Annotated in this window: 106 protein-coding genes (2 of these 106 only partly in view); 55 read left to right on the forward strand and 51 right to left on the reverse strand. The window is 37.5% G+C overall.

Annotated elements, in window-relative coordinates:
• Positions 1-62: the 3' end of a PglD-related sugar-binding protein gene (locus AC1RJ8_RS00720; RefSeq protein ID WP_492952241.1), read on the forward strand. It extends 616 nt beyond the left edge of the window; the window shows 62 of its 678 coding nt (coding positions 617-678); its start codon lies off the left edge, out of view; its stop codon occupies positions 60-62.
• A gap of 69 nt (positions 63-131) precedes the next feature.
• Here the strand turns inward: AC1RJ8_RS00720 and AC1RJ8_RS00725 are convergent, their stop codons facing one another.
• Together AC1RJ8_RS00725 and AC1RJ8_RS00730 are read right to left on the reverse strand one after the other, a co-directional pair.
• Positions 132-521 (reverse strand): response regulator transcription factor, encoded by a 390-nt coding sequence (locus AC1RJ8_RS00725; RefSeq protein WP_492952240.1) that lies wholly within the window; start codon positions 519-521, stop codon positions 132-134.
• A 44-nt stretch (positions 522-565) separates the two neighbouring features.
• Entirely contained in the window at positions 566-1330 is a 765-nt protein-coding gene (locus AC1RJ8_RS00730) for a DeoR/GlpR family DNA-binding transcription regulator (protein WP_492952239.1), read from the reverse strand.
• A 158-nt stretch (positions 1331-1488) separates the two neighbouring features.
• On the opposite strand from AC1RJ8_RS00730, the gene AC1RJ8_RS00735 reads away from it, so the two are divergent.
• From AC1RJ8_RS00735 to AC1RJ8_RS00745, 3 genes are read left to right on the forward strand one after another with little or no spacing between them, the layout of a single operon-like run.
• Positions 1489-3081, forward strand: coding sequence for a glycerol-3-phosphate dehydrogenase/oxidase (locus AC1RJ8_RS00735; protein WP_492952238.1), 1593 nt, complete (start codon positions 1489-1491; stop codon positions 3079-3081).
• A gap of 14 nt (positions 3082-3095) precedes the next feature.
• Complete coding sequence (glpK, locus tag AC1RJ8_RS00740; RefSeq protein ID WP_492952237.1) at positions 3096-4586, forward strand: glycerol kinase GlpK; 1491 nt, start codon at positions 3096-3098, stop codon at positions 4584-4586.
• Between the two features lie 34 nt (positions 4587-4620).
• A complete protein-coding gene (locus AC1RJ8_RS00745) occupies positions 4621-5361 on the forward strand; it encodes an MIP/aquaporin family protein (protein WP_492952236.1) in 741 nt (246 codons plus the stop codon).
• Positions 5362-5474: 113 nt separating this feature from the next.
• On the opposite strand, the gene AC1RJ8_RS00750 is transcribed toward AC1RJ8_RS00745, so the two are convergent.
• Entirely contained in the window at positions 5475-6758 is a 1284-nt protein-coding gene (locus tag AC1RJ8_RS00750) for a M16 family metallopeptidase (RefSeq protein ID WP_492952235.1), read from the reverse strand.
• An 11-nt stretch (positions 6759-6769) separates the two neighbouring features.
• The gene (locus tag AC1RJ8_RS00755; RefSeq protein WP_492952234.1) at positions 6770-8059 is read right to left on the reverse strand and encodes a M16 family metallopeptidase; all 1290 of its coding nucleotides are present in this window, start codon (positions 8057-8059) and stop codon (positions 6770-6772) included.
• A gap of 245 nt (positions 8060-8304) precedes the next feature.
• Here AC1RJ8_RS00755 and AC1RJ8_RS00760 point away from each other — a divergent pair, with 245 nt between their 5' ends.
• The 4 genes from AC1RJ8_RS00760 (at position 8305) to AC1RJ8_RS00775 (ending at position 13013) form a co-directional block, all read left to right on the forward strand.
• The gene (locus AC1RJ8_RS00760; protein ID WP_492952233.1) at positions 8305-8982 is read left to right on the forward strand and encodes a 3'-5' exonuclease; all 678 of its coding nucleotides are present in this window, start codon (positions 8305-8307) and stop codon (positions 8980-8982) included.
• Entirely contained in the window at positions 8972-10423 is a 1452-nt protein-coding gene (locus AC1RJ8_RS00765) for a DUF294 nucleotidyltransferase-like domain-containing protein (RefSeq protein WP_492952232.1), read from the forward strand. Before AC1RJ8_RS00760 ends, AC1RJ8_RS00765 begins: the two co-directional genes overlap by 11 nt.
• A gap of 117 nt (positions 10424-10540) precedes the next feature.
• Complete coding sequence (locus tag AC1RJ8_RS00770) at positions 10541-10870, forward strand: YegP family protein (protein ID WP_492952231.1); 330 nt, start codon at positions 10541-10543, stop codon at positions 10868-10870.
• Positions 10871-11399: 529 nt separating this feature from the next.
• On the forward strand, positions 11400-13013 hold the full coding sequence (locus AC1RJ8_RS00775; RefSeq protein ID WP_492952230.1) for a discoidin domain-containing protein: 1614 nt from the start codon (positions 11400-11402) through the stop codon (positions 13011-13013).
• An 83-nt stretch (positions 13014-13096) separates the two neighbouring features.
• On the opposite strand, the gene rplT is transcribed toward AC1RJ8_RS00775, so the two are convergent.
• The 9 genes from rplT to AC1RJ8_RS00820 all read right to left on the reverse strand — a co-directional run bounded on the left by rplT (position 13097) and on the right by AC1RJ8_RS00820 (position 23282).
• Positions 13097-13441 (reverse strand): 50S ribosomal protein L20, encoded by a 345-nt coding sequence (rplT, locus tag AC1RJ8_RS00780; RefSeq protein ID WP_025144714.1) that lies wholly within the window; start codon positions 13439-13441, stop codon positions 13097-13099.
• 75 nt (positions 13442-13516) lie between these two features.
• The gene (rpmI, locus tag AC1RJ8_RS00785; protein WP_029279105.1) at positions 13517-13717 is read right to left on the reverse strand and encodes a 50S ribosomal protein L35; all 201 of its coding nucleotides are present in this window, start codon (positions 13715-13717) and stop codon (positions 13517-13519) included.
• Between the two features lie 29 nt (positions 13718-13746).
• On the reverse strand, positions 13747-14316 hold the full coding sequence (infC, locus tag AC1RJ8_RS00790) for a translation initiation factor IF-3 (RefSeq protein WP_051691975.1): 570 nt from the start codon (positions 14314-14316) through the stop codon (positions 13747-13749).
• Positions 14317-14332: 16 nt separating this feature from the next.
• On the reverse strand, positions 14333-16258 hold the full coding sequence (thrS, locus tag AC1RJ8_RS00795; RefSeq protein WP_492952229.1) for a threonine--tRNA ligase: 1926 nt from the start codon (positions 16256-16258) through the stop codon (positions 14333-14335).
• Positions 16259-16469: 211 nt separating this feature from the next.
• On the reverse strand, positions 16470-17564 hold the full coding sequence (locus AC1RJ8_RS00800; protein WP_492952228.1) for an acyltransferase family protein: 1095 nt from the start codon (positions 17562-17564) through the stop codon (positions 16470-16472).
• 145 nt (positions 17565-17709) lie between these two features.
• Positions 17710-18609 (reverse strand): hypothetical protein, encoded by a 900-nt coding sequence (locus AC1RJ8_RS00805; protein WP_492952227.1) that lies wholly within the window; start codon positions 18607-18609, stop codon positions 17710-17712.
• A gap of 595 nt (positions 18610-19204) precedes the next feature.
• Complete coding sequence (locus AC1RJ8_RS00810; protein ID WP_492952226.1) at positions 19205-19942, reverse strand: (Fe-S)-binding protein; 738 nt, start codon at positions 19940-19942, stop codon at positions 19205-19207.
• Between the two features lie 22 nt (positions 19943-19964).
• A complete protein-coding gene (locus AC1RJ8_RS00815) occupies positions 19965-21272 on the reverse strand; it encodes an MFS transporter (protein ID WP_492952225.1) in 1308 nt (435 codons plus the stop codon).
• A 117-nt stretch (positions 21273-21389) separates the two neighbouring features.
• Entirely contained in the window at positions 21390-23282 is a 1893-nt protein-coding gene (locus AC1RJ8_RS00820) for a RecQ family ATP-dependent DNA helicase (RefSeq protein WP_492952224.1), read from the reverse strand.
• Positions 23283-23354: 72 nt separating this feature from the next.
• On the opposite strand from AC1RJ8_RS00820, the gene AC1RJ8_RS00825 reads away from it, so the two are divergent.
• The 3 genes from AC1RJ8_RS00825 to AC1RJ8_RS00835 all read left to right on the forward strand — a co-directional run bounded on the left by AC1RJ8_RS00825 (position 23355) and on the right by AC1RJ8_RS00835 (position 27219).
• Positions 23355-26582 carry an amidohydrolase family protein gene (locus tag AC1RJ8_RS00825; protein WP_492952223.1) on the forward strand — a complete coding sequence of 1076 codons (3228 nt, stop codon included), beginning with the start codon at positions 23355-23357 and terminating at the stop codon, positions 26580-26582.
• A gap of 40 nt (positions 26583-26622) precedes the next feature.
• Positions 26623-26844, forward strand: a complete 222-nt coding sequence (locus AC1RJ8_RS00830) for a hypothetical protein (RefSeq protein WP_116250999.1) — start codon at positions 26623-26625, stop codon at positions 26842-26844.
• Positions 26845-26937: 93 nt separating this feature from the next.
• The gene (locus AC1RJ8_RS00835; RefSeq protein WP_493008026.1) at positions 26938-27219 is read left to right on the forward strand and encodes a PIN domain-containing protein; all 282 of its coding nucleotides are present in this window, start codon (positions 26938-26940) and stop codon (positions 27217-27219) included.
• Positions 27220-27708: 489 nt separating this feature from the next.
• Here the strand turns inward: AC1RJ8_RS00835 and AC1RJ8_RS00840 are convergent, their stop codons facing one another.
• On the reverse strand, positions 27709-29925 hold the full coding sequence (locus AC1RJ8_RS00840) for a B12-binding domain-containing radical SAM protein (protein ID WP_492952222.1): 2217 nt from the start codon (positions 29923-29925) through the stop codon (positions 27709-27711).
• A 193-nt stretch (positions 29926-30118) separates the two neighbouring features.
• On the opposite strand from AC1RJ8_RS00840, the gene AC1RJ8_RS00845 reads away from it, so the two are divergent.
• Together AC1RJ8_RS00845 and AC1RJ8_RS00850 are read left to right on the forward strand one after the other, a co-directional pair.
• Positions 30119-30835, forward strand: coding sequence for a hypothetical protein (locus AC1RJ8_RS00845; RefSeq protein WP_492952221.1), 717 nt, complete (start codon positions 30119-30121; stop codon positions 30833-30835).
• Between the two features lie 44 nt (positions 30836-30879).
• Positions 30880-33564, forward strand: a complete 2685-nt coding sequence (locus tag AC1RJ8_RS00850) for a gliding motility-associated C-terminal domain-containing protein (RefSeq protein ID WP_492952220.1) — start codon at positions 30880-30882, stop codon at positions 33562-33564.
• A 324-nt stretch (positions 33565-33888) separates the two neighbouring features.
• On the opposite strand, the gene AC1RJ8_RS00855 is transcribed toward AC1RJ8_RS00850, so the two are convergent.
• The gene (locus tag AC1RJ8_RS00855; RefSeq protein ID WP_492952219.1) at positions 33889-35079 is read right to left on the reverse strand and encodes a BaiN/RdsA family NAD(P)/FAD-dependent oxidoreductase; all 1191 of its coding nucleotides are present in this window, start codon (positions 35077-35079) and stop codon (positions 33889-33891) included.
• A 54-nt stretch (positions 35080-35133) separates the two neighbouring features.
• Between AC1RJ8_RS00855 and AC1RJ8_RS00860 the strand changes: the two genes are divergently transcribed.
• Together AC1RJ8_RS00860 and purE are read left to right on the forward strand one after the other, a co-directional pair.
• Positions 35134-36273, forward strand: a complete 1140-nt coding sequence (locus tag AC1RJ8_RS00860; protein ID WP_492952218.1) for a 5-(carboxyamino)imidazole ribonucleotide synthase — start codon at positions 35134-35136, stop codon at positions 36271-36273.
• An 83-nt stretch (positions 36274-36356) separates the two neighbouring features.
• On the forward strand, positions 36357-36863 hold the full coding sequence (gene purE, locus AC1RJ8_RS00865) for a 5-(carboxyamino)imidazole ribonucleotide mutase (RefSeq protein WP_492952217.1): 507 nt from the start codon (positions 36357-36359) through the stop codon (positions 36861-36863).
• A gap of 148 nt (positions 36864-37011) precedes the next feature.
• On the opposite strand, the gene AC1RJ8_RS00870 is transcribed toward purE, so the two are convergent.
• Positions 37012-37575 (reverse strand): YqgE/AlgH family protein, encoded by a 564-nt coding sequence (locus AC1RJ8_RS00870; RefSeq protein WP_492952216.1) that lies wholly within the window; start codon positions 37573-37575, stop codon positions 37012-37014.
• A gap of 46 nt (positions 37576-37621) precedes the next feature.
• On the opposite strand from AC1RJ8_RS00870, the gene pdxH reads away from it, so the two are divergent.
• The 4 genes from pdxH (at position 37622) to AC1RJ8_RS00890 (ending at position 42151) form a co-directional block, all read left to right on the forward strand.
• Entirely contained in the window at positions 37622-38272 is a 651-nt protein-coding gene (gene pdxH / locus AC1RJ8_RS00875) for a pyridoxamine 5'-phosphate oxidase (RefSeq protein WP_492952215.1), read from the forward strand.
• Positions 38273-38364: 92 nt separating this feature from the next.
• The gene (locus tag AC1RJ8_RS00880; protein WP_492952214.1) at positions 38365-39258 is read left to right on the forward strand and encodes a 3-hydroxyacyl-CoA dehydrogenase family protein; all 894 of its coding nucleotides are present in this window, start codon (positions 38365-38367) and stop codon (positions 39256-39258) included.
• A gap of 31 nt (positions 39259-39289) precedes the next feature.
• The gene (gene ruvB, locus AC1RJ8_RS00885; protein WP_029277907.1) at positions 39290-40312 is read left to right on the forward strand and encodes a Holliday junction branch migration DNA helicase RuvB; all 1023 of its coding nucleotides are present in this window, start codon (positions 39290-39292) and stop codon (positions 40310-40312) included.
• A 330-nt stretch (positions 40313-40642) separates the two neighbouring features.
• Positions 40643-42151 carry a GNAT family N-acetyltransferase gene (locus AC1RJ8_RS00890; protein WP_492952213.1) on the forward strand — a complete coding sequence of 503 codons (1509 nt, stop codon included), beginning with the start codon at positions 40643-40645 and terminating at the stop codon, positions 42149-42151.
• A 63-nt stretch (positions 42152-42214) separates the two neighbouring features.
• Here AC1RJ8_RS00890 and AC1RJ8_RS00895 read toward each other — a convergent pair whose 3' ends face one another.
• Positions 42215-42421, reverse strand: coding sequence for a hypothetical protein (locus AC1RJ8_RS00895; RefSeq protein WP_492952212.1), 207 nt, complete (start codon positions 42419-42421; stop codon positions 42215-42217).
• Positions 42422-42557: 136 nt separating this feature from the next.
• On the opposite strand from AC1RJ8_RS00895, the gene queG reads away from it, so the two are divergent.
• Positions 42558-43493 (forward strand): tRNA epoxyqueuosine(34) reductase QueG, encoded by a 936-nt coding sequence (queG, locus tag AC1RJ8_RS00900; protein ID WP_492952381.1) that lies wholly within the window; start codon positions 42558-42560, stop codon positions 43491-43493.
• On the forward strand, positions 43494-44339 hold the full coding sequence (locus AC1RJ8_RS00905; protein ID WP_492952211.1) for a hypothetical protein: 846 nt from the start codon (positions 43494-43496) through the stop codon (positions 44337-44339). It abuts the gene before it with no gap.
• Here AC1RJ8_RS00905 and AC1RJ8_RS00910 read toward each other — a convergent pair.
• The 3 genes from AC1RJ8_RS00910 to AC1RJ8_RS00920 all read right to left on the reverse strand — a co-directional run bounded on the left by AC1RJ8_RS00910 (position 44336) and on the right by AC1RJ8_RS00920 (position 47634).
• The gene (locus tag AC1RJ8_RS00910) at positions 44336-46195 is read right to left on the reverse strand and encodes a M1 family metallopeptidase (RefSeq protein ID WP_492952210.1); all 1860 of its coding nucleotides are present in this window, start codon (positions 46193-46195) and stop codon (positions 44336-44338) included. The two genes, AC1RJ8_RS00905 and AC1RJ8_RS00910, sit on opposite strands and share 4 nt — an antisense overlap.
• A 63-nt stretch (positions 46196-46258) precedes the next feature.
• Complete coding sequence (locus AC1RJ8_RS00915) at positions 46259-46630, reverse strand: GxxExxY protein (protein ID WP_492952209.1); 372 nt, start codon at positions 46628-46630, stop codon at positions 46259-46261.
• A gap of 50 nt (positions 46631-46680) precedes the next feature.
• Positions 46681-47634, reverse strand: coding sequence for an exonuclease domain-containing protein (locus AC1RJ8_RS00920; RefSeq protein ID WP_492952208.1), 954 nt, complete (start codon positions 47632-47634; stop codon positions 46681-46683).
• 183 nt (positions 47635-47817) lie between these two features.
• Between AC1RJ8_RS00920 and AC1RJ8_RS00925 the strand changes: the two genes are divergently transcribed.
• Both AC1RJ8_RS00925 and AC1RJ8_RS00930 read left to right on the forward strand, forming a co-directional pair.
• Complete coding sequence (locus AC1RJ8_RS00925) at positions 47818-49791, forward strand: transglutaminase family protein (RefSeq protein WP_492952207.1); 1974 nt, start codon at positions 47818-47820, stop codon at positions 49789-49791.
• Entirely contained in the window at positions 49792-51699 is a 1908-nt protein-coding gene (locus tag AC1RJ8_RS00930) for a DUF3857 domain-containing transglutaminase family protein (RefSeq protein WP_492952206.1), read from the forward strand. It abuts the gene before it with no gap.
• Here AC1RJ8_RS00930 and AC1RJ8_RS00935 read toward each other — a convergent pair.
• Positions 51683-51805, reverse strand: coding sequence for a hypothetical protein (locus tag AC1RJ8_RS00935; protein ID WP_255512125.1), 123 nt, complete (start codon positions 51803-51805; stop codon positions 51683-51685). The two genes, AC1RJ8_RS00930 and AC1RJ8_RS00935, sit on opposite strands and share 17 nt — an antisense overlap.
• A 37-nt stretch (positions 51806-51842) precedes the next feature.
• Entirely contained in the window at positions 51843-53291 is a 1449-nt protein-coding gene (locus tag AC1RJ8_RS00940; protein ID WP_492952205.1) for an SDR family oxidoreductase, read from the reverse strand.
• A 214-nt stretch (positions 53292-53505) separates the two neighbouring features.
• On the opposite strand from AC1RJ8_RS00940, the gene AC1RJ8_RS00945 reads away from it, so the two are divergent.
• A complete protein-coding gene (locus AC1RJ8_RS00945) occupies positions 53506-54291 on the forward strand; it encodes a murein L,D-transpeptidase catalytic domain family protein (RefSeq protein WP_492952204.1) in 786 nt (261 codons plus the stop codon).
• On the opposite strand, the gene AC1RJ8_RS00950 is transcribed toward AC1RJ8_RS00945, so the two are convergent.
• Positions 54288-54731 carry a hypothetical protein gene (locus AC1RJ8_RS00950; protein WP_492952203.1) on the reverse strand — a complete coding sequence of 148 codons (444 nt, stop codon included), beginning with the start codon at positions 54729-54731 and terminating at the stop codon, positions 54288-54290. The two genes, AC1RJ8_RS00945 and AC1RJ8_RS00950, sit on opposite strands and share 4 nt — an antisense overlap.
• 203 nt (positions 54732-54934) lie before the next feature.
• On the opposite strand from AC1RJ8_RS00950, the gene AC1RJ8_RS00955 reads away from it, so the two are divergent.
• Positions 54935-56788 carry a DNA topoisomerase 3 gene (locus AC1RJ8_RS00955; protein WP_492952202.1) on the forward strand — a complete coding sequence of 618 codons (1854 nt, stop codon included), beginning with the start codon at positions 54935-54937 and terminating at the stop codon, positions 56786-56788.
• Between the two features lie 54 nt (positions 56789-56842).
• Here the strand turns inward: AC1RJ8_RS00955 and AC1RJ8_RS00960 are convergent, their stop codons facing one another.
• The 4 genes from AC1RJ8_RS00960 to AC1RJ8_RS00975 form a co-directional block, all read right to left on the reverse strand.
• Complete coding sequence (locus AC1RJ8_RS00960) at positions 56843-58756, reverse strand: AAA domain-containing protein (RefSeq protein ID WP_492952201.1); 1914 nt, start codon at positions 58754-58756, stop codon at positions 56843-56845.
• Between the two features lie 59 nt (positions 58757-58815).
• Positions 58816-59199, reverse strand: a complete 384-nt coding sequence (locus tag AC1RJ8_RS00965; protein WP_492952200.1) for a DUF3037 domain-containing protein — start codon at positions 59197-59199, stop codon at positions 58816-58818.
• Positions 59177-59989 carry a HipA family kinase gene (locus AC1RJ8_RS00970; protein WP_492952199.1) on the reverse strand — a complete coding sequence of 271 codons (813 nt, stop codon included), beginning with the start codon at positions 59987-59989 and terminating at the stop codon, positions 59177-59179. The genes AC1RJ8_RS00965 and AC1RJ8_RS00970 overlap by 23 nt, the downstream gene beginning before the upstream one ends.
• A gap of 391 nt (positions 59990-60380) precedes the next feature.
• Positions 60381-60569 carry a hypothetical protein gene (locus AC1RJ8_RS00975; protein WP_057934571.1) on the reverse strand — a complete coding sequence of 63 codons (189 nt, stop codon included), beginning with the start codon at positions 60567-60569 and terminating at the stop codon, positions 60381-60383.
• Positions 60570-60680: 111 nt separating this feature from the next.
• Between AC1RJ8_RS00975 and AC1RJ8_RS00980 the strand changes: the two genes are divergently transcribed.
• From AC1RJ8_RS00980 to AC1RJ8_RS00990, 3 genes are read left to right on the forward strand one after another with little or no spacing between them, the layout of a single operon-like run.
• Positions 60681-61061, forward strand: a complete 381-nt coding sequence (locus AC1RJ8_RS00980) for a hypothetical protein (RefSeq protein WP_492952198.1) — start codon at positions 60681-60683, stop codon at positions 61059-61061.
• A 44-nt stretch (positions 61062-61105) separates the two neighbouring features.
• The gene (locus tag AC1RJ8_RS00985) at positions 61106-61309 is read left to right on the forward strand and encodes a KTSC domain-containing protein (RefSeq protein WP_492952197.1); all 204 of its coding nucleotides are present in this window, start codon (positions 61106-61108) and stop codon (positions 61307-61309) included.
• Between the two features lies 1 nt (position 61310).
• Positions 61311-62048 carry a DNA-formamidopyrimidine glycosylase family protein gene (locus tag AC1RJ8_RS00990; RefSeq protein ID WP_492952196.1) on the forward strand — a complete coding sequence of 246 codons (738 nt, stop codon included), beginning with the start codon at positions 61311-61313 and terminating at the stop codon, positions 62046-62048.
• Between the two features lie 198 nt (positions 62049-62246).
• Here AC1RJ8_RS00990 and idi read toward each other — a convergent pair whose 3' ends face one another.
• The 4 genes from idi to AC1RJ8_RS01010 all read right to left on the reverse strand — a co-directional run bounded on the left by idi (position 62247) and on the right by AC1RJ8_RS01010 (position 64963).
• Positions 62247-62789, reverse strand: a complete 543-nt coding sequence (gene idi, locus AC1RJ8_RS00995) for an isopentenyl-diphosphate Delta-isomerase (RefSeq protein ID WP_492952195.1) — start codon at positions 62787-62789, stop codon at positions 62247-62249.
• The gene (locus tag AC1RJ8_RS01000; protein ID WP_492952194.1) at positions 62790-63626 is read right to left on the reverse strand and encodes a phytoene/squalene synthase family protein; all 837 of its coding nucleotides are present in this window, start codon (positions 63624-63626) and stop codon (positions 62790-62792) included.
• Positions 63610-64512 (reverse strand): MerR family transcriptional regulator, encoded by a 903-nt coding sequence (locus AC1RJ8_RS01005; RefSeq protein ID WP_492952193.1) that lies wholly within the window; start codon positions 64510-64512, stop codon positions 63610-63612. The genes AC1RJ8_RS01000 and AC1RJ8_RS01005 overlap by 17 nt, the downstream gene beginning before the upstream one ends.
• Positions 64513-64687: 175 nt before the next feature.
• Positions 64688-64963, reverse strand: coding sequence for a hypothetical protein (locus AC1RJ8_RS01010; RefSeq protein WP_057934564.1), 276 nt, complete (start codon positions 64961-64963; stop codon positions 64688-64690).
• A gap of 289 nt (positions 64964-65252) precedes the next feature.
• On the opposite strand from AC1RJ8_RS01010, the gene AC1RJ8_RS01015 reads away from it, so the two are divergent.
• From AC1RJ8_RS01015 to AC1RJ8_RS01060, 10 genes are all read left to right on the forward strand, one after another.
• The gene (locus AC1RJ8_RS01015) at positions 65253-65993 is read left to right on the forward strand and encodes a LytR/AlgR family response regulator transcription factor (protein WP_492952192.1); all 741 of its coding nucleotides are present in this window, start codon (positions 65253-65255) and stop codon (positions 65991-65993) included.
• A gap of 91 nt (positions 65994-66084) precedes the next feature.
• Complete coding sequence (locus tag AC1RJ8_RS01020) at positions 66085-67164, forward strand: sensor histidine kinase (RefSeq protein WP_492952191.1); 1080 nt, start codon at positions 66085-66087, stop codon at positions 67162-67164.
• Between the two features lie 167 nt (positions 67165-67331).
• A complete protein-coding gene (locus tag AC1RJ8_RS01025; protein WP_492952190.1) occupies positions 67332-68090 on the forward strand; it encodes a LytR/AlgR family response regulator transcription factor in 759 nt (252 codons plus the stop codon).
• Positions 68091-68218: 128 nt separating this feature from the next.
• The gene (locus tag AC1RJ8_RS01030; protein WP_492952380.1) at positions 68219-68572 is read left to right on the forward strand and encodes a response regulator; all 354 of its coding nucleotides are present in this window, start codon (positions 68219-68221) and stop codon (positions 68570-68572) included.
• 10 nt (positions 68573-68582) lie between these two features.
• Positions 68583-69209 (forward strand): hypothetical protein, encoded by a 627-nt coding sequence (locus AC1RJ8_RS01035; RefSeq protein WP_492952189.1) that lies wholly within the window; start codon positions 68583-68585, stop codon positions 69207-69209.
• A gap of 127 nt (positions 69210-69336) precedes the next feature.
• Entirely contained in the window at positions 69337-70710 is a 1374-nt protein-coding gene (locus AC1RJ8_RS01040; protein WP_492952188.1) for an exonuclease domain-containing protein, read from the forward strand.
• Positions 70711-71172: 462 nt separating this feature from the next.
• Complete coding sequence (locus AC1RJ8_RS01045) at positions 71173-71511, forward strand: MmcQ/YjbR family DNA-binding protein (protein WP_492952186.1); 339 nt, start codon at positions 71173-71175, stop codon at positions 71509-71511.
• Between the two features lie 92 nt (positions 71512-71603).
• Positions 71604-72020 carry a VOC family protein gene (locus AC1RJ8_RS01050; protein ID WP_492952185.1) on the forward strand — a complete coding sequence of 139 codons (417 nt, stop codon included), beginning with the start codon at positions 71604-71606 and terminating at the stop codon, positions 72018-72020.
• Between the two features lie 88 nt (positions 72021-72108).
• Complete coding sequence (locus AC1RJ8_RS01055) at positions 72109-72426, forward strand: ArsR/SmtB family transcription factor (protein ID WP_492952184.1); 318 nt, start codon at positions 72109-72111, stop codon at positions 72424-72426.
• Between the two features lie 2 nt (positions 72427-72428).
• Positions 72429-72863: an SRPBCC family protein gene (locus AC1RJ8_RS01060; protein WP_492952183.1), complete on the forward strand. Its 435-nt coding sequence runs from the start codon at positions 72429-72431 to the stop codon at positions 72861-72863.
• Positions 72864-73264: 401 nt separating this feature from the next.
• Here AC1RJ8_RS01060 and bioA read toward each other — a convergent pair whose 3' ends face one another.
• Genes bioA through AC1RJ8_RS01075 form a run of 3 tightly spaced genes read right to left on the reverse strand, consistent with a single transcriptional unit; the run spans position 73265 to position 75997 of the window.
• Positions 73265-74569 (reverse strand): adenosylmethionine--8-amino-7-oxononanoate transaminase, encoded by a 1305-nt coding sequence (gene bioA, locus AC1RJ8_RS01065; protein WP_492952182.1) that lies wholly within the window; start codon positions 74567-74569, stop codon positions 73265-73267.
• 2 nt (positions 74570-74571) lie between these two features.
• Entirely contained in the window at positions 74572-75024 is a 453-nt protein-coding gene (locus tag AC1RJ8_RS01070) for an NUDIX domain-containing protein (RefSeq protein ID WP_492952181.1), read from the reverse strand.
• Positions 75011-75997: a cation diffusion facilitator family transporter gene (locus tag AC1RJ8_RS01075; RefSeq protein ID WP_492952379.1), complete on the reverse strand. Its 987-nt coding sequence runs from the start codon at positions 75995-75997 to the stop codon at positions 75011-75013. The genes AC1RJ8_RS01070 and AC1RJ8_RS01075 overlap by 14 nt, the downstream gene beginning before the upstream one ends.
• A 114-nt stretch (positions 75998-76111) precedes the next feature.
• Between AC1RJ8_RS01075 and AC1RJ8_RS01080 the strand changes: the two genes are divergently transcribed.
• Positions 76112-77308: a pyridoxal phosphate-dependent aminotransferase gene (locus AC1RJ8_RS01080; protein WP_492952180.1), complete on the forward strand. Its 1197-nt coding sequence runs from the start codon at positions 76112-76114 to the stop codon at positions 77306-77308.
• 377 nt (positions 77309-77685) lie between these two features.
• Here AC1RJ8_RS01080 and AC1RJ8_RS01085 read toward each other — a convergent pair whose 3' ends face one another.
• Positions 77686-78930 carry an ABC transporter permease gene (locus AC1RJ8_RS01085; RefSeq protein ID WP_492952179.1) on the reverse strand — a complete coding sequence of 415 codons (1245 nt, stop codon included), beginning with the start codon at positions 78928-78930 and terminating at the stop codon, positions 77686-77688.
• A 200-nt stretch (positions 78931-79130) separates the two neighbouring features.
• Between AC1RJ8_RS01085 and queA the strand changes: the two genes are divergently transcribed.
• Together queA and AC1RJ8_RS01095 are read left to right on the forward strand one after the other, a co-directional pair.
• Complete coding sequence (gene queA, locus AC1RJ8_RS01090) at positions 79131-80180, forward strand: tRNA preQ1(34) S-adenosylmethionine ribosyltransferase-isomerase QueA (protein WP_029278727.1); 1050 nt, start codon at positions 79131-79133, stop codon at positions 80178-80180.
• 74 nt (positions 80181-80254) lie between these two features.
• A complete protein-coding gene (locus AC1RJ8_RS01095) occupies positions 80255-80920 on the forward strand; it encodes a 2-C-methyl-D-erythritol 4-phosphate cytidylyltransferase (RefSeq protein WP_492952178.1) in 666 nt (221 codons plus the stop codon).
• Between the two features lie 99 nt (positions 80921-81019).
• On the opposite strand, the gene AC1RJ8_RS01100 is transcribed toward AC1RJ8_RS01095, so the two are convergent.
• The 6 genes from AC1RJ8_RS01100 to AC1RJ8_RS01125 all read right to left on the reverse strand — a co-directional run bounded on the left by AC1RJ8_RS01100 (position 81020) and on the right by AC1RJ8_RS01125 (position 84203).
• A complete protein-coding gene (locus AC1RJ8_RS01100; RefSeq protein WP_139180130.1) occupies positions 81020-81178 on the reverse strand; it encodes a lmo0937 family membrane protein in 159 nt (52 codons plus the stop codon).
• 175 nt (positions 81179-81353) lie between these two features.
• Entirely contained in the window at positions 81354-81575 is a 222-nt protein-coding gene (locus tag AC1RJ8_RS01105; protein WP_010603503.1) for a DUF2795 domain-containing protein, read from the reverse strand.
• 88 nt (positions 81576-81663) lie between these two features.
• Positions 81664-82212 (reverse strand): cob(I)yrinic acid a,c-diamide adenosyltransferase, encoded by a 549-nt coding sequence (locus AC1RJ8_RS01110; RefSeq protein ID WP_492952177.1) that lies wholly within the window; start codon positions 82210-82212, stop codon positions 81664-81666.
• A 67-nt stretch (positions 82213-82279) separates the two neighbouring features.
• Positions 82280-83038 carry an ABC transporter ATP-binding protein gene (locus tag AC1RJ8_RS01115; protein ID WP_057934548.1) on the reverse strand — a complete coding sequence of 253 codons (759 nt, stop codon included), beginning with the start codon at positions 83036-83038 and terminating at the stop codon, positions 82280-82282.
• A 146-nt stretch (positions 83039-83184) separates the two neighbouring features.
• Positions 83185-83475: an Asp-tRNA(Asn)/Glu-tRNA(Gln) amidotransferase subunit GatC gene (gene gatC / locus AC1RJ8_RS01120; RefSeq protein WP_029278731.1), complete on the reverse strand. Its 291-nt coding sequence runs from the start codon at positions 83473-83475 to the stop codon at positions 83185-83187.
• A 2-nt stretch (positions 83476-83477) separates the two neighbouring features.
• Complete coding sequence (locus AC1RJ8_RS01125) at positions 83478-84203, reverse strand: lysophospholipid acyltransferase family protein (protein WP_492952176.1); 726 nt, start codon at positions 84201-84203, stop codon at positions 83478-83480.
• Positions 84204-84440: 237 nt separating this feature from the next.
• Here AC1RJ8_RS01125 and trpS point away from each other — a divergent pair, with 237 nt between their 5' ends.
• The 4 genes from trpS to kdsB all read left to right on the forward strand — a co-directional run bounded on the left by trpS (position 84441) and on the right by kdsB (position 87209).
• Positions 84441-85439, forward strand: a complete 999-nt coding sequence (gene trpS, locus AC1RJ8_RS01130) for a tryptophan--tRNA ligase (RefSeq protein ID WP_492952175.1) — start codon at positions 84441-84443, stop codon at positions 85437-85439.
• Between the two features lie 102 nt (positions 85440-85541).
• Positions 85542-86156, forward strand: a complete 615-nt coding sequence (locus AC1RJ8_RS01135) for a deoxynucleoside kinase (RefSeq protein WP_025144984.1) — start codon at positions 85542-85544, stop codon at positions 86154-86156.
• Between the two features lie 64 nt (positions 86157-86220).
• Positions 86221-86424, forward strand: coding sequence for a DUF5808 domain-containing protein (locus AC1RJ8_RS01140; protein WP_492952174.1), 204 nt, complete (start codon positions 86221-86223; stop codon positions 86422-86424).
• Positions 86421-87209: a 3-deoxy-manno-octulosonate cytidylyltransferase gene (gene kdsB / locus AC1RJ8_RS01145; protein ID WP_492952173.1), complete on the forward strand. Its 789-nt coding sequence runs from the start codon at positions 86421-86423 to the stop codon at positions 87207-87209. The genes AC1RJ8_RS01140 and kdsB overlap by 4 nt, the downstream gene beginning before the upstream one ends.
• A 225-nt stretch (positions 87210-87434) precedes the next feature.
• Here kdsB and AC1RJ8_RS01150 read toward each other — a convergent pair whose 3' ends face one another.
• Positions 87435-88388, reverse strand: coding sequence for a bifunctional helix-turn-helix transcriptional regulator/GNAT family N-acetyltransferase (locus AC1RJ8_RS01150; protein WP_492952172.1), 954 nt, complete (start codon positions 88386-88388; stop codon positions 87435-87437).
• Positions 88389-88493: 105 nt separating this feature from the next.
• Between AC1RJ8_RS01150 and AC1RJ8_RS01155 the strand changes: the two genes are divergently transcribed.
• The 9 genes from AC1RJ8_RS01155 to AC1RJ8_RS01195 all read left to right on the forward strand — a co-directional run bounded on the left by AC1RJ8_RS01155 (position 88494) and on the right by AC1RJ8_RS01195 (position 102539).
• On the forward strand, positions 88494-89063 hold the full coding sequence (locus AC1RJ8_RS01155) for a hypothetical protein (protein WP_492952171.1): 570 nt from the start codon (positions 88494-88496) through the stop codon (positions 89061-89063).
• A gap of 60 nt (positions 89064-89123) precedes the next feature.
• Positions 89124-89666, forward strand: a complete 543-nt coding sequence (locus AC1RJ8_RS01160) for a hypothetical protein (protein WP_492952170.1) — start codon at positions 89124-89126, stop codon at positions 89664-89666.
• Between the two features lie 164 nt (positions 89667-89830).
• The gene (locus AC1RJ8_RS01165) at positions 89831-90307 is read left to right on the forward strand and encodes a DinB family protein (protein ID WP_492952169.1); all 477 of its coding nucleotides are present in this window, start codon (positions 89831-89833) and stop codon (positions 90305-90307) included.
• 193 nt (positions 90308-90500) lie between these two features.
• On the forward strand, positions 90501-93278 hold the full coding sequence (locus AC1RJ8_RS01170) for an outer membrane beta-barrel protein (protein ID WP_492952168.1): 2778 nt from the start codon (positions 90501-90503) through the stop codon (positions 93276-93278).
• A gap of 6 nt (positions 93279-93284) precedes the next feature.
• The gene (locus tag AC1RJ8_RS01175) at positions 93285-94046 is read left to right on the forward strand and encodes a GLPGLI family protein (RefSeq protein WP_492952167.1); all 762 of its coding nucleotides are present in this window, start codon (positions 93285-93287) and stop codon (positions 94044-94046) included.
• 161 nt (positions 94047-94207) lie between these two features.
• Positions 94208-95824 (forward strand): CTP synthase, encoded by a 1617-nt coding sequence (pyrG, locus tag AC1RJ8_RS01180; RefSeq protein WP_492952166.1) that lies wholly within the window; start codon positions 94208-94210, stop codon positions 95822-95824.
• 20 nt (positions 95825-95844) lie between these two features.
• Complete coding sequence (gene yidC, locus AC1RJ8_RS01185; protein ID WP_492952165.1) at positions 95845-97647, forward strand: membrane protein insertase YidC; 1803 nt, start codon at positions 95845-95847, stop codon at positions 97645-97647.
• A 495-nt stretch (positions 97648-98142) separates the two neighbouring features.
• Positions 98143-101001, forward strand: coding sequence for a S9 family peptidase (locus tag AC1RJ8_RS01190; RefSeq protein WP_492952164.1), 2859 nt, complete (start codon positions 98143-98145; stop codon positions 100999-101001).
• Positions 101002-101267: 266 nt separating this feature from the next.
• A complete protein-coding gene (locus AC1RJ8_RS01195) occupies positions 101268-102539 on the forward strand; it encodes a nucleoside recognition domain-containing protein (RefSeq protein WP_492952163.1) in 1272 nt (423 codons plus the stop codon).
• Between the two features lie 198 nt (positions 102540-102737).
• Here the strand turns inward: AC1RJ8_RS01195 and AC1RJ8_RS01200 are convergent, their stop codons facing one another.
• From AC1RJ8_RS01200 to AC1RJ8_RS01220, 5 genes are all read right to left on the reverse strand, one after another.
• A complete protein-coding gene (locus AC1RJ8_RS01200) occupies positions 102738-104159 on the reverse strand; it encodes a SusD/RagB family nutrient-binding outer membrane lipoprotein (RefSeq protein ID WP_492952162.1) in 1422 nt (473 codons plus the stop codon).
• A gap of 11 nt (positions 104160-104170) precedes the next feature.
• Positions 104171-107347, reverse strand: coding sequence for a SusC/RagA family TonB-linked outer membrane protein (locus AC1RJ8_RS01205; protein WP_492952161.1), 3177 nt, complete (start codon positions 107345-107347; stop codon positions 104171-104173).
• A gap of 186 nt (positions 107348-107533) precedes the next feature.
• A complete protein-coding gene (locus AC1RJ8_RS01210; RefSeq protein ID WP_492952160.1) occupies positions 107534-107776 on the reverse strand; it encodes a hypothetical protein in 243 nt (80 codons plus the stop codon).
• A 100-nt stretch (positions 107777-107876) separates the two neighbouring features.
• Complete coding sequence (locus AC1RJ8_RS01215; RefSeq protein ID WP_492952159.1) at positions 107877-108317, reverse strand: PaaI family thioesterase; 441 nt, start codon at positions 108315-108317, stop codon at positions 107877-107879.
• A gap of 309 nt (positions 108318-108626) precedes the next feature.
• Positions 108627-111083: a TonB-dependent receptor gene (locus tag AC1RJ8_RS01220; RefSeq protein ID WP_492952158.1), complete on the reverse strand. Its 2457-nt coding sequence runs from the start codon at positions 111081-111083 to the stop codon at positions 108627-108629.
• Between the two features lie 553 nt (positions 111084-111636).
• On the opposite strand from AC1RJ8_RS01220, the gene AC1RJ8_RS01225 reads away from it, so the two are divergent.
• Entirely contained in the window at positions 111637-112095 is a 459-nt protein-coding gene (locus tag AC1RJ8_RS01225) for a MaoC family dehydratase (protein WP_492952157.1), read from the forward strand.
• Positions 112096-112097: 2 nt separating this feature from the next.
• On the opposite strand, the gene AC1RJ8_RS01230 is transcribed toward AC1RJ8_RS01225, so the two are convergent.
• The 4 genes from AC1RJ8_RS01230 to AC1RJ8_RS01245 form a co-directional block, all read right to left on the reverse strand.
• Positions 112098-112742 (reverse strand): hypothetical protein, encoded by a 645-nt coding sequence (locus tag AC1RJ8_RS01230; protein WP_492952156.1) that lies wholly within the window; start codon positions 112740-112742, stop codon positions 112098-112100.
• 553 nt (positions 112743-113295) lie between these two features.
• Positions 113296-113625, reverse strand: a complete 330-nt coding sequence (locus AC1RJ8_RS01235) for a hypothetical protein (protein ID WP_492952155.1) — start codon at positions 113623-113625, stop codon at positions 113296-113298.
• A 94-nt stretch (positions 113626-113719) separates the two neighbouring features.
• The gene (locus tag AC1RJ8_RS01240) at positions 113720-114955 is read right to left on the reverse strand and encodes an MFS transporter (RefSeq protein ID WP_492952154.1); all 1236 of its coding nucleotides are present in this window, start codon (positions 114953-114955) and stop codon (positions 113720-113722) included.
• Positions 114945-115343 carry the end of a zinc-binding dehydrogenase gene (locus tag AC1RJ8_RS01245; protein WP_492952153.1) on the reverse strand. It continues 684 nt past the right edge of the window, so the window shows 399 of its 1083 coding nt (coding positions 685-1083); its start codon lies off the right edge, out of view; it ends in the stop codon at positions 114945-114947. The genes AC1RJ8_RS01240 and AC1RJ8_RS01245 overlap by 11 nt, the downstream gene beginning before the upstream one ends.

Here is a 115343-nt window from a genome sequence, read left to right on the forward strand (position 1 = left end):
GCATAGGAGACTCTAAACGTTTTGTGATGTTTAACAAAACACAGGATGTTAAGCAGACTTAGCAAATGTTTTATTCATAAAAAAGGGAAGTCAAAAAATTGACTTCCCTTTTTTATTTAGGATAGCCGTAATTAAACTTTAGTTCTATTTTCTGCACTTCTTTTCAGCTGTGCATTAATGCGGGCTAAAACATCATCAATATCAAAAGGTTTACTGATATAATCATCAGCAAATGCATCAATAGCTTTCTGTTCGCTATTATTCTGTGCTGACATTACAATAATTGGGATGTGTTTAGTAAAAATATCAGTTTTTAAATCTTCACAAATCTCTGCTCCGTTTCCATCGGGTAACATTACGTCAAGTAAAAAAAGATCAGGCATTGCATCCTGGATATTTTTCTTTAACTCAGCAAATGATGATGAAAGCTGCAATTCGAAACCCTCATCTTTTAATAGAATTTCAATAACGTTTCTGATCTCCTGATCATCCTCTAAAATGTGTATTCGTTTTCTTTCCATGTTCAAATTATAATGTTTGGGATATACCGTTCGCGTGGAATGCGCTATACGATAGTAACAGTAACACCTAAACTCTCTAAATGTTTAACAATTTGTTCAGAAATTCCTTTATCGGTAATAATATGATCAATTTCTTCTAATCCACATATTTTTCCAAAGCCTCTTTTCCCAAATTTAGTAGAATCGGCAAGTACAATCGTTTTTTGTGATGCACCGATCATTTTGCGGTTTAAATGTGCTTCCATGGCATTAGTAGTGGTTAATCCAAAATCAAGATCAATCCCATCAACACCTAGAAATAGTTTATTAAAATAAAAATCCTGCAAAACCTGTTCTGCATAAGCACCCATTACCGATGAAGAACTTTTCCTAAGCAATCCACCTAATTGTATTACTTCAATACTAGGCTCGCGCATTAATTCGAGCGCTACATTTAACGCAGAAGTTACAACGGTTAAATTTGTTGCTGGCGCAATATTCTTGGCAAAATAAAGCACTGTAGTACCCGATGCAATAACAATAGAATCATTATCATTTAGCAATGCAGCAGCAGCAATACCTATTTTGTTCTTTTCTGTAGATTGTAATTTCTCTTTCTCATTAACCGGACGGTCTACCGTGTATGGATTGTTTACAGTAGCACCTCCATGCGTCCTAAATAACAGGCTCTTATCTTCAAGTAGTTTTAAGTCCTTTCTTATTGTTACAGACGAAACTTTCAACTCCTTACATAAATCGACTACATTTATGTATTGATCACGTTGCAGGCGACTTAATATAAACTGGTGCCTCTCAGCCAAATTCATCATAGTATATTTAATTAGCGTGCTGCAAATTAGCAATAAAAACATTCTTTAAAATATTTTGCACAAATATTTAATAAATTTTTAACGCACATATTATATTATTTCGATTATGATTTCTTATAATTGCGTATTGTTTCGTTTTATTATTTTTACAAATTTAAATGGAAAGATTACACGCGCATCATCTAACAGAAAACATAAATTGGGACTTCATTATTATTGGCGGAGGTGCTACGGGTTTGGGTACTGCATTGGATGCTGCAAGCCGGGGCTTTAAAACTTTATTGGTAGAACAATCTGATTTTGCCAAAGGAACGTCGAGCCGGAGTACTAAACTGGTACACGGTGGCGTTCGCTACCTTGCGCAGGGCGATATCGGCTTAGTAAAACATGCCTTAAAAGAACGTGGCCTATTACAACAAAACGCAAAACATCTGGTAAATAAGGAAGAATTTCTGATTCCCTGTTACGATTGGTTCTCTGTTATAAAATATTTAACAGGACTTACGCTTTACGATTGGCTGGCAGGCAAATATAGCTTCGGCAAATCTAAGTTTTTCTCTAAAAGAGAAACCTTAACCATGATGCCTGGCATTAAAGAAAAGGGATTAAAAGGAAGCATCAGGTATTACGATGGAAAGTTTGATGACGCCCGTTTAGCGGTAAATATTGCACAAACCGCTATTGAAAACGGTGCCTCATTATTGAACTACACCAAGGTAACCAGCTTGTTAAAAAGTGGCGATAAGGTTACAGGTATTGAAACTGAAGATGCTTTAACTGGTGCAAGAGTTAAATATATTGGCAAAATAGTAATTAATGCAACAGGTGTGTTTGTGGATGACATCCTGCAAATGAACAACCCGAATTCAAAAAAAATGGTACGCCCCAGCCAAGGTGTACATGTGGTGTTAGACAAAAGCTTTTTAAACAGTGAATCGGCCCTGATGATACCAAAAACCTCTGATGGGCGTGTTTTATTTGCCGTTCCATGGCACGAACATTTACTGGTGGGTACAACAGACACCCCGTTAAACGAACATAGTTTAGAACCCAGGGCATTAAAAGAAGAGGTCGATTTTATTATGAGTACAGCGGCGAGTTATTTTAACCGCAAACCCATGGAAAAAGATATCTTAAGCGTATTCTCAGGTTTACGCCCCTTGGCCGCTCCTACCAATGGAGATGGAAATAGTACAAAAGAAATTAGCAGGGACCATAAACTTATTGTTTCTGCGAAGGGATTGATTACCATTACCGGTGGCAAATGGACCACCTATCGCCGAATGGCAGAAGAAACCGTTGATTTAGCCATTACCCATGCTGGTTTAGAACCGAAAGCATGCGTAACCCACAATTTAAGCATACATGGTAGTTTAACCACTGCCACGGATAGTCATTTGGCTATCTATGGATCGGATCGCAGTAAAATTGAAGCTTTAATTGCACAAGATTCAAGTCTTGGCAATAAATTACATCCTGCATTTCCTTATACAGAAGCCGAAGTGCTTTGGTCTGCACGAAACGAAATGGCCGAAACAGTAGAAGATATTTTGAGCAGAAGACTAAGGATACTGTTTATTAATGCACAGGCAGCCAAGGATATGGCACCTAGAGTAGCTTCGCTCCTGGCCAAAGAATTATCTGCTGATAAAAACTGGGAAATTAACCAAATCGAAACTTTTAATAAATTAGCTGACGGTTATATTTATCATTCAACACCTAAAATAACCGAATCGGCTTTAGCCAACTAACCAAATTCCTAATTATGAGTAAATACATCTTGTCTATCGATCAGGGAACCACAAGTTCGAGAGCAATTATTTTTAATCACAATGGCGAAATTGTTGCCATTGCACAACGAGAATTCACACAGATTTATCCTAAAGCAGGCTGGGTAGAGCATGATCCGATGGAAATATGGTCGACACAATTGGCTGTTGTAACAGAAGTAATTGTTAAAGCGGGCTTAACCGTAGGCGATATCGATTCTATTGGCATTACCAATCAGCGCGAAACCACTGTGGTTTGGGATAAAGAAACCGGACAACCGATTTACAATGCCATTGTTTGGCAAGACAGGCGAACTTCCGCCTATTGCGATGAAATTAAAGCACAAGGACTGGCCAATAAAATACAGGAAAAAACCGGGCTGATTATAGACTCCTATTTTTCGGCTACCAAGGCCAGGTGGATCTTAGAAAATGTTGCCGGGGCAAGGGAAAAAGCGGAAGCCGGAAAACTTGCTTTCGGAACCATCGATACCTGGTTAATCTGGAAATTAACAGCAGGCGAGAAACACGTAACCGATGTAAGTAATGCCTCGCGGACGATGCTTTACAACATCCATACTTTAAGCTGGGACGACGAATTGCTTGAGCTTTTTTCGATACCTAAAACCATGCTCCCTGAAGTAAAATCATCAAGCGAAGTTTATGGCGAAACCGCAGGACGCATACTGGCCGCAAAAATCCCTATTGCAGGTATAGCAGGCGATCAGCAGTCTGCTTTATTTGGACAAATGTGCACCGAAACCGGGATGGTAAAAAACACCTACGGTACAGGCTGTTTTATGCTAATGAATATCGGATCGAAGCCAAAAATATCAGCGAATAATCTATTAACTACTATTGCCTGGCAGATTAATGGTGAGGTAAATTACGCGTTAGAAGGGAGTATTTTTATTGGCGGTGCAGTTGTACAATGGCTTCGCGATGAAATGGGACTCATTTCTAAATCGGCAGATGTAGAAACCTTAGCTAAAAAAGTAAAAGATACCGATGGGGTTTATGTTGTTCCTGCTTTTGCAGGCTTAGGTGCCCCGCATTGGGACCAACATGCTCGTGGCACCATAACGGGATTAACACGCGGTACAAACAAATCGCATATTGCAAGGGCAGCCTTAGAAAGTATTGCCTATCAGACTATGGATGTTTTGAAAGCCATGGAAGCAGATGCAGGCGTAAATATTGCCGAATTAAGGGTAGATGGTGGTGCTACGGCCAACGATTTATTAATGCAGTTTCAGGCCGATCTGTTAAACTGTAAAGTAATCAGACCAGATGTAACCGAAGTTACTGCTATTGGGGCTGCATACCTTGCCGGACTAGCCACAGGTTTCTGGAAAAGCATCGATCAGATCCGTTCGCAATGGAAAATCAACAAAACTTTTGTTGCGGAGAAGGGAATTGATAATACGGAAAGAATAAAGGGCTGGAATAGAGCAATAAAGGCGGCCAGGGTAAATGCAGAAGACTAATTGGACAAATTTAATCGGATAAGAATTTAATTATATGAATGTATATCTCGCAGAATTTATTGGTACTGCACTAATGATTCTTTTAGGAAATGGTGTAGTGGCTAACGTAGTACTTAAAGGTACTAAAGGCAACAATAGTGGTTGGATTGTAATTACAACCGCTTGGGCACTTGCCGTATTTGTAGGGGTTGTGGTAGCAGGTCCATATAGCGGAGCGCACTTAAATCCAATTGTGACCCTCGGACTTGCCATCGGAAAAGGCTTCAGCTGGGCAGTGGTTCCGTTTTATATTATTGCACAACTGGCCGGTGCAATGACAGGCTCTTTTCTGGTTTGGCTTATTTACAAAGATCATTTCGATGCCACAGATGATCAAGGTTTAAAAGCTGCTCCTTTTGCAACCGCTCCAGCCATCAGAAATATATCGTCAAATTTGGTATCAGAAATTATTGGCACTTTTGTTTTAATATTTGTGATTTTTTATTTTACTGATGCAAGTATGGGCACTAAAGAAACGGTTACCACCCCTATTGGCTTAGGCTCAATGGGCGCCATCCCGGTAGCGTTTTTGGTGTGGGTAATTGGTTTGGCTTTAGGCGGAACAACAGGATATGCCATTAATCCGGCAAGAGATTTAGGGCCCCGGATTGTTCACTTTTTAATCCCAATGAAAGGAAAAGGAAGTAGCGACTGGGGTTATGCCTGGGTACCTATTATTGGACCAATAATAGGCTCGGCATTAGCTGCAGTTGCATTTTTGTTGATTGGTAAATAATGTAATAAAATAGAAAAAGTCGTCATCTCGACTGAAGCGCAGCGAAATGGAGAGATCTATCTAACAGATTTCTCGGCTGCGTTGCACTTCGCTCGAAATGACGACCAAAAGAGCTACTGAAAAGCTGCTCTGCCTACCTGTTCATCACCTAAGTATATCCAAATGGCACCTTTTAAATATTTTGCGAAAGAATCTTTCATGTTCTGCAAGCTTACCTTGTTAAAATTAGCGACCATATTCTCCGTAATACTATAATCGCCCAGCACCTCAGCTTCACCTAAATCTTTTACAATTGAACTTGCGCTTTCCTGATGCCTATAGTATCTATCGCGATGCTCTTTTTTTAATGCCTCAAGATAACGTTCACCATACTTTCCTTCTTTAATGTTGTTGTATACTGTAATCATCGCTTTAAAAGCTTTTTTAGGTTGAGTGGTACTTACAAACATAGAAGTATATGGAATCTGTTGTATTTTAACGGTTGCACCTGGCGCATATGATAAACCCAATTTAGTTCTCAGTTCATAATTCATAGTACCACTTAATGCATTAATTACTAGGATAAAAGCATAATAATCGGCGTTAGTCATGGTTGGGGCATTCATAATACAACTCATGTAATTCGTCGCAATATCTCTTTGTTCGATTACCAAATGCTCCCCTGTTAAAGTTTTACGATCATAAACCGGTGGTGTGTAAGCTTTTCCTTTAAGGGCGCTAAAAGAAGTTTGAATTTTCTTTTCAAGTTCTTCTTTTGTAATGTTTCCTGCCACTACCAAAAACATTTTATTCTTGTTCAACAATTCGTTATGGTAATAATTATTCACCATTTCGGCCGTAAAACCACCAACAGTTTTGCTTGTTCCTAAAGGATTAATGCTGTAAGGAGAGTCTTTAAACATGCTTTCCATGCTCAATTGCTCAACCCTTGTTTCAGGATCAGATTGACTATGGTAAATTCCCGTTATCATACGTTCTTTGGTGGTTTGAAACTCCGTTTTATCAAAAGCCGGATTAATTACAGCATCTGAGAAAAGTTTCCAGCCCTGATCAAGATACTTAGCAATGCAATCCATGCTAATGGTACCATAATCAGTGCTAGATGAACCAGAAATATTAATACCATATTCATCGGCCAACTCCTGATAATCAACAACGCTGTAATTTTTAGTACCACAGGTAGCGGCAGATGCCAAAGCCAGGTTTTCAATTCCTGCCCTTTCCGCATTATAATTCATTACCCCACCTCTAAAAAACATGCTCATACTAACCGTTTCCTTCTGGGTAGGTTTTAGAATCACCTTTAAACCATTTACATCAAATGAAATGGCCTTGGTTTGCGCGTTTGCAATTTGAAAAACTAAGATAAAGTTTATAAAAAATGTGAATCTTTTCATCGAGCGTTAGGTTATTTGGGTGATTTAAAAAATGTTTCTGGCTTCACTTCGTTCATACCTGCTTTATCCATCATCAGGCCAGCGCAATAAGGTTTATCTTTAATGTACTTGCGCACATAATCGAGTAAATCCTTTCTTGTTACTTTATTTACATTTTCTTCATAGTGCGTATAATAATCAATCGATGCAGAAGCCCACCAGAAGGAAAGTAGATGTGCATAATCAGAAGTAACCTCTCTCCTTTCTACCTGTTCTATAGATAATAACCTTTTGGCTCTTTCAATCTGTAGATCAGACAAATAATCTTCATTGGCCCAAAGCGAAATTTGCTTCAGCACCTCCTGGTAACATTCATTTATTTTTGCCGGATTAGGACTCACCATTAAACTAATTGGGCCGGTATATTTTTGCGTATAATAATTCACATCTGCCTGTTGGGCTAACCCTGAATTAATAAGTGCCTGTTTCATTTTAGAACCGTTTTGATTCACGATGAAAGAGAAAACATCGGCAGCATAAGTGGCTGGAACATCGTTCCTGGTATCTGGACCATGCCAGCTAAACAGCATAAACGGAACAGGACTTTTATTCGATTCTACAAAATAATAATCGTTTTTTTGAAGCGGTTTAAACTCAGGGACCGGCCATTTCACAAAAGGATCAAATGGCGATTTTTTCCAGCTTCCAAAAACAGAATTTACATAACTAAAAGCTTCATCAACTTTAACATCGCCAGCAATTACCAGAACTGAATTATTTGGCCAGTAATATTTATTTTTAATGGAATCCATTTTTGATGGAGTCGCCGATAAAATTACTTCATGGCTACCGATTACATTTTTACGGGAATAATTTGCGCCCCACATATGTCTAGAATTGGCCTCTATCAAAGCAAATACCGGACTCGATTCGTGCCTTGTAAATTCAGCGTTTACCACTTCATTTTCCAAAGCCATATCTTCCTTTATGAACTTTGGATAACGGATAGAGGAATTCATTAAGCTTAATCCGGGTTTTAAATTAGCAGCAGGAAGCGTAAAAAAATAATTCACCACTTCTTCTCGCGTAGTGGCATTCGAATTGATATCAAGATCGTTCATTCTCGAATTTAAACGTTCGAAATCGGGATAATCTTTATTAGCCTTAAAGAATAAATGTTCGTAAAGGTGACTTAAGCCGTTAAATTCGTCGGTTTCGGTAAAAGAACCATTTCTACAGGCCATTTCGATGGTCACCAGCGGCACTGTCCGGTCTACAACCACGAGCACTTCCAAACCGTTATCAAGTTTTTTGAAATGCATGTTTTCTCCGAGCTTTTCCTGGGCAAAAGCAGAACTAAGGCACAATATACTGGCTAAGCAGCTAAATAATAGAGAGCGCATATTTTAATTAAATTTTAAACACCAAATAAGTGTTAATCTTTCATTTTAACAAATAAAAAGCACATTATTTACGATCGCCTTTATTAAAGGATATATGAATAGTTACAGTTTATATTGTTAAATAATTACCTTTGAAATAGTTCAATCTTCTAACCACTTTAAAATTGCAAGAATACTTCCTAGTTGTTGATACCGAAACCTCAGGTCTGCCTAAAAATTGGACGGCTCCTTATTCTAAAGAAAAGAACTGGCCACATATTGTCCAAATTGCCTGGATTATTTATGATCAATCTTATCAGGAAATTAAGCGGGAGAATCACTACATTAAAAATACCGATTTCACTATTGATAAAGCCGCCTTAAAAATCCACAAAATTAGCCCTGAATATCTGCATACACATGGCGAAAACAAAGAAAAGGTGATGTTGCAGTTTTCTGAAGATATAGAAAAATATCAGCCTTTAGTGATCGGGCATTTTATTGAGCTCGATTATCATATGGTTAATGTTGAATTATATCGCATCGGAAAGGAAAACATTTTAAAAAACCTGACGTTTTTCTGTACAATGAAGGCAAGCGCACCTTACATCACCAATACAGTCATCAGTCATTTAAAGCTGGATAAATTTTACACCATTTTATTTAATGAAGTTCCTGAAAATACGCATAATGCTTTATCTGATACACTAAACACCGCAAAGATTTTCTTCCATCTTTTAAAAACAGGCAAAATTAGCTTAACTTCAGCCTACAACCAGGCGCATACTTTTAACCTGGAAAAGAAAACAACGAAAGAATTTTCATTTAAAAGAATTTTACAGGGATTTTTTAATGGAAGATAAACTAGCCGATCAAATTTATACTGCCCGTATTGGAGACATTACTTTCAAAAAGATAGTGAGTTGCAGCCCAGGCACACCTATTTTTGAAGCTGCAATTAAAATGTCAGAACAGAAAACCAGTTGCCTTTTTATTAAAAATGATCAGGATGTTTATCTGGGCTTCGTAACCGATATTACTTTAAGGGATAATGTAATTGCCAAACAACTAAATTCAAATTTGCCGATTGACGAAGTTATGGATACCAATATTGTTACCATAACTCCAGATGCTTATGTGTATGAAGCGATATTGATGATGTTCAGTAAGAAGTCGCGCTATTTATTGGTAAACGACAATGGTAATTACGTGGGCTTTTTAAGCAGGAACCGCCTTTTAAGCGAGCAGGCAGAATCTCCATTGGTTTTTATCCAATCAGTAAAATCGGCTGTAAATACCAACGATTTAAAATTAAAATGGCAGAAAGTACCGGGCATTGTATCTCAATTATTGGCTAGAGGCGTGCATTCGAAAATTGTAAACGAGGTGGTAACTACTATTGCCGATACCATTTCCTTTAAAATTATTGAAGACGTAATTGCCAAATTGGGCCCGCCACCTGCAAAATTTGTATTTATGGTTTTGGGCAGCGAAGGAAGAAAAGAGCTTAGCTTAAAAACCGATCAGGATAATGCCATTATTTACGAAGATACCGGAGAGGATAAAAGAGCTGCTGTACGTTCTTACTTTCTAGACCTGGCGACCCAGGTTTCGGATAAATTAAATTTTGTTGGTTTTGTATACTGCGATGGTGATTATATGGCTACTAATCCAAACTGGACGCATTCGCTATCGCACTGGAAATATAATTATAAAAACTGGATAGAAGAAGCTCTGCCCGAAGCTGCCGTAAAATTTGCAGCTTTTTTCGATTGCAGGGCCATTTATGGCGATTTAACCATTATGGAAAGTTTACGGTCTTTTGTTGATGAAGAACTGCAGAAACCTATCGAAAAATTCTACGTATACCTGGCCAAAAATGCCTTACTTTATGAGCCACCGCTCACCTATTTTAGAAATATAAGAACGCAAAAAATCCATAAAAAAGAGGTATTCGATATTAAAACAGCCATGACTCCTATTGTAGATTTAGCAAGGGTTTATGCATTACAGAACAGAATTTTTCAAAAAGAAAATACAGGCGAACGTTTAAAAGCCTTAAGAGAACTTGGTGTTTTTAGCGAAGAACAGTTTAACGAACTTTCACAATCTTATTATTATTTGATGGGCTTGAGATTGAAACATCAGGCCAATCTGATTATCAAGGATCAGGCAGCACCCAACAACTTTATTGAAATTGATAGTCTAACCAAAATTGAGAAAGTAACCTTAATCGAAATTTTTAAAATTATCCAGAATTTTCAAAGTGGCATCCGCATGAAATTTACCAATAGTCTGGGTTAAATTATCATTAATGCTCTTGTCTACTTATTGTAATTGGTTACAAACTTTAATAACTTTAAGAATAAACTTATACAATATAAGTCTACTAACCAATTACTTAAATTAAAAACCAGAGCTATGGGAAAATTTGTAATTACCAAAAGATCAAATGGAGAATTCCAGTTTAATCTTAAAGCCAACAATGGCCAGACCATTTTAACCAGCGAAGGCTATTCAGCTAAATCGAGTTGCGAAAATGGAATCGAATCTGTTAAAAAAAATGCACAGGATGATTCCAGATTTGAGAAAAAGACATCGTCTAACGGCAAATACCATTTCAGTTTAAAGGCAACAAATGGTCAGATTATTGGCTCCAGTGAAATGTACGAAAGTATTGCAGCCAGAAATAATGGCATCGAATCGGTTCAAAAGAATGCTCCGGATGCAAGTACTGACGATCAGAGTTAAAAAATATACAGCGACCCGAGATTTCCGCATGAGGTCGCTTTTCATGCCCCTTTCTCCACTCTACAACTCAGCGTAAAAACTCTTCTGTACAGCATGAAGCAATTAATCTACAGTAATTTGCTAGGCTAATCTTACCCTTACAGCTATCGTAAACCTAAACTTACTCAGACACCTGTTGCTTAATACAAGCCGAACAAACGTTTGCGCTTCATAAATCTTAAGGTTATTTTAAATATCAATCAAATAGCCGTAAAACCTAACCAAACTGCACTTCTATTACACCATTCAAGCTTATTACATTTCATCCCACACAAACGTTTGCGCGGTTTTAATTCAACCTTACTTATAAGTTTGTTTGTAACTTAAATTCAGATAAGGTAAAAATCTATTTACTATACGCTCTTTTTAAGGTTTGGAACAGTGGCCAAGACTGGCAAATTCTGGTGGAGTAAAGGGGCTGGGCGCAGCATATAAAAAAGCAACAACAACCAATTCCAAATATTATCAACCCTAAACCTAAAATTATCTTATGAAAAAAAACAGTCTACTTTTAACAGGGCTATTCTGTGCCTGCCTGTTCGCCCTATCTTGTAAAAAGGCCGAAGTATTACAACAAGAGGAAAAAACCTTCTCTATTAACAAAAAACTGGCTACAACCAACATCATTACCCAAAGCCGCAATGTAAATATTGTGTATTTTGTACCTAACGATCTCGATACCCTTGCGGGTTATAGAAAAAGATTAAGCGATCTTTTATTATGGACACAAGACTGGTACAAACAAGAAATGAACCGCAATGGTTATGGCAACAAAACATTTGGCCTTGCTGATGACGGCACAGGAAATGTAAAAATCCTAACCATTAGAGGAACGTTGCCAAAAGCGAGTTATCCATACTCTGGAGGTAGTGGCGCAGTAGCCAGCGAGGTAAACGCTTATTTTGCTGCACACCCCGCAGATAAAACCAGTGATCATACTTTGATCATTATTCCAAGGTATTCTATCGGTTCGAATGGAACACCAAGCGGAGGTCCGTTTTATGGTACCGGCAGATGGTGTTATGCTTTAGATTATGAAGAAATGGACATTGCAAATCTTGGCTTAAGCACTACCGTTGGCAATCGTTTTAGTGTTTGGTTTGGTGGTATGGTACATGAGCTTGGTCATGGATTAAATCTACCGCACAACAGACAGAAAGTTTCTGAAAACTCAACTTTAGGTATGGCATTAATGTGGGCCGGTAATGGAACTTTAGGAAAAAGCCCTACATTTTTAACCGCTGCAGACGCAGCTATTTTAAATGCCAATCAGGTTTTCAATAATAACGCTAACACCTATTACGATTCAGTAACCAGCAGTATTAATAAAATATACGCCAGCTATTCAAGCACTTTAGCTTCTATAGTGGTATCAGGGAAATTTACTTCTACAAGCAATGTAACCAGTATTTTATATTATAACGACCCTAATGTAAATAACGAGGGTACTGGTGTAAATAAAGATTATAACGCCATTACCTGGGAATCGAAGAAAATAGGAACTGACAGTTTTAGGGTGGAAATGCCAATTGCCGATCTCCAGGAAAAAGCTGATGGTATTCCATACGAACTGAAGGTTAAATTGGTACACGACAATGGAACCGTAACCGAGCAGATTTATGCTTACACTTTTTCAGGAGGCTTACCAGTATTAAATTTCTCAACGAAAAATGAGTTAAGCAAAACAGGATGGAGTATTGCATCGTTTAGTTCGGAAGAAACCAGCGGCGAAGGTGCTACAAATGGCAGGGCGATCAGATTAATCGACGGAAACGCAAGTACTTACTGGCATTCGAGATGGAGCAGCTCGGCAACAAGCTATCCACATACTATAGTGATAAATTTAGGAGCTTCAAAAACCGCAACAGGTTTAAGTTTAACACAGAGAAGTGGTTTAAGCAGGGCTGTGAAAAATTTTGAACTATTAACGAGTACAGACGGCGTAAATTTTACTTCTGTTAGCAATTATGTAGCTCAAAATATAAATGGTCCACAGTACTTTGATTTTGGTAGCACCAAAACATTCCAGTATTTTAAAGTTATTTTAAATTCAGCACAGGATGGCCTACAGTTTGCCAGTCTTGCAGAATTGGGATTGTACTAGATCTTCAAAACCAAACAACAAAAAAAGGTCCCGATTTACATCGGGACCTTTTTTAAATATGATTATCGCCTAAGCGAAAATTTCTATTTTACTGCATCAATTACAGCTTTGAAAGCTTCTGGGTGATTCATTGCTAAATCAGCCAATACTTTACGGTTTAAACCGATTTCTTTAGAAGCTAGTTTACCAATTAATTGAGAGTAAGAAATACCGTGCTGACGAGCACCTGCATTAATACGTTGGATCCATAATCCGCGGAATTCTCTTTTCTTAACTTTACGGTCACGGTATGCATACTGCAAACCTTTTTCTACTGTGTTTTTAGCAACAGTATAAACCTTACTTCTTGCTCCCCAATAGCCTTTGGCTAGATTAAGGATTTTTTTTCTTCTTCTTCTCGAAGCTACTGCGTTTACCGAACGTGGCATGTTGTTGTTGTTTTTTGGCAAGCGGCGTTCCGTTTAACCGGAAACTTAAAGCCTGATACCTGGTGAATTAATAAATTACTTTCCGATACAAAGCATACGTTTAACGTTACCCATATCAGCATCAGATACGATACTTGCTTGACCTAAGGCACGTTTACGTTTAGTACTCATCTTTGTTAAGATGTGACTTTTGTATGCGTTGTTTCTTTTGATTTTACCTGTTCCAGTAAGCGAAAAACGCTTTTTAGCACTGGAATTGGTTTTCATTTTTGGCATAACCTGTTTTTTAATTTATAAACCTATTTTTATTTTTTTGCTACTTTAGGCGCAACTGTCAGGAACATACGTTTACCTTCTAACTTAGGTAACAACTCTACTTTTCCTACATCTTCTAAAGCCTGAGCGAATTTTAACAATAAAATTTCTCCCTGCTCTTTGTAAACAATTGCTCTACCTTTAAAATGCACGTAAGCCCTAACTTTCTCACCGTTCTCTAAAAAGCTTACTGCATGCTTCAATTTAAACTGGAAATCGTGATCATTGGTGTTAGGACCAAAACGGATTTCCTTAATTACAGTTTGTTTCGCATTAGCTTTAATTTCTTTCTGCTTTTTCTTTTGCTCGTAAACAAATTTACTGTAATCAATAATTCTACAAACTGGTGGTACAGCATTTGGAGATATTTCTACCAAATCCAATTCCAGTTCATCAGCAAGTGCCAAAGCTTTTGCCAAAGGATAAATCCCCGGTTCAACATTATCGCCAGCTAAACGCACTTCGGGCGATTTAATATACTGATTAATGTTATGCTCTGCTTCTTTTTTCTTAAAAGGTGGACGTGGTCCCCTGTTAAATCCTGGTCTTCCTAATGCCAAATTTGTACTATTTAATTTAAACTGTTATTTCTTTTCTTAATAAATTGTTGAACTCTTCCAACGTCATTTCGCCTAAATCTCCCTCACCATGTTTACGTACAGAAACTTTTCCTTCTGCCATTTCTTTATCACCGATAATGAGCATGTATGGGATCTTTTTAACTTCCGAATCGCGTATTTTGCGACCGATTTTCTCATCACGAAAGTCAATCAGCCCGCGAATATCGGAATTATTTAGTTCATCTAAAACTTTTTTTGCATATTCTTCATATTTTTCTGAAATCGGAAGAACAATAAATTGTTCCGGACTTAACCATAAAGGGAAGTTTCCGGCACAATGCTCGATCAAAACAGCAATAAATCTTTCTAATGAACCAAATGGTGCACGGTGGATCATTACTGGTCTGTGCTTTTGGTTATCGCTACCAGTGTATTCCAGTTCGAAACGCTCCGGCAGATTATAATCAACCTGAATAGTACCTAACTGCCATTTCCTACCTAAAGCATCTTTCACCATAAAATCGAGCTTAGGGCCATAGAAAGCGGCTTCGCCATATTCTACAACAGTATTTAAGCCTTTTTCTGCAGCTGCTTCGATAATGGCATTTTCAGATAATCTCCAATTTTCGTCAGAACCAATATATTTAGATTTGTTTTCCGGATCTCTTAATGAAACCTGAGCAGTATAGTTATCAAAACCTAATGATTTAAATACGTAAAGCACTAAATCAATTACTTTTTTAAACTCTTCTTTCACTTGTTCTGGCATACAGAATAAGTGAGCATCATCTTGAGTAAAGCCACGTACGCGGGTTAAACCGTGTAATTCGCCGCTTTGTTCGTAGCGGTAAACCGTACCAAACTCGGCAAAACGAACCGGAAGATCTTTGTAAGAACGTGGTTTTGTTTTGTAAATCTCACAGTGGTGAGGGCAGTTCATCGGTTTTAAGAAAAACTCCTCTCCTTCTTGTGGCGTTTTAATCGGTTGGAACGAATCTTTACCGTATTTCTCCCAGTGACCTGAGGTTACGTATAAATTTTTGTGTCCGATATGTGGTGTTACTACTTGCTCATAACCTGCTTTAGCCTGTGCTTTAGTTAAAAAGTTTACCAAACGCTCGCGCAAGGCAGTTCCTTTAGGCAACCATAATGGTAAGCCCATGCCTACTTTTTCTGAGAAAGCAAATAACTCTAACTCTTTTCCTAACTTACGGTGATCGCGTTTTTTTGCTTCTTCGATCATTAAAAGATACTCAGTAAGCTCGCTCGCCTTAGGGAAAGTTACACCATAAATACGGGTTAACTGTTTTTTGGTTTCGTCGCCACGCCAGTAAGCGCCAGCCACATTCATCAGTTTTACTGCCTTTACAAAACCTGTATTAGGAATATGTGGACCACGACATAAATCGGTAAATGAACCTTGAGTATAGAAAGTAATTTTACCATCTTCAAGACCATCGATTAAATCCAATTTATATTCATCGCCTTTTTCAGTAAAATATTTTACCGCATCAGCTTTGCTCACACTTTCGCGCACAAAAGTTTCCTTTTGTTTAGCCAGTTCGATCATTTTGGTTTCAATGGCTTTGAAATCATCCGAAGAAAATTCACGGTCGCCAAAGTCTACATCATAATAAAAACCAGTTTCGATTGCCGGACCGATACCAAATTTGGTACCCGGATAAAGTGCTTCTAAAGCCTCGGCCATTAAGTGAGCTGATGAATGCCAAAAAGTCGATTTTCCGGCAGTATCATTCCAGGTCAATAACTTTACTGATGAATCAGATTCGATCGGTCTGGTTGAATCCCAAACTTCGCCATTCACCTCAGCGGCTAATACGTTACGGGCTAAACCCTCAGAAATTGACAATGCAATTTGGTAGGCAGAAGTGCCCTTTTCATACTGACGGACAGAACCGTCAGGTAAAGTAATGTTAATCATCTACAACTATGATTTAATTTTTATAAAATGTTAGTAAAGATCACCTACAATGTGATTTTATTTTGTGCAAAGGTACGATTTTTAATCAGGAAAACAACATAAAATAAGCCACAGAGGCACAAATTACCACAAATAATTAAGTCTGGGTGTTTATACATTATAGTCTATAACGCGGTGTTAATCCGTATTTCAGCGGAAAAAAAAATGTAAGTTAGACTGATAGCCATTTAGCCTTCAAATATTTACGCAATGGGATATCGACAAATTTCATGATCAGATAAGCCAATAACACTAGCAGGGTTACCGAAACTGGGATAACCACCCATAAGGTCGACATTGCGGGTTTAACCACGGCAACATAAGTCAGAAATATCCAAACGAAAGGATAATGTGTCATATAAAGCGGATACGATATTTCTCCCGATAAGGTGCAAAGTTTCTTTAAAGGTTCGCTAATTACTGCCCCAGCACCTAAAGCCACTAAAAGCGGGAAATAAAACAATACAATTATGGGTTCGGCAATCCAGTTATATGCATCTCTATAAGGGAAAAGGAAAGCCACAAGCAAGAGTAAACTCAAACCCAGGAAGCCAAGTTTATTTTCCATGATCCAGTTGAAACGATAAACCAACATTCCGGCCGAGAAAGAATAAAGTACCCTCACTCCCCCATCCCAAAAGTTTTGTCCGCCCCAGCCGCCACCTAAATTGCCATTGGGAACTTTCAAAGCAACATAACAAATACCTATTGCGCCAAGCAAAACCAATAACGGCAATACTTTTTTATTCAACCTGTAAAGTACCAGGATATAGAAAATATTGGCCACGTATTCCCAAAACAAAGACCAGGCAGGTGCATTTAAACAGAATAGATTGGTATAACGCTCGGGCATAACCGGATATGGGATTAAAAATGCAGAAGCCAAAAACATCAACAATGTTTTTCCGAAGCCGTAAACAGCATAAAAATCACTGTAAGGGTCGAACAGAAAGGTTAACAATCCTAAAATTGAGCCAATAATCACCAAGGGATGCAAACGGATCAACCTTAATTTAAAAAACTGTGTCAGTCCGATATTTTCTGCACGTGTATCGTAAGCATAGGCAATTACAAAACCCGACAAACAGAAAAAGAAGTCTACAGCAAGGAAACCATGTGAAAGAAAATTCTTATTGTAATCGGTAATAGCGATTTCCATAAAATGGTAAATCACCACCACAATGGCCGCTATGCCCCGTAATCCATCTAAAATTTCGAAATGTTGTTTAGTTGCTAATAAATCTGTTTTGTTTTCGGCAGTAATCACTTTTGGCTAGGTTATATTTAATCCCAATAATAGTTATTCTCAGTTTAGATGCAAAAACTAGAGCCAACCTTTTCAAAAATGATACAAAAAAAGCCCTGAATTGCTTACAATTCAGGGCTAGATAAAATAATTATGGTGGTCTTGATTAATTTATTCCAAATGTTCTTACCTGTCCACCACCACCTGGTCTGTTCTGTCTAAAACGTTTCATCATGTTCTCCATTTTAGTTTTATACTCTTCAGCAGTAATCAGTTTTGCTTTTTTAGGTGCGGTTACATCTTTTGCGCTTACATTTCTATACTCGATGCTTTTGGCAATTGAGCTGTTACCTCTACCTTCGATCGCTAAAACTGCACCTTCTGTCCACATATTTGGATTCGGAGAAAAGTCGAAGCCTAAATCTTTTGTATACCAGATTTTGGTTTCTTCTACTACGTTTTTATCCATATCTAAGATTTTAATAGCCCTTGTAGATCTAATAATTGCCTGGTGACAGGTAAAACCGATAATCTGTTTAGTGGAATCTGTTTTAACCACTTCGATGGTTGGTGCCGGAGTTGGTTTTGTTTTAGTGGTATCATTAGGATTTCTACCACCCATTCTCATAGAACCAATTGGTCCGGAAGTAGATAAAGTTAATTTACTTGGCATGTAATAAGTGGTATCGTTCAAATCGAAAACCTCTGTAAGCCCCTTATCTGCAAAGGTATAGTAGTATTCTCTGTTACCACCGCCACCACCAAACCGCATCATCATACGACCCATGCCGCCACCGCCACCACCTGCTCCGTTACTGTCTTCAGTTTCTTCAACTGGCATATAACTGGCGTTTGTAGCCGTAAATAACAACTCGAAGTTGCTTTTGCTAGATGAGGGCATTCTGGCTTTCATCTGATCGGTTAATTGGATACCGCTTGCCGAAGCCATAGCTGCAGGATCGATAATATTTTCAAATTGTATGGCTCCTGAGGTTTTTTTCTGCTGCGCATTTGCAATTGATGCAATTGATAAAACACCCAGTAAGGCGAAGATTACTTTTTTCATTACGATTTTGTTTTGTTTGTTAGATACAAAAGCCTTTAAAAGGTTTAACAAAGATATTGTTGGTTTTAATGTAAAACGTGTTAAATTGTGTTAAAAATTGCTTTAAACCCTCAAAATGCAGATTTAAGGATGAAAGTAATTTAATTTTTACAATATCGATTCTTTTTATTGGAAAAGCAGTGTTTGAAATTCCTGGAGGTGGGCCCTAATAAAAAATGTAAGGTGTATATTGATTTGGGCGTTGCCTAAGCTGCGCAAAGGTCCGGCTCTTTGCAGGGCTGCGCTTTGCTCCGGTACCGATAAGAATCGGCACAGAACCCTTACAATCCCTAACGCAAGCGCACCGTAAAAAACTGCAAAGTTTAATTTCAATAGCACTACAGGCCTGAGTTAAATAAACCTGATAGAACGGAAAGCCCGGAGCGAGGTATCCCGATTCATCGGGAAGGACTTGGAGTGATAGCAGGGCTGTGGTAACCTAAAGGTGCCAAACCCTGATTTTCAAAATAATATTGATCATCTAAGTCAACTTAACACATTTAAGTATTTGTGGCCGGCCTCATTATTTGCTAGAACAAGCCCCTGCAGGTTTAAACTAATATTCTGTACTTTCCAGCCAGCCATTGCAAAGCACATCAGCAATGTGCATGGTCTTAATGGCGAGGTTATTTTTATCGATATAACCTTGAAGGTGTAAAAGGCAAGACAAATCTGTTGAAATAATATAATCTGCCTGTTGTGCCAGTGCATGATTAACTTTCTGTTCGGCCATTGCCGACGAAATGGCATCGAATTTAACCGCAAAAGTTCCGCCAAAGCCACAGCACATATCGGTATCTTCCATTTCGATCATTTCCAAGCCGTGTACTTTAGAAAGCAACTGGCGAGGTTCATCTTTGATTTTGCACTCACGCAATGCGCTACAGGAATCGTGGTAAACGGCTTTTCCTTCCAATTCAGCGCCGAAATAATCTCTTTTGGCTACGTTTACCAGAAAATCAGAAAGTTCCCAGATGTTCGATTGCAAACTCCGGCATTTGTTGTGCACAATGGTATTGGTAAACAGATCGTTAAACCCACCTTTTACCATGCCTACACACGATGCCGATGGTGCAACCACATAGGTATTTTCGGTAAAATCGCTCAGAAACTTTGTACCCACTTCTTTCGCTTCATCCCAATAACCCGCATTATAGGCAGGTTGCCCACAACAGGTTTGTTTTGAATTGTAGGTTACATCACATCCCGATTTTTCTAATAACCTTAAAGTATTAAAAGCGGTTTCCGGATAGAGCTGATCTACAAAACAAGGCACAAATAATTCTACTTTCATAATATTCTTAACGACTGCAAACTTACAATTTTAGCGATTCTTTATGTTCGTTTTTTCTTAGAAGTACTAAAAGAACTAACCCGACAATAAAAAATGATGCCAAAGCGATAATTGAGTAGCGAATATTTCCGGTTAAATCTTCAATGTAAGCAAAACTGAAAAGGCCGATTACAATTGCCAGTTTCTCCGTTACATCATAAAAACTGAAAAATGAAGTGCTGTCTTTTGTATTAACAGGTAAATATTTAGAGTAGGTAGAACGTGAAAGAGATTGAATTCCGCCCATAATTAAGCCTACAATGGCCGCCAGTGAGTAAAATTGATATTCGTTGGTGATGTAATAACCAAAAACACAACAACCTATCCATACTACAACTACCATAATCAATACGTTTATATTCCCTATTTTTTTAGCTAAATACGACATAAGCATGGCGCCAGGGATAGCAACAAGCTGAATGATCAATATCACCGCAATCAATTTTGCGGTTCCTAGTTTTAACGTTTTTTCAGCGAAACCGGCAGCAGCGAGCATAATGGTTTGCACCCCCATAGAGTAGAAAAAGAAAGAAACTAAAAATCCTTTTAAAACTTTCATTTCTTTTACTTGTGCCCAAACTTTAGATAACTCACTAAAGCCATCTTTAAGGATATTCGTTTTTACCTTGTCGTGCTGAGGTGTTCCGTTCGGAAGTGCCGAAAAAGGAATCTGAGAGAAACCGATCCACCATACACCAACCAATAAAAAAGATAATCTTGGTGGGAATGAGGCATCAGTAATACCAAACCATTCCGGTTTTAGCACAAATAGGAAACAAATCAATTGAAGTAAAACCGAGCCGATGTACCCATACGAAAAACCTTGTGCACTCACACGATCCTGATGTTCTTCGGTTGCAATTTCAGGCAGATAAGAGTTGCTGAACAATACCCCTCCAATATACCCCATTGCAGCTATTGCAAACAAAATGATGCTCATTTCGAGTGTATCCAATTTAAAGAAATATAAACCGATACAGGCCGCTCCACCCACATAGGTAAAGAATTTCATAAACGACTTTTTATTCCCTCTTCTATCGGCAATGGATGAAAGTATTGGCAAAGCAAAAGCCATAATCAGATAAGCAAATGATAAGGCGTAGTTGGAAAGCGAAGTGTTTACATAAGTCCTGCCAAAGAACTCCACTTTATCACCATGCGCTTTGGTGGTGGTAATAATGGTATAATAAGCCGGAAAAATGGTAGAAGTGATGACTAAGTTATAGGCAGAGTTTGCCCAATCGAAAAATGCCCACGAACGGATGGTTTTCTTATTGTTTTTTGTTATCATTTGTTTTTTCGCTTCGCGGAAGATTACATTGATTGTTTGATTATACAGATTAAATAGTTCATTACAAAACTAATATTTTATTGCTAACTTGATTGGCATTTTTATCACATCTCACTTCTAAAGATAATATTTCTTCCCATCAGTTTTAATCTTACCGGCATCTAATAATTCCCTAATGGTATCAATCCTTTCGGCTTCGGCACCATTTTTAATATTTGTAACCAGATCATCAAGGCTTAGCGGCTGTTGTTGCAGTAAAGAAACAATCTCAAATTCAATCTCCTCCTCCATCTGGCTCTGATTTTCGGCTCTTTTCTCTGCCAGGCAAACATCGCATACCCCGCATTTTGCAGCATGATGTTCGTCGAAATAATGAAGCAGCTGAATACTCCTACACAAATTTGATGAAGCATAAGCTACTACCGCGTTGATCTGTCTGTGCAAGATTTCCTTTCTCAGCTCCAGGTATTTCACGTCCAGATCGAAATGATCCATGTCTACCCTCGGTCTAACGTATTGCAATTGCGGCTGATCGGTTTGCGGAGTATAAGTAAGTAACTCAATGGCCTGCAATTTATTAAGTAGTGCAATAATTTCTTTATACGACAATCCTGTTTTCTTGGCTAAATCGGCCTCATTAATTTTAACAAAACCGTCGAAAGCGCCACCATGCGAACGCAGGATGGTCTTTATAATACCATCGTAAGCCTTGTTTTCAATCTGAAAACGGTAAATATCTTCATGACTGGCAATAAACATCATTCTCGATGGGAGAAAGACACTTTCAGATAAGGTAAGATAACCGTCATGCTCTAAAAACTTCAGTGCTGAAATTGTTTTTAAAACACTAATATTGAACCGTTTGCAGAAATCAGCTACATCAAAAGTAAAAGTTAAACCTTCACCTGCACCAAATGCCAATTGAAAATAATTGCCGAGGTAGTGATAGGTTTTTCTAATCTCATCCGGAGTAGGAAAACTATCGAGATACCTGGATTCTAAGCCCAGAACATCGGATTGATTAGCTAGAAGAACCGCGTAACTTCGTTTTTCATCGCGCCCTGCCCTGCCTGCTTCCTGATAATAGGCTTCTAAACTTTCGGGCAAATCTAAATGCACCACAAAACGAACATCTGCCTTATCTATCCCCATCCCGAAAGCATTTGTAGCCACCATAATCCGGGTTTTGTTATTTTTCCACTCTTCTTGTTTTAAGAAACGTACATCCCGTTCTAATCCGGCATGGTAAAAGTCGGCTTTAATCTGATTTCTATTGATAAAATTGGCCACTTCGGCGGTTTCCCTGCGGTTACGTACATAAACTAAACCTGTGCCTTTTACCTTCTGGCAAATATCGATCAGCTTTTTGTATTTATCTTCATTGCCAAAAACCACATAGCTTAAATTATCCCTGGCAAAACTTTTAACAAAAACCTGTGGGTCTTTCATTTCAAGCTTCTCTACAATATCTTTCCGAACAAACTCAGTAGCGGTTGCCGTAAGTGCCAAAACCGGAATACCTGGCAGGATTTCGCGGAGTTTGGCGATTTGTTGGTATGGCGGACGGAAATCGTAACCCCATTGCGAAATGCAATGCGCTTCATCTACAGCTATTAAATTTACGTTCATGTACGAAATTCGAACGCGCACTAAATCAGACAACAAACGCTCCGGAGATAAATAGAGGAATTTGATTTTTCCATAAATACAGTTATCCAGCAAGATATCGATTTCTCGTTTACCCATTCCGGCATAAATGGCGATAGCTTCAATCCCTTTCGATTTCAGGTTCTCTACCTGATCTTTCATCAGGGCAATTAGCGGCGAAACTACAATACAAATCCCCTCTTTAACCAAAGCAGGAACCTGAAAACAGATCGATTTACCACCTCCTGTGGGCAATAATGCTAAACTATCTTTTCCTGTTAAAACCGAGGAAATAATATCTTCCTGTAAAGGCCTAAAAGCTTGATGTCCCCAATATTTTTGTAAAATCTCTATTGCTGTCATAAATCGGCGGTATCAAAACTATAAAAAAGCTGTTGATATTGCTAAATTGCGCCACAATTAATCAAAAATTTGATGAAACATCTCTATTTTCTATCCGCTCTTTCCCTATTATTTTTCAGTTCAAACGCTCAAGAGAAGAAATGGGATATCGAAAAATACCAGGGTACCACAAAAAACTTCACTTTAAATACTGATGAAGGTACCTGGATGAACCTTGATGTAAGCGCTGACGGGCAGGAAATTGCCTTTGATCTACTGGGCGATATCTACGTAATGCCGATTAGCGGTGGAGTTGCGAAACTCATTAGTGGTGGTATTGCCTGGGATGTTCAGCCTCGTTTTAGCCCTAACGGAAAATACATTTCTTACACTAGCGATAAAAGCGGTGGAGATAATATATGGATTATGAACCGTGATGGTTCTGGCAAAAAACAGGTTACCAAAGAGAGTTTCAGATTATTGAATAATGCCACCTGGATGCCTAATAGCGAATACTTAGTGGCCAGAAAACATTTTACCGCAAGCCGATCGTTAGGAGCGGGCGAAATGTGGATGTATAGTATAAACGGTGGAGATGGCGTACAGTTAACCAAACGTAAAAACGATCAGCAGGATGCGGGCGAACCTAACGTTTCGCCAGATGGCAAATATGTTTACTTTAGTGAAGATGTGAGTCCGGGGCCTAATTTCGAATATAGTAAAGACCCTAACGGAACCATTTATGCCATTCGTCAACTGGATTTGACAACAGGAAAACTAAGCACATTAATTAATGAGCAAGGTGGTGCCTGTCGCCCGCAGGTTTCTCCGGATGGAAATTTGATTGCTTTTGTAAAGCGTGTAAGGTTAAAATCTACTTTATATGTTCAGAACCTGAAGACTGGAGAAGAATGGCCGGTAAATGAAGATTTATCTCATGATCAACAAGAAACCTGGGCGATTTTTGGTGTGTATCCAAATTTTGCCTGGACTCCAGATAGCAAAAGCATCGTTTTTTATGCAAAAGGAAAAATCAGAAAAACAGAAATTGGTACACTGATCAACAGCACCATTCCTTTTCAGGCCAATACGATTCAAACCGTACAAAAAGCATTACATTTTGAGCAACAGGTTTTCAATAATGAATTTTCGGCCAAAATGTTAAGACAGTTAAGCACTTCGCCTGACGGAAAAATAATTGTCTTTAATGCTGCAGGATACTTATACAAACAAGAATTACCAGCAGGAAAACCAGAAAGGTTAACCAATGGATTAGATTTCGAATTTGAACCCGCCTTTAGTCCTGATGGAAAATATGTTGTTTATACCACCTGGAGTGATGAATTACGTGGAGCAATAAAGCGTACCGATGTAAAATCAGGAAAAACCATTATGCTAACTGATGAAAAAGGTTTTTATTATTCTCCTCAATACTCAACAAAAGGTGATAAAATCGTTTTCAGAAAAGGAAGTGGTAACGATGTTTTAGGTTATAACTATGGCCGAGGAACAGGTATTTTTATGATGCCAGCCAATGGCGGTGCAAAAACGCTGATTTTGGATAATGGAATCCGTCCGCAATTTAACAATACCGATACCCGCATTTATTTCCAGAGTTATGCTGATGGCAAAAAAGCATTAAAAAGTATCGATTTAAACGGTGCGAACGAAAGAACACACTTTACTTCTCAGTATGCAAATCAGTTTGTTATCAGCCCGGACAATAAGTGGTTGGCATTTAACGAGTTATTTAACATGTACATCACGCCAATGATCAATATTGGTACGGCGCAGGATGCCTCGGCTGGTAATAAAGCCATTCCGGTTACAAAAGTAACTACCGATGGCGGAACATATATTCAATGGAGCGCCGATAGTAAAAGCCTGCATTGGACATTGGGACCAAAATATTTTACCGTTGATGTAAATAATGCCTTCAACTTTGATGGAACCACACCTAAAACCGAAGCCTCTTCTATCGACATTAATCTGGTATTAAAGTCTGACATACCTACCGGAATAGTGGCATTAAAGGGTGCGAGGATTATTTCGATGAAAGGTGATGAAGTTATTGAAAATGGAACCATCATTACCGATGGAAATAAAATTACTGCAATAGGAAAAGCAGATGCAGTAAGCATTCCGGCCAACGCTAAGGTAATTGATGTAAATGGCAAAACCATTATGCCGGGCATTGTTGATGTTCACGCCCACTTGCGTACCAGTCCGGATGGAATAAGCCCACAGAACGATTGGAGTTATATGGCTAATTTGGCTTTTGGTGTAACCACTTCACATGATCCATCGAGTAATACCGAAATGGTTTTTAGCCAGAGCGAAATGCTTAAAGCCGGCAGAATGATTGGTCCAAGGGTTTATTCGACAGGATCTATTTTATATGGAGCTGATGGCGATTTCAAAGTTGTAATTAATAGCTTAGATGATGCTTTGGCTAATCTGCGCAGGCTAAAGGCTGTTGGTGCATTTTCAGTAAAATCGTATAATCAACCACGTAGAGAGCAGCGTCAACAGATTTTAGAAGCTGCTCGACAGTTGAATATGGAGGTTGTACCTGAAGGTGGCTCTACTTTTTTCACCAACATGAATATGGTTGCCGATGGGCATACCGGAATAGAACATAGTATTCCTGTTATACCGGTTTATAAAGATGTTACCACGCTTTGGAACAATACTGATGTGGCCTATACACCTACTTTAATTGTAGCATACGGTGGCCAATGGGGCGAAAATTACTGGTACGACAGAACCAATGTTTGGGAAAACGAAAAATTAATGACTTATACACCCCGCTCAATTATTGATGCGAGAGCAAGACGTAGAACTACTTCTGAGTACAGCGATTACAACCACATCGATATTGCAAAAGCGACTAAACAAATTGCTGATGGCGGCACGAAAGTTAATCTTGGTGCACACGGGCAAATCCAGGGTTTAGGTGCACATTGGGAGTTATGGATGTTTGTTCAGGGTGGTTTTACACCAATGCAAGCCATCAGGGCAGCCACCTTAAATGGTGCTAGTTATTTGGGTATGAACAAAGAAATTGGTTCGTTAGAAGTTGGTAAACTGGCCGATATGGTAATTATGGATGCCAATCCTTTAGATGATATCCGTAATTCGGAGAAAATCAAATATGTAATGATCAATGGTCGACTTTACGACAGTGCTACTTTAAATGAAGTGGGAACCAGAGAAAAACTTAGGGGTAAGTTATGGTTCGAAAATACCAGAGGAAACGGCTATATTGTTCCAGCTACCGATTCAGAAACCTGGACATTTACTGTTCCGCACTGTGATTAATTTTTTAGCATAATAATCTAATTTTAAGTAAATTTGTTTTATGGAAACCGTACTACTGCAGATCAATAATAATAAAGCATACCAACTTCTTAAGGATTTGGAAGACTTGAATATTGTAAAGGTTTTAAAAAAATCAGTATTAACTGATAAAAAAAAATCAGCTCATGATTTTATAGGCCTAATCTCAAAATCAGATATGGCTTTGATTGACAAAGCTGTTGAACAAGATTGTGAAAACATCGACCTAGATGGCTGGAAATAAGATGTTATTAGATACCAATATCATTTCTGCATTGTTTAAGGGCGATATTAGCGTAGCAAACCACATTGATAAATCTGAAATATTTTATCTTCAATTGTTATTGGAGAGCTCTGTTACGGCGCAGAATATTCAATTAAAGTTGAACAAAATCTTGCCAATATTAAAAAGCTTATCTCAGCTTACAACGTTTTAGCCATAGATGATGAAACAGCACTTATCTACGGCAAAATCAAGGCCGACCTAAGAAGAAAAGGCACTCCTATTCCGGAGAACGATATCTGGATAGCATCATCTGCAGTACAATATAAACTTAAACTAAGTACTAGAGATAAGCACTTTCAAGAGATCACCAGTTTAAAAGTATTGGCCTGGTAAATTCCGAAGCTCAAACCTGAAAATTTGCAATTTTAAACTCCGGTAAAAGCGTAAAACTGTCGCAAATAAATTTTATGAAGCCAAACAAACTTTACACTTCTGCCTCAGTTGTATTCTTAGTGCTCAGTGCACTCGTTTTTTCATACAGCGGATACTATATTTTGGGTATCCAGACTGTTAATTTGTTCTTAGCGCTGATTGCGATGGCTTATATCACATCTTTTATAGCATTAATGAAAGATAGGAAATCTATTGTTTCCTGGTTATTACTGATCTTTAATTCGATTATATTGATTTGTATCATTTATTTCCTGACGCATTTTAAGATGAAGATGTAGTAGTGCTTACGTTCGTTTTTAATAGGGATTCGTCATCTCGATTGAAGCACAGCGAAATGGTGAGATCTATCTAGACAGCTTTAGCTACGCTGAGCCTTAGGGTTCTCGACTTCGTTGCAATCGCTCGAAATAACGATTTTATGATAAGGATTTACAAAACCAGCAAGCCGTATTCTCTAAGTGTGTTGATCGGTTTAGAATACCAGAACAGCTCGAAATTTTCCATTTCACGCTCAAAATCGGCTTTAACCTCCTGAAAAGTGAAGACCTTTTCATTGGAGATCGAGATTTTATTTAAAATAGTGCTTAGCCAAGTTCCTTCGTTTTTATTGGTTTGCACGGTAAAGCTTTCTTTTTTATCGTGAAAAGTTAATGATGCCATTTCCCAGGTATTCCCTTTTTTCGATTTGGTAAAATACTCAGCAGAAGGCTTTCCCCCTATCCAAACTACTTTTGCAGTAGGTTTCGTATTAAACTGGTCTCCATCATTTAAAGCCTTCTCAATAAAATCAGCAGGGATTTTCGTTCTTGGGATTTTAAAATCAAACCAATCTTGCAGTTCATAATCAAAACAGATACCATGCATAAAATTGAAAAGTGACTTTTTCAATCCGTAGCTGAATTTATTATGGTCAATACCCGTTTTATCGGTATAATTGATATCATTATTAGCAAAAGTGCCAATTGCTTCTGTGTCTTTTACCACACCAAACTTTTCTGGGTACATGCCTACCGGACTATGTGCCGTCATGGCAAATTGATGCCAAAAGCCTGATTGTAATATTCCAACCTCAAACAACTGACGTACCATCTCTAAACTATCTATCGTTTCCTGTACTGTTTGTGTGGGGTAACCATACATTAAATAAGCATGCACCATAATTCCGGCTTCGGTAAAATTACGGGTAACCTTAGCCACTTGTTCTACCGTTACGCCCTTATCGATCAGCTTTAACAAACGATCTGAGGCAACTTCCAGTCCGCCTGAAACCGCAATACAGCCAGATGCCTTTAACAATAAACACAGGTCTTGAGTAAAACTTTTTTCAAAACGGATGTTCGTCCACCAGGTAACGGCTAACTTTCTTCTGATAATTTCTAAGGCTACCTCACGCATAAGTGCAGGTGGCGCAGCCTCATCAACAAAGTGAAAACCATTTTGCCCTGTTTTAGCATATAAATCTTCAATCCTGTCTACAATCATTTTGGCCGCAACTGGTTCATAAACTTTGATATAATCGAGCGAAATATCGCAAAATGTACATTTCCCCCAATAACAACCATGTGCCATGGTGAGTTTATTCCATCGCCCATCACTCCACATGCGGTGCATGGGGTTAACGATTTCAATTACCGAAATATACTTCTCCAATAACAATCCACTATAATCTGGCGTACCTACATCAGCTTGCTTATAATCATTTCTGAAGGCATCGTTACGGTAAACCACCTTGCCGTTTTCGAGCAGGAAAGTCCTTTTATAAAAATGGGCTTCAGCAGGCACCGGATGTGTAATATTTTGATATAAAAGTTCAATCGGTAATTCGCCATCATCCAAAGTGATATAATCAAAGAATTCAAAAACCCTTGCATCCGACAATGATCTTAATTCGGTATTCGGGAAACCACCGCCCATAGAAATTTTAATTTCCGGGTGATTGGCCTTGATCCATTGTGCACAACGAAAAGCACTATACAAATTGCCCGGAAAAGGGACGGAAATCAGGAACAATTTAGGTTGAACCGTTTCGATTTTCTCTTTTAAAACCGAAATCAGGATATGATCAATATAGGTTGGTTCTTTCAGCAAAGCATCGTAAAGCTCATCAAAGGAATTAGCACTTCTGCCTAAACGTTCTGCATAACGGCTAAAACCAAAATTTTCATCAACACATTCTACGATGTAATCAGATATATCTTCAAGATAAAGTGTAGCCAAATGTTTCGCTTTATCCTGCGTACCCATTGCGCCAAAAGCCCAATCTAACTCCTCTAAAGTAGCAAACCGTGAAGCTTGGGGTAGAAAATCGTCACTACAGATCTGCAATGCCAAAGTTGGATTCTTGCCCTGTAAAAATGCAATCACTGCATCGATGGTTTTTAAATATTCGTCTTGTAAAGCGAAAATACGGTTAGCATTATCGCTTTTAGGATTTAGATCATCAACAAATAAACTTCGGTCAGTGTGACTGAACAAAGCTTGCAGCCCTTTTTTAGAGAACAATTCCAAAATCACCTCAATACCTAAATCGGCCTGTGTGGCACTGATATTTTTAGTGTTCAGAAAACCTTTTATATATGCCGTTGCTGGATATGGGGTATTCAGTTGGGTAAATGGCGGCGTAATGGCAAATATTTCGGTTTTCAAAGGGAATTGTTTTTCTGCAAAAGTAAGGGATTTTTAAGGATTATCGCTAAACGCTGTAAGAAACGACTTTATGATTAGAAAAGCAGGATTTGGTTTTCATTAAATTAGTTAGATTGCTTCATACCTCGCAACAACACAAACTAAAACACCAATCCAAACGTTTTAACCCTAAATCAACACGTTTTCTGCCTGAATGAAAGTTTTTTGTTTTTACATCCTGATGCTCTGTGTGCAAATCGGCTTTGCGCAAAAAACATTTATATTCCCTAAAATTAAAGCACAGGGGGCTTCTGCTGAACAATTTACCCCTGTAAACTGGACTGTTATCGATCAGGTTTATGGCGACCTGAACAACGATGCCTCAGATGATTTAGCGGTAGTTTTTGAATTTAACAAAACCATAGACGAAACACGTGTATATGGCGATAATAACACCGATATTATAAAGGAAACGCAAAAACCGAGAATTTTGGCTATCTTTTTTAAAGATAAATCAACAGGGGTTTATAGCTTATCAACCCAAAACAACGATTTCATACTGCGTTCGGAAGAAGGTGGTAAATTGGGGGATCCACTGCAGCAGATTGCCATTAAAGACCAACAACTCTACCTTCGTTTCCAGGGTGGTTCTGAATGGCGCTGGGAACTGGGTTACACTTTTAAATTCGAAAATAAAGACTGGTTTTTAACGAGTGCGATCAATCTTTATTTTAACCAAAATAGCGGCGATATGACAGAAAGGGTTTACGATTTCAAAACCCGTGAATTATTTACCACTGTTGGTAATCTGCACAGAAGGGATATTGCTAACCGAAAAACAAGTGAAGTTTTATATTTTTCGCAGCTCAGAACTTTCAAAACTTTTAAAAAACCATGGGCATGGGAAGTAATGCCTAATGTTTATTTGTAGTTTCTGTGTTAGTTTTTATTGCTAGTTTTTAATATCATTGCGGTATGATTTTCAGCTTAAGTTACCGCCTCTTTCTTCCTTTATTTTTGCTATTTCCCCTCTTGTGTGTGGCACAGCTAAATTTAACCTCAGGGGAGAAATATCTGGAAACTGAATCATTTAAACAGATTTTTGTTTCGGTAGAAGATCATACTGTCTGGGCACTCAATAATTCAGGAACAGTATTTTATAAACCAGCGCTTGAAACTACTTTTAAACCCTATCTGCTTACAAATGGCCTGGTAATTAATGAAATTACCGGCTTTAATGAAACAGAAATGTATTTTCTGATTAAGCCAAATACAATCGTACATTTTAAGGGCGGCATAAAACATGAAATAAAAATTGAGGAACCCGGTGTTACAAGGGTAAATAATATTTCGGTAATCAATACAAAACGAAATATTGATTATGAACCTGCTAATGCTTACAACCCCGCTAATGATTACTTAGCAGTGGCTACCAACAAACATGCGTATAAAATCTTTCGGGGAAACCTTACCATTACCAATCAGTTTATTTACCCTAACCAGCCCTTGGTTAATGAACCAGATTGGAGAATCACTAATGCTGGTTTCAAATCAGTTGATTTCCAACATATATTTATCATGGCAAGATGTTTTGTGAATGATCATGTTACACTAAACTTCCCATCAGCATATTCAACTTATTCCTCTTCTATTCCTGATAGATTGCCTTATCCGGCTAAAATAAACTGTACGCTTTTTGCCCATCATTGGCAATTCGGAATACCAAATGTTCAAAATTGGGAAATATGGTATAATATATGGGGTACTGATAAAGGCTTATTTGCCTATAATAATGTTTCATGTACAGGTTTAGAAATCAAAAAATTATTAGACGACAAAAAAATTAATGATTTAGAAGAAGCTTACGCTTTAACGCCTGTTTATAAACAAAACTTTGCTTTTGCAGCTGCGGATGATGGTCTGTATTATACTCCCGCATCAATATTTAATGAATTTACAACAAGTCCGGAAAAGTTAGATCGTTTGAAATTTATTCAATTTCCTACTTTGGCAAATCAGAAGATAAATTCTATATGTGTAGATACTGACATTAAAATTTCAAAAGAAGCTGACTATAATTATTGGAGGGAAACAATGTGCGAGAAAGTATTGTGGATGGCCAAGGATCAGGGTATTTCAAAGATCTATTTAAGCCTGGATCAGGATTATTATGAGAAATTTAAATATACTGATTTTCTCTACAGCAAAACACCTTCGAATGGCTATAATCAGGATGAGGCTATATTTGAAACCTGTGGTAACCAAAGCATCAATGTAAAAACAAGGGTACCCGCAAGTTTGCAAAATCAGTTATTATTTCAGTGGTTTAAAGATGATGTAGAAATAAGCGAATGGATAGGAAAAGCTACTGTAGACTTAAAAGAATCTGGAAAATATACTTTCAAATTGACTGCACTATGTGAGAATCTTACACTGAAGTCGTTACCCATCATCATTAAAAACAATACAAGTCCAGAGATTACGTTTAACTACCCTGCCGAGGTAAATTTATGTTCAGGACAAACTTATCCCCTTGAAACAAAACGCGTAGAAAACTATAAATACCAGTGGGTAAAAAATGGCACTGACATTCCAAATGCAACACAGAACACCTATAATGCAACCTTACCTGGCATATATGAGGTAAAGGTAAGTAACTGTGAAAATTATTATGAGCTTTCAAAGCAAGTGAAAATTAATCAGATTGCGCTACCAACAGTCAAACTCACAACGTCAAAAACAGCTTATTGTGTCGGTGAAACTGCAGAAATTAAGATTGACAATCCGAATAGTTACATTGTAAATTGGTACAGAAACGGGGCGGAGCTTCCTGAGTTTAAAAACCAGAATATCATTTCAATTGCTTTGGCAGGAATTTACACAGCATCTTTAACTAATGGCAATGAATGTTCAAGTACATCAGAGGCAATCAACATCAGGTTTAACGTAATTCCGGATGTAGCCATAAGCAGGAGTTCAGATAAATTACTCTGCAATGGAGAAGAAGTTTTACTCACCGCTGTAGCTAACCAACCTGGAACAGATTTCCTTTGGAGCACTGGTGAAACTACTAAAACCATTAAAATTAATAGCAGCGGAATTTATTCAGTCAGTTTTACCAGCACCTCGGGTTGTAGAAATGAAAGCGCAACAGTTGAGGTAAATGTAAACGAACCACTTCTGTTACTTCAGCCTGAGCAGGTTCGGATTTGTGTGATTGCGAAGGAAAAAGCGACACTTGAAGCGCCAGCAGGCTTTGCCTTTTACACATGGGAAGGCCAAAAGACTTCAAGTCATTTTTATCAAGTAAACAAGCCAGGAAATTATTCCCTTACGGTCGAAGATATTTATGGATGTACGAAATCAGTAAGCTATTCCGTTGTTCAGTATTGTAAAGATATTCTAATTCCAAATGCATTTAGTCCTAACGATGACAACGTGAACGACTTGTGGCAGGTAAGCGGGCTTGAAAACGATCCTCAGAGCAACATTCAGATTTTTAACCAATATGGAAATATCATTCATACAACTACAGGCAAGGCACCATTCTGGGATGGAAAAGTAAAGGGAAATCCTGCTAATGTTGGTGTTTATTATTATTTAATAAAATCAAAAAACACTAGTCAAGCTTTAACAGGCACGATTACTTTAATTAGATAAGAAGCATATAAATTACCATTAGGATTGAGACCAAATCTCGCGGGTTTTAAAAAAATGCGAGATTTAATTTAGCTTGCTAAGAATCACTGTTTCGGGTTAAATAAACCTGATAGAACGAAAAGCCCGGAACGAAGCATGAGTGAGGACTTGAAGGGATAGCAGGGCTGCAGTATCCTAAGTATTACAGCCGCTCATTTTCAAAATAATATTGACTATCTAAGAACATCTAAGTTTTTATGTTTTCAGCTGCTTTATTGAGGCATATGCCATTTAGAAGCGTACGAGGCTTAGATAAACCCTGAAATAAATTCAGGGTGACGGATATTATAAATTCTGCGCAATCACAAAACCACTTGCCCAGGCCCACTGAAAATTATAGCCGCCCAGCCAACCGGTAACATCCAAACATTCGCCACCAAAAAACAGGTTTGGAATCTTTTTACATTCAAGGGTTTTAGAAGATATTTCATTTGTATCAATTCCGCCACGCATTACTTCAGCTTTATCGTAACCTTTATCGCCAGCAGGTTTAACTTTAAAGTGGTGGATCGTCTGTTCAATTAAATCAATTTCTGCCTTTGTCAATGCAGCTACAGGCTTGCTCAAAGGCAAAAACTTACCTAAAGCATCGGTAAACTTTTTGGTATAAAACCTGTTAAGCAATGTCGACAGTAGTGTTTTACCGTTATTTTTTCTTTCCTCATCCAATAAGTTAACCACATTTTGGTGTGGCAGCAGATTTAGATTAATCGTCTCCCCCCTCCGCCAAAAAGAAGAAATCTGCAAAATAGCAGGGCCACTTAATCCCCAATGCGTAAAAAGGATATTTTCTTCGAACGAAATTTCATCATTGCTTACTTCGCAGAAAACAGAATTACCCGAAAGTTGTGCAAACCATTCTTCATCCTTACCGGTAATGGTTAATGGAACCAAAGCTGGAGCTGTTTCAATAATCTTTAAGCCATGTTTTCTGGCAAAACGTAAAGCAAAATCAGTAGCACCCATTTTTGGAATAGGTAACCCTCCGGCGGCAATCACCAACTTTTCGGCAGTTAAAACTACGGTTTTACCATTTTTCTGATAACTTACTTTAAAACCTTCCGGCAATATTTCAATATCCTTTACATCGGCATTACACCTAATTTCCTGCCCGAAATCTTCACAAATGGAGGTAAAAACCTCAACAACATCTTTCGCATTTTTATCATCAGGAAATAATTGCCCCAAAGTTTTTTCCCTGCCTGTAATGCCATAAGTTTCAAAGAAGCTAATGGTATCGTCAACTGTCCACTGGGTAAAGGCAGATTTGATGAAATGTGGGTTTGCTGATATAAACTGCTCAGCTGATGCAAATTGATTCGTATAATTACAGCGACCTCCACCCGAAATTAAAATTTTGGCACCGGGTTTTTCGTTTTTTTCGAGCACAATTACTTTCTTGCCCAGATAGCCTGCCTGCACCGCGCACATCAATCCGCAAGCACCTGCACCAATAATTATTGCATCAGCATTCATCAATAAAATTTATTATGGTTACTTTTGCACAAAAGTAGCATTATTTTCAAGCGCATGGCAAAACAGATTAGCGAATTAAAATTAGGTATTTTAGGTGGCGGACAATTGGGCAGAATGCTCATTCAACAAGCAATCAATTACAATGTAACCACATTAGTTTTAGACCCAGATCCTGATGCCCCTTGCAAACACATCTCTAATTACTTCGAAAATGGCTCAATTACCGATTTTGATACCGTTTACAACTTTGGAAAGAAAGCCGACATCATTACCATTGAAATTGAAAAAGTAAATATCGATGCGCTTGAACAGCTCGAAAAAGAAGGTAAAAAGGTTTTTCCTCAATCGAGGGTAATCCGTTTAATCCAGGATAAAGGCGTACAAAAACAGTTTTTCAAAGAAAACGACATCCCAACCTCTCCTTTCCAGATTGTAAATACGAAGGAAGATATGGAGAACAGTAATATCCCTTTTCCATATATTTTAAAACTGCGTAAAGATGGTTACGATGGCAAAGGCGTGATGAAAATCAACAGTGCTGCCGATCTGGATAAAGCTTTTGACGCACCTTGTATTATCGAAAAACTGGTCGATTTTGAAAAAGAAGTTGCGGTAATTGTTGCCCGTAATGCCAATGGCGATATGAAAACTTTCCCAATGGTAGAAATGGAATTTAATCCAGAGGCCAATTTGGTTGAATTTTTGATTTCTCCATCTACTTTTGCCGAAAGTTTACAACAAAAAGCCGAAAACATTGCTAAAAATATTGCCTCAGCAATGAACATCACCGGGATTTTAGCGGTAGAAATGTTTGTGTGTAAAGATGGCGAATTACTGGTTAATGAGGTTGCTCCCCGCCCGCACAACAGCGGTCATCAAACGATAGAGGGTAATTATGTTTCTCAGTTCGAACAACATTTACGTTCTATTTATAACTTACCACTTGGCGATACCAGCAGCATAACTAATGCTATTATGATTAACCTCCTTGGCGAAAAAGGTTTTGAAGGTATAGCCAAATATGAAAATCTGGAAAAAATATTAGCGATTGACGGTGTTTTTGTTCACTTATATGGCAAAAAATATACAAAACCCTTCCGCAAGATGGGCCATGTAACCATTGTGGATATAGACAGGGATAAGGCCATTGAAAAGGCACGGTTTGTGCAAAAAACATTAAAAGTAATTGCCTAATCCCCCTAGCCCGCTGAAGGGGGAACTAATAGCGAGGTGGAAATACACAATTTAAAAGAAATTAAAAAAGAAATAAAACAGATATGAGTCAAGGAAATTCAAATTCGGCATTAGTAGGAATTATAATGGGAAGCAAATCAGATTTACCTGTTATGCAAGATGCTGCTGATGTATTAAAAGAATTTGGAATAAACTATGAAATTACGGTTGTTTCTGCCCACAGAACGCCAGAACGTATGTTCAATTATGCCAAAGAAGCACAAGGCCGTGGCCTAAAGGTAATTATTGCTGGTGCCGGTGGTGCTGCTCACTTGCCAGGCATGGTAGCTTCTATTACCACATTACCGGTAATCGGTGTTCCGGTTAAATCATCAAATTCTATTGATGGCTGGGATAGTATTTTATCTATCTTACAAATGCCAAATGGCATTCCGGTAGCCACAGTAGCTTTAAACGCTGCTAAAAATGCAGGTTTATTGGCCACTCAGATTTTAGCTACAGCTGATGATTCCTTAACGGTTAAAATGCAAGCTTATAAAGATGAACTGAGAAGAAAGGTTGAAGAAAGCGCTGATAGTCTTGAGGCTTAAACGACGATAACTAAACTCAAAGGTTCGTCATTTCGAGCGGAGTGCAACGGAGTCGAGAAATCTAGCTAAAGAGATATTCCAGTTAGATCTCTCCATTTCACTGCGCTTCAGTCGAGATGACGAAACTATATATAAAACTATAAACTGACTAATTCAAACTCGGGTCTACCGGGAAATTACTGATATGCGCATATTTTGGTCCTAAATTTACGATCACATCCCGCCAAAGTTTTTCATCATCGTTGCTAAAAATGAGATCAGGATTAAAGGTATCGCTCACCATCCAGGCGTTCTGCTCTATTTCGCGGTCTAATTGTCCATTGTCCCAACCAGAATAGCCCATAAAAAATTTCACTTCATCGGCGCTTATGGCATTAGTATTTAGGAGTATTTTAAGTGTTTCAAAATTCCCTCCCCAATACAGTCCATTCCCGATAGGTTCGCCACTCTGCAATTTATCGTAACACCTATGGATAAAATGCAAGGTATCTGCAGCAACTGGTCCGCCAAAATAAATGTAGTTTTTGGCATCCCACAAATCCTGTATCACATCATTCAGCATCAAATTACCTACCTGGTTAAGAATGTAACCTACTGTTCCATCATCGCCATGTTCGGTTAACAGCACTACAGATCTTTTAAAATTCGGATCGGCCATAAATGGCTCTGAGATGAGCAAGCGGCCAGTTTTTGGTTTTATATTGTTCAGCATGATGATAATCATTTGTTACACCATAAAAGATGCCTATTTTTGTTAAATGCAAGTTACTAATGAATTTCTACAAAACCTGCGCCAAGATTATAAAAGCGCTTCGCTAGATGAATCTGACGTGGATCAAGATCCGATTACCCAGTTTAAAAAGTGGTTTCAGCACGCTGTTGATGCCCAGATATACGAACCCAATGTAATGACCTTGGCTACAGCCGATAAAGCTGGCCGACCAGATGCCCGTATTGTTTTACTTAAAGGTGTTGATACAGATGGATTTAGATTCTTTACAAATTACCTAAGTGCTAAAGGAAAAGAGCTTAAACGCAATCCATACGCAGCTTTAGTATTTTTCTGGCCTGAATTGGAAAGACAAGTGAGGATTGAAGGAACAGTAGAAAAACTAGATAAAGAAACTTCTGAAGAATATTTCAATACGAGACCGCTTGACAGTCAGATTGGAGCAGTAGCTTCTCCACAAAGTCAGGTTATTCCAAACAGGGCATTTTTGGAAGAAAAAGTTGAAGAATTAAGAGCTAAAAGTGCCAATAAAGGTGTAGCTAAACCTGCACATTGGGGCGGGTATATCGTAAAACCTACAAGAATTGAGTTTTGGCAAGGAAGAAGCAGCAGGCTGCACGACAGGATAAATTTCGAAAAGGTTAAGGGGATCTGGACTAAAACCAGATTGGCACCATAGCTTAATATAAAATAAATAGAGATCAACTATTCTGCAAGATCTCTATTTTAACTAGTCGTTTATTCTTAAATTCTCTTTTTAATCTCCTAAAAATGAAACAAATCGCAGTTATAGGATCTGGTACGATGGGAAATGGCATCGCTCATACCTTTGCACAATTCAATTATCAAGTCAACCTTATTGATATTAATAAAGCTGCATTGGATAGGGCCATACAAACGATTACCAAAAATTTAGACAGGCAGGTTGCCAAAGGCACATTAACAGCAGATCAGAAAGCGGCCACTCTCAATAACATCACTACATATACCTCAACAAAAGATGGCGTTCAAAATTCCGATTTAATTGTAGAGGCCGCTACTGAAAATGTAGACTTAAAACTGAAGATTTTTAAGGATTTAGATGAGTACGCACCTGCCCATGCTATTCTCGCTTCTAATACCTCCTCTATTTCCATTACCCAGATTGCCGCTATAACCGGTAGAGGTGATAAAGTAATCGGGATGCACTTTATGAATCCAGTTCCGGTAATGAAGTTGGTAGAAGTAATAAGAGGTTATGCCACAAGTGATGAAACAACAAGTACCATTATGTCGTTGTCTCAAAGTTTGGAGAAAGTTCCGGTTGAGGTAAATGATTATCCGGGTTTTGTGGCTAACCGCATTTTGATGCCAATGATTAATGAGGCTATTTATACGCTATATGAAGGCGTTGCAGGTGTTTATGAAATCGATACGGTAATGAAACTTGGAATGGCACACCCGATGGGCCCCTTGCAATTAGCCGATTTTATTGGTCTGGATGTTTGTTTGGCCATCTTAAAAGTATTGAATGATGGTTTTGGGAATCCTAAATACGCGCCTTGCCCTTTATTGGTAAATATGGTTGCTGCCGGTAAAAAAGGTATTAAAACTGGTGAAGGTTTTTATAAATACACTGCGGGATCAAAAGAACTAGTAGTTGCTGATAAATTTAAAAAATCCTAATTTTTTTAGCATTTAATTTTATATTTGCTGTATGAATGAGAATCTGGATCCTGAAGCAAGCAACCTAAGTCCCACCGATCGCGATATTGAAAGGGTTTTAAGGCCACAGGCTTTTGAAGATTTTACGGGACAGGAAAAAGTGATGGAAAACCTGAAGATTTTTGTTCAGGCAGCAAAACTCCGTGGTGAGGCTTTAGATCATGTTCTTTTGCATGGTCCTCCGGGATTAGGCAAAACCACGCTTTCTCATATCATTGCCAATGAAATGGCTACGGGCATTAAGGTGACTTCTGGTCCTGTTTTGGATAAACCTGGCGATTTAGCTGGTTTATTAACCGGCTTAGATGAAGGTGATATTCTCTTTATTGACGAGATCCATCGCTTATCTCCCCTTGTAGAAGAATACTTATACTCTGCTATGGAGGATTTTAAGATTGATATTATGCTCGAAACTGGCCCGAATGCCCGTTCGGTACAGATATCGCTTAATCCTTTTACGTTAGTAGGTGCTACTACCCGCTCCGGATTGTTGACTGCTCCTTTAAGAGCGCGCTTTGGCATCAATGCCCGCTTGGCTTATTATGATGCTAAATTGCTAACCACTATTGTACTACGCTCTTCTGATATCCTAAAAACACCGATAAGTGACGAAGGTGCCTACGAAATTGCCCGTCGTAGCCGCGGCACGCCCCGTATCGCCAATGCACTTTTACGGAGAACAAGAGATTTTGCGCAGATTAAAGGAAACGGGAATATCGATACGGAAATAGCCCGGTATGCCTTAAATGCACTGAATGTAGATGAGCATGGCTTAGATGAAATGGATAACAGGATCCTGGTTACCATTATCGATAAATTTAAGGGTGGCCCTGTAGGTTTAAAAACCATTGCGACAGCTGTTGGAGAAGATGAAGGAACCATTGAGGAAGTTTATGAGCCATTTTTGATTCAGGAAGGCTACATTATGCGTACTTCACGTGGCCGCGAGGTTACTGAAGCCGCTTACAAACATTTAAAAAAGAATTATCCTGGCCAAACCGGGAAGTTGTTTTAATACAGGATTGTTTCTTGCTAAATCGTCATTTCGACTGAAGTGCAACGGAATGGAGAAATCTAGTATCGTTATGTTTAAAGATCTCTCTACTGAGATTGAACAATAAGGATTTAAAGACCCTGAAATAAATTACCTTCGGTGAACTCGCTTACAGCTCGGTTTACTTCGTAGCTTTCCGTTTCACTACAGGTCAGGGTGACGCCTCGCAGGAGGATTTTGATAAATCTCGTGGCTCGTCCTCCTGAACTTGTTTCAGGATCTTCAAAGAAATATATAATCCATCTGAACATTTAAGCCCTTTTGGTGTTCATAAAATAGAAATCAAACATTATGAATATTGAATTACGTAAACTAACGCTCGAAGATTACGCAGATCTTAAAGAATCTATGCTCCAGGCCTACGACAGTATGGGCGGTTCCATCTGGCCAAAATCAAGCATTGCAAAACTTTTAAATATTTTCCCCGAAGGACAGCTTTGTATTGCCGTTGATGATAAGGTGGTAGCCTGTTCATTAGCCATTATTGTAGAGTACGATGAATATGGAGATCGGCATACCTACAAGTTGATTACCGGCGATTATTCTTTTACAACACATGATCCCAACGGCGACACGCTATATGGAATCGAAATTTTCGTGCACCCCGATTACCGCGGACTACGTTTAGGAAGAAGATTATACGAAGCAAGAAAAGAACTCTGCGAAAGCCTTAACCTTAAAAGCATTATTGCCGGTGGTAGAATCCCAGGTTACCACCAATATGCAGAACAGCTTAGCCCTAGGCAGTATATAGATAAGGTAAAAGCAAAAGAAATTTACGATCCTACGCTTACTTTCCAGATCTCTAATGATTTCCACGTAAGAAAAGTATTAAAGAATTACTTGCCGGGCGATAAAGAATCAAAAGAGTATGCTACCTTAATTGAGTGGAATAATATTTATTACCAGGGCATAGATGCTTCAGCCCGTTCAGCAATGACCATCCGTTTAGGTTTAGTACAATGGGAAATGCGTTTATTCCCTAATATGGATGCATTTTATGAGCAGGTAGAATTCTTTGTAGATGCTTTGAGTGGTTACAAATCAGATTTCGTGATGTTCCCTGAGCTATTTAATACGCCTTTACTGCAACCTTATAATCACTTACCAGAGATTGAAGCCATGCGCAAACTCGCCGAAAAAACAGCAGAGATTGTACAAAAAATGCATGAGTACTCGTTGAGCTACAATACTAACATCATTACAGGTAGTATGCCACTTATTGAGTATGGTAAACTTTATAATGCCACTTACCTTTGTCACCGCACCGGTAAAATAGATGAGTATAGAAAAATCCACATCACACCGAATGAACAGAAATATTATGGTATGATTGGCGGTGATAAAGTACAGGTTTTTGATACTGATTGCGGTAAAGTGGGCATTTTGATCTGTTACGATGTAGAATTTCCTGAATTGAGCCGTATTTATGCCGATCAGGGCATGCAGATTTTATTTGTACCCTTCTTAACGGATACACAGAATGGTTATACGCGTGTTCGCCATTGTGCTCAGGCCCGGGCGATAGAAAATGAATGTTATGTGGCCATTGCTGGCTGTGTGGGCAATTTACCGAAAGTAAATAACATGGATATCCAGTTTGCGCAATCGGCCGTTTTTACACCTTCCGATTTTGCTTTTCCAACTAATGCCATAAAAGCAGAGGCAACCCCAAATACAGAAATGGTTTTAGTGGTAGATGTTGATCTGCATTTACTCGACGAACTGCACCACTATGGAACAGTAAAGGTGCTAAAAGACAGAAGAAAAGATCTTTATCAGGTTAAACTTTTAAAATAATAACCCATAAAAAATGCCGGTCAAATTAATGTACCGGCATTTTCATTGTAAATCTAAAGCTAATTATTTTCTCATTATAAACCATATAATCAGACCAATAATCACAGCTAAAGGCAACACCCATTTCAAGGCTTGTCCTCCTCCGTTTTCGTCTTTTTCAGTAACGGCTGGTTTTGCTGGTCCCGGATCTGCTTTATGACTTTCGTAATCTTTTTCTATCGGTTTAGGAGCTGCTCCTGATTCCGTATGTTGTGGATCTATATTTTCCATAGCTAATACTCTAAAAGCTCTCCCACTGGTTATTACTCCAATCAGGATGAACCATAATCAATTAATTTAGTTTCTGTATTGAGAACAAGTGATTAGTGAAAATGTTTTAAATCCTAAGCCTTATCTTTGCAGATCGGTGTACAACAATTATGCAAAATATAGCCAACTCATCAAAGATGAAGCCCTGCGCTTGGGCTTTATGGCCTGTGGCATTTCAAAAGCTGAATTTCTTGAAGAAGAGGCACCAAGGTTAGAAAAATGGCTGAATCAAAACCGCCATGGCGAAATGAAATATATGGAGAATTATTTCGATAAACGCCTCGATCCGAGACTTTTAGTGGAGGATGCAAAATCGGTAATTTCCTTATCCTTAAACTATTACACAGATGAAAAACAATCAGATCCTGATGCGCCAAAAATTTCCAAGTACGCATACGGACAAGATTACCATACAGTAATAAAAGATAAACTAAAAGAATTAACTCATTTTATTGAAGAAAACATTGGTGAAGTTTCGGGGAGGGCGTTTGTAGATTCTGCTCCGGTATTAGACCGTGCCTGGGCCAAAAAATCAGGCATTGGATGGATTGGTAAAAATTCTAACTTAATCAGTAAAACAGATGGTTCTTTTTTCTTCCTTGCCGAACTGATTGTTGATCTGGAACTGGATTACGATCACCCATACCAAGCTGATTACTGTGGAAGCTGCACCCGCTGTTTAGATGCCTGCCCCACTGATGCCATTATTTCACCACAGGTGGTAGATGGAACGAAATGCATCTCTTACCTCACTATTGAACTCAAAAATGAAATCCCAAATGAGTTTAAAGACAAAATGAGCAACTGGATGTTTGGCTGCGATATCTGCCAGGATGTTTGCCCCTGGAACCGTTTCTCTAAAGCACACAATGAAGAAGCCTTTAAGCCCGGGAACGGATTGCTGGATTTGAACGCAAAAGACCTGACCGAAATTACAGATGATGTTTTTAAAAGGGTTTTTAAGGGATCGGCAGTTAAGCGTACCAAATTTACCGGACTAAAAAGAAACATCGATTTTCTTAAACCTGAATAAATGAAAAGATTATCTGCATTTCTTTTATTAACTTTTACTTTCCTTTTTGCAAGCGCGCAAGAGCTTCGACTCAAGAAAAGAAAACAGAATGCTTTAACTGGGAAAGAATTTGCATTGAGTATTAGAGATAGTAGCTTAAGCCTGATGGATCGTGAAAAAATAATATTCAAAGAGATTAAAAAAGGCAATGTTCCTGGTTTTTTACGGACACTTGTAAAAATCGAAATGGATTGGATAAGTGATCAAAAAACAAATCATATTAGTTATTATATTCTACCTGACTATTTTGCAATTGGTAATAACAACGATTTTTTTTATGTTCCGATGACGCCTATTTTAGCTCAGAAAGTTGCCCAGCTGACCAAATGTTCACTACCAACCAAACTTTTGGTCGATCAGATTTATAAAGAAGCAAAAATAAAACTGGCTCCAAAACCTATACCGCCTACCAAAGCAATGACAAGCTTACCTATTTTTATTGCGCACACAGATTCTATACTCAGTCAGCTCAAGCCGTTCATGGCTAATCATCAATCAGGAGAACTTACTGCAGGGAATAAAAAAGATATTATTATTTCAAATAAGATTTATGGGGAATCAACGCCGAGGGTAGTCATTTACGGTTGGCATAAATTAGATGGAAAGGCCATTCAGCCGGTATACAACAAACACACCAATACCTGGGCTGATTACAGCCATGGCGTTAGATTAATCCAAAACAAGATTTATATCAACCATAAAAAAACATCTCTAAAAAAAGCTTTAAGAGATGCTGAATTCTGTCGTGTTTTTAGTGATGAAGGCAGGATTGATCAACCTTATTATCCTATTTTTAGATCTTATTAATTCACTGAAAAGCTATTATCACTTTTAACCTTATCTGGTGTATGTGGATTTCCCATTACTACTTTTGATAACTTTTTAGTGGTTGTGATATTGATTTTAACCTGTTTATCTCCTTTTTCCCAAATGCCGATTGTACTGTGACTCTTTTCGATAGAACCATCCCCATAAGTTAAGGTTAAGTCAACTGGCATAGCTTTAACACTTTTATTCTCCACAACAACCGTGTATCCATTTGATGTTTTGTCTACAGCCTTTATAGCCATATCAGTAACACCGTCTTCAAAAAACCAGGCTTTCCAGAACCAGTTTAAATTTTTACCGCTTCCCTCGTTTATACTGTTAAAGAAATCGTATGGCATTGGGTGTTTACCATTCCAGTTTTTAATATAAGTATGTAAAGCTTTGGTAAACAGTTCATCTCCAAGATAATCTTTGACAAACAAATATGCCAAACCTGGTTTAGGGTACGAATTGGTAAAAGATCCTGATCCTTTTAAATCAGGAGTTAAAGTCATTATTGGGGTATCATCTTTTCCGCCAGATGACGAAGCTGTAGGTTGTACGCCGTATTCATCAACAATTGTAGAATCTATCATCGGAGAAATCAACCACTCGCCTATTGTAGCCCAGCCTTCATCCATCCAACCATATTTAGTCTCATTTATGCCCATGTAAAAAGGAAACATGGTATGAAAAATTTCATGGTCGGTTAAGGTAATGGCGTCTGTGCGATTATCAACAGGGTTATCGTTCACCATCATTGGATATTCCATTTGGTCTAAACCATCAAATATCGTTTCATGATTGTATGGAAATGGCCATTTAGGAAAAGTATAACTCATAGCTTCAACCGTTTTACGTGCGAAATCAATCACTTCATAATAATCTTTATGTTTTGGATTAAAAACAGCATCTACACGGGTTCTTCTTTTTGTTTTAGGATCAACTATTAAACTGCTCGATTTCCACAGATAATGATCACTTAGCGCAAATACAAAATCAGTAACGTTTTTAGCCTCGAATTTAAAGGTATTAAAAGTATTAGGCTGAGTTACTTTTTTGTCGGCCAAATCTTTGTCGGTAATCACATCAATTACAGCGTCGTTCTTTTCGGCAGATAACATTCTCGAAACAATATCTTTCTGGAAAACTTCTGAAGGATTTTTCAGGTCGCCGGTTGCCCAAACGCCATATCCACCAGGAACTGTAATTGTAGCATTAAACTGGTCAAAATCATTATAAAACTCCTCAGCTCCTGTGTAAGGGAATTTATTCCATCCGTCTACATCATCATAAACCGCGATACGCGGGAAAAAATACGCCACGAAATGAGAGCCCTCATCTACCTGACCTGTACGCACATGTGATCCTTTATTTAAAGTATAGCTATAATCGATAGAAAAGCTAATCGTTTTGCCAGGAACAACCGCAGGAACATTCACCGTCATGTTGGTTCCATTAATTTTAAAATCAGTGTTTGATTTTCCGTTTACTGCCAGTTTTCCAATAGCAACCCCATCACCCAGGTCAGACTCTGCCAATTTTGACTTTCTCGGTGTTCCTTTTTTATACAGATTTGGATAGAGTTTAAACCATATTTCCTTCAGTGTATCAGGACTATTATTGGTATAAGTTACCTGAACCTTACCTTTTAACAACCTGCTGATTGGATTAAAATCTACATTCAAATCGTACTTTGAAGTATTTTGCCAATAATTCCTGCCGGGTTTACCATTTGCATTTCTCGTTTCCCTCTGATAGGTTTTTTGAAATTCAGGTGCCATTGGTAAAGTAGTCTGCGCATTACCGTATAGTGCTGTACACAATAATAGGCTAAATATTTTTATAGATTTCATATGCATAATTTTTAACCACAGATGGACACAAATAAACACAGATCTTAAATCTTAAACAAGTGTTTAATAGCCATTTAGCATTCTCTTAATCTCTACTCTTGGTTTCCCAAAATTGATTAACAGTCCACATCTTTTATTGCAAGCAACCAAATAGTTCATCAGCTGTGCCTGATGAACTTCGTTCAACTCTTTTATTGCTTTAATTTCAACTATAACTTCATTTTCAACCAATAAGTCCGCAAAGTATTCACCAACAACTTGATCATCATAAAAAACATGTAATGGCTGTTGTTTTATCACACAGAAATTGGATTTTAGTATTTCCAGGAACATTGCATTCTCATAAACCTTTTCCAGGAAGCCACAACCTAGCGTATTTGAAACAACGTAAGCAGCTCCAATTATTTTTTCAGTTATAGAATTAAGTTCTTCCACATTAACATAATGATCTGTGTTTATCCTTTTTATCTGTGGTAAAAAAACACCTACTTGCCAAACTTCATTTTCAATTGCTCCAACATATCCGTGTTGATCGGTTGTGCAGGTTTTTCTTGCTTAGGCTGAGGTTTCTGTTGATATTGAGGTTTATTGGCAGGTGTATTATTTTGAGGTCTCGCTGCCTTGTTCTCATTTTTCTTCGCATTGAATTTTGCCCACTCCTCATCTAATTTCTTCTTTGTATACAAGGGGAAGTCGCCATTCTTCATCCAGGCATAATAACTAGGTTCTACAGAAAATACCTGTGCTGTTGTTTTACCTTTATGTTTACCGAAATTGAAACACACTTCATCATTATCATTATACACTAAACGACCAGCAAAATCTACAGGTTTATTAATATTGGTAAAAATATGCAATGCATCTACGTCATTTACAACGGGGATACTTTTTACACCCTGTTTGCTCTCAAACTCGGTTTCCTTGTACATTTCTAACTGGCCAAGTAAAACCTTATAAGTGGCAATAACATCTGCTTCTGCAGCGTGTGCATTAATTAAATCTTCCTGGCAATAGAACTTATAAGCCGCTTTTAAGGTACGTTGCTCCATCTGGTGGAATATATTCTGTACATCAACAAACTTGCGGTTGTTCATATCAAAATCTACTTCAGCTCTTAAAAATTCTTCTAAAAGCATCGGGATATCAAATTTATTCGAATTGTACCCTGCAAGATCACTTTCCCCAATAAATTCAGCAATTTCTGCTGCTATAGTTTTAAAGGTAGGCTCGTTAGCAATGTCTTCGTCGTAAATACCGTGTATTAACGACGTTTGCAAAGGAATTGGCATTTCGGGATTTACACGCCAGGTTTTAACCAGTTCAGAACCATCTGGCATGGCTTTTAAAATCGCTATTTCAACGATTCTGTCGGCTCCAACATTAATTCCAGTAGCTTCTAAATCAAAAAATGCTAAAGGGCGCTTTAAATTTAATTTCATTTCTTATGATGTGAGATTTGCGACATTAGATTTGAATCGGAATGTCAAATTCTTTTTTTCAAAAGTGCTAAAAAGGTTTCATTAGTTCTGTAAAACAGCTTTATTAATTTATAAATTTAATTGTCAAATTATTTCAGAATGTTAGTTTGTAGAATTAAATTGCGACAATTTATATACGCTCAAATGAATAAGACATTAGCCATACTATTCCTTGTATTTTTATCATTAACTACTCATGCTCAAAACTTTAACTTTGGCGCAATTACCTATGACGATTATGAATTCGACAGAAAAAAATTAGACAGCAATGCGAATGCTATTGTTTTAAAAGAATTTGGTACGGCATCAATTCAACGCGACGATAATACAGGTAGTTTAGAGCTGATTTTTGAGCACCATGTAAAAATCAAAATCTACAATAAAGAAGGCTTTAAGGAAGCTAATATTGTTATTCCAACCTATAAAGACGAGTCCCGCGAAGAAACGATCAGTGATTTAAAAGCTTCTACTTTTAATTATGTAAACAATAACTTTGTGGAAACCGTGATGGATAGAAAAGCTGTTTTCACTGAAAACCGGTCAAAATACACCAGGCTAACCAAGTTTACGCTTCCAAACCTCAAAGAAGGTTCTGTAATTGAATATAGTTACAGGTTAAAATCGCCCAACTTGTTTAATTTCAAAACATGGGAATTTCAAGGTGATATTCCAAAGGTAATTAGCGAATATTTGGTTTACATTCCAGGCATTTACAATTACAATGTTTCCTTGCGAGGATTTCAAAAACTGACGGATCAAAAAGTAGAGTTGAGTAAAGAATGTTTAAGGCTTTCAGGCGTAGCTATCGATTGCTCAAAAATCAACTACATGATGAAAAACATTCCGGCATTTATTGAAGAAGATAATATGACCGCTCCCAGTAACTTTAAATCGGCCATTTATTTTGAGCTTTCGGATGTACAGAATTTGAATGGAGGAAAAACATCTTATACGAAAACCTGGAAAGATGTTGATTATGAACTGTCATCATATAAAACCTTGGGCGATCAGATGAAAAGGAAAGATGTTTTTAAAGACCTCATTCCAGAAATCATAAAGGGAAGTACGACTGATTTAGATAAAGCAAAAGCCGTTTATAATTATATCAAAAAGCAGATCAAGTGGAATAATTATTACGGAAAATATTCAGAAGATAATATCAAAAAGGCATTAGAAAACAGATCGGGCAATGTGGCGGATATTAACCTGAGCCTAATTGCGGCGCTTTCTGCAGCAGGTTTAGATGCAGAAGCAGTTATCCTTTCTACCCGTGACAATGGAACTGTAAACAAACTTTATCCGGTAATGAGTGATTTTAATTACCTGGTGGCTAAAGTAAACCTTGCTGATAAAAGCTATTTGTTGGATGCCACTGAACCACTTCTACCCTTCGGATTGTTACCACTGCGGTGTATTAACGACCAAGGCCGGGTAATCAATCTAAAAAAGCCATCTTACTGGATCGATTTAAAGGCCAGCCAGAAAACAACCACCAGTTATATCCTTACGGGAAAAATGACTACTGAAGGAAAAATTATTGGCACTTTAACTACCCATACTATGGGTTACGCGGCATATGGCAAACGTAAAGATATTCTCCAATACAATTCGCCAGATGAGTATGTAGAGAAGCTTGACGAACGCTTAACCAGAATTAAGATACTGGACCATCAAATTTCGAACCTGGATAGTGTAGAAAATTCTTTAATAGAAAAATACGAAGTAGAGTTTACCATAAACGATGGCACCAATAAAGATCAATTTTATTTTAGTCCATTTTTCATTAATACCATTTCGAAAAATCCGTTTAATTTAAACGAACGTACCTACCCGGTTGATTTGGGTGCGGCGTCTGACGAGCGCATCATCATCAATGTGCTTTTACCGGAAAAATATCAATTGATAGAAAAACCAAAAGATATGGCAATTGCTTTACCCAATGCTGGTGGAAAGTATTTATTGCAAACAGGTTTAGATGAAAACACCATTTCGATGAGTCAGATTTTACAGTTTAATAATGCTATTTATCAGCCAGAAGAATATCTTTTCTTAAAGGAATTCTACAGCAAGATCATCCAAAACCAGAAAACAGAATTTTTATTAAAAAAGGCAAATTAAATGAGACTTTTATTCACCGTATTTTCCTTGCTTTTAGTTTCTGTTGCTGGCTTTGCGCAAGATAACTATGATGTTGATTTAATTCCCGCTAACCTGCGCACCCGCGCCAATGCCTGTATCAGGAATGAAGAAACAACCATTGATATGCGCTCGCCTGATAACGTAATGCTCAATGTAAAAAAAGCCATTACGGTATTTAACCAAAATGGAGAGGACGAAGCACGTTTGGTGCTCTATTACGATAAAAACATTTCAATTAAAGGGATAAAGGGAGAAGTTTACAACAGTCTTGGCAAACTCACCAACAAGTTTTCTCAGAACGATTTTGCTGATATGAGCGCGGCCGATGGGTTTTCCTTATTTGTTGATAGCCGCGTAAAACATTACCTGCCATCGGTAAACGAGTATCCTTATACCGTGGTTTACAATTATGAAATTAGAAATAAGCAAAATCTGATTATACCCGATTGGAGTCCGAAACCAGCAGATGATGTTTCGGTAGAGAAAAGTACTTATACTTTTATTTGTAAGCCAGCAGATCAGGTGAGAATAAAAACCCAGAATTATAGCGGTACACCAGAAGTACTAACTGATGAGAAGCAGAAAAAAACAATCTGGAAGGCAAATAATATCCTGGCGGTTAAAACTGAACCCTATAGCCCGGCACACGAAACTTATGCAACCAACATCCAGATTGCCCCGCAAGCATTTTATTATTACAACCATAAAGGCAGTTATACCAACTGGAAAGAACTCGGCAAATGGATTTATGACGATCTGTTAGCAGCACGCAAAGCCCTGCCCCCTGCCACCATTGAAATGGTAAAAGATCTTGTAAAAAACGAAAAAACGGACAAAGATAAGGCACGTAAAATTTATCAGTATTTACAAGACAAAACAAGGTACATCAGCGTACAAATTGGTATTGGTGGTTTTCAGCCAATTGCAGCCAGCGAAGTAGACCGGCTGGGTTATGGTGATTGTAAAGCTTTAGTAAACTATATGCAAAGCCTGCTCAGTGCAGCAAATATAGATTCTTATTACTGCGTAGTATCGGCTGGTTCTGAAAAGAAAAGTATGGACCCGAAATACGCCAGTATGGTACAGGGCAATCATGTTATTTTATGTATGCCATTAAAAGGTGATACCACCTGGTTAGAATGCACCAGCCAAAAAATACCCTTTGGCTTTTTAAGCGATTTTACAGATGATAGATTAGTACTGGCCTGTACTACCGAAGGAGGAAAACTATTGCATACACCAAAACTAACAACTGCTGAGAACTTACAGATACGTAAGGCCGACTTAACGCTTCAGTTAGACGGCAGTGTATCTGGGAAGATGAATACTGTTTACGCCGGCTCACAATACGAAAATCAGGAATCATTGATCGGTAAATCAATAACCGAACAGCATAAACTATTAAAGGAAGCTTACAATATTGACAATATTGATTTCGAGGCAGTTTCCTTTGCGCAGAAAAAAGATATATCGCCGAAATTAACAGAAGAAGTGAGCATTAACATCAGAAATTACGCCCCTGTTAATGGAAATAAAATGTTTTTACAGCTCAATGCCTTTAATCTGAGGAGGTCAATTCCTGAGATAAAGAATAGAACACATCCTGTCTACATTAACCGCGGATATACAGATGAAGATACCATTATTTATACCTTGCCAGACAATGTAATTACGGAACTCATTGCTGGACAAGACAAAGCTTTTAAAAGCCCTTTCGGGGAATATGTATGTAAGGCAAGCTTAGCAGGTAACAAACTAACCTATTATCGGAAATTTATACTAAATGATGGTACATTTCCTGCAGCGCAGTATAATGAGTTTTCGAAATTCATTAATGATATAAATTCTGCAGATTATTTAAAATTAGCACTTAGCTTAAAAAAATAATCCCGAGGCCAATACCGATAATCATGATCAGGTACATCAAAATTTCTGTTGAAGCAAATCTTTTGTACTTGGTCCAGAAAGAGTAATCATTTTCTTCGTTTGGCATTTTATATTCGTTGTGTGGCAAAAATAGGCAAATAGATTTAATTATCGGGCTTGTAAGTAGTAATCTCTTTGGCCATTCCCTTAAAGAGTATAATATGAAAGGGCCACATGGCATACCAATATACCCTGCCCCACAAACCTTTAGGCCTAAAGGTAGCTATTTGCGATAAAAATGCTTTTCCATGAAATTCTACCAGTTTTAGTTCAAGCCATGCTTCACCAGGCACTTTCATTTCAGCATAAAGCAATAATCGTTTACTCTTTTTATCAGCAAGCAAAACACGCCAGAAATCGAGTACATCTCCTGCCTGTAAATCGGTATTACTGGTTCTTCCTCTTCTGGTGCCTACCCCACCAAACATTTTATCCAAAAAGCCACGTAAATGCCAAAGCCAATCCATAAAATACCAGCCTCTATTGCCGCCAATGCTCCAAATGTTTTCAAAAACTTCTTCGGCTTTACGTTCGAATGGCATTTTCACTTTATATTCTAAGGTTCCATTTTGTGGTACCTTAATCTGATCCATAAAATTAGAATTTAAATAGCCACGATTCAGGGCATCCTTCCAGCTCGAAACAATAGAATTCTGATCAATCTTTTCAAACGCTAAGTGTAAAGCTTCGGCATAGTTTAAACATTTTAGCGGTACAACTTCTTGGATACGGTTATCTTTACATATTACCTCATTCTTCATACTGTCTACCAAACTACGGGCTAATGAATAAGGTACCGGAGTAATCATATTTAGCCACAAAGAAGATAATCTTGGTGTTAAAACAGGAACGGTGATGATCCAGCGTTTTAATCCACGTTCTTTGGCATAGCCTAAAAGCATTTCCCGATAAGTTAGAATATCTGGTCCACCAATATCAAAAGTGTTATTATAAGCCTTATCATTACGCAGAACACCAATCAGATAAGCCAAAACGTCACGTATACCAATTGGCTGGCAGCGGGTTTCCACCCATTTGGGCGTAATCATGAAAGGAATTTTCTCAGTTAAATCCCTAATAATTTCAAATGAGGCACTACCAGAGCCAATAATAATTGCCGCTCTTAAAATGGTACAGGCTTTTCCTGATGATTTAAGTTCTGCTTCTACCGCTAACCTCGATCCTAGATGTTCTGAGAGGTGTTCATCATTTGCAATCCCAGTTAAATAAATAATCTGTTTACAATTGGTATTTCGTATGGCTGTTGAAAAATTTTCAGACGAAATTTTCTCCATATCAGAAAAGCCGGTTTGGCTCGAAGACATGGAATGGACCAGGTAGTATGCGGCATCAATATCCGTTGGAATTTCTTTTAAGCTTTCTGCATCTAGTAAATCGCCCGTAATAACCTTAACCTGATCACTTAAATCAGAGGCTGAAATAAACCTACGCTTATCCCTTACCATACAAACGATTTCGTGCTTTTCTTCTAACAACAGCGGGAGTAGCCTGGTGCCTATGTAACCGTTTGCTCCCGTTAATAAAATCTTCATGTGTACAGTTTTAATACATAACACCAAATAAAAAAGATTGTTGGTATTATTAATTTTCAGAAAATCAAATCCACATTCCCAAAAGCTATATAACCACGCTTTAAGTCACAACAATGTAAAACCAATTGTATTTGGAACACTACAAAATTGTTTTGGGCAACATTTAGACACAACAACCGTATAAATAGCTCAATATCAAACTAAACCATACTGAATGAAGAAATACATCCTGGACATTGCTACGGTTTTTTTAGTGGGCATGAGCATTGTCGGAACAAGTTGGAAAGCCGTGGAGCATCCAGAAACTCAAAAAGAAGCAGTAAAGTCTATTGCTTCAGATAGCCTATACAACCAATATATCTCGAATATTTACCATCAGGTCCACTTAGATTCTGCTGGATTGAGTGAACAGGTTTTTGAAAAAGCCTTAACCGGTTTTTATAACTTAAAATATTCTGGCCTATTACATAACAGATCTATTTTAACCATTGCAGATTTTGATCAGGAAAGCCGTAAAAAACGTTTATACATTATCGATCTTGCAAGCAAAAAACTGTTGTTAAATACTTGGGTAGCCCATGGGCAAAACAGTGGTGGCGATAAACCAGCCTACTTTTCAAACAACATCAATTCGAACCAGAGCAGTTTAGGTTTTTATTTAACTGGCGAAGTCTACTACGGAAAACATGGCCGTTCACTTAAACTGGATGGCATGGATCAAGGTTTTAACAACAATGCAAGAGAAAGGTCTATTGTGGTTCATGGCGCCAGTTATGTAAGTCAAAAAAGCATCAATCAATTGGGTAGACTGGGCAGAAGCCAAGGTTGCCCCGCTGTTCCGGCTCAATTGGCCGATCAGGTGATCAACACCATTTCTGACCGAACGGTACTGTTTATCAATAATTCAGAACAACAATACAATTCATCATTTTTAAATGAAACATTGGCTGCAAGTGTTGTATTAAATCAGGAACAGATTTTAGCAGCCCAAACGGATTAATATTGTTTAATATTTTTGGCGTTCAGGTTTTTTGGTAAAATCCAGATAAAGATCGATTTGCTGCTGGCCAGTAAGTCCCAAACCCAACGGTTACTGTCTACCTCCTTTTCACCGCAGTCTACAACTTCGGCACGTTTGAGCAGTTTTTTAACCAAAGCCTGAATCCATTTTATCTTTACTATGCGGTTAAAAGACAATCCCAGGTAGTCGCAATACACATGCACCAGTACCTCTACAATAAGCGAAGCGTTAGAAATAGCCAGTGCTTTACCGAAATGCTGTTCATAATCGGCTTTAATTGTATTTATCAAAAGTTCAAAACTTGCATCTGCTTTTCCATCAAGATAAGCCCAGAGTTGAGCATTACTATACACGCGGATTAATTGCGGTTCGAGCCCCACTTTAATTTTATTTCCTGCCAGTTCATAAATTTTATCCATTCATTAAAAATCAATTGTAGCTGTTAGATAGCGATATTACCAAATTGTTAATCAATTCGATATAAAAAATCCTGACACAAATGATGGACAAAGTTATCTGATAATTGTTTGCCAAAACGAATGTTAAGTAGCATTGTGAGTAATTTTTTTAATCGGTTGCCAATATTTTAATCATCTTTGGGGTTGAAAAGATAAGCCCATTCATGAAGATTGTAATTGCAGAAAAGCCCTCTGTTGGTCGTGAACTTGCTAAAGTTTTCGGAGCAACCACCAGGAAAGATGGATACATTGAAGGTAAAGGTTATTCTTTTACCTGGGCATTCGGGCATTTATTACAATTGGCTCCACCTCAAGATTACGGCTTTATTGGCTGGAGGAAGCAACATTTACCCATGCTTCCACAAAAGTTTAAACTTGCCGTTAGAAAGATTAAAACAAAAGATGGTTTTGTAGAAGATCCCGCAGTGCGGAAACAATTAGACACTATAAAAAAACTTTTTGATGAGGCGAGCGAAATTATTGTGGCGACGGATGCGGGGCGTGAGGGTGAATTAATTTTCAGGTACATTTATTATTACCTGAAGTGTAAAAAACCTTTCAAACGCCTTTGGATCTCTTCGCAAACAGATGAAGCGATAAAAGATGGATTCAGAAATTTAAAACCTGGAACCGATTACGATACCTTGTTTAATTCGGCTCATTGCCGCTCAGAATCAGACTGGCTGGTGGGAATGAACGCTACACAGGCGCTAAGTATTTCGGCAGGCAATAGAACAGTTCTTTCGTTAGGGCGGGTACAAACGCCTACCCTGGCCATGATCTGTGCCCGCTTTTTGGAGATTAAAAATTTCGTTCCCCAAACCTATTACCAGATCAGTATTTTGCTGACCAAAGATGAGCAGACATTTAAGGCTATATCAACTTCAAATTATAAAGAAAAGGAAGAAGTAGAAAAGTTATTTGCGCTTGTAGAGGATGTGGCTTCTGGCTTTCCAACGGGCGGAAACATTACGGCTGTAGAAGCAAAGCCAAGAAAAGAACCACCTCCGTTATTGCATGACTTAAGCAGTTTACAGCAAGAAGCCAATAAGAAAAAAGGATATACTGCTGATCAGACACTTAATATTTTGCAAAACCTGTACGAGAGTAAATTGGTTTCTTACCCCCGTACCGGATCGCGATATATTGGCGATGATGTTTTTGCAGGCGTTCCAGATTTGATTGCAAAATTCACCGATCATGCTGATTTTGGAAAGCAAGCTCAGTTTTTGCAAACTATTACTTTAAATAAGCGAAGTGTTAACGCTAAAAAAGTAACCGACCACCATGCTGTTTTACCAACCGGCGAACAGGCTTATGGGCTAAGTGCAGATAAACAAGCGGTATACGATATGGTTGTTGGCCGTATGATTGAGGCTTTTCACCAGGAATGTATTAAGGAATTAACCAAAATAACCATTCAATCAGGAGTTACTTTTGTGGCTAACGGAACCGTAATCCGCTCTGCAGGCTGGCGAGCAGTTTTTAACGACCCTGAAGACGATAAAAAGGATGAAGACAATGCAGCATTACCAAAGGTTGCTGTTGGAGAACAATTGCCTATAACGGAAAAATCTCTTTTAGAAAAGCAGACTAAACCAAAGCCAATGTACAATGAGGCTTCGTTATTAAAAGCGCTCGAAACATGCGGCAAAGAGATTGAAGATGAAGAATTACGCTACGCCATGAAAGATAGTGGTTTAGGTACGCCGGCAACACGTGCATCCATTATCGAAACGCTAATCACCAGAGAATATATTACAAGGGAAAAGCGAAATCTTGTACCTACCAATAAAGGGCTCGCTGTTTATGAAGTGGTTAAAGATAAACAGATTGCACAGGCTGAACTTACCGGACAATGGGAAAAAAGGCTGGAAGAAATCCGTTCAGGCTCATCCGTAAAAGATTTTAAATCAGAAATTACAGAATATACCAAAACGATTACACACGAACTATTAATTGCAGGGGCCAGTATATCGGGCAAACTTGCAGAAGAAAAGAAACTGGAAAAGGTTTAGTATCAACTTGCATTATATAATGGCAAGCAAATATATGAAGTAACAGTTTTATGGCTATAACTCCATAAATTCCCAGGCGCTGTGGTATGCGTTAAGTTGCTCAGCATACTTTATAAATTCAGCATAAAAATTAGATTTCGATAAAGTAGCGCTATCGCCAATAACCACCAGCTTTTTCCTTGCCCTCGTCATGGCAACATTCATTCTCCTGGTATCTGATAAAAACCCGATACTTCCATCGCCATTACTCCTGGTGAGGCTAATATAAACCACATCACGTTCCTGCCCCTGAAAGCTATCAATGGTATTCACCGCAATTTTATTGCGATATGGATTTAAAATTTCATTTTCCTGAACCAATGCATTTAAAATCTGAACCTGCTGTTTATAAGGGGAGACAATAGCAATAGAAGGAAAATTTTCAGTTAAAGACTGATCTCTAAAATTATTTACTAAATGCGTTAAATGTTTGACCAAAAATGCAGCTTCATCAGGATTGGTTGTACTGGTTCCATCTAATTTTTCGTCGAAACTACAACCTGCCGTATCGATAAATTGAATAGGTTGATCGCCGGCGAACAATAAATGGTCAGCAACCGCGTGATGCGCTATCAACTCGTTTTTGTAAAATACCTGAGACGAATACCCCATAATATCTTTGTTCATCCTGTATTGCTCCTTTAATAATACAACAGACTCTGGATGAAGATTTACTGCTTTCTCAAGTAAAGTATTACTTAAACCATTTTTCGCGGCTTCATTTGATTTTATAGTTGGGGAAAGCTGAAAATGATCGCCAGCCAATATTACTTTCTGTGCTTTTAAAATCGGTATCCAACAGGCCGGTTCCAAAGCCTGGCCAGCTTCATCAATTACAATGGTATTATACTTTAAATTCCGAACGGTATAGTGGTTGGCTCCCACCAGGGTGGCGGTAATGATCTGTGCTTTAGTAAACAGATTATCCATAATGTACTGCTCTGTTTTTTCTACTTCTTTTCCAATTTTATGCGCTTCATCAAACAAGGCCTTACGTTGCTCCCGTTCTGCTTTGCCAAAACTCCGCTTGTATTTGTGGGCCATGTTTTTATACTCGCTGGCTTGTTTTTTTAAGGCCTTAATCGTTTTCATCTCCGGATGATCGGCCATTTGATGATCAAGAGTAGCGGCAAGCAATCTTTCTGAAACCCTTGCCGGATTACCCACACGGATTACTTTTAGCCCTTCAGCTGCTAATTTCTCCGTAAGTAAATCAACAGCGGTATTACTTGGTGCAACCACCAGGATTTTTTGATCGCTGTGTTTAACCAGCGATTTTATAGCATGTACAAGCGTTGTTGTTTTTCCGGTTCCTGGTGGACCATGAACCACAGCCAAATGATCAGCTGAAATAATTTTATTCACGGCTAATTGCTGCGAGTCGTTTAGCGTATTTGGAATGATAAATTTCTCTTCGCCCTGAAATGAAGGTTTTTCTCCTTTCGTTAAAATACGGATCAGTTTATTTTCTGATTCATTTTCCGCTAAGTGCGTAGCCTGTTTAAGGGCGCTCTGCATTTCGTCGTAACTGTTATTGTCAAAAAGTAAATCTACACCGAGTTTGCCATCTCTGGTCCAGTCTGGTAATTCATCCACACGGAAGCTGATTTTCATCCTGCTGCCACCATGGTGATTTATAATCCCCTCTATACGGTCTTCTTTGGCATCGTGATTAGAAAATAATACCACAGCAGAACCAAAACGGAACTGATGAGAAAAATCCTGATGGGTAGTCCTTTCCAACTCTACAGTTAAATAATCGCCACGGCCTATTTCGGTATTCCTGATTGCAATAGGGTACCAGGTTAAACCCAGGGCCCTCCTATCGGCTGCCGAAGTATTTTCAGTAAGTTTTAAGTAGGATTGTAAATCTTCATTGCGCTCTGTATCGAGCAAATCCTGAAGCTTTTTGAAATATTCTTTTGGCAAGACTAGATGGGTTAATTATTTAAATTGGTTAATTGACTAATGCAAACTGAAAATGTTAACTAAAGAACCAGCTCTTCATGCAGTCTTAGCAAAGTTTCTTCAGCATCATCGCAAAAACCGGGGTGTACTTTTGAGCATTGCACTACAGTACTTCTTGTTGCCGTAAGCCACCTAAAGCGAGAAGCCTGATCATATTGACCTATGGATCCTGATCCTTTTGCAGACGTACTTATTCTTTCAAAAGCGCATAAGTTCTCTTTTAGCTCTTCTAAATCTATCTCTGCAGAAAAAGCCTTTATTTTTTTCTCATCCAGTGCAAAAACACTTTTTAGAAATTTTTGCTTGGCACAAAACAGAATAATGCCCACATTAATAAATTCTTCACGTTCTACCCTGGGCATTACGCGAATCACAGCATACTCAAATAAGAATTTCCCTTGCATGCTGTGCTTCTTTTAAAAATATAGTGGAATGAGTTAACCTGGTAGTAAGAAAATGCGTATAGGCATTGCGATGCGCTGCTTTGCTTTCGAAGTTGGTTTCGCCTTCCAACCAGTCATCAGGGATTAAATTAATTACCGCTTCGATCTTTTCAGGGCTAAGAAGTTTGCTAAATTCCTCATTTACGCTTTCCAGTTCAGTGGCCCACGGTAACAATACGTGGTCTTTTACCAAAAAGAAGGGTTTAATAGCCTGTTCTTCCCAGTTCTGCCACGAATGATGAAAATATAATGCAGCACCATGGTCGATTAGCCAAAGTTCCTTATGCCACAGTAACATATTGGTATTTCTGCAGGTACGGTCCATGTTGGTTAAAAAACAATCTAGCCATACAATCTGCGAGGCAAGCTTAGCATCAACGGTAGTTACAGTCGGATCGAATGTTATTGCGCCAGATAAATAGTGTAATGCTAAATTTAAGCCCACGCTGGCTTTTAGCAGATCCTGTATTTCTTCGTCGGGTTCTGTTCTCCCAAAAGCTTCATCTAAATTGGCAAAAACTAATTCGGGCACACGCAAACCTAAATAGCGGGCTATTTCGCCACCAATTAGTTCTGCAATTAAAGCCCGGGTACCCTGTCCTGCCCCTCTAAATTTCAGTACATATAAAAAGTTATCATCAGCCTCAGCAATGGCAGGCATAGAGCCACCCTCGCGCAAAGGCGTAACGTATCTGGTTACATTTACCGTTCTAAGTTGTAAATCGTTCATATCTGCAGATAGAATGGCCATTTATTTTATTTAGGCACAATTCTAAACTTGCTGCAAATTTAGCAGAATTCCAACAATAAATTGGTCAAAGTTTAGTCGTAAAGATTGAATGTAATCAAATCAGTTGGCGCATTTCTTGCCAAGAAAACACAGAATGGATTGTGAGATGGCACAGGAAAAGACGTAGTAGCAAAAACAGGAGTAAGCTAAACCAGACCATAGTGAAATGCCGCGATTCTTCATCGGGGCAGAAACGGGGGCGGGACTATCTTAAGCGAAGAACCACTCCAATTGCTTTCCAAATCATAACTAATGTGTAACTTATTCTGACTCTCTCCTTTGCACAAGTGAGACACAGAATTTTTGCCACCCATGTTAAACTTCATCAGTTTGCTGAATTCTTTAAACCCAGTTAATCATGCCCCAAATAAGCATTTCCGGCAGGCGTCATAGCAGACGACCATTGTACCGATTCGCGGTTAATTTTAATCAGGCCCATGCTTTCTAATTCTTCATATTCTTCTTCCATCCCACCTAAAACCGAAGAACTAACCTGTTGATTGATTACCTCAAGTAGAGATATGATTTCTGATCTTTCCATAAAACAAATAATTAGATATATTTTAATTAACATAAATATAATCAAAATGTTTATCGCTTAATAAACATTTTCAAGGCTTTAAGGTTGTATTTATACCCTGATTTAATTACTATGAATGTACCCATTTATTACCTCTTCGTTATGGCTTTGCCAGTAGCTTGCATAGCCTGGACAGTTACTAAAGAAGAAATCTTCAAAGAAGCGCGTGAATTCTGTGTAAACCGTTCTAAAAACTGCGGTCAACTCGTAAAAAGAAAGTTCTTTTATGTGTTCACCTGCGAATACTGCTTTAGTCATTATGTAACCGCGATTCTACTTTTTATCACCAAATTCACTTTACTTTATCCCGACTGGCGTGGTTATATTATTTCTTTCTTTTCGATAGTATGGATGGCAAATGTTTATATGAGCTTATATAACATTATCCGTATCGATCTGAAAAAGGAAAAGATTAAAGCTCAGCGAGAAGAATCAGCACTCAAAAGCGATTGAAACCATTTGTAATGGCAGCTGTTTTTAAGCTATAATCCAATATTATGCCATCATCCGTAATCAAATATTTTAGTTATGATGCAGCTACAGAAACATTGAAAATCTTCTTTGTAACCGATATGGTTTATCTATATAAAAATGTTCCCGAAAAAATTTACAAGATGTTAAAGGCTTCCGGATCGAAAGGAAGATATTTTAACCGTCACATTAAGGATAAATTTAAATTCCAGAAACTAGAGGAAGAATAATATGCCCGAAGGTCCATCAATAGTAATATTAAAAGATTTAATCAAAGCGCTCCATTTGGGTAAACCGGAAGTATTGGAAGTAGCAGGCCATGCAAAAAATTTCGACAAGGATAGATTGCTCCATGAAAAGATCCAGGATTTTAAGAGTTGGGGTAAACATTTTCTGATCTGTTTTAACGATTTCACAATCCGTATCCATTTTATGCTATTTGGCAGTTATTTAATTAATGAGCGTAAAAAAGCGCCATTAAAATTGGGGCTGATCTTTAAAAAAGATGAATTAAACTTTTATACCTGCAAAGTTGACCTCCTGGAAGGAAACGTTAAAAAACATTACAACTGGGAAAACGATGTAATGGCTGATGAGTGGGACAGCAGTGCAGCTATTAAAAAGTTAAAAGAAAAACCCCAAGCGCTGGTTTGCGACGTATTGCTGGATCAGCAGATTTTTAGTGGAGTGGGTAATATTATTAAAAACGAGGTCTTATACCGTACCCGTATACATCCCTTAACTACAATTGAAAATTTACCACTTGTAAAATTAAAGGCATTGGTTAAGGAAGCCAGAAACTATAGTTTTGATTTTTTAAAATGGAAAAATGAAAATACATTAAGTAGGCATTGGGAAGTCTACAGTCAGAAAGCGTGCCCACTTAAACATAAGATAGAGAAAAAGGAGCTCGGCAAAACACACCGGCAAACTTATTTCTGTAAAAAATGCCAAAAACGATATGCCTAGCTAAAAAATATTTTTCGGGCTCAAAATTCCAGTCAGAAATATAAAACACTAAATGTTAACCGGTTAAATTATAGTCCAGCTTTTACCAAAACAGCAAACTATAATCTTAAAGTAAAAGAAATGTTAAATCCTTAGGAATTTTCTAAACTGTTCCTATATTTGTCCCCGAGAGCGTTAATTTAGATACGGGTATATGGCTTAGGCTGTATGCCCGTTTTTTGTTTTAGCCGTTGATGCATGCGCGACAACTTTATCCAGGCAAATTCTTAACCATGGCGTATAGGCAGTCGGATTAACCGCTATATCCTGTGCTAAGGTCTCTAAATCCATATATTTAAAAGTTTCTACTTCATCATGATTAATAGCTGGTATTTCATCACTCATACCGAAAAAAACATGATCAACCTCGTGTTCCGTTAACCCATCTTCAAATATTGCCTTGTAGGTAAATTTAAACAGATAGTTTAACTCACAGTCCATCCCCATTTCTTCCATCAATCTCCTTTTTGCTGCATGGATATTACTTTCTCCAATCCGCGGATGACTACAACAGGTATTCGTCCATAAACCTGCAGAATGATATTTGCTCATCGCCCTCTGCTGCAGTAATAGTTCACGTTTAGAATTAAAAATAAAAACAGAAAAGGCCCGGTGCAACACACCTTTTTTGTGTGCTTCCATTTTATCCATCTGTCCTTTCGGCACATCCTCCTCATCAACCAGAATAACTTGTTCTTCCATTTAAATTACATTTAACTTATTACGGATAATAGAACCAAACATCAAACTAACCTTACGGGTGTTCGAAATTCTTATCCTTTCAGTCATAACTTTTTCAGCACTTAAACACTTTATCTTAGCAAATAATTTTTTATAATAGATATAAGACAAATATACGCCATTTCTGGATGCTGTGGGCAACTGCTTAATGCCAGTTAATGCCATTGCAAATTCTGCTTCAATTTCTGCTTCGATTTCTTTTTTTTGATGATCGCAGAATAGGGCTAAATTAACATTTGGAAAATAATTTCGACTAAGTGTTTGATGATCAGCCTTCACATCCCTCAAAAAATTAACCTTCTGAAATGCAGAGCCCAATTTCATGGCATAAGGCTTCAATTGTTCGTAATCTGCATCGCTGCCATTGGTAAAAACCTTTAAACACATTAAACCTACCACTTCTGCGGAGCCTAAAATATATTCGTTGTAAAGTTCCGGTGTATATTCTTGCGTAGAAAGATCCATCTCCATACTCCTCAGAAAAAGAACAATCAGTTCCTGATCTATCTGGTATTGATTTACAACCCTTTGGAATGAATTTAAAATAGGGTTTAAACTAATGCCGAGGGTAATGGCTTCGAAAGTATCCTTCTTAAATTTTTCTAATAAAAAATTCTTGTCATAGTGATGGAAACTATCTACAATTTCATCTGCTAAACGTACAAAGCCATAAATGGAGTGTATGGGTTGACGCAGTTCTTTACCAAGAAAATAAATACCATAAGAAAAGCTGGTACTATATAACTTAGTGGTAAGCCGGCTACAATTGGCAGATAGTTGATCAAAAATTTCTTTCATGTAAAAAAGGGTATTGTATTGTTTTTTCAAATTCATCGAGCGTTTTAAACCAGTTGATGTGATCGATATCGTTTAGTTTACCGATAACCTCACTATTTCCCGCAAGATGGATCTTAGCGGATGAGCATATTTCAGACAATTGATCTATGTATTTTTGTGCGGCAGGTTCCAATCTCGACTTTGTCATAAAAAGCAAAACATGACCTACATTTAATGTAGAAAATATTCGCTTGATCGAATCCAACGGAACTTTGCTGCCTAAGAAAATAACTTGATGATGATGCATCCTTAACATATAACTGGCGAAAAGCAGCCCAATATCATGATCCTCATCTTCCGGTAAAAAAAGAAGCCAACTTTCGCCGGTATGCCTTGTTAAAGGAAGATTATTAATATGTGTAAATATTTTTTGACGGATAATGTTTGATAAAAAATGCTCGTGTGCAGGGCAAATATCGTCTTTTCGCCACATTAGTCCCAAACGGACCAATAATGGATACATTATTTTCCGGTAGCAGTCAGAAAGTCCCAGCTGATCAATGCTTTCATCAATTAAATGATTAAATGAGTGCTCATCAAAAGCCAAACCATGCCTAATAAGTTGGGAAACATAATCTGCCCGCTCATCATCAGTGGGATATGAAAACTGTTGGTCGAGAAGTTTATCAATCGTTTCATCAGAAAGGCTGCAGATTTTAGAAATTTTTAAACCGCTTTTATTTAAGCTAACGATGTTTAATAATCTCCGGAGCTGCGTATCATCATATAAACGCGTATTGCCTTGAGATCGCATCGGACTCAGTGCATTGTAACGCTGCTCCCAGATCCTGATGGTATGAGAATGGATGCCCGAAAGCTGTTCAAGATCTGAAATCGAATAAATCATTTTTTTGTTTAAATATATTCAATAAAATTTAAACAAAAAGAAGAAAAAAAAGTTTTTACTAAAATGCTATAAATGCATCGTCTAATATTGTAGGCATTGTAATGAATGAGTTCTCATGAAATACCCGCTAAACACAGTAAATTTTAACTACTGATCAGCGGCACAAAGTAGCCGGTTAAAATACCTTTTCGGTAAGTAGTACACCTCTTTCACCATTACCTGTTTCTATAGTATGTACATTTTTATAAGAATGGCTAAAGAAATCGTAGCCATGTTCCCTTTGTTTAATAGCAACCGTACTTAGCGGATAGCTTAAATTAGTTTGCATGCAGTGTAAACTCCCGTTAGCCAGTAGCAGAAAATCACAGTCATAACCTTGCTCCTGCAGTTCAATAACCTTTTTAGTAATAGACACGTTTAATCTATTGGCGGTGCGGATTCTATTTTTCATGGGATATTGTTTTAGGTAATTAGGGATGATTATTTTGGTTATTAAATATATCTATTAATAACTACGATTCAAAATACAATATATTGTTATACAAGCAATTAAATCAATTTGTTTTATTCATTTTATAAAAAGCTTCATCATCGATTTTTGTACCACTATATTTCTTTCATAAAAAAACATAGGCGTATCATATTTACTACAAAAACCAACGAAATCACATTACAGACCTAAAATAATTTCGATATTTAAAAAGCATCCTATAATTTCGCTTAACCTTAAAACATACCTAATGAAATTAACCTGTATCGTAATTGATGACGACATTCACGCCGTCAACGGTATCAAATCATACATCAATCATCTCGCAAACATTCATTTAATAAACTCGTATACAGATCCGCTACAGGCATTAAACGAAATTACCGCAGGAGATCAGGTTGACATTATTTTTATAGATGTTGATATGCCTATGATCTCGGGATTAGAATTATCAAAAGCAATCAGGCATAAAACAGAGAAACTAATTTTTACTACTTCGCATTCTAAGTATGCCTATGAAGCTTTTGAAATGAATGCAAGCGCTTATTTATTAAAACCATATACCTTTGCCCGTTTTGCGGAGACCATAAACAGGTTATTTCCCATTAGCCCCAGCTTACCAAATGTTAGTATTAAACAAGAAGATGATTATTTCTTTGTAAGGAATAAAAATGAGAAGAACAGCTTAATTAAAGTTAGATATACAGATATCGTTGCGATAGAAAGCCTGCAAAACTATGTCCGGATTTTCACCCTAAACGAAACCATTGTATCATACATTGCACTATCAGAAATAAAGATCATTTTAAAAGATTATCAGAATTTTGCCCAGGCACACCGTTCATTTATTATTGCTAAAAATTACATTGAAAAAGTAGAGGGCAATACCCTAAAAATGATAAATGATCTAACCATAAACATTGGAAATAGTTACCGTGAGAGCATACAGGACTACATAAAAGAGAAAACGATTAAAACTAACCGCTCTTAAACTAATTTTTTAGTATTTTCGTTAACTAAACAATTAAACGCTTATGGCTTTATTGTTTAGGATATATAGCCGTTCCTCAATTAACTAGCCAATGACATTTATTGCTAAAAAAAACAAAATACACAAAATTTCAGCCTGGTTTTCCGACAAAAGACTTCATATTTTAGGGTGGACCATATTCATATTTTACGAGGCCATAATCATCGGCATTTTCGTTGGCCGATTTTCTACATTGAGCACTTATGTAATTTTTTATAGCTTAAACATCGCTACATTTTATTTCCACGCGCATGTGGTTTTGGCTTTTGCCCTGAAAAGAATTAATGAAAGATGGTGGAAGTTACCGCTGTTTATTTTACTCGAACTGGGTGCTTATTTAATATTAACGGTTTGTTTAGATTACATTGTAATTAATTATACAGATTATAATGGCCCTATTAAACTGATATTTAATGCAGCCTTTTTTGCTGCGCCGATTTACCGTGCTATATATTTTATGTGTTTTGCCACCAGTTATTATTTTCTCCTTAATTTTCTCGAAGAACGGAAAAAGATTGAAGACCTGGAGAAACAACGGCTAAATAACATTATCCAAATAGCTAAATCAGAAAATGCCTTTTTAAAGGCGCAGATACAACCTCATCTGTTATTTAATACTTTAGATTTTATTTATCAAAACGCTAAAGATTCTTCTCCGGTTGCCGCAGAAGCCATTCATTCTCTGGCTGAGATGATGCGCTATTCGGTTGATGGCAACCAAGATAAAGAGTTTATTTTGCTTGATGAGGAGATTAATCAGGTAGAAAACCTCATCAATCTGCATCAGCTCCGCAAGGATCACCAGGTTCAGCTCCGTTTTTGGTACGATGATGAAATTCGTAATGTTAAAATCATTCCTTTAGTGTTAACCATTTTGGTAGAGAACATGTTTAAACATGGCGAACTGCTTACAGCATTACATCCTGCTGAAGTGAATTTGAGCCTCAAAGATGGTCAGCTTATAATAGAAACCTCAAACTTAATAAAAGCAATTAAAGATAACTCAGGCTTAAGCTCTGGAATGGAAAATATAAAGAAGCGTTTAGCCTACACCTACGGCAATAATGCCGAATTCAGTTATTTTACTGATTCAGATCAGTATTTCAGAGTAATGCTGGTTATTAAAATTTAAATAAGAAAAATCTGATTTAATAATTTTAGTTTAAAATTTCAAATTACCCTATAATCTCCAAAGAAAAGCCGATTTTCCTTGCCGAATACATAAAAATCCGTTTCGAATGTGTTTTTTTTTCATTTTAATGGTTGAAATTGTAATTTGCATCAACTAAACTATAAAAAATGTCAATAAGTTGTATCGCTATTGATGACGACCCTCATTCCCTGGAGAGCTTAATAGCATATATGGAAAAGCTGCCTGATTTAAAGCTTATCCAAACTTTTACTGAACCGCTCAAAGCCCTAGCAGAAATATCGGTATCTAATCCTGTCGACATTATTTTTATGGATGTAGAAATGCCTTCGCTTTCCGGAATCGAATTGGCAACTCTATTAAGGCAAAAAACAAAACACCTGGTTTTTACTACGGCTCACCCAAGGTATGCCATTGATGCTTTTAAAGTTGATGCGGATGCTTATTTGCTTAAGCCCTACTCTATTTTACATTTTACAAAAACGATAAATAACCTCTACCCAACGGGAAAAAAAGCACAACATTCTTTTTACGCGTTCGAAGATCATTTCTTTTACATCCCTTTACAAGGAGAAAATGCTGATTTGGTAAGAATAGATCTGGATGAATTGGTTGCCGTAGAAGAAATGGGAGAAGACATTCAATTTAAAACAACAAAAAATGCTTTTCTAAGTTCAAAATCTAATTTTACCAAGACTTTGAAAATGTTAAAAAAACATTCGGCGTTTATCCAGGTTAACCCTACTGTTGTTATTGCAAAACAGCATATCAAAAGTGTACTCGGCAATAAAATCCTGCTTTCTGGCGAAACATCCTTTACTGTTTCGGGTACATATATAGAACTTTTCGCAAATTTTATCAAGAACAATTTGCTTCAGGAAAAGCCCCGTCCCGGCACCATAATGTAGCCTTTAATATTTCGGGCATCAGCATCTCGAATTAATTTTTAATGCACAATCAAAACATTAGGTCTAAAACTTTGTATTAGGATAATCTATTTTATTATTAATTAACTGATTTATCCGTTTTGAAAAGAGTGTTGGTTGTGGATGATGATCCAGATGTATTAGAAGTTTTCCAGGATGTATTAGAAACCGAACATTATAATGTTTATCCGCTACTATCTCCACGGCATATTTTTAAAACAATAAGAGATTTTAGTCCCGATCTGATTATCCTCGATATTATGTTAAATGGAATGGATGGACGTGCTGTGTTTAAAGAGCTAAGGTTAAACCCTGAAACAGCGCGTATCCCCATCATTATGGCTTCGGCCAGGTACGATGAAAATTATATTACATCGCAAAAATATCATCCCGATGATTATTTAGAAAAACCCTTTAATATGGCAGATTTGCTCCAAAAAGTAAGTGCATTAACCAAAAATTAAAAAGTCAGATATGAAATTAAAATTACCATTATCTCTTCTGTTGTTATGTGCAGCAGTATCAATCAATGTAAAAGCACAAAGCAGACCAGATAAACTCTATTCCATGAGTGGAATTGGCTTTGCATTCCCAATGGGCGAAACTTCTGATTATTTTAAGCCGAAATTTTCAACATCACTCGGTTTAAACTTGGGTTTGGGCGACGGTGGTTTGTTCTTGTACCCCAAGGCAAGTTTACATGCTTTTACCTTTAACCAGATAACACCAGATGCGGGCTATACCTATACCTTACAAAAAGGCCGGGCCACCACCTACTTGCTAAATGTTGCTTTAGGATACCGAAAAATTGTAAACAAATGGGCTTTTTATGGTTTTGCAGGTGCTGGTGGCGGTTTTATCCTTACGCCTCAGGCTAGCGTAAATTCGACAACGCTGCAGGTTACCCAAGATAATAAATCAAATGGTTTGGGTATTGCCGAAGGTGGGGCCGGTATCGAATATAATATTGGCGGCGCCAATTTATTTGTAGAGGCGAGTTACATGTATGGCTTTAGTAAAATCCAGAACAGGGTTTTTAATACTGTGCCAATTTCTATCGGCATTAAACCTAATTTAAGCAAACTATTAAGTAAACTTTAAATATTTGCATACAAAATTCCAGAGCGGTTACGTTAAATACATAACCGCTTTTTTTATGCTAAAGAAATAATCAAAATTATTTTCATACTAATTATTTTAGCATAGATTTGTATTTCAAATTAATTTAATGTTATACGCAGTTGTAGATATCGAAACCACTGGCGGTCATGCCTCAGCAAATGGCATTACCGAGGTTGCCATTAACATACATGATGGTAATGAAATAGTTGAATCTTACACTACTCTAATTAACCCGAAGCAACCTATACCCGTTTACATTACAGCACTTACTGGTATTGATGATAACATGTTATCGGATGCCCCAACCTTTGATGATGTTGCTTTACAGATTTATCAGTTATTAAACGACAAGATTTTTGTAGCGCATAATGTAAACTTCGATTATTCGTTTTTGAAGCATCATTTAGCAGCTGCAGGATATGATTTACAATGCAAAAAGCTGTGTACGGTAAGGTTGAGCAGAAAACTGATTCCTGGTAAATCTTCTTATAGTTTAGGAAAACTTTGTACAGCCTTGCAGATTCCGATTCAAAACCGACATCGGGCAGCTGGAGATGCAGATGCAACCAGTATCCTATTCAATTTATTGCTAGAATACGATCAGGAAGGCATAATAGCAGAAATGCTGAAGAAAACATCGAAAGAACAAGTTTTACCGCCACACTTGGATAAAGCTTCTATCCTGAGGTTACCTCATCAACCTGGTGTATATTATTTTAAAGATAGTAAAGGCAAAATTATTTATGTTGGAAAAGCGAAAGACCTAAAAAAACGCGTAACCAGTCACTTTACAGGTAATACACCTAACCGGCAACGCCAGGATTTTTTACGCACCATTCATCATGTAGACCATGTAATCTGTGGTACCGAACTGATGGCCTTAATTTTAGAAGCCAATGAAATTAAACGCCTTTGGCCCGAAAACAACCGGGCGATGAAACGTTATGAGCATAAATATGATTTATATGTTTTCGAAGATCAAAACGGATATTTGCGTTTAGCCATTGATAAGCATAAAAAAAACAATAATGCCTTCCAGAGTTTCAACAGCTTATTGGAAGGTTATAATTTCTTAAACCAGCTGGTTGATAAGTACCAGCTTTGCGCAAAGCTCTGTTACCTGCAAAAAACGGCTACTAAATGTTATGCACACGAAAATGGGCAATGTTTTGGTGTCTGCAGTGGAATAGAGACTGTTAGTGTTTATAATAAAAAATTAAATACAGCATTGGCCGATATCCAGAAACAACAACCAAGTTTCGCATTGGTGGATGAGGGCAGAAAAGACAACGAGTTTAGCTGTTTGGTTGTAGAGAATGGAAAATTTTATGGAATGGGTTATTTTACAGATAAAAATTACTTATCAGATGGTCTGGCGCCAATCAAAAATGATCTTTCTATCTATCAGTCTAACAGTTACATCTTAAATTTAATTCTGAATTACGCGGAACAACATCCACAGAAATTGTATAAATTGTAGAAAATTTAATGCAATGCGATTAAGGTATTCTGCAATAATCCTACTATTATTACTTTCATCTACTTTGTGTTTTGCACAAAATGTAATGTTCATTGAAAAGAATATTGGGAAGGAAATATATCAAAAAACCGAACATGGTGATACCAGATCTACGTATTTAGGAAAAATAACAGATAAAAACCAAAAAAATCTATTTTATGTAGTTAAAGAATTTAGCCGAGTAAAGGCTGCCGTGGTTTACCACGGAAATAGCTGGCTTATATTTTACAGTCCAAATAAAAAATTCAAAGCCCGGTATCATTTCGGTATGTCCAATGAATTGCCATTTAAGCTGAATACCAATACTCTTTATTTTTACGACACCGATGAAAAACCAGTTAAAGTGTTAACGCTTAAAATTAATAGCCGATTGCCAAGGCAAATATTCAATAGTTCGTCAATTTCTTTTACGCAATAAAGCCGATGGATAGTTTAACTTTTATAGCTCATTGCCTATCTTTTGATGAAGTTATTGAATTGCCGCATTTCGAAAAAATTTCTTTCCGGGTAAATAAAAAGATCTTTGCTACGCTAAATATCCAGAAAAAACAGGCAACATTCAAATTATCGGCAATCGATCAGTCTGTTTTCTGTGATTTTGACCCGAACAGCATACAGCCGGCTACTGGAGCCTGGGGCAAACAGGGTTGGACAATTTTCGACCTAGAAGAACTAGCAGACGAAATGCTTATCGATGCACTTACGCTCTCTTATTGCAACTTAGCGCCTAAAAAACTTTCCGAAAAATACCGCAGAGACTAATTGTCTTAAATCCCCCCCTAACTTTTCGTCTTTGGCATCAATGAGTCCATGCTCAGTTACCTATCTTTACTTGCAACAAAATATAAAACGTTATGATAAAATCACTTTGGATAAACCTTCCGGTAAAAGACATTAACAAGTCTAAAGCATTCTTCACGCAACTCGGTTTTACGCTTAACCTCCAGTATGGCGCTCGCGAAGATTCGGCGTGCTTTTTAGTAGGAGAAAGTAATTTAGCGATTATGCTTTTTGAAGAAGCGTTGTACGAAGGTTTTGCAGGAACCAGTATTGCCGATAAACGCCATGGCGGCGAAGTATTATTCTCTTTTGACGCAGAAAGTCCGGAAGAAGTAGATAATCTGGCACAAAAGGTAGTTGCTGCCGGTGGCACACTCTATGGCGAACCTGGCTACAAAGATGGCTGGATGTATGGTTGTGGCTTTGTTGACCTGGATGGTCAAAGATGGAGTATTCTTTATATGGATATGAGTAAAATGCCCATGGGTTAATTTTTATCATGCAAAAAAATTAAATTAAATTTGCGTAAGCGATTACTTACATTTATATTCGTAAGCAATTACTTACGCAATTAATTTTATGAGAAGAGATGTATTTCAGGCCATTGCCGATCCTACCCGAAGAGAAATCATCAATCTGATTGCGCATAACACCTTAAATTTAAATGCAATTGCCGAAAATTTCGACATGAGCCGACCTGCCATTTCACAGCACATTAAAGTTTTAACAGAATGCGGTTTGGTAGAAATTACCCAACAAGGCCGTGACCGGTACTGTAACATACAATTTCAAAAACTAGCAGAAGTAGCTAAATGGGTAGAACAATACCGTACTTTTTGGACAAGCAAATTAGATGATCTAGAAATACACTTATCAAAAGACACTAAATCAAAATAAAGATGGAAAACGAACCAGTTATTGTAGAACGGGTGTATAACGCCCCTATCGAAAAAGTTTGGAAAGCTTTAACCGATAACAATGAAATTAAACAATGGTATTTTCAATTAGAAAACTTCAAACCGGAAGTAGGTTTTAAGTTTGAGTTTTCTGGTGGGCCGGATGATGGGCCTCAATATTTACATCTCTGCGAAATAACCGAAATTGTTGAGGGCAGGAAACTGGCCTACACCTGGCGATATGACGGTTATCCAGGCAACTCGGTGGTAAGCTGGGAGTTATTTGAGCAAGGCGAGCAAACCAGGCTGAAATTAACACATAGCGGTATAGAAAGCTTTGCTGAGAACGGGCCAGATTTTGCAAAAACAAGTTTCAATGGTGGCTGGACTTATTTCGTTAATGATGCCCTTAAAAATTATCTGGAACCAGGAGCGTAATTTCACCCGTTTCATCGTTTTGAATTTATAGTGAAGTCAAGTGTTACAACCTGATTTAGCATATATCTAAAAGATTTGGTGAAGTGTAAGATGGTAACATCTTACACCACAGACATTCGTTAGTGATGCGCTTAAGAATTATCTGGAACCACAAGCGTAGTTTCACGCGTTTCGCCATTTTGAATTATAGTTAAGTAAGGTGGTAACATCTGACTTAATATATATCTAAAGATTTAATGAAGTGTAAGATGGTAACATCTTACACCACAAATAATATCTAAAGATTTAATAAGTGTATGATGGTAACATCTTACAACACAGATAAAGGTCTTCGCTTAGACTGACAACCGCCTTAAACTAAGTTACATAAGTAGCAGCATCTCGCTACGGCCTAAAAGTAGCTATACTTCCTCTAAAGCCGATTTTATGGCTGCATAAATATAATCGAGATCTTCATCGCTGATTACATATGGTGGGAGGATATAGATAATATTGCCCAATGGCCTCAATATAATCCCCTTTTCTAAGAAGTACGCATACAGTAAATTACGGAGATTACTTAAATAAGAAGTTTCATTCCCGGTCTCCCATTCAATTGCAATAATTGTTCCTGTTTGCCTAATGGCCTTAACTTTAGCATGCGCTTCAATTTCTTCAAGAAAAATAGCATGTTTGGCCTCTATCCGCTTAATATTCTGAAGTGTTTCACTTTTTAATAAAATATCCAAACTCGCCAGAGAAGCTACACAAGCAATCGGATTCGCTGTAAAAGAGTGTCCGTGGTAAAGCGTTTTTAACTTATCATCACTTAAAAATGCTTCAAAAATCTCATTTGTACAGGTGGTTACCCCTAAAGGCATTGTTCCACCAGTTAAACCTTTGCTTAAACAGATAATATCTGGCTTATTAGTTAATTTCTCGCAAGCGAAGTAGGTTCCTGTCCTACCGAAACCTGTCATCACTTCATCAGCAATGGTTAAAATTGCTGCTTCTTTACAGGCAGATAAAAGTTGATCTAAATATTTAGCTTCGTACATCAACATTCCACCCGACCCTAGAATGAGTGGCTCGAAGATAAAACAAGCGGTATCTTTGAGATTTGAGATATGAGATGTGAGATTTGAGATATTACCTTCATTTGGCAGATCGATAAACTCGACATCGAACAATAGACTGTTAAAAGCGTCCGTAAAAATACTGCGGCCGCTAACAGACATGGCGCCAAAAGTATCGCCATGATAAGCATTTTTAAAGGCTAAAATCTTCGTTTTTGGTGTGCCCTTATTGTCCCAGTATTGCAGGCACATTTTTAAGGCTACCTCTACTGCCGTTGATCCGTTATCGGTATAAAAAACTTTATCTTGTTTGCCGGGCAATATGGGCAAAAGCCTTTCTGCAAGTAGTACAGCGGGCTCGTGTGTAAAACCTGCAAAAATCACGTGTTCAAGCACATTGAGCTGTTCAGCTACTTTTTGTGCAATATAAGGGTGTGAATGGCCATGAATATTCACCCACCAGGATGAAACTGCATCGATATACCTTTTTCCATTCTCATCAAAAACGTACACCCCTTCTCCCCTAACAATTGGGATATGGGGCAGTGCATTTTTCATTTGGGTATAGGGATGCCAGATTACCTTTTGATCTCGTTCGGTTAAATTGAGTTGAGCATTTGGAGTATGGAATTTGGACGAATCGGGTATCATGATTATAATTTAACTGAATATTGATTTTTTAAAAGCTGGCCTACGGTTTTATCTGTTTTAAAGGTAATATCCTCTATATTTAAATCTTCAATTTTCACCCATCTGAAAGCCTGAAGAATTTCACCATCTCCATCAAAATCATAAATAACATCTTTAAAGGCCAACTGCAAAGGCGCTTTTTCTTTAACGATATAATACACACTAATGACCTGGCTATCGTTAAATGACGATTTTTCAAAAAAATCTGTGGTATAAAAATGAGATAATACTTCAATTTCAGCATCACACTCTTCCATAAACTCACGTTTTAATCCATCAATTAAGCCTTCACCAAGTTCTAAGCCACCCCCCGGAAACTTACTGAAACGAAAGCCATATTCTTCCTCATCACTTACCAAAACCTCATTATTCTGGTTAATTAACAATCCATAAACCCTAACATTAAAGTAGCTCATTTTCGAAATGCTTTTTATTTTTGATTACTATTTCTGGTGTCCATACAATTTCCTTTTTAAAGGCCTCTGCCCTCACCGGGCATTCACTCATGTGGCAATAATGGCAACATTCAGGCAAACATGGATCTGCATGAATAAAGAGCTCTGCTTTGCGGAAGCCGTTTTTATTGATCAGTTCATCAATCTGTGAAATTTCACTGTGAACTTTATTTAAATCAAAATAATAAGGCAATGTTACATGGCAATCGATATGAAATTCAGGGCCGTATTGCTGGGTACGCAGATTATGTACATCAATCCACGGGTTATGCCTGTTCTTTTGTAAAACATCTACTACTTCTTCAACAAGCGTAAAATCACTTTCATCCATTAATCCTCCTACAGAACCCCGGGTAAGCTTATAACCAGAATAAATAATATAAAAGCCAACCAAAAAAGAAAGGAAGCTATCCAGCCAAATAATATTTGTTAGCTGAATTAATATTAAGCCAACAACAATCGCTGCGCTGGTGTAGGTATCAGTTAATAAATGTTTACCATCAGCCTGCAATGTAACAGAATGCTCATCTTTACCTACATTTATGAGGTATAGGCCTACAATCAGATTAATCAGGCCTGTGATACCAATTATCAGCGTTCCTGTTAATAGTTCCCCTACCAAATGAGGATAGATCAGGTTGTACGAAGATTTGAAAATAATAACCACTCCCGCAATTAAAATCAATATTCCTTCAACAAAAGCCGAGAAAAACTCAACTTTTCCATGCCCATAAGGATGGTTTTCATCGCGGGGCTGCGTACTGAGGTAAATGCTATAAAAAGCAAAACTTCCTGCTATTACATTTACAATGCTCTCCGCTGCATCTGTTAAGATGGCGTTTGAACCCGTAATAAAGTACGCAACAAATTTGGCCAACATCAGTACCACACTCACCACCAGAGAAATTATTATTGCTTTCTTTTTTACCGACACCAGGATATTTTTTTTCAAAAATACGCTTATCGAATAAATTAAATGAGAAAAACTATGTCTTTTTTAGTGCAGAATAATATTTGGTTTATATATTTGCGCTCAAAGTAATTAACCATGAGCACCTTATCCAAAAGAATCAACAGTCTATCTGAATCTGCAACCCTTAAAATGACCAAACTTGGCCGCGAATTAGCGTCTAAGGGCATTAACATCATTAGTTTAAGCGTTGGTGAACCCGATTTCAACACACCCGACCACGTAAAAAATGCTGCTAAAAAGGCATTAGACGAAAATTATACACGTTATTCGCCAGTACCGGGCTATCCAGACCTGCGCCAAGCAATCGTTAATAAGTTAAAAACAGAAAACAATCTGGATTACGATATTTCTCAGATCGTTGTTTCAACAGGTGCAAAACAATCTTTATCGAATGTTATTTTAACTTTGATTGATCCGGATGATGAAGTAATCATCCCAACACCTTACTGGGTTTCTTACTCAGAAATGGTAACCCTTGCAGAAGGAAAATCTGTTTTTATCGATACAGATATTGAAAGTAATTTCAAAATTACGCCAGCACAATTAGAAGCAGCCATTACGCCGAAATCGAAATTGTTTATGTTTTCTTCGCCTTGTAACCCAACAGGATCAGTTTACAGTAAAGAAGAATTAGCCGCGCTGGTTGCCGTTTTCGAAAAACACCCTAATATCTATATCTTATCTGATGAGATTTATGAGCACATTAACTTCGTTGATAAACATGAGTCTATTGCTCAATTCGATAGCATTAAAGACCGTGTAATCATTGTTAACGGTTTCTCTAAAGCTTTCGCTATGACAGGTTGGAGATTAGGTTACATTGCCGCCAATAAAGAGATTGCAGCCGCTAACGATAAACTACAAGGACAAACAACCTCTGGAACATGTTCTATTGCACAAAGAGCCGGAATTGTTGCTTACGAGCAAGGTTTAGCCAGTGTTTTAGAAATGAAAGAAGCATTTTTACGCCGTAGAGAATTGGTTTACAATTTATTAAACGAAATTCCAGGTGTTAAAACAAATCTTCCAGATGGGGCATTTTACTTTTTCCCGGAAATAAGCGCTTTCTTCGGTAAAAAAGATGCTGATGGAAACGTAATTAAAGATTCTTCAGACTTAGCTTTATATTTATTAAACGTTGGTCATGTAGCAACTGTTGGTGGCGATTCGTTTGGTAACAACAACTACATCCGTTTATCTTACGCAGCATCTGACGAGAGTTTGGTTGAAGCATTAAGAAGAATAAAAGAAGCTTTAGGTAAATTAGCCTAGTTAGTTTGCAATTGGCTGTTTTCAGTTAACTTCATATAAAGAAAAACCCCTCGCTAATTAAATTTAGCGAGGGGTTTTTCTGTGAATAATCGTCATCTCGACTGTAGCTTATCGATTTTTCATCGAAAGCGAAATGGAGAGATCTATTGCAGCAGATTTAGCTTCGCTGAGCACTACGTGGTTCTCGACTCCGTTTAACTCCGCTCGAAATGACGATATAGTGTTTGGAAAATGAAAGCCAGCATTTCATCGGAGCACCCAGCCCTTCTTTCCGCTACAAATCCTCGCAGCCCTGCGGGCTTTCCACTGCAACAAGGTTTATTAACTACCGCAAGTGCAGTAAACTGTCGATTGAGAACTAAAAACTGCCCAATTAATTAACTTCTAATCGCCTCTACCGGATCCAATCTTGATGCTGAATATGCTGGCCAAAAACCAGAGATGGTGCCGATGATTATTGATATGCCGATACCTAAGGCAATATTGTTCAAGCCCAGTATAATGTGAAAATCAGTGGCCGCACCAATGCCCAAAGCGAGCAGAAAGACCAGTAATAAGCCCAGCAAACCACCTAAAATACAAAGCGAAATCGATTCGAATATAAATTGAAGCAGGATAAAATAATTTTTTGCACCCAAAGATTTTTGAATACCAATAATATTCGTCCGTTCCTTAACCGATACGAACATGATATTGGCAATACTGAAACCACCAACCAGGATCGAAAACCCACCAATTACCCAACCGGCAATATTTACCATTTTAAACATCGAATCTAACTGGTTAGAAATAATGGTGGTTTTATTTAATGCAAAATCTTCTTCCTGGCCGGGTCTGATTCTGTGGATGGAGCGCATTAAACCTTTCAATTCGCTTTCTACCTCTTCTAAATTCACATTATCTTTACCACGAACTGTAATTTGCGGACCATAACGCTCGCTTTGGATATCTAAAACACCTTTCGCAAAAGCAATCGGAATATTTACATTTTTATCGAGAGAAGTACCTAACATATCTTCTCCTTCTTTTTTGAAAACACCAACAACAGTTAATCTTCTTCCTAAAATCTGTACCTGTTTACCCACTGGCGCATCGCCATCAAAAAGTCCGTCGGCTATATCAGAACCTAAAATACAAACAGGTGAGCCGTTTTTACTCTCATTTTCGGTAAAATACCGGCCGTCCTGAAGCTCGAAATTCCAGGTTTTATTAAAATCGTGCGATGCTGCCCACACCGAAATCCCTTCTACTGAGTTACTTCTGTATTTGATCGTCCTATCATTAGTCGATATTTCGAATGTAACACCTTGTGCATTTTCAATTCTCTCGCGGAGTGCTTCAAAATCGCGCAATGAAGGCTGAGGGCGGTTCATATATTTCCACCAGGGATAATTATCGCCAAAACTCCAGGGCCATTTTTGAATATAAATGGTGTTAGAGCCCAGTTTATCTACACTGGACTGCAATTTACCACGAAAGGTATCTACTGCAGAGAATACAGCAATAATGGTAAAAATACCAATCGTTATAGCCAAAAGCGATAACATGGTGCGTAATTTATTCTGGCGCAACGCATCAAATGCAAAACGGAAACTCTCGCCTATTAGCCTAAAGATTATCATAATTAAAGGTTAGATGCAAAGCTTTTCAAAAGGTTACAGCTTATCTTCAAAACTAATTAATTTTATGTCTACAATGCATTAATCGCCCTGTATTATTTGCTTTAAAATGATTAAAACATAATATACATAAATTGCGTTTGATAAAATACGAAAAAGAAAAATTAAATTCGTATTTTTGCACCTCAAAAAATTCATCAAGAATGAAATTATCACAATTCAAATTCAACTTACCTGAATCATTAGTAGCCAACAATCCGGCAGAACAACGCGACGAGGCTCGTCTAATGGTTTTACACAAAGACAGCGGTAAAATTGAACATAAAATTTTTAAAGACGTTTTAGGTTATTTCGATGACAAAGACGTTATGATATTAAATAACACTAAGGTTTTCCCTGCCCGTTTATATGGAAATAAAGAGAAAACCGGTGCAACCATCGAGGTTTTCTTGCTACGTGAATTAAACAAGGAATTACGTTTATGGGATGTTTTGGTAGATCCTGCACGTAAAATCCGCGTAGGTAATAAATTATATTTTGGCGACGACGATTTATTGGTTGCTGAGGTTGTAGATAACACCACATCACGTGGCCGTACCATCCGTTTCTTATTTGAAGGTACTGACGAAGAATTTAGAAAAAACGTTGAAATTTTAGGCGAAACCCCACTTCCTAAATACATTAAACGTAAAGCTACTGCCGAAGATAAAGAACGTTATCAAACCATTTTTGCTAAGCACGAAGGTGCCGTAGCTGCTCCAACTGCAGGTTTACACTTTAGTCGTGAGCTAATGAAACGCCTTGAACTTAAAGGTATAGAATTTGCTGAAGTAACTTTACACGTTGGTTTAGGAACCTTCAGAACTGTGGAGGTTGAAGACTTAACCAAACACAAAATGGATTCTGAGCAGTTTATCATCGAACAAAAAGATGCGAACATTGTAAACAAGGCTTTAGAGGAAAAAAGAAAAATCTGTGCGGTAGGTACTACCTCAATGCGTGCTATCGAATCGGCTGTTTCTGCAAACAGAACATTAAAATCGGCTAACGATTGGACGAGTAAGTTTATCTTCCCTCCTTACGATTTCAGTATTGCAAACTCAATGATTACCAATTTCCATACGCCAGAATCTACTTTATTGATGATGGTAAGTGCATTTGGTGGATATGAAAACGTAATGAATGCTTACGAAGTTGCGGTAAAAGAAAAATATAAATTCTACAGCTATGGCGATGCCATGCTAATTATATAGATTTGAGTATTGAGATGTGAGATTTGAGTTAATTCAAGTCTCATATCTCAAATCTATAATCTCATCTCTAAAATATGAAATACTACGCTATAATTGTAGCAGGCGGTTCTGGCAATCGGATGCAAACAGAAACCCCAAAACAATTTCTACTGCTCAAAAATCTTCCGGTTTTGATGCATACCATAAAAGCTTTTGCACAAAGCGATACCCAACCTAAAATTTTATTGGTACTGAACAAAGATCAGCAAGCATACTGGACCCGGTTGTGCGAAGAATTTAATTTCCATGTACCGCACCAGGTTATTGATGGCGGCACGGAGCGTTTTCACTCTGTGAAAAATGCAATCCATGCCATCGAAGAAGAAAGTTATGTTGCCATTCACGATGCCGTGCGTCCACTGGTTTCCAAATCTCTTATCGACAGCTGTTTTAATGAAGCTGAGCTACAGGGAAACGTTATTGCAGCAGTACAGTCGAGCGATAGCGTACGCTTGCTTAGAGACGATAAAACCACGGCATTAAAACGGGATGAAATCTATTTAGTACAAACGCCACAAACTTTTAGCCTTAGCATTCTAAAAGAAGCTTACAACCAAGCGTTCAATACTCATTTTACAGATGATGCAAGTGTGGTAGAATCTATTGGTTATGAGATTAATATCATTGAAGGCGAAAGAGGGAATATTAAAATCACTTATCCAATCGATTTAGAGCTTGCCGAATTGTTGTTAAAAAATTAAATATAAAAAAGGAGTTTCAAAAATGAAACTCCTTTTTTAATCCATCTATTTCAAAGTGTTCCCTACTTCTAAACCAATGAATATCGGTGCGATATATTTTTACGCAGCCCGGCCAATTACTTTAAGCAGAATTGCAATAACTGCGATTACCAGTAAAACGTGGATTATACCGCCAACGTCGCCGAAGCCGTGAAATATAAATCCGATTACCCAGAGTATTACCAATACTACTGCGACTAAATACAATAAATTTCCCATAGTGTTAATTTTTTAGCAATGTTATATTATTGATGTATTAACACTCGGCTTTTCGGTTTTGTTTAAAAAATGTAATTATTTTATTAGTGTAGCTGGGCGCAGGGAATGAAATGGAAAGATGAAGACATAAAAAAACCTCCCGGTTACCTGGAGGTTTTTTATAGTTTTCTAATGCTTAGTATTCGTCCTCGTTGAAGAAGAAATCTTCTTTAGTTGGATAATCTGGCCAAATTTCCTCAATGGTTTCATAAGGTTCGCCATCATCTTCTAATGCCTGTAAGTTTTCAATTACTTCTACTGGGGCACCAGAGCGGATACCATAATCAATTAATTCGTCTTTAGTTGCAGGCCATGGTGCGTCTTCCAAGTGCGATGCTAATTCTAATGTCCAATACATATCTTCAATTCAATTAAATTCTTGTTCTTATTATTATTGCGCAAAGTATATTAAAATTTTTGAGCAAAACAAACTTATTTTTCCACTATTAAACCCGCGGAATCCAAATGTTTTCTTCCGCTTTAAAATACACGGTCAGTTTTCGTGCCAAAACGAATAAATAATCGCTTAAACGATTCAAATAAACTGTTACACGCTCATCTACAAAGCTATTTTCTGCAAGTTCAACTGTAAGTCGTTCTGCCCTTCTACAAACGCATCTAGCAATATGGCAGTAAGAAACTACAGTATTTCCGCCAGGTAAAATAAAATGTTTTAAAGCAGGCAGCGTTTCATTCATCAGATCCATCTCATTTTCCAGCAAGGTAATATCAGTATCGTGCAGATCGGGGATCTTCATTTTAGATTTCTCTGGATCGGCCGCAAGCGATGAGCCAACAGTAAATAACCTATCCTGAATTTCTTTTAGTAGTTTCTGATCATGCGCATCAATATCCTGACACATAATTAAACCTATGTACGAATTTAACTCGTCAACAGTTCCATAGGTTTCGATCCGTAAATGATATTTAGGCACACGGGTACCACCTATGAGTGATGTTTGGCCCTTATCACCAGTTTTAGTGTAGATTTTCATACCCCCTGCCCCCTTAAGGGGGAATAATATGGTTAGTCCTAAAAGTCCCCTTTAGGGGATTTAGGGGTTAATTAATTTTCTCCCAATCGCTGCCCGTATCTTTCAAAGCCTGCAAACGTGGAGATACATTTTTTATATCTGTATTTAAATAATCGTTTTCAATCAAACCATCACGCATACGTACAATACGGTGAGCGTGCTGCGCAATGTCTTCCTCGTGCGTAACCAGAATAATGGTGTTTCCTTTACTGTGGATTTCTTCCAGCAGGCCCATTATCTCAATTGATGTTTTGGTATCTAAGTTACCTGTTGGCTCATCGGCCAAAATAATAGATGGATTATTGATCAAAGCCCTGGCTACGGCCACACGTTGACGTTGACCGCCCGATAGCTCATTTGGCTTATGATCCATACGATTGCCTAAGCCTACATTTTCTAACGCTTTAGCTGCTCTTGCATCCCTGTCCTTTTTACTTGTTCCGGCATAAATTAAAGGTAAGGCAACATTATCTAAAGATGTTGAGCGTGGCAATAAGTTAAAGGTTTGAAAAACGAAACCGATTTCCTGGTTGCGCACTTCTGCCAAGGCATCATCACTCATGTGACTTACATTGGTTCCGTTTAAAACATAGGTTCCGCTTGAAGGTGTATCTAAACAGCCTAAAATATTCATCAGGGTTGATTTACCAGAACCAGAAGGTCCCATCAATGCTACGAATTCGCCTTTATTGATATCTAAAGAAACTGATTTTAAAGCGTGAATCACTTCAGATCCAATAACATATTTACGGCCAATTTCTTTTATAGTGATGAGTGGTTTCTCCATGTTTTTTCTTTTTTAGACAAGCGTAAAGGGTAAGATGTTACAAGAGGGTTAAAAATTACTGCACAAATGTTAATCTTAAAGATGCTGAATAAATTTTACTGCGGAGCTTTCCGCTGCGCTACAGGTCAGCATAGCGATTACCTCAATTATTTTTCAATAATTTTTGGCACCATAAAAAATTGGTCGGTATGTTTTGCTGCATTTTTCAAGCCATCAGCTGTAGCTATTTCCTGCTTAACCACATCTTCTCTCCAAACATTTACCGATTCGTTCATATAAACCAGTGGTTTCACATTTGAAGTATCCAGTTCATTTAACTTTTCCATGAATGACAAAATTTTGTTCATTTCAGGGATCAGTGTATCCACCTGTTTTTCATCAATATGAATTCTGGCCAGATCGGCTATTTTATGGATGGTTTTTGCGTCTAAATTCATATTTATACTAACTTACTATCAATCAATCTATAAACCTTTTCTTTCAACACATCAGCATCAACATCGGTCAAAGTTGATGTATTTATGGGTTTGTGGACGTAAATATCGCAAATTCCCGGCTTACTTCCATACTTTGCTCCGTCATCCCAATTAATTTTCCAAACATTGGTAATACTCACAGGTACCAACGGTATATTTTTATCGATAGCCAAACGGAACGGACCATTTTTAAACTCGCCCAACTTTGGTGGGTAATGGTCGTCGATTTTACCTTCCGGAAAAATAATAAGGCTCATCCCCTTTTCTAAGTTCTCGCCAGCTTTTTTAAAAGCTTTAAAAGCCGAAATCTTACTTTCGCGATTTACAGAAATATCGATGGTTTTAAAAAAGATACCCAATACCGGATTGCTCAACAGTTCATCTTTTCCCATAAAATGGAATTTACCATGTCCCATGATACAGAAAATCATGATATCCAGGTTAGAGGTATGGTTGGCACAATAGATGTAAGTTTGTTTGGGATTTAGCTTTTCTTCGTATTGATAACGAAAAAAAACACCAGAAAACAGGCTACATAAAAAACTGTTGGCTTTCCTAAAAAAATTCAGAATGCTATAATATTTCTCATTACGTGAAGTAACGTAGTATAAAGGATAGAATAGAGCGAAAAAAAACAGTATCCAGAATAAAAACCATATCCGGTGTACTTGTCTTAGAAAATAAATCATAGATAACCAAAAATATAAAATAGTTTGATATTTCAAACAACTGATTGCATTGGGCTAAGATTATGGTTCTATAATACCAATCACTGGCGAAACCCGTTCTAAAGATCTCTCCGCTACGGTTGAGATGACGACTATACATATAAACTATAGGTCTTACCAGTATTCAAAAAAAATCTTACCATTAAAAATGAAGCGATTTATGATTTGCTTGTATTTTATTTTTAATTTCGTGCCATTATGAAAGAAACAGTGGTGAGCGGTATCCGCTCAACAGGAAAATTACATTTGGGTAATTATTACGGCGCAGTTAAAAACTTCGTTCAGATGCAGAACGATTACAATTGCTACTTTTTTATCGCCGATTTACACTCCTTAACTACACACCCTACTCCAGCCGATTTACATGGAAATATTAAACATGTTTTGGTTGAATATTTAGCTAGCGGAATTGATCCAGAAAACAGTACCATTTATATACAAAGTGATGTTCCGGAAATTGCGGAGCTATATCTATACTTAAATATGAACGCTTATATGGGTGAATTAGAGCGCAGCACATCTTTTAAAGATAAAGTGCGTGCCAACCCCGATAACGTAAATGCAGGTTTGTTAACCTACCCGGTATTAATGGCGGCCGATATTTTAATCCATAAGGCGACCAAAGTACCTGTTGGAAAAGACCAGGAACAACATTTGGAAATGGCCCGTACTTTCGGAAACCGTTTCAACAGGTTATATAATACAGCATATTTCCCTGAACCTTACGCTTTTAGCTACACTGATAAACTGGTTAAAGTACCTGGTTTAGATGGTAAAGGTAAAATGGGCAAATCAGAAGGCGAAGCTAATGCGGTTTACCTATCTGATGACCCTGAAACCATTCGTAAAAAAGTAATGAGAGCGGTTAGTGATGGTGGACCGACGGAAGAAAACCAACCGAAACCTGAGCCTATTCAGAATCTTTTCGATTTAATGAAAGTGGTTTCGAGTGCGGATACACTTGAGCATTTTGAAGATTTGTATAGCAAAATGCAGATCCGTTATGGTGATTTCAAAAAACAACTGGCAGAAGATATGATTATTACGACTGCGCCTATGCGTGAGCGTATTTTGGATATTGCCAAAAATGATTCATATTTAAGGCAAGTAGCTAAACATGGTGCATTAAAGGCCCGCGAAAGCGCGCAAAAAACCATCAGAGAGGTTCGCAGTTTAATCGGGTTTAAAAGTTTTTAATAATTTTAATAGATTTGAGAAGCGAGACATTAGATTTGAGATATTTAGTTAAGTACATCTCATGCCTCTAGTCTCACATCTCTAATCTCATAGCTAAAGAAAATGCACATAGCAATTGTAGGAAATATAGGTGCCGGTAAAACTACCCTAACAGGTTTATTGGCCAAAAATTATGGATGGGAAGCTTTATACGAGGCTGTGGACAATAACCCTTATCTGGAAGATTTTTACAGCGACATGAAACGTTGGAGCTTTAACCTCCAGATTTATTTCCTAAATAGTCGTTTTCAGCAAATTACCGATATTGAGGTTAATAAACGTAACGTGATCCAGGATAGAACCATTTACGAGGATGCGCATATTTTTGCAGAAAACCTGCACGATATGGCTTTAATGACCACCCGCGATCATGATAATTACAGGGCTATTTTTGATAATATTACCTCTTTTATTAAACCGCCCGATTTATTGGTTTACCTGCGCGCATCGGTACCTACATTGGTGAATAATATCCAGCGTCGTGGCCGTGAGTACGAAGCGGGCATCCGTATTGATTATCTATCTAAGCTGAACGAAAAATACGAAGCTTGGATTAAAGGTTATAACCTGGGTAAATTATTGATTTTGGATAAAGATAAATTAGATTTCACCAACAACCCAGAAGATTTAGGTACGGTAATCCAATCTATTGAGGCCGAGATTAATGGTTTATTTTAACCCCCTGTCCCTAAAGGGGGGAGTTGATTCGTAATAAATGGTTTAAATATTTAATGTGATAAATATGGAAAAAGATTTCGAACACGATAATCCAGAGAACTGGAAATGGGGTACTTTTTATTTCAATAAAAAAGATTCGAGATTAATTGTTCCGAAACGTGTAAAATTGCTTGGTTGGACATTCAATTTTGCACATTCGATATCTTATATTATCATCGCATTGATTTTCATATTTGTTTTTTATCAATTCTATCGAAATAATATATGAGTGATAGAAATTTAAGCTCCACATTAGGAAATCCAAAAATTATCGGAATTATTCCTGCACGATATGCCTCTACCCGTTTTCCGGGAAAGCCTCTAGTAGATATTGCCGGAAAAACCATGATCCAAAGGGTTTACGAGCAGGCATCAAAAGCTGAAAGCTTATCGAAAGTCGTAATTGCCACCGATGATGTACGAATTGCCGATGAAGTAAAAAGGTTTGGTGGAGAATTTATCTTTACCTCATCTAATCACCAAAGCGGAACCGATAGGTGTGCCGAAGTGATTGAACAATTACCAGGATTTGATATTGTAATCAACATTCAAGGAGACGAACCATTTATTGAGCCTGCACAGATTGAATTATTGGCAAGCTGCTTTACTGAAGAAAAAGTACAACTGGCAACATTAATCAAATCTATCCAGAGTCAGGAAAGTGTATACAATCCCAATAGTCCTAAAGTGGTGATCGATGTAAACGGTCGCGCCATGTATTTTAGCCGTAGTCCGATTCCTTTTATCAGAAATGGCGAACCAGGCGTATGGGCAGAAAAGCACCAGTTTTATAAGCACATCGGAATTTACGGTTACCGTACTGAATCGTTAAAAGCCATTACCAAGTTACCACCCTCTTCTTTAGAAATTGCCGAAAGCTTAGAGCAGCTTCGCTGGATCGAAAATGGATTTTACATCCAAACAAAAGTAACTGATTTAGAAACAGTTGCAATAGATACACCAGAAGACTTATTAAAACTGAACAAATTACTTAAGGCACTGAAGTTACCTTAACCATTATATAAATTAAAAATTACGTCGTGGTTGTATCATAAATATAGATTTGTCATCCTGTCCAAAGGACTCCTACGGAGAGCTTGTCGAAGGACCTGCTTAAATACTCTTTAAAGTGTTTCGACAAGCTCAACAAGACATCACCTGAGGTGAATCGTCTTTATGATACAGCCTCCTTACAATTAAGATGCTGAAATGAATTCAGCATGACGTATCAAATAGCACCTATCTAATCACCAGTTCCATCTGAATATTACATCGTGTGTAAGGCGTAGGCTTGCCTGCCACTTTTTGAAAACCTAGTTTATGGTAAAGATTTATGGCTGGTTTTAAAATGGTATTGCTTTCTAAATAAATTTTAGATGCGCCTAACGATCTTGCCTTATCAATAATGGCATTTGCCAATAGAAAGCCTACATTTTTTCCCTGAGCTTTTGGCGATACCGCCATTTTGGCCAGTTCAAAATCATATTCGCCATCATTCATCTTAATTAGTGCACAAACGCCCAAAGGTTCACCTTCGTAAAGCGCAACCAATATAAAACCTCCTTTATCTAAAATATAACCCTGCGGATTATCTAAAGCTTTATAATCAGATTCTTCCATGGTAAAGTACTGTGAAATCCACGCTACATTTAGCGACCTGAATATTTCCTGGTATTTGGGCTGGTAATCAACAATCTCAACCTTTAAGCCATCTCTTTCTTTTTTCTTTTCCATTACCCTTCTCAATAAGGTTTTTTGTTCCAATAAAAACTCCCACTCACCTATCGCTTCCCAAAGTTTATTTTGTGTTTGGGCCGAAAGCTCTTCAATGGCAGCATTTACATCAATCAATTGATCTTTAATTTTTTTAGAAATCTCTATACCTGCCGGAGAAAGGCTCACCACATTCCTTCTTCCATCGGTTTTATCCTTTCCCTCTTTAACGTAGCCCTTTTTTAGCATTTCGCTAATAATCTTACTCACCGATGGATGAGAATGGCCAATACCTTTAGCCAGTTCAGTAATCGTTTTTTCTTTCTCTTGTGCTAAAGCATAAAACACAGGAAACCACTTCGGTTGCATATCAATATTATACAAATTATAAATCTGCGCTGCGTCTTCGGTTACTTTATCGGTTAGCATCCTTAACCTACTGCCTATAGCTACTTTACCAGTCTGTTCAAAAAAATTCATGACAATAATTAATTACGTAATCAGTTACATAAATATAAGAACTAAATTTAGTTTTGCAATAGCTTTGATTGCTTGGGGCTAATATTTTAGTATTTTCGCCTATATATGAAAAAGAAAACGCTCCTCCCTATATTCATTTTATGTACATATGCCAGCTTTGCACAAGATGGGCCCGGCTTAATGATCAAGACAAATGTTTTGAATTTAGTGGCCAAAAGACCTGCAATAGCCATAGAAAAGACTTTTTCGAACCGCTATGGCTTAGAGCTCGCCTACACCTCTGGCGAAATTAAAAATCTGGGCTACCGCGACTACCTCCATTACGAAGGTTTCTTGCTTCGTGCAAAGAAATACATCCGTCCGATTAAGAAAAGGGAAGCCAATGCTTTTTATGGCGTTTATTTCGGAAATCTAGATAAAACTGTTATTTCGCATCGCTCAGTTGATGAAACCGGTATTTTTGGCTGGGGCCGTGATAGGGATTTTAGCGCTGGGTCTGTGCGTTACGGCGGAACATTTGGCGTATCCTTTATTCCGGGAAAACATTTTCTTTTAGAGGGCTTAACAGGCTTAGGTTATGGAGATTATTATCATGTTCAAAATAATTTAAAGAATAGGCTCCCAGGTGGTTATTTCGATTTTCAATTGTGGTTATCTATCGGGTATTCCTTTTAAATTTAAGGGATATCATAAAATATGGACATGAACTAAAACATAAAATTTGTAGTTTTGAATATGAGAAATATACCGCTCTTTGTTGCCATCTGCCTGTTAGCGCTCGTTGCCTGTAATTCGAACAGCAAAAAGGAAACCAACGCCATTGAGTTTAAAAACGTTAACCAGCGCCTGGCCAAGTCTTTTTCTGATTTAAAACGTTTGGACACTTTTAAGATCGAGCTTACAGGGCGGAAACCCGAAGAAATGGTGTTGAATTTCACCATCAAAAATGCCGATGGAAAAGAAATTTACAATACCAGCATCAAAGGAACTGAGTTATTGGGCAGTACCGATCCAAATGTTGATCTCTCGAAAGAAAAAGACCAGATTATTTTCTTAAAAACCATTGCTGATGATTTTTTTAGTGATGATAACTTTCTCGAACCTGCAGTAATGCCCGAAGATAAAGCCGATAATTATACCCCTGACAAAGCCCTTTACGAAGAATTAAAGAAGTCGGGATTAAATGGTTTTAAGTATCGCTTAGGAAAGGAAAACAACATTTACATTGCCTGGAGCGAAAAAGAGCAGAAAGTAAAAATTTACTACAACTGTTGTTAATAGCTATAAATCAATGTCAGGAAATTAGAATCCAATTCGTTGTTAAAAAAAGCCACAGATTCGCAGATTGTATCTAATCTGTGAATCTGTGGCAAAAAATAAAAATTTGTAGAAAAGTAAGTCTTGTACTAAAAGTGCCTAGTTTCAACTAAGGAATGAGACCAATGAAAAGATCTGAATTTATTGCAAACCGATTAAGAGAAGTTTTATTAAATGGATATTGGATTGCCAACACCAACTACCAGGAACAATTGTTAAACATTACCTGGGAACAGGCAAGGCATCAGGTAGCAGATTTAAATACAATTGCAGCTTTAACCTATCACATCAATTATTATCTGGTTGGTATTTTAAATGTATTTAAAGGTGGCCCTTTGGAAATTAAAGATCAATATAGTTTCGACCTGCCGCCAATACAATCAGAAGAAGATTGGAAAAAACTGGTGGAAGAATTTTTGGTAAATTCGGCAGCTTTCGCTGATGAAGTAGCACAAATACCCGACGAAAAATTAGATCAGTTATTTGTAAATGAAAAGTACGGCACCTATCTGCGTAACATAGAAGGCGTAATTGAGCATAGCTATTACCATTTTGGGCAAATTGTACTGATTAAAAAACTGATTTTAGCAGCAACAAAATAAATGTTGCAAACGCATAACTTGCAATTCTTTCCTCCCGCCACTTCTTTTTTAAGAATATTATTCTCCGCAACTCCAGTAGTTATATTTCTTTTTGAAAAAAAATATTTTACTTTATTGCTAATAACTAAATAAATAGTTGTATTTTCAGACACTTAACCAAACAACTATTTATTAACGCCTCTTTACCAAATACATGCTCAAACCATTACTATTAGCGCTCGTTTTTTCGTTATTTTTTCTTCCTGTATTCGCTCAATACGCTAGTATAAAAGGCGTTGTGGTTGATACCGTTGAAAAAACAAAATTACAGAATAGCTCTATCCTATTAATATCAAGCAAAGATTCCATTTTAATTAAAGATGCCCGTACCAAGGCTAACGGTGAATTCGAGTTTTCGAATTTAAAAAAAGGAAATTATACCCTGGTGGTCACTTTTCCGAGAATGGCCGATTATATAAGAGACATCCAACTGTCCGATTCATCAAGGTTTAACCTGGGCACTATCGCGATGGACAGCAAAGCCACACTTTTAAACGAAGTGGTGATTAAAGCCCAAAAGCAGGCCATTAGCATGAAGGGCGATACCATAACTTATCAGGCAGATAGTTTTGCGGTAAAACCACATGCCAATCTACAGGATTTATTAAGGCGCTTACCTGGAATTGAGGTTGACAAAGATGGCGCAATAAAAGCTGGCGGAAAAGATGTAAATACACTTTTGGTTGATGGTGAGGAATTTTTTGGTGATGATCCGCTTCTGGCACAGAAATACCTGAAAGCCAATGCAGTGAGCGAAGTTCAGGTTTATGACAAAAAAACCAAAGAGGAAGAATTATCTGGTATAAAAGAAGGTGACGCCAAAGAGAAGGTAATGAACATCAAACTCAAGGAAAACGCCAAAAACGGGTATCTCAGCACCCTGGATGCCAACAGCGACCTTAAGCACTACAAAAACATTGGTGGCATGGCTGGTATTTACAAAAACAAATTGAAAGCCGCAGTATTTGGATCCAACTCCAATACCAATCAGGATTCGAAGGCAAGTGCCGCCATGAGCAAATTAAAAGGCAATGATTATGATGTAATTGAAGTTGGCGATGATGGCAGTACGGTGATGATCAGTTATGGCAACAGTGGAGATGAAGATGATTTTTCGCCATCAAGCGGCCTGCCGGATGTAACGGGATATGGTGCACATTTTTCTAACAAATGGAACGAAAACAAAGTTGGCCTAAAATTCAATTACAAAGGCAGTGACAGAAACATATTGGACAGAACAACTTCGAAAAACCAGTCGTTACTGCCCAACGGAACGAATTTCTTTAGCGAAGGCAGCTCGAACAGCGAAACCCGAAACAGTGGCCAGAGTTTAAAAGGCAGTGTCGATATTAAATTGGATTCGCTTTCTACCCTAAAAATATCCTTCGCAGGTAGCAAACGCAAAAACAGCAGCCAGTATATCAGCAAGAACGAAACTAAAAATGACGCAGGGATATTTGTAAATAATAGTGATCAGTATAATGATAGTAATGGCGACAATGACCTGTTTAACGGCAATATAAACTACTCCAAAAAGTTTGTCAAAAAAGGGAGAACACTCTCGATTGATTTACAACCTGAAACCAAAAGTAGTACCAGTTTGGGCACCAGTTTAAGTGTAACCCAATACTACGATGGGAATGGAACAATCAATAGAATTGTTAACCAAAACTTTCTGAACGATAATTCGGGTAGAGAAAGCTCACTTGGCACCAGAATATCGTATACCGAACCTTTGGGCAGGCAATTTTCATTACAAACAGCCTACAGTTTTAAAACGGTAACATCCAATAGCCATAAACTTGTATTCGATAAATCATTAAATAATAAACGAATCGATTCATTGAGCAACAATTTCGATTTCAATAATTTTTCGAACATTGGTAAAATTGTGCTGCAATACAGGTCAAAGAAGTTCACGCTATCTGGTGGTGCGGAGGCTACCGAAACTACATTTGAGCTGAATGATCTGGACCGAGACAATAAATTTAACCGAAACTATTTAAACTGGGCCCCACAGAGCAACTTTAATTATAAACTTGGTAAAAACACCAGCGTATCGTTAAACTACAATGGTAGTACCCGACAGCCGAGTTTAGATCAGTTGCAACCTATCAGGCAAATTAATAACCCACTTTACGAAATAAGAGGTAATCCAAATTTAAAACCATCTTTCAACAATAATTTTGGCTTTAATTTAAACACGTATCAGCAAAAATCTCAGATGTACGCCTATGTGTATGGTGGCTATAGCTTTACAAAAAATGCCGTTGTGAGCTCAAGAACAGTAGATGATGTGAATAAAACCGTTAGCAGTTATATCAATTTAAATGGTAATAATAATTTTTACGCAGGTGCGAGTTTTAATAAAAGTTTTAGCAAAACCGGTTTAAACACAGGATTAAATGCCAGTTTCAACCATTCGAACGCTGTATCGATCTTAAATAATAAATTGAATGAGAATGTGAACAATAGTATTAATATACGCCCTCGTTTTAGCTATTATGGAGATAAAGTTCAAATTCAATATAATCCATCGGTTACATTTTCGAACAGCCGTTCGTCAATCGGTTCGATAAACAATGGCAAAAACTTTAGCCACAACCATGATATTTCTGGAAATATAGAACTTCCGTACAATACAGAATTTAATACATCGATATCCTTGTCATATCAACCAGCAAATTCTTCGTTTAGTACCCCGGTAAATATTGCCTTGTGGAATGCCTATTTATCAAAAAAGATGCTCAAATCACAAGAATTAGAGCTTAAAGTATCAATTTCTGATATTTTAGCTGAAAAAATCGGCTATAACCGTTACGTTGGTGGTAATAATATCAGTGAATACACCAACAGTTTCATTCCCAGGTATGTCCTAATTGGCATCACCTATAATTTAACCGGAAACTTTGTTAAACAAGACAAAAAATAATTGAAGATGAAAAATTTAGGACTCAGCATAATCTTGTTTTTTGCAGTTATAGTAGTGCGTGCACAAACTGTTTTCATCAAAAGCGCTAAAATAACTTTCGAGAAAAAGATCAATCAAAAACAGCAATTGGCATCAAACACCTGGATATCGGACGATGCGAGGGATAAAATGAGCAAATACAGAATTTCCAGCTGGGATTATAGTTTTAACGACAGTAGCTCCATTTATAAGATTAAACCGAAAGAGACCTTAAGCGACAATAATTTCTTCTTTATTGCCGGTGAGAATACGAATGAGCTGTATACCGATTTTAGCAAAAAAACAAGAGTAATGAGAAAACCAATAAGTGGCGAAGATTTTATTTTAAAAGACACCATCCCTCATCTCAATTGGAAAATCATGCACGATGTACGCCAAATTGCAGGTTACGAATGCCGTAAAGCAATAGCAGTAATAAACGATTCGGTTACTGTAGTGGCTTTCTATAGTGAAGAGATTTTATTAAAAGGCGGTCCTGAAGGATTTACGGGATTACCAGGGATGATATTGGGCCTAGCCATACCCCGGTATAACACCACCTGGTTTGCCACCAAGGTTGAAGCCAAAAACGTTCCTATCTTAACCATTGCTCCTCCTGCAAAAGGAAAAAGAACCGATACCGAAAAAGATTTCAAAAAAATGATCGACCTCTACACCCGTTATGAGGATAAAAAGAATCCCAGAAAGATAGAAGATATTAAAAAAGAACTTTACACGCTGATACTTTAAGCGGCTTTTTTAGCTAAAATAGTCAATATCAGTGATATAATATGACGAAAAAATATTCTGGCAAGTATCTAATCGAGCGATAATTTTTTGTACCTTTGTATCCCGTACAAAAACAATTAAACAGGTCCAAAACACCTGGTTAATTCCACAAATTATCAATCATGACAAAGTATATTTTTGTTACGGGCGGTGTTACTTCCTCTTTAGGTAAGGGCATCATTTCCGCATCTTTAGCTAAACTTTTACAGGCACGTGGCTACCGTGTAACCATTCAAAAATTCGATCCGTACATTAATATCGATCCAGGAACTTTAAATCCATACGAACATGGCGAATGCTTTGTTACGGAAGATGGTGCTGAAACCGACTTGGATCTTGGTCATTATGAGCGTTTCCTTAACGTTCCAACATCACAGGCAAACAACATTACTACCGGCCGTATTTACCAGAATGTAATTAATAAAGAGCGGAAAGGTGAATATCTGGGCAAAACTGTTCAGGTTGTACCCCACATTACCGACGAGATTAAACGCAACATGCGCATTTTGGGTGATAGCGGTGAATATGATATTGTAATTACGGAACTTGGTGGCACTGTGGGTGATATCGAATCATTACCATTTATTGAGGCTGTTCGTCAGTTTAAATGGGAAGAAGGCAGTACCAACGCTATTGTTATCCACTTAACCCTGGTACCTTACTTAGCTGCTGCCGGCGAACTAAAAACCAAGCCGACACAACACTCTGTTAAAGCGTTGTTGGAGTATGGAATACAACCGGATATATTGGTTTGCAGAACCGAGCACCATATTAGCCCGGAGATCAGAAAAAAAATTGCTTTATTTTGTAACGTTAACATCAATGCAGTAGTCGAATCGATGGATGCATCTACTATATATGATGTGCCATTGTTGATGTTAAAAGAACAATTGGATAAAACTGTTTTATCGAAATTAAAATTACCGACCAAAAGCGATCCCGATATGGAAAGCTGGAAAGATTTCCTGGGCCGTTTAAAAAATCCTACGGCAGAGGTTAAAATTGGTTTAATCGGTAAGTATGTAGAATTACCTGATGCTTATAAATCAATTATCGAATCTTTTGTACACGCAGGTTCGAAAAATGAATGTAAGGTTAAAGTAGAATATATACACTCTGAAGGCATTTTTCCTGATAATGTAAAAGATAAATTAGGTCATTTACAAGGTGTTTTAGTTGCACCAGGTTTTGGTAGCCGTGGTATTGAAGGTAAAATTGATGCCATAAAATATGTTCGCGAGAATAATATTCCTTTCTTCGGAATCTGCCTGGGTATGCAATGTGCTGTTATCGAATTCGGACGTAACGTTTTAGGTTTGAAAGATGCACATACTACAGAAATTGAAGAAAATGCTGCCAATCCGGTAATTAACATGATGGAAGAGCAGAAAAAAATAACAAATAAAGGTGGAACGATGCGTTTGGGCTCTTATCCTTGTGATATTAAAAAAGGAACTAAAGCCTTTTCTATTTACGGTAAATCGCACATCAATGAACGCCACCGTCACCGTTACGAATTTAACAATGCTTATTTAAAGCAATATGAATATGCAGGAATGATTGCATCAGGTATGAATCCGCAAACCAATTTAGTTGAAATTGTGGAGCTTAAAAATCATCCATTTTTCGTAGGCGGACAGTTTCACCCAGAATTAAAATCAACAGTTGCTAATCCTCACCCACTTTTTGTTAAATTTGTCGCCGCTGCGATGGAGTTTGCGAAAAAGAAAACGAATTAAAAGCAGTATAAACATAAATAATGGATAGAAATACCTTCACAGGACTGTTCCTGATCATGATCATTTTGGCAGGATCATTCTACTTTTTGAAGCCAAATGAAGCTGAAGTAAAAAGAGAACAAGTAAGAATAGACTCTACAAAAAGAGCCGATTCGCTAAAAAAGATTGGCGTTAGTCCAATTCAAAAAGACACAACAAAAACTGCTGCGATTGCTAACCCAGCTGTAGATTCTTTAGCCCTAAAAGGCCCTTTTGGTACCGCAATTACTGGCACTGAAACTAAAACTACTTTAAAAAATGATAAATTATTAATCACTTTTAGCAATAAGGGTGGTAAAATATCATCAGTAGAAGTATTAGGTCAAAAAACCTTTAATGGTAAGCCACTAATTTTATTTGATGGTAACCAGAATAAATTTGGTTTAAACCTTAATGCAGCTGGTAAAGTTATAAATACAAACGATTTATACTTTAAACCTACGCAAGTGGGTAATACATTAACAATGCGTGCGGATTATGGTGCTAACGCCTATGTAGCGTTTGTTTACAATTTAAAAGCAGGCAACAATCTGGCTTTCAACATTAATTTAGTTGGTTTACAGCAAGTTATTTCTGGCAACAGTATTGGTTTAAACTGGGAAGCTACTTTATTACAACAAGAGAAATCTATAGAAAGTGAACACCGTTATTCTGCACCTTACTACAAATATGTAGATGGTGATGTAAACCATTTAAGTGTTTCTAAAGATGAAAAAGAAGAATTAACAAAAGGAAAAATCCAATGGTTTTCTTTTAAACAACACTTTTTCTCGGCTTCTTTAATTGCTAAACAAGGTTTCGAAAAAGGAAATTTAGAAGTTAAAATTCCAACAACTCCTGGCCAAATAAAATATTATGCTGCAAATATGGAATTGCCATATGCACATTCGGCAAATCAGGCATATGAAATGGAATTTTACTTCGGAACCAATAAATTTTCTGCGTTAAAAGATCAAGGGTATGATCTGTATCAGCAAATTGATATGGGTTATTGGCCGTTAAAGTATATTAATCGTTGGATTGTATTACCAGTATTTAACTTATTAAACAACTTTGGCTGGAACTTTGGTTTAATCATCCTGGTATTGACCATTTTATTAAAACTTGCTTTATCCCCTCTTACTTACAAGTCATACCTATCAATGGCTAAAATGAGGGTATTAAAGCCAGAAATGGACGAGATAAAAGCTAAAGTAGGTGAAGATAACCCAACATTGGTTCAACAGGAATATTTAAAATTATACAAAAAAGCTGGCGTAAACCCGCTGGGTGGATGTTTACCAATGGTGTTACAATTGCCTTTGGTAATGGCCTTCTTCTTCTTCTTCCCGAACTTGTTCGAATTACGCGGTGAGAGTTTCCTTTGGATGAAAGATTTATCTACTTATGATGAGTTTATCAAATTTGGCGTAAAAATCCCTTTCATTGGCGATCACTTGAGTTTAATGTGTGTATTGATGACCATCTCTACACTGATTATGACTTACTTTAACAATCAGGTATCTGGAGCAACAGGTCAAATGAAATACATCGGTTACATTATGCCGATTATTTTCTTAGGTGTGTTGAACAGCTACCCTGCCGGATTAAACTATTATTATTTCTTGGCCAACTTAATGACTTTCGGACAGCAGTTCTTAATCCGTAAGATGGTTGATGATGATAAAATCCACGCGTTGATTCAGCAAAACAAAGCCAGACCAGCTGATGAAAAAAAGAAAAAATCTAAATTCCAACAGCGCTTAGATGATTATATGCGTCAGCAGCAACAAGCTAAAAAATAATTTAGTCTTTAATGATATGAAAACCCTCGGTTGCTTAAAGTAATCGAGGGTTTTTAATTTTAAGCCGAGCGTAAAGCGAATTTTGTCATTTCTACCGAAGTGCAGTCCCCACGTTAAATCAGGAAAGAAATCTTCAATTGAAGTGACGATGATGTTTGTGATCTGTGAGGACACAGACCACGGAGATGTTTTTTTTTTGGAGGAGAGCGATAAGCGCATGGCGTTAGGCGTGAAGCGCGAGATCTAAAAGAAAGGGCGTCATCTCGACTGGAGTGCAACGGAACGGAGAGATCTGTCTCGATAGATTTCTTTTGTCCATAATTGATCACTAGTAATTATTAATTTCCATCATCCATTTTACATCTTACATTATCCATTTTGCTTCCTCAATTCCCTTTTTAATTGTAATATTTGGCATACAAGTTTCCTAATAAGGTAAAAAATTCCAATTTTAGAAGATTAAATCTCAACCAACAAATTAATTAACTTTTAAAAATGCAAAAGAGACTAACTATTATTCTGTTTTTCGTTGTCAGCTTTGCCTACGCACAAAAGAAACCATTAGACCATTCTGTATATGATACCTGGGAATCAGTAGGAACAAAGCAATTATCAAATAATGGTCAATGGGCGATGTACAGCATCTTACAGCAAGAAGGAGATGCACAATTGTACCTTACCAATATTAAAACGAATGCGAAGATTAATATACCGAGGGGAATGAACTCGCAGTTCAGTAATGATTCTAAGTTTGCGGCTTTTAACATCCGTCCTTTAAATAAAGATTTACGTCAGGCTAAAATTAAAAAGAAAAAGCCTGATGAATTACCTAAAGATTCGTTGGGCATTGCCAACCTCACCACTAGTGCCGTTACCAAAGTGGCAAGGGTAAAATCTTTCAAATTCCCTGAAGAAGGTGCTGGCGTAATGGCTTATCTGACCGAAAAGCCAGATACAGCAAAGAAAACGGCAAAACCAACTGAAAAAAAAGATGGTGAAATGGATTTTGCTGATGATGAACCTGCTGCAAAAGGTAAAACCGACGAAGGAACCGATTTAGTGGTAAAAAATCTTTTAACGGGCACAGATAAAACTTATAAATTCGTTACCGATTATTATTTCAGTAAAGATGGTAAACAGTTGGTTTTTGCCTGTAGCGGATCTAAAAAGGACAAAACAGCTCCACAAGGAGTATTTTTGCTTAACACAGAAAAAGGCACATTAAAAACCCTAATTAAAGGTAAAGGAAGTTTTAAAAACTTCACTTTTGATGAGGAAAGCGAGCATGTGGCTTTTGTGGGCGAGCAAAGTCCGGAGAAACAGGAAATAAAAAATTACAATATTTATTACAACTCTTTAACACTAGATACGGCGCAGATACTGGTTGATTTTGATATGCCGGGCTTACCTGCAAAATGGTCGGTTAATGGCGATGGTAAAATAACCTTTAGTAAAGATGGCAAGAAATTGTTTTTCGGCATCTCTCCTATCAAAAAACCAAAAGACACCACTATTGTAGATTTCGAAGTGGCCAAAGTTGATGTTTGGAATTACAAAGACGACTACCTGCAGCCTATGCAGCTTAAAAATGCAGATAGAGACGGTAAAAAAAGTTATTTATCGGTGATTGACGTTTACAGCAGTGATCCTAAAGTGATTCCATTAACGGATATAAAATTACCTGATGCCAATCTGATTGCTGAAGGTGATGCGAATCTGGTTTTAGCCTCTACAGACTATGGCCGCAGGATCGAATCACAATGGAGTGGTTCTACCTCAAAAGATTATTATTTAGTTGATACTAAAAACGGTCAGAAAAAGAAAATCATTGATAATTTAAGCGGTTATGCAATGGCTTCTCCTGGCGGAAACTATGTTTTATATTTTGATAGAAAAGCAGGTAGCTGGAATACTTATAGTGTAACTACCGGAAAAGTAACCGTACTAACAGCAGGTTTAAGCGAAAAATTTGTTGATGAGGAAAACGATGTGCCGGATTTACCTTCTGCTTATGGTTTAGCCACCTGGACTGAAGGTGATAAAGCTGTTTTAATTTACGATAAATACGATATCTGGTCGTTCTCACCAGATGGAAAATCGGCACCAAAAAATATTACCGCCGGTTTTGGAAGAGCAAATAACATTACTTTCCGTTACGAAAGAGTACAACAGGATAACAGATTTGAGCGCAATGCAGATAGTAAATTTGTAAAAGCGAACGAAACGGTTTGGTTAGATGGTTTTAACCATTTAACTAAAGAAAACGGGTTTTACCGCACCAACATAGGTTCAGCTAAGGCGCCAGAATTGGTGGTAATGGCTAAGTTTAAATATTCAAACCTGCTAAAAGCTAAAGATGCTGATGTTTACATTTACGATAAAGCCAATTATTTAGAATCGCCAAATGTTTATATCACTACCGATTTCAAAACTGAAACCAAATTAAGCAATACTAACCCTCAACAAAAAAACTACAATTGGGGCATGGCTGAGCTGGTTAAGTGGACTACCCCGAAGGGCTACAAAGCTGAAGGTATACTGTACAAACCGGAAAATTTCGATCCAAATAAGAAATATCCGATGATTGCGTATTTCTACGAAAAACTAACGGATGGTTTGTACACTTACCAAGCGCCGGCGCCTACTCCATCTCGCTTAAACATTTCTTATTTCGTGAGTAATGGATACCTGGTTTTTGCGCCAGATATTAGCTATGAAACTGGTCATCCAGGCAAATCGGCAGTTGAATTTATCAATTCAGGTGTAGAAAGCCTGAAAAAGAACAGCTGGGTAGATGGCAGTAAAATCGGTATCCAAGGTCAAAGCTGGGGTGGTTACCAAGTAGCCTATCTCATTACACAGAATAACATGTATGCCGCTGCTTGGGCTGGTGCACCTGTAGTTAATATGACTTCTGCCTATGGTGGTATCCGTTGGGAAACTGGTATGAACCGTCAGTTCCAATACGAAAAAACGCAAAGCCGTATCGGTGCAACACTTTGGGAAAAACCAGAATTATATATCGAGAACTCACCATTATTTATGTTCCCGAAAGTAAATACTCCTGTTGTGGTAATGGCTAATGATGCAGATGGTGCTGTACCTTGGTATCAGGGTATTGAAATGTTTACCGGTCTGCGCCGTTTAGGTAAACCAGTTTGGATGCTGAACTATAATGGCGAAGCGCATAACCTGGTTCAACGCCAGAACCGTAAGGATATTCAAATCCGTGAGCAACAGTTTTTCGACTATTATTTAAAAGGTGCAAAAGCTCCAGCTTGGATGACAAGTGGAATTCCAGCTACTGAAAAAGGAAAAACATGGGGTTTTGAACTAACAGATGACAAACCTTAGTTAGTCGGAATCTGAAGTCCATAGTTGATAGTGAATAAACTATTGGCTATGGACTTTCTTTGGTTAATAGTTTGATAGTTCTTGGCTAACGGCATAACAGTTTATAAGGACCTTAGCAATCAACCATTAAACTATTGACCATAACCCATTATTTAGCTTGCATAAGCTGACTTCGGACTAAAGACTGCCGACTCCGGGCTCTCCCGCTATGAACTTTCGACTAAAAAAGGTATTTTAACCCCTTCAAATAAAACTAAACAATCCTAATGGCATTAAGCAGAATTTGGTCAGCATTTATTATCGTGGCTATTGTTGTAGCAAGTATTAAATGTTTCTTTTTCGGACATAGCGATATTTTTAACTGGATGGTAATCGGCAAATCATCCGATCCATTAAACCCTTTAAAATTAGACGGCATTATCGAAACCTGCTGGATAGCGGTGGATCTTTGTATTAAATTAATTGGAACACTGGCTTTATTTATGGGGCTAATGAGCATCGCCGAAAAAGCAGGCGGTATCCGTTTATTATCCAGAATTATTGGACCTTTCTTTTCGAAACTCTTTCCCGAAATTCCGAAAGGGCACCCATCTATGGGACATATGATCATGAATTTCTCTGCCAATTTGTTGGGCTTGGATAATGCAGCCACCCCATTTGGTATCAAGGCGATGGAAAGTTTGCAGGAGCTTAATCCAAATAAGGATGTTGCCAGCAATTCGCAGATTATGTTTTTATGCTTGCATGCTGCCGGCTTATGCCTAATTCCCGTTAGTGTAATTGCCATTAGGTCGACTCAAAATGCGCAGGACCCAACTGATATTTTCATCCCGTGTTTGATTGTAACTTTTGTAGGTACCATGGCTGCAATGCTCATTGTATCCTTTAAACAAAAGATAAACTTACTTCAACCTGTTATCATTACCTGGGTATTAAGTATCTCGGCACTGGTTGGCTTACTGGTTTGGTACGTAAGTAAGTTAAATGCAGAAAGCATAAAATCATTTTCAGGCTTGTTAAGCGGTGGAATAATTTTATTGATCTTTTTATTGATTGTATTGGGTGCACTGTATAAAAAAATTGATGTTTTTGATGCATTTATTGATGGCGCCAAAGGCGGATTTGAAACTGCACTGAAAATTATCCCCTATTTAGTTGGAATTTTAGTTGCAGTAAGCATGTTGAGAACCAGTGGAACTTTCGATGTAATCATGAGCGGGATTAAAAACATGTTTGTGTTTTTAGGAGCCGACACCAAATTTGTTGATGCGCTGCCCACAGCTTTAATCAGGCCTTTAAGCGGTGGTGCCGCCCGAGGAATGATGGTAAGCACCATGATTTCCAGCGGACCAGATTCATTTGCCAGTAAACTGTCTGGTGTTTTTCAAGGTGCGTCTGATACCACTTTCTATGTAGTAGCGGTTTACTTTGGATCTGTTGGAATAAAGAATACACGTTATGCTATTGGTTCAATGTTATTGGCTGATCTAGTTGGGGTTTGTACAGCCATAGCGCTTAGTTATATGTTTTTTGCGTAAATCGCGGTTCATTGGTCATTGGTTTATTAGTCATTAGTGTGTTGATCCATCTATCATTATTGCGAGACTGATTCACCCATTGCATTCAGCATGACAAAGAAAGCGTTTAACAGCTACAAAAAATCCCTGCCAGAAAATTATCTGGCAGGGATTTTAATATAAACAAGAGCTGTATTTAAACGCTAATACAGTATTGTTTTAAGGTTTATCCCACCAAACTCGAGCATTTAAATCATCACTACCAAGATAAGGAAAGGCTGCAATTGCGGCTTTGTAATTCTCGGTATTATTAGCCTGTTCTTGCGTGGGATAACCTTCTCTTCTTGGTATCGGTTTGTTGTTGTTGTTTGGTGCTGGAACCAAAAAGCTGGGGAAACCAGTTCTGCGCCATTCGGCCCAGCCCTCATAACCGTGCATAAATAAATGCACCCAACGCTGATTTCCAATCTGCTCTAATGCAGTAAGTGGGTTGTATATTACTGAAGCATTTAATTTATAGGCAGCTAATCCACTGATATCATTGTTATTCCATTGTCTTATAGATTGTTCAATGGCCAGATCGTAATTTGTTTTTGCAACAGCATCACCACCGGCAATCCAGGTCCTTTTTGCTGCTTCAGCCAATGCAAATAAAGCTTGTGCGTAAGTAACTAAATAAACCGGAGAATTTTGTTGACGTATTGCTGTCCCCAATAACGAATAATTGCCTGGCGTAACTGTTGTAGATAAACCGTAATCTAGACCAACATAATCTCCAGCAGTATTCTTTGTTGCGAAAATTGGTAATCGTGGATCATTTAAAGGCTTCATAAAATCTACAACTGGCTTACTCACCGCGAACCAGTTTCTGCTGAGTACGGTGAATGAATTATACCAATAATTCTCCTGTGCAGTAACAGCCAAATGAGGGTAGGCCAAATTATCGGTATTAGCTGTCATAATCCCATTGGCGATGGCCTTATTAAATTCGGCACTTCCTTTTGTTTGGTCAACTTTGCTTAAACGCAACGCCATTAACAAATGAATGGTATTGCCTAAACGTTTCCATTTAGCAACATCGCCACCATAAACAATATCATTTTTTAAGTTACCATTAACAAAACCGGCATTTGCCTCGTCGAGCAGTGCGAAAAGATTATTGTAAATACTTTGTTGAGAATCGTACTTAGGTGTAAAGTTGTCTTTTCCTTTTAGTGCCTCACTATATGGTAAAGCCCCCCATCGATCTGTTGCATGCCACATAAAATAGGCTTTTAATATTTTAGCTACTGCTACCTGGTTGGCAATTGGCCCTTCACTCGCATCAAGGCTGGTATTGGTTATAACATTCTCTAGATTGATCAATGGCCCTTGGTATAAACCATAAAAATTAAAATTAGTGGTTACATATCTGGAATTGTCAGGAAAAGAGGTATTAGATAAATATTGTGGATAATGAACACCGTATGGAGAAGAACTTAACGTTGGTAAAAATTGCTCTGAATTGGCAATCAACTGCGTTCCCGATGCTTTCGTAGGATTATTTGGATCAGTATTAATCGAATCCTTAAATTTATTACAACTGCTTGATAAGGTTAAAACCATTAAGCAATAGTATATTGATTGATGTAATTTTTTCATGGTCTTAAGATTTAAAATTTCACGTTTAAGGTTAAACCAAAAGAACGTACCGTTTGCAGTTCTCCTTTTTCAATCCAGCTAATGGCTGAGCTTCCAGAAGAAAGCTCTGAAGGGTCGACACCTTTAGGCGCTTTTTGCCAGATCATTACCGGGTTACGTGCCACCGCCGAAAGTTTAATAGCTTTAAATGGTGTTTTACTTAAAAGCTTAGCATCGAAGTTATAGCCTAAACTTAACTCACGAATTTTAATATAAGATGCATCGTAAACCCACTCATCATAAAATTTAGTCCCTAGGTTTGTTCTATAATAAGTTCTGGCATCTACATAAGCAGTAACGGGCTGACCTGTAATTGAAGATATTCCCGAAACTTTTACACCACCACCGTTTGCAATGGGTTCACGAACGTTCACTCCTTTATCGTTAAGTGCAGCTGTAATTTCTGATTGTCCCGATTTTGCGGCTAACATTTGGCTCCAGCTGAAGAACTTGCCCCCACTCTGGAAGCTGAATGCAGCACCAAGATCGAATTTCCAAATTTTAAAATTGTTGGTAATACCGCCTGTATAGTTTGGTACCACACTTCCAAAATCGACCCCAATTACAGAAATAGGCATATTATCTGCACCTAAAAGTATTTCTCCAGTTGCCGGATCACGTTTATAACCTGGGCCAACTAAATTTCCGAAAGATTGATTTAGTGAAGAATTTAAAAAGATGGTTTGGCTCGAATAGGTATTCTGATCGAGCTGATAAACCCCAATTCCAGGATATAATTCTTTAATGGTATTTTTATTCTTTGCATAATTTATGCTAATATCCCATGTAAACAACTTAGATTTAATGGGCTGACCATATAATGTAAGCTCTAAACCCTTGTTTTCTATCAAGCCAGCATTAACCACATATGTTTCATAGCCACTAGCGCCAGACACCGATAAATTAATCACCTGATTTTTATTTCGCTGTTGATATAAGGTAAAATCCATCCCCACCCGATTATTCAAAAACCTTAAATCTACCCCTGCTTCATAGGAATTGGCAAATGATGGTTTAAGGTCAGGATTTTTTAAAATATCTGGTACCGTTAAAGAGCTTATTGTTCCACTTGCTGCAGGATATGGGCTACCAAAAGCATAGGTAATTGCAGTTTGGAAAGGATCAAAATCAGAACCTGCAATAGCGTAACTCGCCCTTAATTTACCATAAGTAAGCACTTTTGATTTGATCAGGTTACTAAATAAAAAACTTCCTGAAACAGATGGGTACCAATAAGAGTTATTTGCAGCTGGTAAGGCCGATGATATATCATTGCGGATAGATGCATCAAGAAAATAGGTATCCTTGTAACCGAACGAACCCATGGCGTAAATACTTCTTACCTGTTTCTGGCGGAGATACGAACTACTGTTTGGCCGATCTACAGAAGCAGCAATGGTATAAGTGTTTGGACTGGATAAACCTCCAACTGTTGATTGCGATGTTTGGGTAAATTTGGTGGTGTAAAGATTGGCACCTGCATTGATGTTGATCGAAAAATCGTTAATATTCTTATTGAACTGAGCTAAAAATTCATAATTATTATCTATTCCATCTGCTTTGGTAATGGCATAGTTATCTAAATTCCGACCACCAAGAGGCTCTTTGTGTGTAATATTTTGACTAAACATATCTGAACGAACAAAACCACTGATTTTTAATTCTGGTAATAGCTGGTAACTCAGATTTACATCACCAAATAAACGGTTACGATCATCGTTATTTAGTACTTCATAAGCATCAAAAAATGGATTGTTCCAATCACTAGGCTTATTGGTGGTAATTACACCCGCTGTGTTTGGATTTACATTCCAGTTTAAAATAGTACCATCAGCATACCTGTAATTTCTAAGTGTATTAACATCTAAGTTACGCTGAAACCATTGCACAGCACCAGTAAATGAACCCTGATAACCTTGTGTTGGCCTTTGTCCTGAATTATTGGCGTAGTTTACATTGGCACCTACCGTAAGCTTTTTAGTTAAATCGAAAGTGGTGCTTAAACTTAGATTATTTCTTTTTAACCAGGTATTTGGAATAGTCCCTTTTGCATAAGCATTAGTATAACCGATTTTAAAAGTAGAATTTTCTGAACCACCAGTAAGAAATATTCCATTATTTACATTTTGGCCTGTTTCAAAAAAATCTTTAATATTGTTCGGTTGCGGTTCAAACGGACTTAGTTGGCCATACTCTGGATCCTGTGGATAAAAGCTGTTGATTTTTCTGATCGGAGTACCGTCCATTTTTGGACCCCAGCTTTCATCATTTCCATTTACATAATTTTGTCCATTGGTCAGTTTAGAAAAAACCTGGCTATTTCCTACCCCGTAAATGTTCTGTAATGGCAAAAAGTTTCCAATTTTATCTATAGTATAGGCAGAACTGATATCAATCTGCATTTTGGCTCCCTTCCCCCCTTTTTTAGTGGTAATTAATAGCACACCATATTGCCCTCTTATACCATACAGCGCAGACGCAGCTGGTCCTTTTAAAACATTGATCGACTCAATATCATCGGGATTAATATCTTGAGAGGTATTTCCATAATCGACACCATTTTCGCCTCCAGCAAAATTATTCTGTGTAATGGGTGTGCCATCCACCACCATTAAAGGTGAGCCACCACCAGTTAATGAATTTACACTTCTGATCTTAATTTTTTGCGTTCCACCTAAACTTGCACCTGATGAACCAGTTACCTGAACACCAGCTATTTTACCAGCTAACGAACCAATTACGTTGGTTTCTTTGGTCATGGTTAATGCATTACCATCAACCTTTTGGGTGGCATAACCGATCGATTTTTCAGATCTCTTAATTCCTAAAGCTGTTACAACTACTTCGGAAAGTTCTTTGGAATCGGATAAGAGTTTCACATCAACCTGTGTTCGGCCACCAACAGCTATCTCTTGGGTAACAAAGCCTATTGATTTAAAAACCAGTGTAACATTATTTGATGGAACAGTAATGCTGTAAGAACCATCACCGCCTGTAGAAGCGCCGGTTGTACTGCCTTTAACCAGCACACTTACGCCCGGAATGCCAACGTTGCTTTCGTCAGTTACCTTGCCCTTTACAGTGGTTTGGGCATAGGAAACTACGTAACACGCTAAAATTCCTAATAGCATTAGTAATTTTTTGTTCATAATGAAAGATTTAGGTTAATTGATTAGTTAAGTTGTTGTTAAAATACACAATTTAACCTATCAAAACCCATTATGAACCTGGTTTTGCAGAAAGTAGACAAGAAAAAAGGAAAAATACCGCATAAAACAGCAAAATCCTGCAGATCAATGGCAGAATTTATGCTGCAACATTTTTATTACGCAATTTTAGCAAGATGTTTGGGGGATAGATATTCTGTTAATGATTTCATCAATAGCATCAGGATCAATCGCTACGTTTTTAGAAGCACACCATGTTTCTGTTTTATTATCTAACCAGATACAAAAAGAATGGTAACCGTCTAAAACAACAGCATAAGTTTCGTGAAAATCATCTTGAATACGCATGCAAAATCCCTTAAAAATTTTGCCTCTCACGATGAATTGCAGGGTGGAATAATTTTCTAACATGGCTCATTATATTTTAGGTTAATCTACAACAAATTATAAATGAGAATGTTTCGTTAATTTAAAGGAATTAACAATTAATTCTTAAGCTATCAGAAAAAACTTAACCTATGTTTAACATATTCGAATAGCCTTTAGCTATTAAACGCTTTTTTGAGGGTAAAAATATTTCGCATTGCAGATTTAATATGGTGCGCCCTCTTTTTACGATTGAGGTTTCTGCAACAACTTCGTCGCCTTCGCTTGCAGGGGCAAAATAATCGATATAATTATTTACAGTGGTATAACGTTCGTTTAATCCCATCGTAAAAACAGTTGCACCAATCAGATCATCAATAATGCCTGCTGTTACACCACCATGTAAAATTTGATAAGGATTGGTCATTTCTTTACGGATAGTATACCGGCAAACCAATATGCCATGCTCTGCCTTAACTAAAACAGGAGCCAGCCAGTTCATAAAGTTAGAGGGCGAATTGGTAATTACCTTGCCAATTGATTGCCTTAAAAAAGTTAAACGCTGTTCGCTTAAAGAGGGTTCCATATAGGGTAAAAATAGGCAAAATAGTTTATTGGTCCATAGTCCATAGTCCATAGTCCATAAGATGGAACAGTTGATAGAAAAAAGGTTTTATGGCAAAAAGAAAATGGAAGATATAAATACCTCCCATTTCCTAAACGAAACATTTAACCCTAAAACATGATTATATAACCTTGTTATAGTTTTATTAGAAGCTTATGGTCAATTGTTTGCAGCCATTATCCAAATTTCTATCTGCAGATATTTTATTAATCATAAGCTATTAACTATCAACCATGATCTATAAACCGTATCATCTTATATTTTCTCTTCTTAAATCGGAATAATAACTTTAAAACTTAAGTTCCTTCCCATATTATAAATTCCTGATCTGCCATTTGCCGAAGGTTTATAATATTCGAAATATTTTAATCGATTTAAATTTGATTGGTATGAGATATTGAAAATATTATCTGCCTGAAGAAAAATATCACATAAGGTCTTTCCTTTTTTAGTTTTGAGTGTTGATCCAATTCCTCCATTGATTAAGGTATAACCTTGCGTAAAGGTTTCGGTATCATCTAAAGCATAAAATTTATCCTGATCAGCGAAAAAAGCAGCGTCAATTTTAATATATGGCTTATCAAAAATTCCTATAGCCTTTTGAGCAGTTGCCTTGATCTCGGTTCTCACCTGCAATGGCGGAATAAAAGGCAGGTATTTAGCTTCCCTACCATGTTTATTTAATAATTCCTGATTCTGGTTCAACCCTACAACATAAGCCAAACTATTGTTAAAAGTTAACCATTTTATAGTTGAAGGATGTAGATTTACCGAAATTTCTGCACCATATAACCTTGCTTTCGACTGCTGATACTGGTAAGTTAAGTTTCCAGGAACGATAACCACTGGATTTCCGTTGACATCGGTTAAGCGCGATTGATAAATGTAATTCTGAATATTGTTATTAAACAGTTCCATACTTATTTCAGCATCTTTTAAATAAGCAATAATGCCAATATCTTCCTGCAGGTTAAATTCTGGTTTAAAGGTCCTGTTGCCCAAATACACAATATGTGCACCAGGATCTAATCCATTAGAGCCAATTTCTGTAATGTTTGGTGCACGGTATCCCCTGGCAATATTGGCTTTAATAAGCAGCTTTTCAGAAATATTATAGGTTAAACCCAAACTTCCTGACAAGCCATAATAGTTTTTATTAAAAGAAGGGAACTGCAATTTTCCAGTGGCATCAGTCGAGCTCACCTGTTTGCCAAAACCTGTTTGTGCATCTGTACCTACATAAAAATCATTCCAGTGTATATTCCTTCTGTCTATCCTGATTCCTCCGGAAACATCAATTTTACCCATTGATTTCTTTGCGAAATAAAAAGCACCGATATCGAAAAGATCATAATTGGGAATAGGAAAATCGGTAGCAGCCTTGCTCCTGTTTCCCTGGTACATGCCATTTACCCCAATTGTACTTTCGATACCGGCAAAATCGGGCAGGTTGTATTTAAGATCATAATTAAAAGTGTTTAACACTACATAAAGTCCGGCCTGACTTGGCAATGTTGGGTGATTATATTCTCTCCTTACACTTTGCTGTCCGCCAATCAACAAATTTAAATCACTTGTTCCAAATTTAAACTGACTGGTGTTATAAAACCGATAATGTTGAATGTGCTGATGTAAAGGATTAATGGAGTAGGCATTCAGATCACTTTCAGGCACAATAGGTCTGTTTTTAATATCATCTCCATCATCCAAAACCTGCCTGGTGAATCGCCGCGATAAAGAATCTCTGCTTCCATCAGGAATTTCCATTAAATTATCATAGTAGGTAATGGCAGTTTTAGAAAAACCCCAGGCTTTGTCTACCCTGGCACTGGCCGACAAATTGTATTCCCTAAATGCTGTTCCGTAAACCAGTCCATCAATTTTGTTTTGGTAATTATGTGCTGTTTTCCCAGTTGCCCTAAACGTGTATTTCCAATCGTTTTTAATGTAGGCTAGTCCGAGCGAAGAACCGATCATACCATTGTTGCTTTGGTAGTTTAAAGTAAAATCGCCTTTTAGCTTACCATCTTCAAAATTCGGTGTATAAGGAATCATATTAATTACCCCAGCCAGTGCATCAGAACCATAAGTTAAGCTGGCCGGGCCTTTTACCACTTCGGCCCTGGTAATACCATATTCATCTACCTCAATACCATGTTCATCGCCCCATTGCTGTCCCTCCTGCCGTAAACCATCATACAAAGTTAACACACGATTATACCCCAAACCTCTAATAAAAGGTTTAGAAACATTTGGCCCTGTGGTAACAGCCGTAATGCCCGGAACGCCCTTTACAATGGCTTCTATCAGGTTTGTATTTACATTTTGGTCCATTGATTTTTTGGAAAGCACGGCAATAGGCACAGGACTTTTGCGCAACTGTGTGGCCCGGTTAACCCCTGTAATTACCACATCGCCTAAATCAGATGCTAAGCTGAGCAGATCAACGTTAACCAGTGCGGTATCTCCTTTTAGCGTTACTTTAATTCTTTTGGATTGATAACCTATGCCCGAAAAAATGAGGTCATAATTTCCAGATGAAATACCTCCTAATTGATAGGTACCGGAAACATTTGATTTGGTGGTCCCATTAGATCCTAAAATTTTAATGGTAATATTTTCTACTGGTTCATTTTGAGAGGTGACCAAACCTTTAACCACAACTTTTTGCGCGATGGCACTTAGTGATATAAAAAAACAAAAGCAGTAGGATAAGAATGATTTCATGAACAAGAATGGTTTATCTAAATATAATTTTAGACAAATCTAAATTTTAATTTAAATATATCAAATTAAATATTTAGATAATATTTAATCAACTTAAAAATCAAAACAATTAAGCAAAGCTTAAAAGTGCTTAGCGTTAAGTGAAGGGCATTTTTTCTCCGAACTCGAATCATAGTTAGGAAGGCATTCCATCATAAATTTTATATCTCCCATCTTATATTCTCACCCCATACAGCATTCCCCCCCAGCCCCATTTGTTAGCCCATTGGTCAGATTATTAGCATCTTTCATTTCCTGTTGTCTTTTAAAATTTAATAGGGTGAGAATAAACAGTGGTTATACTTATCTAACTGATTATAAACAACCTGCACTTGTTGTTCACAAATCAAGGCAAAATGAGCAGAAAAATCTTTTGAATATTTTCAACCATATCCTGCAAATACACCGTTATTATGATTATCATTGAATACAAAAAAGTGAATGAAACTATAATACCTGAAGGATTGTTGTACCTAAAGGAGTTGTAACAGTACTAATCCTATAAACAGAATATATGTTGGTGATTAATAATTTTGAAGAGTATGAATCGCATCTTGGTAAAGAACTAGGTGTTTCGCAATGGCATACTATAGACCAGGAACAGATTGATAAATTTGCCGATGCAACCTTAGATCATCAATGGATACACACCGATCCAGAAAAAGCTAAAAATGAAGGACCATTTAAGGCAACAATAGCGCATGGATATTTAACATTATCTTTAATTCCATATTTATGGAAGCAGATTGCGGATGTCCGTAATATTAAAATGGAAATCAATTATGGCATTGAACGTTTTAAATTTGGCCAGGCAGTTTTAGTGGATAGTGAAGTGCAACTAAAAGCAAAATTAAATTGCATTAGCAATTTGAGGGGAATAACTAAAGTTACGATTCAAGCTACGCTTGTGATTAAGGACCAACCCAAACCAGCATATGTGGGTGATGTGGTATTCTTGTATCACTTCATCTGATATTATTCAATTTTGGCTACATAATTACGCTTAGTTTTCATCCGGGTATTCTTGATATCAGGTAGCTCGATTTTGGCTAGCAACATTTCTATCGATATAGATGCGTTTCGTTTTCTGGCTTCGATGGCTATGCTTGAGGTGATATTTTTTAAGGTATTCAGTGCTGCAAAATACTGACGGTCCAATGTTTTAATGGCATTCATATCGCGATTTTTCTGTTGGTATTCCAGGTTTGCTTTTTCACTACAATACTGCTGAATCTGATCTAAGCTTGCCAACTTTTCGGTTAGTATAGACAGTGCTGATACGGATAGCTTAAGTCCTTTAATGTCAACAACTTTATCATCCTTGACTAAATAATTTAATCCATTGAACGATATGGTTTTGAGTGGAGTATTGGTAATGATTGTTGTGGGTTTTGGTAGCTGTTTTTTTGAATTAAAACCATCTTTAATCAGCGATTTGTTGTAACTAAACCGATCGGCCAAAAGTGAATCAATTAACTGGTTGCCATCTATTCTCTCACCATCCTTTATTTGTTCACCAGTTTTACTGATAGCGTGAGAAGCCGTCAAACTCTGAATTGAGTTACAGCTAAAACAAATAAATAAAATAGCCCATAAAAGTGGCAAACTTTTATTTTTCATGTTCGACAATTAATCAATGCAAATTATGGAATTAGCGGTTTATTGCACTTCACAATTGACGGACAATTTGCTTTACATTTTTTTAAGTTGTGCTATAGAAAAGTATATTCTTGCCAGCAATTATATTATGTTCTATGTGAGTAAATAAAAGCCATTACTGACAAATAACGGGGTAAAAATCCTGTTAAAAAGGGCGCTCTCCCTCAGCAATCCTTAATATTAGCCCTGTTATAGGAGCCAGTTTATCACAAACATGAGAATACAAAGATGGACCAGCCGTGCTGAGCTTCAAACGCTCAAGGAGGGTGACTATATTACATACGAATCATATTCGGGAAGGATAAAAAAAATAGAAGTGCATTATTTTAGAAACGAACAACATTTTTATATCAAGCTTTATAATTTAAAACAAACCATACTTATTATCACATGATCAATACCTAGAAAACCAGAGATCATTTTAATGATTCACGTAAATCGTACTGGCGGATGCACAGGCTGATCCGACTAATGCTGATTTTTCGATTTTACAATTAACTACTCCTATCAGCACTTAAGTTAAGTGGCTTTTTTGAATACTTTCTTTGAGCACCGTAAATTCATAACTATCCTGCGGAATAATTCGTCTTAAAGATTTTAGTTTTTCGGGCACAAACCTAAACCTGATCTTCGCATAAAGATCCTGATATACACCAATTTGATCGGTTATCTCGCGTACCATATGTTCATATTTCTGGTAGATTTCGATTAGTTCCTGTTTAAGTTTTTTAATTTCATCGCATCCATCAAGATCAGTTCCGATCATTCTTTCCAGTTCTTCAAGCTGATCAAGAAGACCGATCAAATTTCCTACTGTAGTCTTACTTATCCCTTTCAAACTCATAAATTATTATAAAAAAGACTTTAAAATTATTCCGGAGGTAAAAATTACTTCTGGCTCAGGTAACAACCGCATTGTTGTACCTTAACTTAAAACATTATGCTACTTTGATTGGCTTAGATCTGGAAACAAAAAACGCAATTAAAGCAGACAATACACAGGCTAGCGCAGTTACAATAAAAATGTTGTTGCTATCGCCAGTAATATCAATTACATAGCCCAAAAATGGCTCACCAATTGCTGCAAACAGATAACCGCACATATTCATAATCCCTATCCCTGTACCTGTAAGCCTATTACCCAACATATCTGGACTTAAAGGCCAGTAACAAGCCTGTGGTCCGTATACAAAGAAACCTGTTAAAAGCATTAAAATACTACTGAGAATGATTTGTTGGGTAGGCACAATAAAAATAAGAAGTGAAAGGATTGCACTTGCCGACATTCCAACTACGATGGCTTTTAACCGGTTTCCTTTAAAAAGGGTATCAGATAAAACACCAAAACATAATGCACCAATGGCCATACCAACGGGCAATAAAAATGTAACCCAGATATTGCCAGGGTTATCTTTCCAGTTTTTACCCAAAAAATGAACTGGAACCCAAAATATCAGTCCATAACGGGCCATACTCTCAAAACCGAAAGATAAAGAGGTAAGCAAAAAATTTTTATTTCTGAATGCTTCCTTATAACGGTCGAGCCAATCTGATTTATCTTTGGCCAGTGGCTGATGGCCATCATTATCTTCAACATCAGGCCGATCCTTTGCAATAATCAGAAATACGGTTGCCGTAACCAATAACAGTAGTACGGGTAAGCGGAATAGCATTCGCCATTCAATTCCCTGTTGCAAGAGCACAATTGAAATAAGGTAAGTTACTGCAGAAGATAGTCCAGCTGCCATGGTATAAAAGCCAAATGCCTTGCCCCGCTCATGTTCGTCCCACCAATTATTGATCAGTTTCGCACCTGGTGCCCAAGCCATAGACTGGAAAAAACCGTTGATTCCCCAAAGGATCATAATCACGGTGGCCGTATTTGAAAAACTTATTGCAATATTGGTCATGATTGATAGATAAGCTCCGGTTACCACCATCAGTTTAGGGCTCAATTTATCAGCTAAATTACCGTTGATAAACTGGCCTATGGCATAGCCGATTAACATGCAAAAGCTAATCCAGCCAATGGTACTGTAGGGTATATTTAACGAATCAGCCATGCCCTTTACAGCCCAGCCGAAGTTGTGCCTGCCCGTGTAAAAGAAAAGGTAACACAGCATGGTTACCAATAACATTTTCCATTTCTGTTTACTCACGCTATTACTGTTCATTATTGTTTTTTTTGGCTACGTTTATCCCCACTCGGATGGGCTTATCAGCCACTGCATAATTAAAGGCAGATTCTGCATCTTCCAGAGAAAACTCTGCTGAAACAAGTTTTTCAAACGGAAACTTAGCATAGTTGGCTTCTATAAACTTTACCGCTTGTACAAAGTCTTCGTAGTTATAATTGTGGAGGCCTTTGATGGTAACGAGGTTTCGAACAATGCGCTCTGCATTAACCTGAACCTCCCTTGTTTTAAAAACTGCTCCGATCCAGACTGCTGTTCCACCAACAGTAAGTGTTGCAAGTCCCATTTCCATCGCATCTGGCGAACCACTCATATCAAATGCCACATCAATATCAGTTGGGAGGTCTGCATTCTGGCCTAAGAGATG

This window comes from Pedobacter sp. GW822-FHT03F06, from assembly GCF_058801365.1.

Excerpts from the sequence above, each read along its gene's own strand:
- AC1RJ8_RS00725 (WP_492952240.1), bottom strand. The coding sequence starts at position 521 with ATGGAAAGAAAACGAATACACATTTTAGAGGATGATCAGGAGATCAGA.
- AC1RJ8_RS00730 (WP_492952239.1), bottom strand. The coding sequence starts at position 1,330 with ATGATGAATTTGGCTGAGAGGCACCAGTTTATATTAAGTCGCCTGCAA.
- AC1RJ8_RS00735 (WP_492952238.1), top strand. The coding sequence starts at position 1,489 with ATGGAAAGATTACACGCGCATCATCTAACAGAAAACATAAATTGGGAC.
- glpK (WP_492952237.1), top strand. The coding sequence starts at position 3,096 with ATGAGTAAATACATCTTGTCTATCGATCAGGGAACCACAAGTTCGAGA.
- AC1RJ8_RS00745 (WP_492952236.1), top strand. The coding sequence starts at position 4,621 with ATGAATGTATATCTCGCAGAATTTATTGGTACTGCACTAATGATTCTT.
- AC1RJ8_RS00750 (WP_492952235.1), bottom strand. The coding sequence starts at position 6,758 with ATGAAAAGATTCACATTTTTTATAAACTTTATCTTAGTTTTTCAAATT.
- AC1RJ8_RS00755 (WP_492952234.1), bottom strand. The coding sequence starts at position 8,059 with ATGCATTTCAAAAAACTTGATAACGGTTTGGAAGTGCTCGTGGTTGTA.
- AC1RJ8_RS00765 (WP_492952232.1), top strand. The coding sequence starts at position 8,972 with ATGGAAGATAAACTAGCCGATCAAATTTATACTGCCCGTATTGGAGAC.
- AC1RJ8_RS00770 (WP_492952231.1), top strand. The coding sequence starts at position 10,541 with ATGGGAAAATTTGTAATTACCAAAAGATCAAATGGAGAATTCCAGTTT.
- AC1RJ8_RS00775 (WP_492952230.1), top strand. The coding sequence starts at position 11,400 with ATGAAAAAAAACAGTCTACTTTTAACAGGGCTATTCTGTGCCTGCCTG.
- rplT (WP_025144714.1), bottom strand. The coding sequence starts at position 13,441 with ATGCCACGTTCGGTAAACGCAGTAGCTTCGAGAAGAAGAAGAAAAAAA.
- rpmI (WP_029279105.1), bottom strand. The coding sequence starts at position 13,717 with ATGCCAAAAATGAAAACCAATTCCAGTGCTAAAAAGCGTTTTTCGCTT.
- thrS (WP_492952229.1), bottom strand. The coding sequence starts at position 16,258 with ATGATTAACATTACTTTACCTGACGGTTCTGTCCGTCAGTATGAAAAG.
- AC1RJ8_RS00805 (WP_492952227.1), bottom strand. The coding sequence starts at position 18,609 with ATGAAAAAAGTAATCTTCGCCTTACTGGGTGTTTTATCAATTGCATCA.
- AC1RJ8_RS00810 (WP_492952226.1), bottom strand. The coding sequence starts at position 19,942 with ATGAAAGTAGAATTATTTGTGCCTTGTTTTGTAGATCAGCTCTATCCG.
- AC1RJ8_RS00815 (WP_492952225.1), bottom strand. The coding sequence starts at position 21,272 with ATGATAACAAAAAACAATAAGAAAACCATCCGTTCGTGGGCATTTTTC.
- AC1RJ8_RS00820 (WP_492952224.1), bottom strand. The coding sequence starts at position 23,282 with ATGACAGCAATAGAGATTTTACAAAAATATTGGGGACATCAAGCTTTT.
- AC1RJ8_RS00825 (WP_492952223.1), top strand. The coding sequence starts at position 23,355 with ATGAAACATCTCTATTTTCTATCCGCTCTTTCCCTATTATTTTTCAGT.
- AC1RJ8_RS00830 (WP_116250999.1), top strand. The coding sequence starts at position 26,623 with ATGGAAACCGTACTACTGCAGATCAATAATAATAAAGCATACCAACTT.
- AC1RJ8_RS00845 (WP_492952221.1), top strand. The coding sequence starts at position 30,119 with ATGAAAGTTTTTTGTTTTTACATCCTGATGCTCTGTGTGCAAATCGGC.
- AC1RJ8_RS00850 (WP_492952220.1), top strand. The coding sequence starts at position 30,880 with ATGATTTTCAGCTTAAGTTACCGCCTCTTTCTTCCTTTATTTTTGCTA.
- AC1RJ8_RS00855 (WP_492952219.1), bottom strand. The coding sequence starts at position 35,079 with ATGAATGCTGATGCAATAATTATTGGTGCAGGTGCTTGCGGATTGATG.
- AC1RJ8_RS00860 (WP_492952218.1), top strand. The coding sequence starts at position 35,134 with ATGGCAAAACAGATTAGCGAATTAAAATTAGGTATTTTAGGTGGCGGA.
- purE (WP_492952217.1), top strand. The coding sequence starts at position 36,357 with ATGAGTCAAGGAAATTCAAATTCGGCATTAGTAGGAATTATAATGGGA.
- AC1RJ8_RS00870 (WP_492952216.1), bottom strand. The coding sequence starts at position 37,575 with ATGCTGAACAATATAAAACCAAAAACTGGCCGCTTGCTCATCTCAGAG.
- pdxH (WP_492952215.1), top strand. The coding sequence starts at position 37,622 with ATGCAAGTTACTAATGAATTTCTACAAAACCTGCGCCAAGATTATAAA.
- AC1RJ8_RS00880 (WP_492952214.1), top strand. The coding sequence starts at position 38,365 with ATGAAACAAATCGCAGTTATAGGATCTGGTACGATGGGAAATGGCATC.
- ruvB (WP_029277907.1), top strand. The coding sequence starts at position 39,290 with ATGAATGAGAATCTGGATCCTGAAGCAAGCAACCTAAGTCCCACCGAT.
- AC1RJ8_RS00890 (WP_492952213.1), top strand. The coding sequence starts at position 40,643 with ATGAATATTGAATTACGTAAACTAACGCTCGAAGATTACGCAGATCTT.
- AC1RJ8_RS00895 (WP_492952212.1), bottom strand. The coding sequence starts at position 42,421 with ATGGAAAATATAGATCCACAACATACGGAATCAGGAGCAGCTCCTAAA.
- AC1RJ8_RS00905 (WP_492952211.1), top strand. The coding sequence starts at position 43,494 with ATGAAAAGATTATCTGCATTTCTTTTATTAACTTTTACTTTCCTTTTT.
- AC1RJ8_RS00910 (WP_492952210.1), bottom strand. The coding sequence starts at position 46,195 with ATGAAATCTATAAAAATATTTAGCCTATTATTGTGTACAGCACTATAC.
- AC1RJ8_RS00920 (WP_492952208.1), bottom strand. The coding sequence starts at position 47,634 with ATGAAATTAAATTTAAAGCGCCCTTTAGCATTTTTTGATTTAGAAGCT.
- AC1RJ8_RS00925 (WP_492952207.1), top strand. The coding sequence starts at position 47,818 with ATGAATAAGACATTAGCCATACTATTCCTTGTATTTTTATCATTAACT.
- AC1RJ8_RS00930 (WP_492952206.1), top strand. The coding sequence starts at position 49,792 with ATGAGACTTTTATTCACCGTATTTTCCTTGCTTTTAGTTTCTGTTGCT.
- AC1RJ8_RS00935 (WP_255512125.1), bottom strand. The coding sequence starts at position 51,805 with ATGCCAAACGAAGAAAATGATTACTCTTTCTGGACCAAGTACAAAAGA.
- AC1RJ8_RS00940 (WP_492952205.1), bottom strand. The coding sequence starts at position 53,291 with ATGAAGATTTTATTAACGGGAGCAAACGGTTACATAGGCACCAGGCTA.
- AC1RJ8_RS00945 (WP_492952204.1), top strand. The coding sequence starts at position 53,506 with ATGAAGAAATACATCCTGGACATTGCTACGGTTTTTTTAGTGGGCATG.
- AC1RJ8_RS00950 (WP_492952203.1), bottom strand. The coding sequence starts at position 54,731 with ATGGATAAAATTTATGAACTGGCAGGAAATAAAATTAAAGTGGGGCTC.
- AC1RJ8_RS00955 (WP_492952202.1), top strand. The coding sequence starts at position 54,935 with ATGAAGATTGTAATTGCAGAAAAGCCCTCTGTTGGTCGTGAACTTGCT.
- AC1RJ8_RS00965 (WP_492952200.1), bottom strand. The coding sequence starts at position 59,199 with ATGCAAGGGAAATTCTTATTTGAGTATGCTGTGATTCGCGTAATGCCC.
- AC1RJ8_RS00970 (WP_492952199.1), bottom strand. The coding sequence starts at position 59,989 with ATGGCCATTCTATCTGCAGATATGAACGATTTACAACTTAGAACGGTA.
- AC1RJ8_RS00975 (WP_057934571.1), bottom strand. The coding sequence starts at position 60,569 with ATGGAAAGATCAGAAATCATATCTCTACTTGAGGTAATCAATCAACAG.
- AC1RJ8_RS00980 (WP_492952198.1), top strand. The coding sequence starts at position 60,681 with ATGAATGTACCCATTTATTACCTCTTCGTTATGGCTTTGCCAGTAGCT.
- AC1RJ8_RS00985 (WP_492952197.1), top strand. The coding sequence starts at position 61,106 with ATGCCATCATCCGTAATCAAATATTTTAGTTATGATGCAGCTACAGAA.
- AC1RJ8_RS00990 (WP_492952196.1), top strand. The coding sequence starts at position 61,311 with ATGCCCGAAGGTCCATCAATAGTAATATTAAAAGATTTAATCAAAGCG.
- idi (WP_492952195.1), bottom strand. The coding sequence starts at position 62,789 with ATGGAAGAACAAGTTATTCTGGTTGATGAGGAGGATGTGCCGAAAGGA.
- AC1RJ8_RS01000 (WP_492952194.1), bottom strand. The coding sequence starts at position 63,626 with ATGAAAGAAATTTTTGATCAACTATCTGCCAATTGTAGCCGGCTTACC.
- AC1RJ8_RS01005 (WP_492952193.1), bottom strand. The coding sequence starts at position 64,512 with ATGATTTATTCGATTTCAGATCTTGAACAGCTTTCGGGCATCCATTCT.
- AC1RJ8_RS01010 (WP_057934564.1), bottom strand. The coding sequence starts at position 64,963 with ATGAAAAATAGAATCCGCACCGCCAATAGATTAAACGTGTCTATTACT.
- AC1RJ8_RS01015 (WP_492952192.1), top strand. The coding sequence starts at position 65,253 with ATGAAATTAACCTGTATCGTAATTGATGACGACATTCACGCCGTCAAC.
- AC1RJ8_RS01020 (WP_492952191.1), top strand. The coding sequence starts at position 66,085 with ATGACATTTATTGCTAAAAAAAACAAAATACACAAAATTTCAGCCTGG.
- AC1RJ8_RS01025 (WP_492952190.1), top strand. The coding sequence starts at position 67,332 with ATGTCAATAAGTTGTATCGCTATTGATGACGACCCTCATTCCCTGGAG.
- AC1RJ8_RS01035 (WP_492952189.1), top strand. The coding sequence starts at position 68,583 with ATGAAATTAAAATTACCATTATCTCTTCTGTTGTTATGTGCAGCAGTA.
- AC1RJ8_RS01040 (WP_492952188.1), top strand. The coding sequence starts at position 69,337 with ATGTTATACGCAGTTGTAGATATCGAAACCACTGGCGGTCATGCCTCA.
- AC1RJ8_RS01045 (WP_492952186.1), top strand. The coding sequence starts at position 71,173 with ATGGATAGTTTAACTTTTATAGCTCATTGCCTATCTTTTGATGAAGTT.
- AC1RJ8_RS01050 (WP_492952185.1), top strand. The coding sequence starts at position 71,604 with ATGATAAAATCACTTTGGATAAACCTTCCGGTAAAAGACATTAACAAG.
- AC1RJ8_RS01055 (WP_492952184.1), top strand. The coding sequence starts at position 72,109 with ATGAGAAGAGATGTATTTCAGGCCATTGCCGATCCTACCCGAAGAGAA.
- AC1RJ8_RS01060 (WP_492952183.1), top strand. The coding sequence starts at position 72,429 with ATGGAAAACGAACCAGTTATTGTAGAACGGGTGTATAACGCCCCTATC.
- bioA (WP_492952182.1), bottom strand. The coding sequence starts at position 74,569 with ATGATACCCGATTCGTCCAAATTCCATACTCCAAATGCTCAACTCAAT.
- AC1RJ8_RS01070 (WP_492952181.1), bottom strand. The coding sequence starts at position 75,024 with ATGAGCTACTTTAATGTTAGGGTTTATGGATTGTTAATTAACCAGAAT.
- AC1RJ8_RS01080 (WP_492952180.1), top strand. The coding sequence starts at position 76,112 with ATGAGCACCTTATCCAAAAGAATCAACAGTCTATCTGAATCTGCAACC.
- AC1RJ8_RS01085 (WP_492952179.1), bottom strand. The coding sequence starts at position 78,930 with ATGATAATCTTTAGGCTAATAGGCGAGAGTTTCCGTTTTGCATTTGAT.
- queA (WP_029278727.1), top strand. The coding sequence starts at position 79,131 with ATGAAATTATCACAATTCAAATTCAACTTACCTGAATCATTAGTAGCC.
- AC1RJ8_RS01095 (WP_492952178.1), top strand. The coding sequence starts at position 80,255 with ATGAAATACTACGCTATAATTGTAGCAGGCGGTTCTGGCAATCGGATG.
- AC1RJ8_RS01100 (WP_139180130.1), bottom strand. The coding sequence starts at position 81,178 with ATGGGAAATTTATTGTATTTAGTCGCAGTAGTATTGGTAATACTCTGG.
- AC1RJ8_RS01105 (WP_010603503.1), bottom strand. The coding sequence starts at position 81,575 with ATGTATTGGACATTAGAATTAGCATCGCACTTGGAAGACGCACCATGG.
- AC1RJ8_RS01110 (WP_492952177.1), bottom strand. The coding sequence starts at position 82,212 with ATGAAAATCTACACTAAAACTGGTGATAAGGGCCAAACATCACTCATA.
- AC1RJ8_RS01115 (WP_057934548.1), bottom strand. The coding sequence starts at position 83,038 with ATGGAGAAACCACTCATCACTATAAAAGAAATTGGCCGTAAATATGTT.
- gatC (WP_029278731.1), bottom strand. The coding sequence starts at position 83,475 with ATGAATTTAGACGCAAAAACCATCCATAAAATAGCCGATCTGGCCAGA.
- AC1RJ8_RS01125 (WP_492952176.1), bottom strand. The coding sequence starts at position 84,203 with ATGATTTATTTTCTAAGACAAGTACACCGGATATGGTTTTTATTCTGG.
- trpS (WP_492952175.1), top strand. The coding sequence starts at position 84,441 with ATGAAAGAAACAGTGGTGAGCGGTATCCGCTCAACAGGAAAATTACAT.
- AC1RJ8_RS01135 (WP_025144984.1), top strand. The coding sequence starts at position 85,542 with ATGCACATAGCAATTGTAGGAAATATAGGTGCCGGTAAAACTACCCTA.
- AC1RJ8_RS01140 (WP_492952174.1), top strand. The coding sequence starts at position 86,221 with ATGGAAAAAGATTTCGAACACGATAATCCAGAGAACTGGAAATGGGGT.
- kdsB (WP_492952173.1), top strand. The coding sequence starts at position 86,421 with ATGAGTGATAGAAATTTAAGCTCCACATTAGGAAATCCAAAAATTATC.
- AC1RJ8_RS01150 (WP_492952172.1), bottom strand. The coding sequence starts at position 88,388 with ATGAATTTTTTTGAACAGACTGGTAAAGTAGCTATAGGCAGTAGGTTA.
- AC1RJ8_RS01155 (WP_492952171.1), top strand. The coding sequence starts at position 88,494 with ATGAAAAAGAAAACGCTCCTCCCTATATTCATTTTATGTACATATGCC.
- AC1RJ8_RS01160 (WP_492952170.1), top strand. The coding sequence starts at position 89,124 with ATGAGAAATATACCGCTCTTTGTTGCCATCTGCCTGTTAGCGCTCGTT.
- AC1RJ8_RS01165 (WP_492952169.1), top strand. The coding sequence starts at position 89,831 with ATGAAAAGATCTGAATTTATTGCAAACCGATTAAGAGAAGTTTTATTA.
- AC1RJ8_RS01170 (WP_492952168.1), top strand. The coding sequence starts at position 90,501 with ATGCTCAAACCATTACTATTAGCGCTCGTTTTTTCGTTATTTTTTCTT.
- AC1RJ8_RS01175 (WP_492952167.1), top strand. The coding sequence starts at position 93,285 with ATGAAAAATTTAGGACTCAGCATAATCTTGTTTTTTGCAGTTATAGTA.
- pyrG (WP_492952166.1), top strand. The coding sequence starts at position 94,208 with ATGACAAAGTATATTTTTGTTACGGGCGGTGTTACTTCCTCTTTAGGT.
- yidC (WP_492952165.1), top strand. The coding sequence starts at position 95,845 with ATGGATAGAAATACCTTCACAGGACTGTTCCTGATCATGATCATTTTG.
- AC1RJ8_RS01190 (WP_492952164.1), top strand. The coding sequence starts at position 98,143 with ATGCAAAAGAGACTAACTATTATTCTGTTTTTCGTTGTCAGCTTTGCC.
- AC1RJ8_RS01195 (WP_492952163.1), top strand. The coding sequence starts at position 101,268 with ATGGCATTAAGCAGAATTTGGTCAGCATTTATTATCGTGGCTATTGTT.
- AC1RJ8_RS01200 (WP_492952162.1), bottom strand. The coding sequence starts at position 104,159 with ATGAAAAAATTACATCAATCAATATACTATTGCTTAATGGTTTTAACC.
- AC1RJ8_RS01205 (WP_492952161.1), bottom strand. The coding sequence starts at position 107,347 with ATGAACAAAAAATTACTAATGCTATTAGGAATTTTAGCGTGTTACGTA.
- AC1RJ8_RS01210 (WP_492952160.1), bottom strand. The coding sequence starts at position 107,776 with ATGTTAGAAAATTATTCCACCCTGCAATTCATCGTGAGAGGCAAAATT.
- AC1RJ8_RS01215 (WP_492952159.1), bottom strand. The coding sequence starts at position 108,317 with ATGGAACCCTCTTTAAGCGAACAGCGTTTAACTTTTTTAAGGCAATCA.
- AC1RJ8_RS01220 (WP_492952158.1), bottom strand. The coding sequence starts at position 111,083 with ATGAAATCATTCTTATCCTACTGCTTTTGTTTTTTTATATCACTAAGT.
- AC1RJ8_RS01225 (WP_492952157.1), top strand. The coding sequence starts at position 111,637 with ATGTTGGTGATTAATAATTTTGAAGAGTATGAATCGCATCTTGGTAAA.
- AC1RJ8_RS01230 (WP_492952156.1), bottom strand. The coding sequence starts at position 112,742 with ATGAAAAATAAAAGTTTGCCACTTTTATGGGCTATTTTATTTATTTGT.
- AC1RJ8_RS01235 (WP_492952155.1), bottom strand. The coding sequence starts at position 113,625 with ATGAGTTTGAAAGGGATAAGTAAGACTACAGTAGGAAATTTGATCGGT.
- AC1RJ8_RS01240 (WP_492952154.1), bottom strand. The coding sequence starts at position 114,955 with ATGAACAGTAATAGCGTGAGTAAACAGAAATGGAAAATGTTATTGGTA.